The organism is Nonomuraea sp. NPDC049695 (assembly GCF_040674955.1).
Classification (GTDB): Bacteria; Actinomycetota; Actinomycetes; order Streptosporangiales; family Streptosporangiaceae; genus Nonomuraea; species Nonomuraea helvata.
Map to the genome: position 1 here is coordinate 1 of NZ_JBFANV010000043.1, position 85,817 is coordinate 85,817.

Consider the following 85,817-nt stretch of genomic DNA (forward strand, 5'->3'; position numbering starts at 1 on the left):
AAACGGCAATACGCCGTATTCACCGCACAGCACGAGCTCCTCGCCCAGAACGGGGCCCCTGGTGGGGCGCGGCCCTTCTCTTACGGCACAGGAGGTTAACGCGGGAAGCGGCCGTAGTAGTCGCCTATCCGCGTCCGGTACTCGGGCTCCTTGAACGTGCCTTCGTCGAACTCGGGCGCGTCCTTGATCTCGGCCTTGGTGCGCGCGACGTGGACGTCACGCTCCTGAGGGTCGATGCTCGTGACGACCTGTGCCGGGAGCATGACCTTCTTACCGAAGATCCAAGGACCGGTGTCGACGATGATGTAGCTCTCGCCAACCTCGTACGTCGCCTCGTCGACGGTCCCGATCTTTCCGTCGGTCGCCTGGACGTGGTAGCCGACGAGGTCCAGGGCCTGACCACGGTCGTAGACGTCAGGTCGATAGTTCCAGAGCTCCATGGGGGCTCTCTCCCTCTCTTCTTCCGTCCTTCTCGGGCCCGCTCCAGCTACCCGTACAGAGCCGGGTAAACCTACGGCAAAGCACTCGCCGTCCAGCGGCCTCGGCTACGATCCCGGTCACAAGCCGTAAGGAGGCCGGATGGACCTCGGAAACGAGTACGAGTGGGCTCCTCCCGGGGTCGATCCGACGCGGCCGAGCGTGGCCCGTGTGCACGACGCCCTGCTCGGCGGCATGGAGAACTTCGCCTCTGACCGCGCGGTGGCGCGCAAGCTGAAGGACGCGGTGCCCGAGGTGGTGGACCTCGTCTGGTGCAACCGCGCCTTCATCGGCAGGGTGGTCGACTTCCTGATCCGCGAGGCCGGCATCAGGCAGATCATCGATCTGGGCTCCGGGCTGCCCACGGTGGAGAACACCCATGAGGTGGCCCAGTTCGCCGATCCTAGGTCCAGGGTGGTCTACGTCGACGTCGATCCCATGGTCGAGCCCCACGCGCGCGCCCTGCTGAACGGCAATCCGTACACCGACGTCATCACCGCCGACGTCCGCGACGTGGACGCCGTGCTCGGCCACCCGGCGCTGCGCCGCCTGATCGACCTGTCGCAGCCCACGGCGATCCTGATCGTCGGCGTGCTTCACCTCCTCCCGGACCAGGAGGACCCGCACGGGCTGGTCAAGCGGTACATGTCCGCGCTGCCGAAGGGCAGCCACCTCGCCGCCTCCAACATGCTGGCCTCGGCCAACCCCAAGGCCCAGGCCCTGGAGACCATGCTCCAGGCCACCATGGGCACCGGCTATTTCCGCGACCGTGAGTCCATCGCCGCGCTCTTCGACGGGCTGGTGCTGGTGGAGCCCGGGGTGGTGCACTTTCCCGAATGGCATCCCGACGAGCGCATCCCCGGCCCGCTCGCGACCTGGGAGGAGCTCCTGCTGGGCGGTGTGGCCCGCAAGCCCTAGCCCTGCCGGGTATCTGTCAGGAAGGCCAGCGCGTCGGAGGCGAAGCGCTTGTCGGTGAACGTGGCACTGTGGCTGCGGCCTGGGTAGACGACGAGTTGAGCGTCGGGGATGCCCTCGACTGTCCGCCGGGCCAGTTCCAGGGGGTAGACGAGGTCCTTGTCTCCCTGAATCAGCAGCGTGGCCGCCTTGATGTCGTGCAACCGGCCGCGCAGGTCGAAGCCGTCCTCGGCGTTGAGCACTGTGACGGCGTCTGTGTGGTCCTTCTGGCCGCTGTCCGACAGCCACAGCAGGCCTTTGAGCAGTCTCCGCCCCATGGCCGACTCGGTGACGATCTCGGCCAGCGCGGGGCTTGGCCGCCTGCCTTGGCGTGCGCGTTCGATGTAGGCGCGCTGGGCTCGCCTGCCGACCGGGCCGAGAGTGCAGGCCGTGCCCGCGAGGACCAGGCGGTCGACCAGGTCGGGATGGTCGGCGGCGAGTTGCAGGGCGATGGAGCCGCCGGTGGAGATGGCCAGCATGTTCACCGGGCCCTCGAAGGTGGCTTTGATCGCTTGCGCGTAGACGGCGGCGAGGTCGGGCATCGTCGTGGTCGGTGGCAGCCCTGGTGGGCGGTTGACAACGTAGACGGTGAAGTCCTTGGTGAATGGCCGTACCATCCGCAAGGTGGACCAGCGCGCCAGGCCCGTCGGGTTGGCCGCTTGCGGGGTGTAGAGCAGGACGACCAGGGGGGATCCTTCACCGACCGACAGGTAGGGCAGGCCGTTCAGCATGTGGTGATCCCTTCTGTGACCGCGTCGATCAGGCGGTCCATCACGGCCGGGTAGATCTCGGCGCCCAGGTGTTCGGCGTGCAGCGGGGTGAGCAGGACCGCGCGCAGGACGCCCAGCAGTATCTGAGGGTCGCCTTCCAGATGGGTGTCGAGGAACTGCAGCAGGTCGGCCATCGGGCCGCCCGCCGCGGCGGCCAGGCGCTCAGGGGTGAGCTTGGCCGCGACAGTGGCCATTTCCTGGGGGTGGGACATCAAGCGGCGGTAGAGCGGATTGGTGTCGAGTTCGGCGACGGTGGCGTGCAGGAAGCGCCGCAGCGCGTCGCGGGTGTCGGTGCCGCGGTTGAGGCCTTCGTCGATCACGCGCCGCCGAACCTCCTCGCTCTGCCTCAGCATCGCCTCGAAGTACAGGTCTTCCTTGGAGGCGAAGAAGGCGTACAGCGAACTCTTGGCGATGCCCGCGGGAGCGGTCAGCTCTTCCAGGGACGTCTTGCGCAACCCTTGGGTCGAGAAGAGGTGGGTGGCGGTGTCGAGCAGCTGCTCGGTGATCCGCGACCGCTCTTCTGCGGAGAACGCCGATGGCACAGTATCTCCATATGAACAGATTGGTTTTTTGTTCACAGTCTAGCGCTCGGCGGGCAGCCCGACGCAAGCCGTCACCTGCGCCCTCTGAGGGGACATCAGCCGAAGTGCGGCGGGTCACGGATGCGCGTTAAGGTAAGCGCGTGCCACGACGGTTGATCTGCTCCCCGCCCCCCGCCCTGTAGCGGGCGGCAGGCATTTCCTGAACTTCCGGGTCTGAGCGATCCGGGGGTGGTTGCTGCCCGCAGACCGGGCCCATTCCAACCACTCCATCCGGAGAACTCCTCTCATGACCCATGTCTCCGCCCGGCGGGGCGCGCTTTACGTGTCCGTGGCCGCGACCGCCTGGGGCACAGGCGGCTCCGCCGGCTCGCTGCTCTTCCAGACCGGCGGCCTCGGCCCCGCCGGCGTCTCCCTGTGGCGCTACCTCCTCGGTGCCGCCTTCCTCCTCGTCCTCACCCGCGGGCCCGTCGTCGTGAGCGGACGGCTGCTGCTGCTCGGGGCCGGAATGGCCGTCTACCAGACGGCGTACTTCGCCGCGATCGCCCACGCGGGCGTGGCCGTCGCGACCGTGGTGACGATGGGTGCCACGCCTGTCTTCACCGCGCTGGGCAGCCGCTTCCTCCTCCGCGAGCCGCTCGGCCGCGTCGCGCTCACCGCGCTCGCCGCCGCCCTGGCCGGGCTCCTGCTCCTCACCGGGGAGACCGCGCTGCAGTCCCGTCCCTCATCCCTCGCCGGCATCGGGTACGCCCTGGCCTCGGCCGCCGGATACGCCGGGGTCACGCTCTACTCCAGGCGGCACAAGGGGGACGACCCGCAGGCTGTGGCGATCGGCGGGTTCGTGGTCGCTGCGGCGTGCCTGGCGCCGTTCGCGCTGGTGGAAGGGGTGGTGCCGCACGTGAGCGCGACGTCGGTGTCACTGCTGCTCTACCTGGGCGCGGTGCCGACCGCCCTGGCCTACGGTCTGTTCTTCAGCGCGCTCACCGTGCTCCGCGCGACCACGGTGTCGATCATCTCGCTCGGCGAGGCCGTGGGTGCGGCCGTGCTCGGCGTGGTGCTGTTCGGGGAGCGGCTCACGCCTCTGGCCTGGTCGGGATGCGCGCTGCTGCTGGCGGCCGTCGCCGTTCTCGCCGTACGCGCCGAATCCGGGTGACTCGGACATGTGTGATGTGACGGTGCAGCGCGCCGAATGAGTTAAGGTCCGGTACGGCGACGCTTGCCGTATCGTCGCTCCGCCCTCCCCTCGCAAGAGGGAACGGTGCCGGCGAAGCGTGCGTTGGAGGAACTGTGGCCTCAATAAAGGGAATTCTCAGAAACCTCCTGGATCGTCCAGGCGGGGTTCCCCTGACCCCTTACCTCAAGGTCGTCAAGGCGGCGGACGAACGCGCGGAGCGGCTGCGCGGGCTCGACGAGCTGCCCGAGCCCGCCATGGACGATCTGGCCGAGTTCTGCGCCATCGCACGCGAGGCCGCCGACAGGACACTGGGGCTGCGGCCGTACGACGTGCAGTTGCTCGGCACGCTGGCCCTGCTCGACGGGAAGGTCGCCGAGATGGCCACCGGCGAGGGCAAGACCCTCTCCGGCGCCATGGCGGCGGCGGGCTACGCGTTGCAGGGCAAGCGCGTCCATGTGATCTCGGTGAACGACTATCTGGCCAGGCGTGACGCCGAGTGGATGGGGCCGTTCTACGAGGCGCTCGGCGTCAGCGTGGGCTGGATCGGCCAGAACTCCTCGCCGGACGAGCGGCGCGAGGCGTACGCGAAGGACGTCACGTACGGGCCCGTCAGCGAGATCGGGTTCGACGTGCTGCGCGACCGGCTCCGCACCGACGCCGGCGAGATCATCGTGCCCGCGCCCGAGGTCGCGCTGATCGACGAGGCCGACTCCGTGCTGGTCGACGAGGCCCGTGTGCCGCTCGTGATGGCCGGGTCGACCGATCCGGGCAATGCGGTGCCGGAGATGGCGGCGCTGGTCAGGCAGCTCGTACGCGGCTACCACTACGAGATCGACGAGCAGTCCCGCAACGTCTACCTCACCCCCAAGGGCGCCGACAGCGTCGAGAACCTCCTCGGCGTCGAGCTCTACGACGAGCACGAGCCGGGCACGCTCATCGAGCTCAACCTGGCCCTGCACGCCCACGCGCTGCTCGCCCGCGACGTCGACTACATCGTGCGCGACGGCAAGGTCCAGCTGATCAACCCCTCGCGTGGCCGGGTGGCGCTGCTCCAGCGCTGGCCCGACGGCCTGCAGGCGGCTGTGGAGGCCAAGGAGGCGCTGCCGCCGAGCGAGAAGGGCGAGATCCTCGACTCGATCACCGTCCAGGGCCTGATCCGCCGCTATCCGGAGATCTGCGGCATGACCGGCACGGCCGTGGCCGTCAGCGAGCAGCTCGGCGAGTTCTACGGCCTCAAGGTCGCGGTCATCCCCTCCAACCGCCCGTGCGTGCGCGAGGACGAGCCGGACCGCATCTACCCGACCGGCCCCGACAAGGACGCCGCGCTGGTCGAGGAGATCCAGGAGGCCCACGCCACGGGCCGGCCCATTCTCATCGGCACGCTCGACGTCGCCGAGTCGGAGAACCTCGCCAAGCTGCTCCAGCGCCGCGGCATGGAGCCGGTCGTGCTCAACGCCAAGAACGACGCCGAAGAGGCCGCGATCATCGCCAAGGCGGGTGAGCGCGACGCCATCACGGTCTCCACCCAGATGGCCGGCCGCGGCACCGACATCCGCCTCGGCGAGGGCGTCGCCGAGCTCGGCGGCCTCTATGTCATCGGCTCGGGCCGTCACGCCAGCAGCCGCCTCGACGACCAGCTCCGCGGCCGCGCCGGCCGTCAGGGCGACCCCGGCGGCTCGGTCTTCTTCGTCAGCATGCAGGACGACCTGATCACCCAGTTCGTGCCCGACGAGCGGCCGCCCGCCGCCGACGCGGACGGCGTCGTCCGCCACCGGCGTGGCGCGTACATCGTCGGCCATGCCCAGCGCGTCGCCGAGGGCGTCAATCTGGAGATCCACCGCAACACCTGGCGCTACACCCGCCTCCTGGAGCACCAGCGGGAGCTCATCCTGGAGTGGCGCGACAAGGTCCTGCACGGCGACGCCGCCTCCAAGGCGCTGTCCACGGCCGACCCCGAGCGCTGGGAGTCCCTGCCGGAGGACACCCGGGACGAGACGGCCCGCCAGATCGTCCTGCACGCCATCGACCGCTGCTGGACCGAGCACCTGGCGTTCCTGACAGACCTCCGCGAGGGCATCCACCTGCGCGCGCTGGGCCGGATGAGCCCGGTCGACGAGTTCCACCGGGAGGCGGTGGCGGAGTACAAGTCGCTGCTGGCCGAGGTCGAGCGGCGCTCGCTGGAGTCCTTCGAGGCGCCCGAGCCCGATCTGAAGCGGCCGACGGCGACGTGGACGTACCTGGTGCAGGACAACCCGTTCGGCACGGAGTGGGACCGGATCCTCAAGCGCGTCAAGACGGCCACCCGCCGCGGATAGTCCCCATCCGTACCTGACAGAAGATGGCAGGTACGGATGGAAAGCTGAACGTCATGACGACGAAGGCGAAACTCCTGGCGTTCACCATTGACTGCGCGGAGCCGAAGAAACTGGCCGCGTTCTACCACGAGATCACCGGGTGGGACATCCAGTACTCGGAGGACGAATACGCGGCCATCGGGGACGGGACGAGGAGCATCTATTTCGGGCGGGTCCCCGACCGCAAGCCGGTGACGTGGCCGAGCCCGGACAAGCAGTTCCACCTGGACTTCAGGGTGCCGGACGTGGAGAAGGCGGTGGAGGAGTACATCGCGCTGGGCGCCACCAAGCCGGAGTTCCAGCCGGGGGTCACGGAGGAGGGCGTCGGCTGGATCGTCCTGCAGGACCCGGACGGCCACCTGTTCTGCGTGTGCCCCGAGAAGTCCTGACCCTTCTGAGCGGGGGAGGCGGCGGCCTTGGCCGTCGCCGCCTCGGCAGCCATGCGGAACAAGAGGCCACATGTACGTCCCGGTCAGGAGTACTTCCCAACGGGACGATCCACCGAAAGTATGATTCGCCCGCTTGGCTGGGCCCATAAGCTAGAGCAATGCTCTTGGAAGGATCCATGCCCCTGCGTGGGCCGCGATGACCTGGGTCGGCCTGATAGTCGCCCTGGTGGGAGCGCTCGGATACGCGCTCGGCGCGGCACTGCAACAGTTCGAGGCCGTCGCCGCGGGCGCGTCCTTGAAACTGGTCAGGCGGCCGCGCTGGTTGATCGGCGGCGTGATCGGCTTGACGGGCGCCTGCCTGCACGCCGTGGCGCTCAGCTTCGCCCCGCTGGTGGTCGTCCAGCCGATCAGCGTCGCCACGCTGGTGTTCGCCGTGCCGCTGGCCGCGTTCCTGTACGGGCGCAGGCCGTACCGAGCGGAGATCATCGGCTCGATCGCGGTGGCCGTGGGTCTGCTCTGGCTCATGCTCCTCGTTCCGCAGCACGACGTGACGCCCAGGTTGAGCGATGGCGCCGCGCTCGGGTTCCTGGCCGTGATCGGGCTGATCGTCCTGGTCACCCAGCTGATCGCGACCCGCGTCCACGGCCCGAGCCGGGCGTTGCTGCTGGCGGTCGGCGCGGGCGTGGTGACGGCCAGCGTGTCCACGTTCGTGCGGGTGGTCGGCGGCGGCATGCAGGGGGACTGGGGGCGGCTGCTGCACTGGTTCACGGTCGCCGTGCCCGTGCTGCTGGTCTGCGCGGTGGTGCTGCTGCAGCGCTCGTACGCGGTGGGCTACTTCGGCATCGCGTACGCCGGCGTACAGGTCATCGACCCCATCACCTCGGTCCTCGCCGGCTCGATCCTCCTCGGCGAACCCCTGCCGGCCAACCCCTCCACCGCGATCCCCGCGATCCTGGCCGGCGCCCTCACCATCGGCGGCACGATCACCCTCGGCCGCCTCGCCCCGGACCACTCCCGCCCGGCCACGGTGGAGGCCAAGCCGACGCCGCACCCGGTCTCGGCGTCCTCCGACGCCCGCTGACCCTCGCCCTTCCGAGACGGCTAGGGGCACCCGATTCCAGACGTTTACGGATACCCGGCCCCTGACGCAGCCGGCGGGTGCCAACCCAGCACCTCATCCATGGACCGCAACATCAGTCCCGGGCTCAGCCTGGCCGCCACCGACAGCGCGGTGTCCCGCAACCACACCGCCATCGGGTTGCGGAGCTGCGTCACCCTGCACATGGACATCGACCGCCGCACCACCTTCGTCGTGCGCTCCAGCCGGGCGGCGGTGTAGGCGGCGAGGTCGCCATCGGCGTAGTGGGCGAGCGTGATCGCGTCCTCGATCGCCTGGCAGGCGCCCTGACCCAGGTTGGGGGTCATCGCGTGGGCGGCGTCGCCCACGAGCGCCACCTTCCCCCTGTGGTACGCGGGCAGCGGGGTGCTGAGATGGTGGATGTCGTTCCGGATGATCTTCGCCGGGTCGGCTGCCCGCAGCAGGGTGGGAATCGGCTCATGCCACTCCCCGAACCTCCTGACCAGCTCTTCCAGCTCGTTCCCCAGCACCGTCCCCGCGGGCAGCACGTCGGTCGCGTACACGTACACCACGTCATCGGTCAGCAGGCTGATCCCGAACACGAGCCCCTTGCCCCAGCTCTCCGAGCTCCGGACCTCCAGATCCCCCCGCGGTATGAGACCGCGCCAGGCCGTCACCCCTGAGTACGTCGGACCGGGATGCTCCGGGAAGAGCGCCTGCCGAGTCTTCGAACGGATGCCGTCGGCGGCCACGATCAGATCGGCCTCCAGATCGCCCTCGTCGGTACGCACCACGCCGCCCGCGGCGTCCACCCCGGAGACCGTGGTGCCCAGCCGCAACCGGTCGCCTCCCAGCGCGTCCATGAGCACGTCCGTCAACGTCGCCCGCAACGTCACCACCACCGAATCCCCGTAGTGCGCCTCCGCCTCCTGCGTCGTGGTGTGCAGGAGCCACCGCCCGTCCTGCCGCCGCAGCCCCGCCTGTCCTTGCAGCCTCGAGAGCTTCCGTATGGGATCGCCGAGGTCGAGCGCCTTGAGCGCCTTGAGCGCGTTGGCGGCGACGGCCAGCCCGGAGCCCACGGGGTCGATCTTGGCGGCCCGCTCCAGCACGGTCACGTCCCATCCATTGCGGCGCAGAGCTATCCCGCTGGTCAGCCCGCCGATACCGGCGCCGATCACTACAGCCCTGGGCATCTCAGTGACCCTTCCTCTCACTACGTCTGTAGTTTCACTATACTACGCCTGTAGTTCGCGGGAACTACCGCTGTAGTATCGGGTCCCGTGAAGCGCTCAGAGACCGTCGCGGACACAGCCATCACCCTGCTCGCCGAACGGGGCATGCGCGGCCTGACCCACCGAGCCGTCGACGAGGCCGCCGGCCTGCCACCCGGCTCCACGTCCAACCTGGCCAGAACCCGCGCGGCCCTGCTGGAGCTGACGTTGGCGCGGCTCACGGAACTGGAGCTGCGGGCATTGGCCCCGGCATACGAGGGGGACGGGTTCGAGCTGTCGGACCTGCCCGGCCGTCTGGCGGAGGCGCTGTACGTCCAGCTCATGGATCGGCGGCGATCCCTGGCCCGCTACGAACTCGCCCTGGAGGCGACCCGGCGTCCGGAGCTTCGCAAGATCTACGACGAGGCCGGCCGCCGTTTCCGCGACCCCGCCGTTCCCCTTCTGGCCGCCCTGGGATCACGGGAACCGGTACGACATGCGCGCCAGCTCGTGGCCTTCGGCGAGGGGCTCCTGTTCGACGCCATCGTGGGCGCCGGTCCTACACCCACCTTGGACGAGCTCATCGAGGCCATGCGCGACCTGCTGAGCGGAATGCTCCGCTGACAAGCGGACTGGTTGCGGCCCGCTGTTTCTGCCGGGTCGAGAGGGTCCCAGGAGGGGGCCAGGTGTCGGGGTGGTCAGCAGGTTTCGCGGTGGGGTAGCTCCGGCAGGTGCCGCGCCCACTCCTGCGGGGAGAGGCCGCCGTATCGGGAGCAGATGTAGGCGGCATGATCCTCGGGCGCGGGCGCCCGTTCGAGATCGATGGTCAGTACGGTCCCCCGACCGGCCAGGACCCGGACCCGGCGCCCGTCCCCGGTGAAGGCGGCCTGAGCCGTCCGGTCCACGCCGGTCGTAGGCACCGCCCGATCGGCCAGCAGCGTGCCGTCGTCGAGCCGCCAGATCCGTACCCGATCATTGTCCGTGCTGATGAGCAGGTGCCCGTCCGGGCTGAACCGGAGGTGGCCGGGCGAGGGACGCAGCCGGGTGTAACCCGTCGGCACCCCGTCGAGGCCGTAGACCTGGATTCCGGTCTCCTCGGCGATCGCCACCTGCCTCCCGTCCGGCGCGAAGGCCGTGTACTCCCACGGCATCCTGTCCAGCCACGGCGCGGGCGAGGAGCGGTCAGCGTGCCTGATCTCCGATCGTCTCCCCGCGAACACCAGCGCCACCCGATCCCCAGGTCCCACCACCGCGTACTCGCCCACGAACACAGCCCGCCGCGACCCGAGGTCCCACGCCCAGCGCTCGCCCGACTGCCTGGCCGCCGCGAACAGCAGGCCGCCGCCCGGGCTGAACCACGCCGACTGCTCCCCGGGCGCGCCGAGGCCCCGGCCGAAGGGCGGGCCGACGCTCTGACCGGAGGTCGTGTCCCAGAGGTACGACCGGTCCACCCCGACGAGCGCCAGGGTGTGCCCGTCGGGTGACCAGGCCATGGCGCGCACGCTCTGGACCGGCCCCGCCGTCTGGGCGAGCTGCCTGCGCGAGGGGATGTCGTACACCCGCAGTGTTCCCTCGTCGAGCGAGGCAAGGCGGGAGCCGTCGTCGCTGATGGCGTGGAGGGAGCGCGGGCCCGCACGCGGGTCGGCGAACACGTCCACCGCCGCGTCCGCCGCCGTCAGCGCCCGGCGGGCCTCCGGGATCGGGGCCAGGCGCCACGCGGCGAGGCTCAGCTTGCGAGCCGTCACCGGGTCCGCCGGCCGCAGCGCCTCCGCCCGCGCCGCCGCCACCTTCGCCATCGTCTGGTCCAGCCGCCCGTCGGCGGCCCCGCGCTGCCACAGGGCGAGCAGCGCGACCACCGACAGCGCCGCCGCCATGGCCGTCCACCGCTTACGTGCCCGCCTGCGTACCCGGGTGAGCCCCGCGTCGAGAAACGTCTGCTCGCCCGCGCTGAGCGTCACCCGCCGCCGACCGCCGGCCGCCCACGCCAGCGCCCTGTCCAGCGGCTCTCCCTGGAACAGCGCCGCGTCCCGCCGGCCGCCCGCCTCCCACTGCCGGGCGGCCCTGGCCAGCTCCCTGTGCACGGCCAGGCCGTCCCGCTCGCCGTCCAGCCACTCGTGCAGCCGCGGCCAGGCCCTCAGCAACGCCGCGTACGTGATCGCCGGCGAACGCCCTCCGCCGTGCACCGTCGGCGTTCCCGTCCCGCCGGGCAGCCGGCGGCACGTGATCAGACCCGCCTCCTCGTACGCCTCCAGCACGCGGTCGATCGAGGCCACCTCATCGGCGGCGCGGCCGGTGACCAGGTCGGCCCTGGAGGTGGTGACGATGGTGTCGGCGCCCTCGGAGTCGAGGCCCACCAGCCGCAGGAAGACGTCCGGCACCAGGTCCTGCTCGGCCGGGCTGAGCTGGGTGTAGACGGCCTCGGCGCGGGCGCCCAGCGGTGGGTCGGAGACAGGCTCGGGAGGTAGCAGGCGCCCCTGCTGGGACTGCGGGGCGTCGAGGAGGGAGAGGAGGAGCTGGCGGGCGCTCGGGCGGTGTGCGGGATCTCGGTGCAGCGCGGCGGCCACCAGCCCGCGTAGCGGGCGGTCCAGCCGTTCGCCGTGGCCTAATCGGTTGTCGGAGCCGTAGGCGGCGAACAGAAGCAGCCGCCCCCAGGCGTGCACGTCCGTGGCCGGCCCCCCGTCATCGGCGGCAGGTCGCTGATCGCCCGCGGCCGGACCCCACCCCAGTCCCACCAGGCGAGGTCCCTCAGCTCCCAGGATGACCTTGTCCGGGGTGAGGGCTCCATGCACCGCGCCCGCCTCGTGCACCGCCGCCAGCGCCGTCGCCGTGGCGGCGGCCAGCCGGTAGAGGTCGTCGCCCGCGTACGGCCCGTGCCGCTCCACGACCTGCCGCAGCGTAGGACCAGGGATGTACTCGCTGACCAGATAGGCGGGCTCCCCGTCCAGACAGGCCTCCGTCAGCCTGGCGACCGACAGCGACCGCACGGGCCCGGCCGCCGCGGCCGAGGCGGCGAGCCTGGCCCGGGCCGCGGCGTCCGGGAGGCAGGGCACTCCCAGCGCATGACGCGTGCCCGACTCGTCGTAGGCCTCGCGGACGATGACGTGTCCGCCGCCGTCGAGCCGGGCGCCGAGCCAGTAACCGCCCAGTCGGTCAGTCATTTCCGCCTAAAACGCCAAACGGTCCTAGGAGCCCGCGCGCGTCAATCGGGCTCGGTGCTCTGGCCACTCCTCTTCGAGGATGCCGAAACAGACCGTGTCGCGCCAGGTGCCGTCCGGCCTTCTGCGGTGCCGTCGCAGCGTCCCCTCGTGCAGGCCGCCGATCCGCTTGATGGCGTTCTGCGACCTGAGGTTGAGGATGTCGGTCTTGAGCAGGACCCGGTTGTAGCCGAACGCGAAGGCGTGGTCGATGAGCAGCAGCTTGCAGCTGGTGTTCACGGCCGTACGCCACACCGCCCGGCCGTACCAGGTCCAGCCGATCTCGATGCTCTCGTCGAAGCCCGGCACGTCGCCGTACGTGGTCCAGCCCACGGCCCGCCCGCTCTCCTTGACCACCACGGCGAAGGGAACGTGCTGGTCGTCCGACACCAGTCCGCGGGCGACCTTCGCCAGCTCCTCCTCGGAACGCGGCGCGGGGACGGACAGCCAGCGCCAGACCTCCTCGTCCCCGCCCCCGGCGGCGAACAGGTCGGGGATGTGGGCAAGGGTGAGCGGCTCGAGCCGGACGACGTCGTTCTCGAGCACCACAGGCGGAGGTAGCTTCGCGGTCATGGCGGTAACTCTAGGGAGCGCGTGAAGTCGCGATTATGGCCACATGACGGTTTTTGCGGGAGACCACCTGTCGACACTCATACCGGCCGGTCGGTAGGCTCACGGGCATGGACTTCGCCTTTGACAGCGTCACCGAGGGCCTGCGCGAACGACTCCTGAGCTTCATGGACGAATGCGTCTATCCCGCCGAGCCCGCTTTCGAAGAGCAGGCGGCGACCAGCGGCTGGAGCACGCCGCCGCTGATGGCCGACCTGAAGGACGAGGCCAGGAAGCGCGGCCTGTGGAACCTGTTCCTCCCAGGCGAGCATGGCGCCGGGCTGACGAACCTCCAGTACGCGCCGCTGGCGGAGATCATGGGCCGGAGTCCCACCATCGCACCCACGGCCACGAACTGCGCCGCGCCCGACACCGGGAACATGGAGGTCCTGTCCATGTTCGGCAGTGAGTGGCAGCGCAAGGAGTGGCTGCAGCCGCTGCTCGACGGGGAGATCCGCTCCGCGTTCGCGATGACCGAGCCCGACGTGGCCTCCTCCGACGCCACGAACATCGCCACCTCCATCGTCCGTGACGGCGGCGAGTACGTCATCAACGGCCGCAAGTGGTTCATCTCCGGCGCGATGAACCCCGACTGCAAGATCTTCATCGTCATGGGCAAGACGAACCCCGACGCGCCCAAGCACCGCCGGCAGAGCATGGTCCTGGTGCCGCGCGACACGCCTGGGCTGCACATCAAGCGCGGCATGCACGTCTTCGGCTACACCGACGCCGACCACGGCGGCCACGCGGAGGTCGTGTTCGAGGACGTACGCGTACCCGCCGAGAACCTGATCGGCGAGGAGGGCGGCGGCTTCGCCATCGCGCAGGCCAGGCTCGGCCCCGGCCGCATCCACCACTGCATGCGCCTGATCGGCATGGCCGAACGGGCGGTCGAGCTCATGTGCAGGCGGGCGCTGGCCAGGACCACGTTCGGCAAGCCCGTCGCCCAGCAGGGCGTCGTGCAGGACTGGATCGCCGAGTCGCGCATCAAGATCGAGCAGCTGCGCCTGCTCGTGCTCAAGACCGCCTGGCTCATGGACACGGTGGGCAACCAGGGCGCGCACACCGAGATCCAGGCCATCAAGATCTCCACCCCGCAGACAGTGGAGTGGATCCTCGACAAGGCCATCCAGGTGCACGGCGCGGGCGGCGTCTCCCAGGACTTCCCGCTCGCGGGGCTCTGGGCGGGCGCGCGCTCGCTGCGTCTGGCGGACGGCCCTGACGAGGTGCACAAGCGGTCCCTAGCCCACCGGGAGCTCAAGAAGTGGATGTGAACATCAAGGAGCGGGTCGCGGCCTTCCTCGCCGAGCACGACCCGGACGGAGATCGGCTGGAGTTCCTGCGGGCGAGGTTCGACGCGGGCCTGGCCTGGGTGTGGTTCCCCGAAGGGCTCGGCGGGCTGGGCGCGCCGCGGGAGCTGCAATCGGTCGTGGAGCGCGAGCTGGCCGGCACGCCGCAGCTCAACGCCGGCGTGCAGGCCATCGGGCTGGGGATGGCGGCGCCGACGATCCTGGCGTTCGGGACGGAGGAGCAGAAACGTCGCTTCCTGCGGCCGTTGTGGACGGGAGAGGAGATCTGGTGCCAGCTCTTCAGCGAGCCCGGTGCCGGATCCGACCTGGCCACGCTCGCGACCCGAGCTGTCAGGGACGGGGACGAATGGGTGGTCGATGGCCAGAAGGTGTGGACGTCCGGCGCCCATCACGCCAGGTGGGCCATCCTCGTCGCGCGTACCGACCCGGACGTGCCGAAGCACCGCGGCCTGACGTACTTCGTCTGCGACATGCACGCGCCGGGCGTCGAGGTGCGGCCGCTGCGGCAGATCACCGGTGAGGCCGAGTTCAACGAGGTCTTCCTGACCGGCGTGCGGCTCCCCGACGACCTGCGGCTCGGCGAGGTGGGGGACGGCTGGCGGGTCGCGCAGACCACGCTGATGAACGAGCGCGTCGCCATCGGCGGCGCTCCCGTGGCGCGCGGCGGCGGCATGGTCGGGGTCGTGCTCGACGCCTGGCGCGCGCGGCCGGAGCTGCGCACCCACGACCTGCACCAGCGGCTGCTGTCGCTCTGGGTCGAGTCGGAGGTGACCCGGCTCTCCGGGGTACGGCTGCGCGAGCAGCTCGCCGCGGGGCACCCGGGCCCGGAGGGGTCCGGGATGAAGCTGTCGTTCGCCAAGCTCAACCAGGCGCTGTCGGGCTTCGAGGTGGAGTTCGCGCGCGACCTGGGCTACGACGACGACTGGACGTTCCGGCGCTCGGAGGGCGTCGACTTCTACGGCCGTGGCCGCGGCTACCGCTATCTGCGGGCCAAGGGCAACTCGATCGAGGGCGGTACGTCCGAGATCCTGCGCAACATCATCTCCGAGCGGGTGCTCGGCCTGCCCTCAGAGCCTCGCGTCGACAAGGACGTGCCCTGGAAGGACCTGCCGCGATGAGTCTGCTGTATTCCGAGGTCGAGGAGGAGCTGAGGGCCGCCGTGCGGGGGTTGCTCGCCGACCGGTGCCCGCCCGCCGCCGTGCTCAAGCGGATCGAGTCAGAGCCCTATGACCTCGACCTGTGGAAGACGCTGGCGGGCGAGATCGGGGTGGCCGGACTGCTGATCCCCGAGCAGTACGGCGGCGCCGGGGCGTCGGCCAGCGAGGCGGCCGTCGTGCTGGAGGAGCTCGGCAGGGGAGTGGCGCCGGTGCCGTTCTTCACCAGCTCCGTCCTGGCCACGCGAGCGCTGCTCCCGACCGGCGACGCCCTGCTGGAGGAGCTGGCCGAGGGCAGGAAGACCGCCGCGCTGGTCGTGCCGTTCGCGGCGAGCCCGTACCGGCAGGGAGCGTCGGTGCGGGTCGCGGACGGGCGGCTGACCGGGACCGTCACCGGCGTGGCCGGGGCGGACGTGGCCGACGTGCTGCTGGCGCCCGTCGGCGGCAGGCTCCACGCCGTGGAAGAGGGGGCGGGAGTCGAGGTCGTGCCGTCGCTCGACCTGACCAGGCCGGTCGCGACCGTCACCTTCGACGCCGTACCGGCCAGGGACGTGGGGGAGTGCGACCTGGCCGAGGTGCTGAGGTTCGGGGCGGGGCTGCTGGCGTCGGAGCAGCTCGGGGTCGCCGAGTGGTGCCTCGACACCACGATCGCGTACGCCAAGGAGCGCCACCAGTTCGCCCGGCCCGTCGGCTCCTTCCAGGCGATCAAGCACCGGCTGGCCGACCTCTGGCTGGACGTGGTCAGGGCCAGGGCCGCAGCCAGGAGCGCCGCGGCCGACGGCTCGGCGGTCTCCGTGGCCGTGGCCCAGTCGTGGAACGCGGGTGTGGCCGTGCACGCCGCCGAAGAGGCGCTGCAGTTGCACGGAGGGATCGGGATGACGTGGGAGCACCCCGTACATCTCTATCTCAAGCGCGCGAAAGCCTCCGAGATCGCGCTGGGTACGCCCGGCGACCACCGGGAGGCGCTGGCCTCACTTGTCGACGTGCCCGGCCCCGAGTGAGGTGAGCAGCAGGTCGGCGAAGTGCCTGCCCACCTGGGCGCCGGTCAGCGGGCCCGCCGTGCTGAACCACGTGCCCAGGTGGTGCACCGAGCCGAAGAAGTAGTCGACGACCAGCTCGGCCGGGACCCGGTCGCTGAAGACGCCCTCGCGCTGCCCCTCGGCCACGAGCTCGCGGAAGCGCTCGTGGTAGCGGCGGCGCTCGGCGCGTACGGTCTTCTGGGTCTCGGGGGCGAGCAGGTGCATCGACCTGAAGAAGATCTTGGAGTCGTCGAGGTTCGCGGCCGTGGTCTCCACGACGTCGGCCGCGGCCCGGTGCAGGCGCCGGCGCACGTCGCCCGGGCTGTCGGCGATGCGCGTCAGCCGCTCCATCTGCATGCGGAGGACCCGGGCGTAGATCTCGTGCAGCAGGTCGTCCTTGGAGTCGAAGTAGTGGTACATGGCGCCCTTGGTGACGCCGGCCGCCACGACGATCTCCTGGACGGAGGCGCCCTCGAAGCCGCGCTCGGCGAAGAGCCGGGTCGCCTCCGCGAGCAACCGCTGCCTGACCGGTTCCTCTTTCACATGGTCCCCCTTGTCACCTGCCCTAGCATACCGACTGGTCGGTTGAGGTCATTTGCTGGTCTTGCGGGTACTAATTACGTCACCTTAGGCTCGCCTTGGTTGAGAGACGGGTATCTCTTGACCAGCGAGGGATCTTCGGCGTGGCAGATCCTGGAAAACACCTACTCATTCGGGGAGTTTGCCGTGCCCGGTGGCTCTATCTACGTGCAACCAGACGAGAAGTACACAGGGTCATCCCCGCAGTGGTGGTACGAGAAGTTCTGGCGGGAAGATGCCCCCAACCGGCGCAGGTCCCGGTACGTCAAGGCCGCTGTGGGGTTCGTGATCGGCGTCGCGCTCGCGCTCAGGTTCGACCTTGCCGCGGCGTCCCCGTTCGCCGGTCTGGTCGTGGCCGGCATCGTGGCGGGGGGTGACTGGTTCCTCGACTGGCGTTCCTTCCACGCGACGGCGGTCTGGCGCGGCGCGCGGCGCGGCGAGGCGATCACCGGCAAGATGCTGCGCAGGTCGCTGAGCAAACTCGGCTACAGCGTGCTCGACGGCCGCGCCATCCGTGGCCAGGCCTCCATCGACCACCTGGTGATCGGCCCGGGCGGCTTGTGGATCATCGACAACGAGTCGTGGAGTCCCGACACCGAGATCGCCTGTTACGGCGGAAGGCTGTTCTTCGGCGAGAAGTACGGCAGCAAGACCGCCAAGCCGCTGGTGGAGACCGCCGAGGCGTTCGCCGAGCTGCTCACCCGCGAGACGCGCATCCCGGTGACGATCACGCCCATGCTCGCCGCCCACTGCGGGCTGCTGCCCAAGGGCGGCATCGTGGTCGCCGAGGGGCTCACGCTGCTCAAGCCACGGCTCGCGGCGAAGGTGATCAAGTCGGCCGAGGGCGGCGTGCTCAGCGCCGAGCAGATCGAGGTGCTGGCCCGCACCGCCGCCAGGGAGCTCCAGCGCACCTGACGCGCTCAGGCCAGCGTCTCGATGAAGGCGGTGAGCTGGGCGACGTTGCGGCACTCGTGCATCGGCACGACCGTGCCGTACTCGCTCGCGACCGAGTCGCCCGTGTCCCACTGCGCCTTGGGCTCGGGGTTGAGCCAGTACGCGTGACGTGACCTGGCCACCAGAGAGCCGAGCACGTCCAGGGCGGGCGGCTGGTAGTTGGAGCGGGCGTCGCCCAGGATCAGCAGCGAGGTCCTGGGGCCGACGGCGTCGCCGTACTTCTCGGCGAAGCGTTCCAGCGAGTGGCCGTAGTTGGTGCGGCCGAAGCGCACCATGTCGGCCTCGTTCGCCAGTCTTGTCATGGCCTCGACCACGTCGGCGCCCGGGACGAAGAACCTGGTGATCTCGTCCACCGTGTCCACGAACCCGAACGCGCGCACCTTGCTGAACTGCTCTCTGAGCGCGTACGTGAGCAGCAACGTGAAGTGCGCGAACGACGAGACCGAGTCGCTGGTGTCGCAGAGGATGACCAGCTCGGGCCTGTGCGGGCGCGGCGGCCGGAAATGCGTGGTCAGCGGCACGCCGCCGCTCTGCAGCGAGGCCCGCATGGTCCTGCGGAAGTCGAGCCGCCCGCGCCGGCCCTTCCGCTGCTTGATCGTCAGGCGCGTGGCCAGGCGCCGGGCCAGCGGGTACACCTCCCGGCGCAGCCGGGCCAGGTCCGCCTTGGTGATGCGGAGGAAGTCGATCTGGTCGAGCGGGGGGCGTACGGCGGAGCGGGCGATGCGCTCGATGCCCGAGTCCTCGGCGATGCGGCGGCGCACGTCGGTGGCCACGGCGTCCTCGAAGCGTCTGGTGCTGTCGTAGACGCGCCTGCGCACGTTCTTCTCCGCCAGACCGCCGCGCTCCTGGCCCTGGAGGACGTTCTGGAGGATGCGGGCCATCAGCGTCTCGGGGGAGAGTGCGCGCATGACGCTGTAGGAGAACCAGTTCTGCCGCCCCGGGCTCGTCGTCGGCTGGCGGCCGAAGCGGCCGACCATGACCTGGGCGAACTCGCGCAGCTCCTGGTCGGTGCCGCCGGTCAGGAGCCGGGCGAGGTGGTCGCGGAGCTCCTCGACGGAGGCCGTCTCCAGGTGGAGCGGCCTGTCGGCGCGCTGGGCGTACATGCCGGACGTCGAGGCCGGGAACCACAGGTCGAACAGCACGTCGAACCCCGGCCGGTAGGCGGGCTTCTTGACCAGCGTCGCCGCGTACGCGGCGCGCAGCGACTCCCGATCGCTCAGCCGGATCACCCGCAGGGCCTGCGCGGCGTCCAGGCCCTCGGCCACCGACACCGGTATCCCGGCCTCGCGCAGCGCCTGCACGAACCCGACATGCCTATCGATCAGCGACATCCGGCAGCCCCAGCTCCTTGACCGCCCGCGTCTGGTCCGAGGCGTGTTTGAGCACCACGCCCAGCGTGCCCGCCACGGTGGCCTCGTCCAGCTCCTCGCGCCCGAGCGCCAGCAGCGTGTTCGCCCAGTCCACCGTCTCGGCCACCGACGGCGCCTTCTTCAGCTCGAGCGCCCGGAGCGTCGCGACCGTCCTGGCGAGCCGCTCCGCCAGGTCGGCCCGGATGCCGGGCACCTGGCTGAGCACGATGTCGCGCTCCCGCTCGGGGGTGGGGTATTCGAGGTGCAGGTAGAGGCAGCGCCGCTTGAGAGCCTCCGACAGCTCGCGGGTGGCGTTGGAGGTGAGCACCACGTACGGCCGCCGCGTCGCGACGATGGTCCCCAGCTCCGGAATCGTCACCTGAAAGTCGGACAGCAGCTCGAGCAGCAGCCCCTCGACCTCGACGTCGGCCTTGTCGGTCTCGTCGATGAGCAGCACGGTGGGCTCCGCGGCCCTGATCGCCTTCAGCAGCGGCCGCTCCAGCAGGAACTCCTCGGAGAAGATGTCGTCGTCGGCACTCGTGGCCTGGATCCTGAGCAGTTGCTTCTTGTAGTTCCACTCGTACAGCGCCCTGGCCTCGTCGAGGCCCTCGTAGCACTGCAGCCTGATCAGCGCGGCCCCCGTCGCCATGGCCACCGCCTTGGCCAGCTGCGTCTTGCCCACGCCCGCCGGGCCCTCGACCAGCAGCGGCTTGCCGAGTGCCGCGGCCAGGAACACCGAGGTGGAGATGGCGTCGTCGGAGAGGTAGTCCACGGCGGCGAGCCGCTCCGTCACGTCGGCGGGCGAGTCGAACATCGATGCTCCTGTCTGATGGCCGAACTTTATTCTAGCCGGACGGGTCGGCCTGATACCGATTCGACCAGGATGGGGTTCACCGGTATATTCCTCTCTGCAAGCGCCGCTAGCTCAGTTGGTTAGAGCAGCTGACTCTTAATCAGCGGGTCCGGGGTTCGAGTCCCTGGCGGCGCACCTGCTCTGATCTGGCCCGATCTCCTCGATGGAGATCGGGCCAGATTCGTTTTGAGATCAAGAACGGCCGCTCGGCCGGAAAAATCGTTCGCTCCTCCTGTGCGCGCTGCGGCAGCATGGTCACGGCCGGTGTCTGCGTTCGGGAGGGGCGGATGGCTGTGCTCGGATCACGTGAAGGCTCCGCAGACGGACCATCCGCACGAAAGTCGGCCGTTCTGCTGGCGCTGCGCTACTACTGCGGCGAGCTGAAGCGTCAGTGGCGGGTCGCGGTGCCCGCGGTGACGCTTCCGGCGGTGGGCAACATCTGCCTGTTCTACCTGGCGCCGCTGGCGGTGGCCGGGCTGGTGGGGCATCTGTCCGGTGGCGGTGACGGCACCGTCGCCGCGCTCATGCCGTACGTGCTCGGCTTCGGCGCGATGCTGCTGGCGGGCGAGACGCTGTGGCGGGTGGGGCTGCACTTCCTGAACCGTACGGACGCCCGGGGCATCGAGCAGCTCGGCGTGGTCGGCATGGACGAGCTGCTGATCAGGGATGCCGCGTTCTTCCACGACAACTTCGCCGGTTCGCTGACCAAACGGGTGCTGAGCTTCTCATCGAGGTTCGAGGACTTCGTCGACACGCTCACCTTCTCGATCATGGCCAAGCTGGTGCCGTTGATCTTCGCCTCGGTGGTGCTGTGGCAGTATCACCCGCTGCTGGTCCTCGTGCTCGTGGGCCTCATCATCGTCACCGGCTTTCTCGTCGCCCCGCTCATCCGCCGTCGCCAGGTGCTGGTCGACCAGCGTGAGGCCGCCAGGGTGCTGGTGTCGGGCCACGTCGCCGACGTCCTGGCCAACATGGACACGGTGCGCGCGTTCGCCGCCGAGGCCCGCGAAGCCACCGAATACCGGGCCAGGGTCGCCGAGCAGCGCAGGCTCACGCTCCGTTCCTGGGACTACGGCAACCTCCGGGTGGACACGGTCGTCGCGCCGATCGCGGTCCTCACCAGTGCCGGAGGCCTGCTCCTCGCCGTGGCGCTCCGGGGCGGGCTGGGTGTGGAGGCCATCGTGGTGACGTTCTCCTACTACTCCAACGCGATCAGCATCATGTTCGAGTTCAACCAGATCTACCGGCGCGTGGAGAGCGTGCTCACCGAGGCCGCCCAGTTCACCGAACTGCTCCTCGTGCCGCCGACCGTGGTGGATCCGCCCGACCCGCAGCCGCTGCGCCCGGCCGACGCCGGCGTCCGCTTCGAGGGGGTGTGGTTCGGCCACACCGAGGGGCCGTCCCTGTTCGAGGGCCTGGACCTCGACATCCCCAGCGGCACCAAGATCGGTCTGGTCGGCCGGTCCGGCGGCGGCAAGACCACCCTCACCCGGCTGCTGCTGCGTCTCATGGACATCGACGGGGGCCGGATCCTCATCGGCGGCCAGGACATCACCCAGCTGAGCCAGACCGACCTGCGCAGCCTGATCGCCTACGTTCCCCAGGAGCCGGCCATGTTCCACCGGTCGGTGCGCGACAACATCGCCTTCGCCCGGCCGGGCGCCACCGAGGCCGAGATCATGGAGGCCGCTCGGGCGGCGCATGTCATGGAGTTCGCCGAGTCCCTGCCGGACGGATTCGACACCCTGGTCGGCGAGCGCGGCGTCAAGCTCTCCGGCGGCCAGCGGCAACGCGTCGCCCTCGCCCGCGCCATCCTGCGTGACGCACCGATCCTGCTGCTGGACGAGGCGACCAGTGCCCTCGACTCCGAGAGCGAGATCCTCGTCCAGGAAGCGCTGTGGCACCTGATGCGGGACCGTACGGCGCTCGTGGTCGCGCACCGCCTGAGCACCGTCGTCCGCATGGACCGGCTGGTCGTGCTCGACCAGGGGCGCATCGTCGAACAGGGCACCCACGGCGAGCTGCTGGAGGCCCAGGGCCCCTACGCCCGGCTCTGGCACCACCAGTCCGGCGGCTTCCTGATCGAGGACGACGCGCGGGACGCGCTCCACCGCTGAAGGGGACGGGCGGGGACGCCATGGCATCCCCGCCCGATCGGTGTCAGGCGTCGGCGCTCTGGGCCTCCAGCTGCGCCTGCTGCTGCACCTGCTGGATCTGCTCGTCGGTGACGACGAGGTTTCCGAACTCCTTGACCGCCTGGTAGTACGTCCAGGCGAGGCCGTTGCAGGTGGACTTGGAGACTCCTGAATACTTGGAGCACACCTGCTTCATGTCGAAGTAGAAGGAGTCATCGATGCGTGACTTGTTGGCCGGGAACTGGCTCACGTCCTTGTAGTTGCGGTAGCCGAAGTCGTGCCGCCTGCAGGGCATCCGGAAGTCGTATCCGAGCGGCTGGTCGGGGCTGCTCGAGCAGAGGTCGGTCGACCAGTCGAAGGCGTAGTCGGCCCATGCCGCCTGGTTCTGCCAGGCGGCCCGCCAGTCGGCGGCGCTGGCGCTGGTGGGCTGGGTGAATCGGGAAAGAGCGGCGAGTTTCTGCTCCAGGGTCGCCGCGTGCGCCGGTAACGCGAAGCCGAGCATGGTGATCAGAGAGAGGACGACAGCGGTGAGAGACCGTCTGGCCATGAAAACCTGCTTCTGATGCCGGGGGGAGGGACGTCATCACGATGACGCGAAACGGCCGGAAACGCAGAAGCAGATCTTGCTCAATTCCGGAGGAAGGCTTCGCGCAAAATTGATCTTTACAACGAGCCGATTTTCTGTCAGTGGCCCAAGTCAGCGAGCGGCTCTCCGGGAGAGGAGGAGACGGGCCGACCAGCCGAGCGCCCACAGCAGGAGCAGGGCCACGAGAGGGCCGCCCAGGAAGATCGTCAGCCCGGCGCCGATGTTGGCGCCCAGCGTCCCAGCGGTCACCACCCGCCAGCCCGCTCCCGTGACGGCGCCCGCGACCAGCGCCGGCAGGAGCGCCGCCCACCAGCGGCGGTCGAACCGGCCCTGCCGGGAGGCCCGTACGAGCAGGGCCAGCGTGCCGACCGCCACGAGTGCCGCCGCGATGCCGGCGGCGCGCTCGGCCCACGGATCTACGGCCGGCGGGCGGATCGCCCGGTCGAGCTCGGTGCCCGGTGGGACGGCCGCGCTCAGATCGCCGACCAGCCACCAGACGGCCACCGGGACGGCCAGTACACAGCCCGCGGCGGCCGCAAGGAGCGTCTTCTTCATCACGCCGGTCCGATGCCTTCCAAGGTGAGGTGCGTGTTCCAGTCCTTTACCCATTTCCGGCCGAATCCTTCGGCGGTGTTGAGCGGCGTGGTGGCCGCGTCGAACCTGCCCGTGGCCGGATCGAAGCCGAACGCGGCGGCGGTGCGGCCGGCTCTCAGCGGTCGTGAAGGCGGCGGAAGTCGTCCAGGCTCTGACGGTAGAAGGCGAGATCGCTCTCCAGCTTGCGCCTGGTGACCCGGTCGGGCTGGGACTCGCGGAGCGACCTGCCCATCTCCGTCCAGAACGCGTCGAGGGGCAGCTCGGCGGCGCCCTCGGGGAAGAACTTCAGCGCCTCCGCCACGGCGTCGCCGGCGAAGCGCCAGTCGGCCTCCACCCTGTCGAACCCCGCGGGGTCCGAGGGATCCGCGGCGAAGAAGAGAGCGCCCTCCAGCGCCCTGCTCGCGTAGGTGGCGGCGATGAGCACCCACTGGCCGGGGTCGATCAGCTCGGAGAGGCCGATGCCGAAGATCAGCTCCTCATACCTCGCCGCGGCCTCGGCCTCCTGCGGGACGAACACCTCCGCGCCGCCGAGACGCACCACCCACCCGTCCTCGTCCTGCTCGGCCGCCGCCTGGCGGGACGCGCCGGGCTCGCCGCTGTGAACCAGATCGAAGTAGACGTACGCCTCCACGAGTGAACGGGCGAGTCCGCGCTCAGGCATGCTGGGCCGCCAGCTCCTGGTAGGTGTCCCGGACGACCAGCAGCCGGTCGAGCTGGAACCTGCCGGGCTCGGCCGCCCGCATCTGCTGCCCGCGCTCGGACCAGAACCCGTCGTCGGGCACCGCGTCCGCGCCTGGCGGCACGAACTTGACGACCTCCTCGACCGCCGCGGTCGCGATCCGCAGCGTGCGCCGCGCCTCGGCCTGGTCGTCCACCGGTACGTTGCCCGCCGTCAGGTCGGCCACCCACAGCCACTCGCCCGCGTCGAGCAGCTCCGAGGGCTCCGCCCCGCCGAACGTCGGATAGCCGGTGGGCGCCACCGGACGCTCCGGCAGGCCGAACAGGTATTCCCGCCGGGTCCCGCACTCGCCGCACGCGCCGGAGTAGCGGTTGACCAGCCCCTCCTCGACGCTGATCAGCCCGCTCTGCCAGGTCGTCTCCACCGACCCGCAGGCGCACGGGTGCAGATCGAGGTAGAGATGCGCCTCGTCCCTCGTCCGTGCCACCGCGAATGCCATAGCCGTCCTCTCCTCGGGAGTCCCATCATGCCGGAACGAGCGGTCCCGCTCACACCGCCGCGGTGGCCGGCACCTGGAACGGGGGCCGCCCACCGCGCCGCCCGCACACGCACGGCCCGTCGGCGGGGCAGGTGCACACCCCCTCCTCCGGTGGCTGCCAGCCGGTCGTGTCGGCGAGCCTGCGCAGGCGGTCCAGGTACCCGGGCCAGTCCTGGGGACGCCGGCCGTTCGCGAGCGTGGCGAGTTCGGCGGCCAGCGGTTCCGGCAGGAGCCGCCACACTTCGGGCTGGGCGGCGGCCAGCAGGTCGAAGAGGACGCCCAGCCGCGCCGGGCGCTGGCGCGCGGTGGCCGCTCGCGCCTGGCGCACGCTCTCGTACAGCTCGGCCAGGGCCGCGTGGTCACCGGGCCTGGCGCCCAGCATCCTGGCGACCGCTCCCGCGGCCGTCGCGGCGGCGGCCCGCTCGTTCGCGCCGATCGTGCGGTGGCCGTCCACCTGGAAGGTCAGCATGCCCGGCTCTGGGGCGCCGTCGCGCCGCACCTCGACGGGGATGGGCGCGCGTCCGGGCACCACGATGTCCATCAGACCCGGCCCGTACGTGTAGACCCGGGCGCCCATGAGCGCCGCGCCGCGTTCGAAGGCCTTGGCCGCGGCCGTCTCCGGCAGCGTCGCGGGGCCGCGGATCGCCGCCACGTCAGCGGGAGAGAGCTCCCCTGCCCGCCCCAGCGCCAGCAACGTGGGCGTTGCCCCCGGCAGGCCGGGAGCCAGCCCCGCCCGGCCGGCCTCGGCACGCAGCGCGGCCCGCTCGGCGATCGCGCCGGCCGGTCCGGCTTCGGAGACGATCCGGGCCAGCCCGCGGAGCCTCGCGAGCGTCACGGCGTCGGGCACCCCGAGCACCTGTCCCGGCACCCTGGGTCCCGGCCCGAGCGTCCGGCCCTGCGGGCGGCCGGCCAGCGCGGCCGCGTGCGCCGCGATCTGCTCCGCCACGGCGACCTCGGCGCCGCGCCCGGCTTCTTGCGGCACCCGGAGCACCAGCCGGTCGTGCGTGCGCGAGTCGACGGTCACCCCCGTGGCGTCCGGCGCCGCGTCGGCCAGCGTCACGGTGAACGTCCGGCCTCTCGCGGTCACGGTGAACTCGCGGGTGCCGCCCGCCGGAGCGACCTCGGCGACGCCGGCGATCTCCGCCATCCTGTCCAGCCCGGCCGGCGACGTGTCCAGCCCCACAGGAGTTCCCCCGTTGAGCAGACTCGCGATCCTGCCCTGCGGCTGGGCGGGGGCCGGCGCGCGCGGGCCGGTGCCCCACGGCGGCGGGGGCGGGGTGTGGCCGCGGCGTTCGATGTCGGCGCTGATGGCGTCGATCGCATCGGCCAGGATCCGGCGGGTGGCCTGGTCGGTGGCCCCGCGCCACTTGCGTGACAGGTGGGCGTGCTCGTCCAGGCGGGGGATCAGGCAGTAGTCGGTGCCTTCTGCCTGGTGCTCCGACAGAGACGTCCTGATCACGCCATGCGGCGCGCCCATTGCCGCGGCGACCACCGCCTGCGTCATGTGCGAGAACTCGTGCACCAGGCCCGACGACACGACCTCCGGATGTACGCGCGGCCAGATGCGCAGGAGATGTGGGTCGTCCGGCGTGCCCGCGCGCAGCTCGGTGGAGGCGCTGCGTCCTTCGCCCGGTTCCTCGATCAGCACGCGGACGTGCTGGTCGGGCGCGGTGGGGACCTGGACGGTCAGTCTGTCGCCCCGGCCCCAGGTGACGCGCGCGGCGCTGCCGCCCAGGTCGCCGGCCGTGACGTTCTGGCGGCGTACCTCGTCCAGGGTCAGGTCGGGGACCCCGTCGGGCCGGGCCGACCGGCTGAAAGGCGTGTCCTCGATCGCCTCCGATGGCACGGTGCCGGGCGTCGCGCCCTGGGCGACGCTGCCGCCCACCGGCCGGGTCGGGTTCATCTTCTCGGCGGGCCAGACCGCCTTGAGGGTGTCGACCGGGAAGATGCCGCGCGCCATCAGCTCGGCCTTGACCTGATGGGAGAACGTGCCGGGTTCCTCGGAGTTCATGAAGACGTCGCGCAGGCCGAGACCGGCCATGTCGGCGGCCTCCAGCACGGTGGGGGAGAGGGTCGCGAACGCCTCGGCGAACCCGCCGTCGGGGGTCTCGCTGTGTACGGAGCCGTCGGGGGCGGCCAGGTAGACGTGGAGGCCGTCCGCCTCCCGCACGGCCACCCGGGCCACCGCGCCGCGTTCGCGGGCGGCCACGCGGGCGTCCTGCAGGATCTGGATCAGCCCTGTGCGGCCCTGGTCCGGAACGAACCTGAACGTCGGCCAGCCCTGATCAACAGAGGGCGCGAGCCGCACGTCCGCCTCGACCCGGGCGCGCAGCTCCTCGATCTCCTCCTCGAAGAGCACCACGTCCACCTCGCCGCTGGTGGCGCCCATCAGGTGGACCGGATCGCCGACGACGCGCTCGTCGCCGTTCCGCAGCCGCGCCACGTGCTCGAAGGTGAGGTCGTAGTCCACCCTGAGCCGGACGGTGTAGGCCTTGCCCTTCTCGAACTTGCTGCGCTCGCGGCGCGCCCCGTGGTGGTCGCTCACGCTCTCGGACGCCTGCGCGCCGGCGTTCGCGCCGCTGCTGAGGCCCGATTCGCCGTCGCTCATGCTGGTGCCCGCGCTGACCGGCAGCACATGGCTGCGGGACATCGACGCGTTCTGGGCGTCGGCCGCCCTGTCGACCTCTCCCTTCTCGGCGTCGAACGGGCCGGAGACGATGGTGAAGTCCGACAAGCGGGCCTGAATCCTGACCTGGGCGCCCTGGTCCTTGAACTTCTGCCTGGACAGCCGCACCACGACGTCGCCGCCGGGCCCCGTCATCCGTTCGAACCCGGTCAGCAGCGCCCCCGGGGACAGCCGCTTGGCCAGCTCGGACAGGCGTTCCTCGACCGTCTTGGCACCCAGCATCTTCGACAGCTGCGCGGTGATGACCTCGAAGAGGCTGGGTTTGCGCGGGTCCTCCCACAGTGCCTGCGTGAAGAAGCCGGGGTGCAGCTCGACCTGCCGGGGGTCGGTCGTGGTGACGAGCGGCCCCGGGTCCTCGGCGACGGGCCGGATCATGCCGGTCGGGATGCGCCGTACGAGCCTGGCCCGGTACCTGACCGGGGGAGCGGTGCGGGGCCTGCGCCGGAGCATGTTGACCGCCTCGCGGGCCGTGACCGGCATCTTCCGGCCTACCGGCTTCCGCGTGACCTCGATGACCAGCGTCATGTTCTGCTCGACCCGGTTGAGGCCGTTGAACACGGCCATCCGCTGCAGTCGCGTGCCCTGCTGGTTGGTGGAGCCGGAGTACGAGCGGCCCCGGTGCGTCGACACGCCTCCCCCGTGGCCGTCGCCCTGGTCGGTGGCGCCGTAGTCCAGGCCCGCCGAGTAAGAGCCGTTGTACGACTCGGAGTGCGACAGATCGGTGTAGCGGTAATGCTGGATGATGACGCCGGCCTGCGACGTGTGCGAGAGGAACGTGCCCTTGCGGGAGTCCGCGGGGTCGTCGTACACCAGCCGTGCCGTGACCGTGACCTCTTCGGCCTGCGCGACCTGGGGGCCCGCCTGCACGTGGTAGCTCTTCTGGTAGCCGCGCCCCGACCACATGTCGGTGATGTGGATCAGCGCGGCGTCGCTGGAGAAGTCGACGCTCAGCTCGTCGCTCAGGGTCGGGCTCCCGTCCACCGCCTCGGGGGCGGAGGCGCGCACGGCGTTCAGCACCGCGTCCATCATGTCGACCGGGTTGCCCTGCTCGTCGGTCAGATCGAGGGACTCCGCCGAGCCCAGGCCCATCGCCCTGTCGTACGACGGCGCCAGCACGACTTCCCTGGCATTCTTGATCATCTCCGTCGCCTGGCCCAGGGCGTCGTCGAGCTGCCGCTGCTCGCCGCCCTGCTGGGCCGTGGTCGCCGCCGGGTCGAGGCCGGCCACCTCCTGGATCTTGGCGAGCAGGGCCCGCGGGGTGTGCCGGTCGGCGTAACTCACGTCGGCGCCGGCCGCCCGCGCCTTGGCCAGGTCCATGATGTACCGCTGGACCACGGGCACGGCGAGGGTCGGGTCGAGGGTCAGGCTGCCGTTGAGGAACCGCTCGACGGCATCGCCCACCAGGGAGGTCGGCAGCGGGAGCTCGCCTTGGGAGTAGAGCAGCAGCGCCTCGTCCTCCGGGAGCAGGAACAGCCCGGTGCCCTGTGCCGTGGCCTGGCCCTCCTCGCCGAGCGGGACCCGGTCTCCCAGCGGCACCGCGTGCGCCGCGTCCTCCGAGCCGCGGAGGGTGAGGTCCACGGAGGCCCGCAGGATGTACTGGCGGCCGAAGTTGATCGTGAGCTCTTCCGTGCCCCAGATGTCGAGGATCGACGTGGACTCGGAGGTGCCTCCCGAGCGGGAGGGCAGTGAGAGCGTGCCGCTGTCGTTCGACGTGCCGCCGCCGTCGAGGTCGGAGACGTTCGCCGAGGCGCCGACGGACAGTCCGGACGACCCGCCCCAGGACACGCCGGCGCTGCCGAGCCCGAACAGGATCTCGCCGCTCACCTGGTCGACGGCGCCCACTACCTCCGCGTCGCCGACCTCGCCAGCCACGGTCAACGACGACCGGGAGGGCATTCCCCGGGCGCGGATCCCGAGGCCGTTGGTGAGCAGCCTCTTCAGCATCCTGGGATGGGAGACGAGGTTGCGCAGCCCCAGAGCCGCCTTGATCATCTGGTACGCCACAGAATCCGCGCGCATGCCCCTCGGCAGCACCTGCTTCGCCGCGGTATCCAGGGTGCCGTGCGTGTCGAAGTGGACGAGCCTCGCCCTGGACAGCACCTTCTGCGACATCTTGCCCACAGGCGCGGGCGGCGAGTCGTTCACCGAAGGGAGGAGGTCCGTCGCGAACAGCAGCCTGGCCCTGCCCGACTCGGAGGCCAGGGTGACCGAATCACCATTGTGCAGGAGGTCGCCGGTCAGTCTGTGGCCCAGGGAGAAGATCCCGACCAGGCCGGTGCTCTCGTCGAGGTTCACCACGTTGACCGTGCTGCCGTCGCTCGAACCCGCCGTACGGGTCTGGCTGCCGCCGGCGTTGACGCCCACCTCGTGCGACAGACCGTCGTGCCCCGGGTTGGGGCCGTCGCTCTCGCTGACGGAGGCGCCGCCCCCGTACGTCCTCGACCGGCTGACGCCGCGGGATGAGGTGTCGGAGCCGATGTCGAGGTTGACCACCGTCTCCGAGTCCGTGTACCCGATGTAACGCACGTCGTCGAAGTCCTGCTTCAGCGACAGTTGCAACATGTAGTGCTCGGGCGCGCTGTTCATGCTGTGCATCATCAGGTCGAGGAGGATCCCGTCCTGCGCCAGCGAGTCGTACGCGGACCTGATCCGGTGCTCGGAGAGCTGCTCGGTGACCTCCTGCATGTTGAGAATCTGGGAGGCGCGCTCCAACCGGTCGGAGGAGTACTGCGGCACGCCGTCCACGATCTTCGGGACGATGCCGCGCTCGGCGAGCTCGTCCAGCACCTTCTGCCTGAACGCGTCCAGCCCGTCGATGTCCTGGACGAGGGCGGGGCCGGAGCCGCGCATCTGTCCCGGCCCGTCGCCGAGCCACACGGGCAGCTCGGCCTTGCGGCCCGGGGGTGGCTCGGGGCGCGGATCGCCGCGCAGGACCTGGTTGCCCTCCGCGTCGAGAACCGGCTGACCGTCCTTGTACATCAGCGCCGCGCGGTCGACGGGCAGGCCGAAGCGGTAGGCGGCCGACTCCCGCATGCTGACCACCGCCGTGCTGCGCACCGGTGGCCGGAGCGTGACGGGCGGCTTGCCGATGATCTCCACGGTGAACGTGGTCTCCAGCGCGAGCCGGTAGCTCTGCTTGGGGCTGGTCTTCCTGTGCACGCTCGGGTGGATGGCCTGCTTGTTGGCGGTGGACGAGTACGACCGCGACGCCGACCTGGAACCTCTGACCCGCGGTCCGATGCTGGGATGGTAGTCGCCGAGTCCGCCGATCCCCTGCAGCGCGGGATCGTTGAAACCGGCGGAGGCGTTCGCCTCCAGCGATCCGCCCGACGACGCCCCGCCCGGCGTCGCGGCGAAGTCGACGAGCACCTCCTCCTCGAACTCCTCCGCGGTCGACCCGCCCAGCGGCTCGCTCGCCACCAGCACGACCCTGGTCTTGGCGCGTACCCTCGCGTGCGGCTCGCCGTTCCTGGTGAAGACGCGCTCCAACCCGTTGGGGTTGTTGACGGCGTCGCGCAGCCGGTGGGGCAGCTCGTCGGTCACGAACATGCGCAGCTGGTCGTGGGGGACGGCGCCGACCTCGGCGTAGTCCCCGCCGAGCGCCGCCGCGATCGTGTCAAGAGCGCCTTCCAAGCCGGACATGCTGGTGAGGACGTGGTTGGGGAGCTTCGTGTCCCGCTTGTCGTCGTCGATCCAGGCCAGCTTCCGCGGCGGCTGGTCGGTGAAGGAGTGCGAGACCCACAGCCGCTGTGCGGAGGCGTCGCCGGGTTCGCCGGAGTCCACCACGGTGGTGTCACGCCAGCCCTCCGACTGCCGCGTGCGGACCTCGACGGTCCAGGTCGCGGCGGCGTCGAACAGCAGCGACTCGCTCCTGTTGTCGGAGACCGAGCCCCCTTGCGCGTACATCCCCGCGCCGCCCGAGGCCGACCAGTTGCGTCCGGCGGCGGCCCCGAGGCCGACCCCGAGCAGCTCGGTCAAATGCCTGGCCCACTCACCTTCGGGCATCATCTGCGCCAGGGCGGCCGTGTTGAAGCCGAGGGGGATGCCGCCGCTGCCCGACTCGGTGGCGGAGACGGTCCGGCCGGCCTGGAAGAACAGGCCCACCATCATCTCCGACGCCTTGACGCTCGCGTCGAGCACTTCGACCAGGTCGGCGAGGGAGAGCCTGATCCGCACCTCCGCCGCCCTGCTGCCGCGGCCCACGCTCAGCACGACGCCGTCCTCGGAGACGAGCTTGTGGAAGTCGGCCCGCAGGGCGCGTTCCAGCTCGTTCTGGGTGAACCGGTGGCCGATCCCGTTCCGTTCCAGGACGGTGTTGACGGCCTTGGTGAGGGCGTTCAGATGGGCGAGCCGGCCTGCCGGCATGGCCGCGGACAGGCTGTCCTGCTGCGGCAGCGTCGCCTCCAGCGCGTCCAGATAGCCCTTGTGGTGCCGCCTGGCCTCGGTCGCCAGCGACCGGGCGATGGAGGCCATGCCGACCTCTCCGGGCCGGGTGGGCCTCGCCGCCAGGTTCATCGCCGACAGCATGCGCTCGTAGGCCTGCCTCGCCTGCCTCGCCTCCGTCAGCGCGGCGTCGTACGACTGCGCGATCCTGGTGTGCCGTGCCGCGGTGGCGCGGTGCGCGCGGTTCTCCTGCCGCGCCTTGCGTGCCCGCTCGAAACGGCCCTGATCGTGCTGGTTCTTCGCCTTGCGCGCCTCCTTCGTGGCCTTGCGTGCCTGCTTGCGGGCCTCCTCGGCGCTCTTCTTCTTCGCCTGGACCTGCTTCTCGAGCGCCGCCTCCTCCTGGGTCAGCGCGTCGATGACGGCCCGGACGTCCGCGGCGGTCGGATTGGCCCCGAGTAAGGGCGGGGCGTGACGTGGGCGGGTGGCCTGCGAGGGCGCCCAGGGCGGCAGGGGCGGGGTGTGGCCGCGGTCGCTCAGCTGGCGCATCACACCGTCGATGTCGACGGCGAGGAGCCGCTTCTCCTGAAGGGTCTGGGCCTGGTGCCACTGCTCGGTCAGGAGCGACAGCTCGTTGCGCTGGGCGGCCACGCACGCGTCCCGCGTGGCCTGGCGGCCGCCCTTGCGCCGCAGGATTCCCTGGCGCTTGCCCTCGCCGGCCGCCTGCAGCGCCTGGAGGGTGTCGGTGATCTCGTGCAGCCAGACCCTGGGCAGCTGGTCGGGGTGCACGTGCGGGCCGAAGTGGACCAGGTGCGGGTGGTCCTCGTCCGTGCCCTTCTTGATGTCGGTCTGGCCCATCAGGTCGGGGGACAGGCCGCCGATGACGGGGCGGAAGTAGTGGGTGCCGGTCTCCGTACGGACGATCAGCGTCTCGCCGTCCTGCGACCAGGTGACGCTCTTCACGCCCTGGCCGAGGAAGTGGCGGGTGAGCCAGTCGCCGGCCGCGTCATGGACCTCGTCCTGGGACAGGACGGTGTCCGGGCGGCCGTCGGTCACGTACCTCGTGCCGACGACCGGTCTCGACGTGACCGTCCCGGGCTTGCTGGTGTATGCCCGCGCGCGGGCCGGAGCAGGCGCGGGGGCGGGGGCGGCGTCGGGAGCCAGGCCGGCATCCGGGGCGGCCGTCTCCGCGCCCTGGGCGACCGTCAGCATGGCGGCCGCCTCGGCCTGCAGGTCCGCGAGGTCCGAGACCTCCCCGGCCCGGGTGTCCAGCGCGGCGCGGATGCGGGTCATGGTGGCGGCGGGAATCACGCGCACGCCGTTGGCGGAGTTGATCAGGAGGTCGCCTGTCGGACCGATCACCGCGTCGGGGAAGTCCGTGGTGAGCGCGCCGATCAGCGCCGTACGGGCCCGCTCGGCGGCGGTCATGGGGCCGGCGGCCGGGGCCGAGCCGGTGAGGGAGGAGACCGTGTTGCCGAAGCCGTCGTCGGCGGTCGCCGCCTCGTGGGTGGTGGTCCGGTCGGCGGACGGCGTCTGGTGGCCGTCGGGCTGCGCCGGGGTGCTGTCCGGTGTCGCGGGGTTGTTGTCCTGCTGTGCGGCGTTGTTGTCCTGCTGTGCAGGGTTGTTGTCCGGCTGGGCGGGGTCGTTGTCCGGCTGGGCGGGGTTGTCGTCGTGCTGCGCGTGGGTGCCGTCCGGTGTCTGCGCTGCCGCCGCGGCGTGGGGTGCGGAGCGCTGCGCCGTCCCGTCGTCGCTCTGCGGAGCGGGCGCTCCCGCCGTGGTGTTGCGCCCGGACTGCGTGGCCGCGTCGCCCGTGGGACGTGACGCGGGGCCGGCCTGCCTGGGTGCCTCGGAACGCGGGTCGCCGTTGGGGGAGGCGGAGCCGCGCCTGTGCGCGTTCGGGTCCACGTCCGGCGTGGTCACCGTGCCGCCCGACCTGGCGGGCGCGGGTGTCCCGGGACCGGGCTGCTGTACGGACCCCGACATGGGGGGCTGGCCGCCGCTCGGGGTGGGGCCGCCGTTCGACGGGTTCCCGCTCGGCGGGCCGGCGGGCGGATCACCCGCCGCGTGGGCGGCGTCGGTGCGCGCGGCGGCGTCGTACGCGGAGGCGAGGGTGGTGATCGGGTGGGCCAGCGCGGTGTAGACCTCGGGGTTGAACGGGCTGATCGACCCGGTACGCCCGGCGCCGCCCATGAAGCCGCCCAGCAGGGAATCGGTCGTGAACGGGTTCTGCCACTGGCCGTAGACCACGCCGTTGGCGATGAAGCTGCCCGCCGGGGAGGCGATCGTGTTGGTCAGGCCGGTGGTCAGCGCGCGGCCCGCGAATCCCGGCACATGCCTGGTGACGCGGGACACGGGCCCGGCCACCGCGGTGCCGAAGAGCGCGCCGGTGCCCGCGCCGATGATCGCCGCCCCGGACTTCTGCCAGTCCCACTCCTTCCGGGTGCCCATCTTGATCTGCTGGTACTGGGCGACCGCGTCGATGAAGAACTCCTCGCCGATCTCCTCGATGAGCTCCTTGCCGATCGACGAGCCGAGCAGTCTGGCGATGAGGCCGCGTCCGGTGGCGCCGCTGAGCGCGGTCACCCTGGCCAGCCGCGTCGCGCCGAGCTCTCTGGCGCCTATCGTCGCCAGCCTGACGAGGATCCGGGTGATGGCCGCGCGGGCTCCCGCGGCGTACGGCCCGACGAGCGCGGTGGAGGTACCGGCGGAGAAGAAGGAGACCAGCATGGCGATCGCGATGGCGACGACCGTCACCCAGAAGGCCACGTTGATGGAGAGCTTGGAGTACTGGGTCTCGACGGCGAAGTTGTTGGCCTGCTGGGAGAAGGCCAGCGAGTTCCGGGACACCCCGGCCAGCCCGCCCTCCTGGCCGTGCAGGAACTGGGCCCTGGTGAGGAAGTTCGCGGTCGCGGGCGCATTCCAGCCGGTGACGACGGTGCGCGCGGCCGCACCCGCGAGCGGTGTGGAGCCGACGGATTTCATGGCCGCCTGGTAGTACTTCGCGGCCAGTTTCGCCAGCCCGGCCTCGGTGGCCTCCGGCCATTTCTGCCCGGCCGACAGCATGGGGATCAACCAGTTGACGACCCAGTCGGGCAGCGCCTCGGTCTCCCAGACCGGGCGGACGTCACTGTCGATCTGGACCGGGGGCTGCTCGGTCGGCCGGCCGGCGGAGGTGTTGACACCGGTGTCGGTGTGGACCGTCACGTCGCGGCCTCAGATCTCCCTCGTTCTGGCGGCCAGGTCGTGCTCGATGGCGGCGTCCGTGTGGAGGGTGTTGTCGACGGCTGCGCGCACCCTGCTCCCGGCGTCGATGATCTCCTTGGTGAGCTGGGCGTACTGGGTGAGCATCCGCTCCGGGCCGTCGTTGCTGAAGTGGGCGGCCTTGAACGCCTCTCCCTCGGCGCCGCCGCCCCACGGAGCGGCGGCGAGCGCCTCCCTGACCTCGCTGATCACCTTCGCTGACTCCCGGTCGAGGTCCTCGGCCATCGTCGACCACTCGGAGATTCCCCGGTGCACGACGGACTTCACGATCTCCGTACCGTCCCAGAGCCTCATCGCCGGCCCCCCATCCGCTCGGCGAGCTGCGCCATGGCGGTCTCGAGGTCGCCGTCGAGATGGGCCTCGAGCTCTGCCCGGGGGACCACCGGCTCGAGGATCTCCGCGATGCGCTCCCGGGCCTTGGCCGCCGCCCGCTCAGCCGTCTCGACGATCGTGTCGGCCAGCTGCCGTGCGTCGGGCCGCCGATAGATGCGCGGGTCTAGGTCGATCCTGACGAGCTCGCCGCGCGGGCCGACGGTCACCGACACCAGGCCGTCGCGCGACCTCTCGGTGACCTGGACGGCTTTGGCCTGCGCGTGCAGCTCCACGCCGGCGTCCTGAATCTGCCGGAACATGTCACGCAGCTCGTCGGCGTATGCCCGCATCGCCGCCGCGTCGGGCCGGTCGAGCGACTCCATAAATCCCCCTGAAGCCCACGTGAAAAGTCTCTTACGACACTCCTACGTTTCTAGTCAGTTTCCGTCACATGAACATCAGGAGACAAGAGTCTCCGTCAAAAGTGTTGATTTCCGACATTCAGTTGAACGGCGTGCTCCTGAAGATCGGTGACCTCCCCACGGGGCACCCAGAGGCGGTACACGCCCCGCTCGACGCGCTCCATCCCCAGCTCGGCCGCCGTGAGCGCCGACCCGCCCAGGTATTCGAGCAGCAGTTGATCATCACGCTCGTCGTGCACGTGGAACCACTCTCCCCGCCAACCGCACACCGTCGTCACGAAGTGCAGGGCCGCGCACTCCGACGCGGGCACCGTGCGTACGTGGCAGCCGGGCTCGACCTCCTCGAAACCGTCCGCCGGTTCGGGGCTGCGCAGCCGGATCCACAGCTCCAGCGAGTGGGGCTCAGGGCTGGCCGGGTAGTCGGCGTCCCGCCAGCGGGCCCGGTAATAGGCCCGGCTCATCCCGACCGCCTCCCGATCAGCAGCCATCGCCGCAGGTCGCCGTGGTACATCGCGCGCCGGTGCTCGGTCCCCCCGGAGGTGAGCTCCCAGATCTCCGCGCCGTGCGGCAGGCTCACCCCGTACACCTTGTACTCCCGGATGACGTGATCGACGCTCGGCACCAGGCCCATCCCCACGAACGGCGGCTCCTCGATCACCCAGCCCGCCACCGCCGCCCTGGTCTCCTCGTCGGTGCCGCCATAGGGGGTCCGGTAGAGCTCCAGGCCCGCTGGGCGCCAGCGCAGGATGTTCAGCGAGCCGCTCTCGGTCAGCATGCCGGGCTGCCCGAGCGCCTCGGCGAGCACGGCGGGCGTCGCGATGTGGGAGACGTCCAGCGCGTGATGGCAGTAGCCGGAGACCCGTGGCTCGTCCCCGGTCAGCAGGTCATGGACGTCGGCAGCGGAGATCAGCTTCTGGACCGCCGGCGCCCCTGAGCCGGGATCGAGGAGCAGGTCCTGGGCGAGTGTGGGCACCGCGAGCCTGGCCACCGTTCCCGGCTCCAGCATGAAGGCGGCCGTCAGCCCCGGATTGACCGCCAGCCCCCACCGCAGGTCCGGCCAGCCGGCCGCCAGCTCGACCAGCGAGAGGACACGGCAGTAGACAGCGGCGCCTCCGGTGGCCAGCCGCATCGCCTCCACGGAGGTGTAGGCGAGCAGCCACGTCCGCTCGGAGCCGGTGCCGGTGCCGGTCGCCCAGCTCGGAGCCTCGGTCCCGGCCGCCGCGGCGGCGGTGATCGGCAGCGCCAGGTCGGCGTCGCGGAGCAGGCTCAGGCACAGCGCGGCCTGCCCGTCCCGGTGCGCCGCCCACAACCGCTCCTCGAACGGCGTGGCCGGTTGATGATCACACGACGTCATCCGCCCAGTCTGCCGTCAGCCCAGGGCGTGGTCGAGGTTGAAGGCGGCACTGATCAGCGCCAGATGGGTGAACGCCTGGGGGAAGTTGCCCAGCTGCTCGCCCGAGCGCCCGATCTCCTCGGCGTACAGGCCCAGGTGGTTGGCGTAGCTGAGGATGTTGTCGAAGACCCGGCGGGCCTCCTCCAGGCGGCCCGCCCTGGTCAGCGCCTCGACGTACCAGAAGGTGCAGATCGAGAACGTGCCCTCCTCGCCCGGCAGCCCGTCGGGGCTGGTCAGGGGGTCGTAGCGGTACACCAGCGTGTCCGAGACCAGCCCCTCGGCCAGCGCGTCCAGCGTGGACAGCCACTTGGGATCGGTGGGCGAGACGAACTTGGCCAGCGGCATCATCAGCACCGAGGCGTCCAGCACGTCCTCGTCGAAGTGCTGGACGAAGGCGTGCAGCGTCGGCGACCAGCCCTGCCGCATGATCTGGCGGTACATCGCGTCGCGGGCCTCGCGCCAGGTCGGCAGATCGGCCGGCAGCCCGCGCTGAAGGGCCACGCGCGCGGCGCGTTCCACGGCCACCCAGCACATGAGCCGGGAGTAGACGAAGTTCTTGCGGCCGCCGCGGGTCTCCCAGATGCCTTCGTCGGGCTGGTCCCAGTTCTTGCAGACCCAGTCGACCAGCGCGCACAGCTCGTCCCAGCGCTCGCTGGAGATGGGCTGCCCCCACTTGTTGTACAGGTAGATGGAGTCGATGAGGGCGCCGTAGATGTCCATCTGGAGCTGGCCGGCGGCGGCGTTGCCCACGCGTACCGGGACGGATCCGCGGTAGCCCTTCAGGTGGGTGAGCTCGCGCTCGGGGAACTCGGTGCGGCCGTCGATGCCGTACATGATCTGGAGCGGGCCCGACTGCCGGCCGCGGCCGGCCTTGACGTGCTGCGACAGGAAGCTCATGAACGCCTCGGCCTCCTCGGTGAAGCCCAGCCTGAGCAGCGCGTACACGCAGAAGGCCGCGTCGCGCACCCACACGTAGCGGTAGTCCCAGTTGCGCCCGCCGCCGATCTGCTCCGGCAGGCTCGTGGTGGCGGCCGCGACGATGCCGCCGGTCGGCGCGTACGTGAGCAGCTTCAGCGTCAGCGCGGAGCGGTGCACCATCTCCCGCCAGCGGCCGCGGTAGCGGGAGGCGGACAGCCAGTGCCGCCAGTACCGCACCGTGTCGTTGTACGCCTTCTCGGCCTCGATGAGCGCGCACGATCTCGGCACGACCCCCTCAGCCAGCCGGTCGAGGGCGAAGACGGCCTGCTGGCCCTCGGTGAGCTTGAACCGCGCCTGGACATCGCACCCGTCGCTCTCCAGAGGCACGGTGGCAGTCAGCCTCAGCGAGAACTCGGGCGACACGAACGTGGCCTGCCCGTCGGTCATGTGCACGGTGTGCGTCTGGGAGCTGTAGTCGAAGCGGGGCGCCACCCGTACGTGGAACGGCAGCGCGCCGCGTACGCACAGCAGCCGCCTGATCAACCGGTGCCGGTCGACCTCGTGCGACTCCTCCTCGGCGATCGGCATGAAGTCCTGGACCTCCGCCACGCCCTCATCGGTGAAGAACCGCGTGACCAGCACGTTCGTGTCGGGTACGTAGAACTGGTTGGTCCGCACGGGCAGGTCGGCGGCGAGCTCGAACGACCCGCCGCGCTCGTCGTCCAGGATCGCGGCGAACACGCTGGGCGCGTCGAAGCGCGGACAGCAGTACCAGTCGATCGTGCCGTCCGTGCCCACCAGGGCGACCGTCCGAAGGTCGCCGATCAGCCCGTGCTCGCCGATCGGCAGATATCCCATGTCATCAAAGTAATCCGGACAGGGTCGGCGGATGCCAAAACGTTCGGCAAGGGATGTACGAAGGTTCTACCAGCCGTCGCCCCAGCTCTCGCTGTTGCTGCAGATCTTCACCGCGACGCTCCTCCGGAAGCTCTTGGGGGTGACAACCTCGAAGACGATGTTGTACGTGCCCTCGCCCTTCCACGTGATGGACGGAAGCAGCGGCTTCGACGACGCCGTGCCCTGCTGCCTGCCCTGGTTCTGACCGTTGACGAGCCATCGGTAGCTGTAGGTGCCCGTGGCCGAGACCTTGGCCCAGATGTTCATGTCGTTGCGCCAGCAGTCGCCCACCTTGTCGCCCTCATAGGTGAAGGTCACCGACGTCACGCCCCCCGAGCCGCCGCTGGTCGCGGTCGGTTTTGTGGTGGTGGGGCTGGTGGTGGGCTTTGTGGTGGTGGGCTTGGTCGTGAGGCGCGGCGTGGGTTTGGTGGTGGGGTCGGCGGTCTTGCTGGTTTTGGGGGCCTTGGGAGTCTTCGCGGTTTTGGTGGGGCGTGGCTCGGAGGTCGGGTGTGCGGTTTTGGGGGACTTTGTCGCTCCGGAGGCGGTGGGACTCTGGGCCGTGACGACGGTGGCGGTGGTGGTCCGGCCAAGCCACGTGGGCAACCAGATCAAGGCCGCCGCCACGGCAGCGGCCACGACGACCGCGGCCCCGCCGGACACGAAGATCAGCGTGCGCTGGTTGCCGGGGGTCGGCCGCTTGGGGGCGGCCTGGAGGTGGTGGACCGGCGGTTGCCGCGGATGCCCTGGTCCGGCGCCCGGACCGGACAAGGCCGGGTGCGGTGACCCGCCCGGGAATCCCGCGTGTGCGGGACCGCCCGGCGGTGGGCGGTGTCCGCCTGGGGATGGTGGTGCCTGGCCGCCGATGAGCTGGAAGAGGACGTCCTGCATGGCCGGGCGGGCCGCGGGGTCCTTGGCGAGGCACGCGTACACGATCGAGCGCAGCGGCTCGGGCACCCCGTCGAGGCGCGGCTCCTCGTACTGGATCCGCCTGAGCACCGCCGGCACGGAGTCGTTGCCGAACGGCGGGGCGCCGGTGGCCGCGTACACCATCACGGCCCCCCACGCGAACACGTCCACGGCGGGCCCGGCGGCGGCGCCCATGAACTGCTCGGGCGCCATGTACGCGGGCGTCCCCACGATGCTGCTGGTACGGGTCAGCGCGGCGTCCATCGCCCGCGCGATGCCGAAGTCGATGACGCGTGGCCCGTCCCGTCCGAGCAGGACGTTGGCGGGCTTGAAGTCCCGGTGGACGACGCCGGCCCGGTGGATGGCGGCCAGCGCGGTGGCCGTCGCGACCGCCAGCCGTTGCAGGTCGGCCCCGGTGTGGAGGCCCGCCTTGTGCAGTGAGGGACCGTCGACGTACTCGGTCACGATGTACGGCCGTGCGCCCAGCGAGGCGTCCAGCACCTGCGCGATGCAGAACGGCTCCACCCGCCGCGCGGCCGCTATCTCCTTGGCGAACCGGCCGTCACCCGGCACCCCTTCACGCAGCACCTTGATCGCGACCAGGGTGCCGTCGGGGGCGGAGGCCAGGTAGACCACGCCCTGGCCGCCCTCGCCGAGCTCCCTGACGACCCGGTACGGTCCGATGGCCTCCGGCGTCATGAGTTTTCCAGGTCGCACATGTTGATCGACATGCTTTTCTGCGCCGTGGAAGGCGAGGTGACCTTGAGGGTGAGGGTGTGGCGCCCGGCCTTGAGCATGTACTGCTGGGAGCTCACGAACGCGGTGTACGCACCCTTCGACACCCACGACCTCTCTCGCGAGATCGCTTTGCCGTCGACCAGCCAGACGGTCGAGATCCACACCTCTTGCCGGGTCGACTCCACGTTTGTCTGGAAGTGGACCGGCGGCATGTAGCAGCCCTTGGCGCTGTCCTGGCCGGGGCCGCCGAACAGCTCGATCTCGAGGATGCTGACCCGCGCGGTCGTAGCCGGTTTCTTGGTGGTGCGGGTCGGCGTCGGGGACTTGGTCGGGGTCTTGGTCGGGGTCTTGGTCGGAGGCGCCGTGGTGGACTTGGTGGCCTTGGGGGTCTGCGTGGGCGTCGGCGTGGGCGTGGTCTTGGGGGTGGTCTTTCGCACGGTGGGCGTACGGGTGGGCTTCGGGGTCTTTCGCGGCGGGGTCGTGGTCGCCGGGTGTTCAGTGGCCGGGGACGTCGAGGCGCTCGGGGAGTCGGCGGCGATGGACGCCGAGGTGGTCGGCTTCGACCAAGGGGCGAACCAGACGACGCTGCCGACGAGCGCCACCACCATGACGCTCGACACCCCCACGGCCACGGGAACGCCGATCCCGCGACCGCTCGCAGCCCGAGCCCTCCGCCCCGGCCCCCTGCCCGCGCCCGGGAACGGCCCTTGGCCCGGCATCGGCCCTTGACCAGGGAACGGCCCTTGACCGGGGAACGGTCCTTGGCCCGGCAACGGCCCATGGCCGGGTGCCGACCCATGGCCGGGCATCGCGCCAAGTCCATGGCCGGCCATGGGTTGAGACCCGTTCCCGGGCATAGGCGCAGATCCATGGCCCAACGCCTGCCCGGGCGCATACCCAGGCCCGGACCCGGGCAGCGGTCCGAGTCCTTGCCCGTACGCCTGTGGCTGGGCCTGGAAGTCCTGGTGCGGATGAGGAGGGTTCGGGACCGCGGCGTTCTGCCCGCTCAGCAGCCGCAGGATCACGTCCCGCATGGTCGGCCGGGCACGTGGATCCTTGGCCAGGCAGTCGTACACGACGGACCGCAACGGCTGCGGCAGGTCGCCGAGCTGCGGCTCGTTGTGCAGGATGCGGTTGATGACGGCAGGCAGCGTGTCCTGCCCGAACGGCGGCGTCTCGTTGGCCGCCCACACCATGACCGACGCCCAGGCGAACACGTCAGCGGGCGGCCCCACCGGCTGCCCCGCCAGCTGCTCGGGAGCCATGTACGCGGGCGTGCCGACGATGCTGCTGGTATGCGTGACGGCGTCGTCCATGGCCCGCGCGATGCCGAAGTCGATGACCCGCGGCCCGCCGGGACCGAGCAGCACGTTCGCGGGCTTGAAGTCCCGGTGCACGATGCCCGCCTGATGGATGGCGGCCAGCGCGGTGGCCGTCGCGACCGCCAGCCGCTGCAGGTCGGCCCCGGTGTGGCGGCCTGCCTGCTGCAGGGAAGGCCCGTCGACGTACTCGGTCACGATGTACGGCCGTTCGCCCAGCGAGACGTCCAGGACCTGGGCGATGCAGAACGGCTCCACCCGCCGCGCGGCCGCGATCTCCTTCGCCAGCCTGTCGTCGAAGCCGGCGCCCTCGCGTAGCAGCTTGACGGCCACCTGCCGGCCGTCGGGCGTCTGCCCGAGGTAGACGGTGCCCTGGCCGCCCGCTCCGAGCCGGCCGAGCAAGCGGTACGCGCCTAACGCCGTCGGGTCGTCCTCCCGCAGCGGTTCGACATGCGCCATGAGAGAAGTGACTCCTGAGACGGGTGCGGGTGATCGCTACGTACCCTAGCGACTGCAATACGGATTTGTTGTGATGTTTCGGAGTCGCCGGAAAAGCTGACTTTTGCCGGAATGTTTGGCGCGGGCGTACCAAAAGAACCGGCTTGGAACGGACGGTGAGCCCGGGGTCGGCACCTGTCCCCGGAATTGTCGGTGACGACTGGCAGGGTGTCCCCGGATCTTCGGATCGCACCGGCCGCGACGGTCGCGTGCCGACGTCACAGGACCGTTGGAGGGCCGACCGCCATGAAGGTGCGTCCCGGCGACAGCGTCAGCGATCCCGCAGCCGGTCGGCCGGCAGCGACCCGCTCGATGTTCGCGCCGCTGTCGGCCAGGGGCTTCAGGCGCTACTACCTGGGCCAGACGGCATCGGCGTTCGGAGATTCGCTGACCCCGCTGGCGATCGCGTTCGCCGTGCTCCACCTCACGGCATCACCGGTGGACCTGGGGATCGTCGTGCTGAGCACCCGGCTGCCCGTCATCCTCCTGACCCTGCTGGGTGGCGCGATCGGCGACCGTTTCTCCCGCAGGACGGTCATGTTGCTCGCCGACCTCACCCGTTTCGCGGCGCACGGCACGACGGCGCTCCTGCTGCTCACCGGCACCGCGCACCTCTGGATGCTGGTGGCCCTGCAACTCGTCGCCGGCGCGGGATCGGCCTTCTTCAACCCGGCCGCCGTAGGACTCGTCGCCTCGCTGGCCGGCAAGGAGCACCTGCAAGCGGCCAACTCCCTGATCTCGCTCTCCAGAAGCGCCGCGTCGATGGTGGCGCTGGGCACGGCGGGAGCCCTGGTGGCGCTGGTCGGGCCGGGCTGGGCCATCCTCGTCGACGCGCTGACGTTCCTGGTGAGCATGGCCTTCCTCTACCGGCTGCCCACGGAAGACCGGTTCTCCGCCGAAAAGGCGGTGCCACGGACGGGCGGCGGCGGTCTGCTGGCCGGCATCGGTGGAGGGATCGCGGAGGTGGCGCGGCACCCCTGGCTGTGGATCTGGATCGTGCACGTCGCGATCATCAACGCGATCGTGCTCTCCCCGATCATGGTGCTGGGTCCGTACGTCGCCGACCGGCAACTCGGCGGCGCCCCGGCCTGGTCGGCGATCGGCATCGCGTACGCCGTCGGCGGCCTGGCCGGAGGCTTCGTCGGCGCCCGCTGGAGACCCGCACGCCCCATGGTGGCGGCGCTCCTCTTCGCCCTCCTCATGGCCCCGCTCCCGGCCCTGCTGGCGGTCCCGGCCCAGGTGTGGCTGCTGGCGCTCGCGGGAGCAGGAGCGGGCATGCAGGTGGTGGTCTACAACGTGCTCCAGACCACCGCGATCCAGCGCAACCTCCCCGAGCGGTTCGTCGCCCGCGCCACCTCCGTCACCATGCTCGGCGCCCTCGTGGCGGCCCCGATCGGCACCGGGCTGGCCGGCCCCGCGGCGGCGTGGTCAGGCACCGGCCCCGTCCTCGTGGCCGGCGCCGTGACGGCCGTGCTCGTCACGGCGCTCACTCTCCTCGCCCCATCGGTGTGGCGGATCCGCGCAGAAAGCAGCTGAACTTTCCGCCCCGTCCGTCACTCGAAGCATGCGTACGGTTCGACACTCACGGGGAGATCATCATGAAGAAGGTGCTCGTAGCGGTTCTGGCAGGCGGGGCGCTGCTGACCGCCGCCACGCCCGCGCTCGCCCAGACCGCCCAGGCCGCCAAGACCACGCTGGGTCCGTACGGCTACGGCAAGGTCAGGCTCGGCATGACCGAGAAGCAGGCCAGGGCTACGGGGCAGATCGTTCTCAATATGGCCGGAGAGGCAGGTTCGTGCTCCGGCTGGGACCTGAAGGCACACCCCAGTGGCAAGAACGCCGTAGGCCTGTACATCTCCAAGAAGAAGGGGGTGGCCCTCATCAGCGCCCCGAAGGGCGTCAAGACGCCTGAGGGCATCGGCGTCGGCTCCACGATGACGCAGATCAAGAAGGCGTACCCGAACGTCAAGACCCCCCAGGATGGCTACCCGTCCGTCCGCGTCCCCGGCAACCCCAAGGCCTACTACGCGTTCCTGGTCGAGAAGGGCAAGGTCTACCAGCTGAGCCTCGGACTCAACTCGCAGGACTGCACCAACTGACGAGGCGGCCGAGGGTGCCACGAGTCAATGAGGGGCGTGCGGCAGGGAGGCGGTCACGATCAGGCCGCCGCCCTCTCGCGGCCGCGCCCTGACGTCACCGCCGTGCGCGACCGCCACCGACCGGACGATCGACAGCCCCAGCCCCGCGCTCCGCGCCGTGACCACGCGCTCGGCCCCGTGCCGGTGGAACGGCTTGAACAGCAGCGGGACGTCGTACGGTGGCACGCTCGGCCCGGTGTTGCTGACCTCGACCTCCACGTTGCCGTCGGACACGGTACGGCTCACCACCCGCACCCATCCGGTCCCGTCGTCCACGTTGTGCCGGATGCCGTTCTCGACGAGGTTGTGCACCAGCCGTTCGAGCAGCAACGCGTCCCCGGTGGTGGGCGCCTGGGCGGTCACCTCGTACACGGTGACCTTCGCCTCGTGAGCGTCCCCGGCCGTCTGCGCGACCACGTGCGTCACCACGTCCGCCAGGTCCACCGGCGACCGGTCGGCGATCTCCTGCTCGGAGCGGGCCAGCAGGAGCAGGCCGGAGATGAGCCGTTCGTGGCGGGCGTTGATCTCCAGCAGGCTCTCGCCCAGCTCCTTGATCTCGGGAGGGGCGGCACGGCGGTGCATGGCCAGCTCGACCAGGGCCCGGTTCAGGGTGAGCGGCGTACGCAGCTCGTGCGAGGCGTTCGCCACGAATCTGCGCTGCCCGTCGAAGGACTGGTCCAGCCGCTCCACCATGGTGTCGAACGTGTCGGCGAGCTGCTTGACCTCGTCGTCGGGACCTTTCAGCGCGATCCGCTCGTGCAGCCCGCGCTCGGCCATGGGGGCGGCCGCGATCTTCCGCGCCGTGTCCGTCACCCGGTGCAGCGGGGCCAGCGCCCGGCCCGCGACCACCCAGCCGAGCCCCAGCGCCGCTCCGCCGACCACGGCCAGCGCGATCGCGCCCTGCGTGAGCAGCGAGGTGACGGCCGCGCCCCGCAGCTCCTCCTCCTGCCGTCGCAGCCACTCCACCGCGGCGTCGCCGGTGAGCATGACGCCGTCCTGGGCGAGGATCAGGTTCTTCCTCCTGCCGATCTCGGGCTCGTACCGGCTCTCGAACGACTGGGTCAGCTGCTGGTTGAACAGGAGATACGTGACGCCGAGCAGGGTCAGCCCGGCGACCAGGAAGACGGCCCCGTACATCAGCGTGAGCCGTAACCGGAGGCTCATGCGATCCGGTACCCCACCCCCGGCACGGTCTCCACGACCGGCGGGTCGGCGAGCTTGCGGCGCAGCTTGAGAATGGTGAGCCGGACCGCCCCGGTGAACGGGTCCGCGTTCTCGTCCCACGCCTTCTCCAGCAGCTGCTCGGCCGAGACGACGCTCCCGTTCGCCCGCAGCAGCTCGGCCAGCACCGCGAACTCCTTCTTCGACAGCGGCACGAACCGCCCGTTCCTGAACACCTCCCTGCGCGCCGGGTCGAGCGTGATCCCGGCCCGCCGCAGCACGGGCGGGGCGGCCGGGCGCGAGCGCCTTCCCAGGGCCAGCACGCGGGCGGCCAGCTCGGGGAACGCGAACGGCTTCGCCAGGTAGTCGTCGGCTCCCAAGGTCAGGCCGGTCACCCGGTCGTCGAGCTGGGCGGCGGCCGTCAGCATCAGCACCCGCGCGTCCCGCTCCGACTCCACCAGCTCCCTGCACACCTCGTCGCCGTGCACGCGCGGCAGGTCGCGGTCCAGCACGACCACGTCGTAGTCGTTGACGGCGATCCGTTCCAGCGCGGCCTCGCCGTCGTGCGCCAGATCGACCGCATGGGTCTCATCCCGCAGCCACTCGGCAATCGCGTCGGCGAGCAGCAGCTCGTCCTCAACCACCAGCACCCGCATGGCGCACCTTTCATTCGCTTACGGAGCCGAGTGTGACGGAAGCGGCATTTGCTCGAAGTAAGCGCGGAACGGAAACGCTGCGGAAACAGCGGCCCCTATTGCATCTCCCCTCGAGAGCGCATCCATCCGACAGAGGAGAGATTCCATGCGAGCACGAGTCCTCGGCGCGCTGGCGGCGGCCACCCTGTTCCTGGCCGGCTGCGGCGCGGACGACGGCGGCGGGGCCGACGTGGCGTCGGTCAGCGGCACGGCCACCGGCACCCAGCCCGGGGCCGGCGCGAAGCCGAGCGAAGACCCGTACCAGAAGATGCTCAAGTTCGCCCAGTGCATGCGCGAGAACGGCGTGCAGGTGGACGACCCGCAGCCGGGCAAGGGCATCATGATGAAGATCGACAAGAGCATCCCGAAGGAGACGCTCGACAAGGCCCAGCAGACGTGCAAGCAGTACGCCCCGAGCGGCGAGAAGTCCGGCGCGCCCGACTCGAAGCGCGCAGAGGCGCTGCGCAAGCTCGCCCAGTGCATGCGGGACAACGGCGTGGAGAGCTTCCCCGACCCGGACGGCGGCGGCATGCGCATCACCGGCGAGGTCGGCGAAGACCCCGACTTCAAGTCCGCCCAGCAGAAGTGCCAGAAGGAGTCCGCCGAGGCCGGTATGGGAGGGCTTTGATGGGCCCAGTGACAGGCGGGGTGACAGGCGGGGCGACCCTTGACGGAAAGGCGCAGCCGGACGCGACGCCCTCCCGTCCGCGCCGTCGCCGCGGCCGGGGCAAGCTGGTCGCCGGACTCCTGACCGTGGTGGCCGTGGCCGGAGGCGGGTTCGTGGCCGTCAACAGCGCGGGCCTGCTCAAAGGGAGCGCCGGCCCCACGCGGTCGGCAGGCGCCCTGCCCCCGGCCACCACCACGGTGACCAGGCAGACCCTGAACGACACCAGGGACGCCGACGGCGAGCTCGGCTACGGCCCGGTGAGCACGGCGGTGAGCAGGAAGCCGGGCACGATCACCTGGCTGCCCGACAGCGGCGCGCAGATCACCCGAGGCAGGTCGCTGTACCGGGTGGACAACAAGCCGGTCATGCTCATGTACGGCTCGACGCCCGCCTACCGCGACCTCAAGGTCGGCGTGGAGGGCAAGGACGTCGAGAACCTTGAGCGGAACCTCAGCAAGCTCGGCTACGACGGGTTCACGGTCGACGACGAGTACACCTATGACACGGCCGAGGCGGTCAGGGAATGGCAGGAGGACCGCGGCCTGGACGAGACGGGCGTGGTCGAGCTGGGCCGGGTCGTCTTCGCCCCCGGCAAGGTGCGGGTGGAGAGCCTCGAGTCCGAGGAGGGCCAGCCGACCGCCCCGGGACAGAAGGTCCTGACTTATACGGGCACGTCCAAGGTGGTCACGGTCAAGCTGGAGGCCGAGGACCAGCGGATGGCCAGGAAGGGCGCCAAGGTCGACGTCACGCTGCCGGGCGGCAAGAGCGTGAAGGGCAAGGTCACCGAGGTGGCCACGGTCATCGAGCCGGCCGAGGGCCAGAACGCGGACCCGGAGACCAGGGTGGAGGCGCTCGTCTCGATCGGGACCGTCAAGGCCGCCAAGGGGCTGGACAAGGCGGCGGTGGACGTGACGTTCACGGCCTCCAAGCGGACGAACGTGCTGACCGTGCCGGTGGCGGCGCTGGTGGCGCTGCAGGAAGGCGGGTACGGCCTGGAGGTCATCGAAGGTGGTAGGTCCCGATATATCAAGGTTGAGACGGGTCTGTTCTCCGGGGGACGGGTCGAGATCAGCGGCGACGGGCTCACCGAGGGCATGACCGTGGGGATGCCGAAATGACGTATCCCATGATCGACCTGACGGACGTGTCCAAGACGTACCCGGGCGGCGTGGCGGCACTGGCGTCGGTGTCGCTGCGGATCCGGCACGGCGAGCTGGTCGCCATCGTCGGCCCGTCCGGGTCGGGCAAGTCGACGATGCTCAACGTCGTCGGCACCCTCGACCGGCCCACGGCCGGGACCATCCACATCGACGGGTACGACGTGTCGAAGCTGTCCGACGGCCAGCTGTCGGCGCTGCGGGCCACCACGATCGGGTTCGTGTTCCAGTCGTTCCACCTCGCCGCGAAGGTCCCGGCGCTGGACAACGTGGCCGACGGCCTCGTCTACACCGGCCTGGGCAGGTCGGAACGCCGCCGCCGCGCGGCCGAGGCGCTGGAACGGGTGGGGCTCGGTCACCGGATGGACCACGAGCCGCACGAGCTGTCCGGCGGCGAGCGGCAGCGCGTGGCCATCGCCAGGGCCGTGGCGGGCGATCCGCCGCTGCTCCTGGCCGACGAGCCGACGGGGGCACTGGACTCGGTGTCCGGAACGGGCGTGATGGAGCTGCTGCGCGAGTTGAACGCGGGCGGCACCACCATCGTGATCATCACGCACGACCGGGAGATCGCCGCCGGCCTGCCCCGGCAGGTACGGATGCGCGACGGCCAGATCGTCTCCGACACCGCCCGGATCTCCCTGGAGGCGGTGTGATGAGCGTGGTGGAGGTGGCGCGGCCGAAGTTGTCGCCGGCCAGGATGCGGCCGCGCGACGTGATGCGCGTCGGAGCGGTGGGCCTGCGCACCCGGCCGCTGCGGGCGTTCCTGTCCGCCCTGGGCATCGCCATCGGCATCGCGGCGATGGTGGGCGTGGTCGGGCTCTCGTCCTCGTCGGGCGCCGAACTCGACCGTACGCTTTCCGCGCTCGGCACCAATCTGCTCACGGTCTCGTCCGGCACCACGCTCATGGGCGAGGCCGCGCAGATGCCGAAGGAGGCGGAGGCCATGATCGAGCGCATCGGCCCCGTCCAGGCCGTCTCGTCGATCGGGCGCATGGGTGAGGTCAAGGTCTACCGGTCGGAGGAGATCCCCGAGGCGCAGACCAGCGGCATCAGCACGTACGCGGCCCGCCTCGACCTGCCCGCCACCGTGGGCGCGACGCTGCGGAACGGCACCTGGCTCAACGCGGCCACCGAACGCTACCCGGCCGCCGTGCTCGGCTCCTCCGCGGCGCAGCGGCTCGGCGTGGGCTCGCCCTCGCCCGACACACAGGTCGTGGTCGGAGGGATCCGCTTCACGGTCATCGGCATCCTGAACCCGGTGGCGCTCGCCACCGACCTGGACAGCGGCGTCCTCGTCGGCTGGCCGGTGGCGGAGTCCCGGCTGGGCTTCGACGGGCACCCGACGACGCTCTACACGCGCTCGGACGAGGCCAGGCTGGAGGCCGTACGCCAGGTGCTGGCCGGCACCGCCAACCCGGAGGCGCCCAACGAGGTGGACGTCTCCCGGCCGTCCGACGCCCTGGCCGCCAAGCAGGCGACCAGCCAGGCGTTCGCCAACCTCCTGCTGGGGGTGGGCGCGGTGGCGCTGCTCGTGGGCGGGGTCGGCGTGGCCAACACCATGGTCATCTCGGTGCTGGAACGCCGCGCGGAGATCGGCCTGCGCCGCTCGCTCGGGGCCACGCGCGGCCAGATCCGCACCCAGTTCCTCGCGGAGTCGCTCCTGCTGTCGGCCCTGGGCGGGGGCGGGGGGATCCTGCTGGGGACGGGCGTCACGATGGGGTACGCGCTGTACAGCGGCTGGCCCTCGGTGGTGCCCGCCTGGGCCACCCTCGGCGGCCTCGCCGCGACCCTGGTCATCGGCGCCGCCGCCGGCCTCTACCCGGCGATCCGCGCCTCCCGCCTGTCCCCGACGGAGGCCCTCTCCACGCCCTGACGTCCTTCGGCCTCGCGCACGGGTGCGTCGGTCGGCACGGGAGCGCCGCTCAGGGGGCGGCCGTGCCGCTGGATTGTGCGCCTCGGTTGGGCGAGCTGTCCGGCTGGGGCGCCCGCGTCGCGCTGGCGGTCGCGCGTCGGGCGTCGGAGGGCGCGTGTCGGAGGTCGCCTGTCGGGCGGTCATGGGGCGCCGCTGTCACGGGTTGTGCTGTCACGGTGCGCCGCCCCACTACGCCCCGCCACCGCAGCAGCGCACCGTTGCGGAGCCGGTGCACGCGGCGGTGTTGTGGTGCCAGGGTGTGGGTGGGCCGTGGCGGCGACGGTGCGGGCATGAGCGTGCGGCGGTGCCGACGCAGATGGTGGGTGTGGGGGTCAGTCGGCCGCGTAGCAGGTGGTCTTGCCGACGAGGAGGACGCCGGGCTTCTCTCCCGAGAGAACGGTCAGCTCGAACGTCAGGCGGGTCCGCGGATTGCGCAGAACGGCGACAGCCTGGTCCTCGTCCCGCAGATCCAGGTCGTCGACCACCTGGTCGTACCCCATCGCATGGAGCCGTTCGAGAAGCCCTGTGGAGGCGTCGGCGAGGTCGCTCTCGGCCCGGAAGTACCGCCGCACCTGTCCGGGCACGCACGAGCCGTCCGGTTCCGGCGAGGCGGGCGACACATGGAGTTCGGAGGCGGTGAGCAGGGTGCCGGCGTCGGTGTCGAGCTGCCGGGCGGCCTCTTCGATGGTGGGCAGTTCGGGCGCCGTCGCGCAGGCCGTCATCGCCGCGACACAGAGGAGCACCGCGGGCAAACCGTGACGGCGGGCGCGCACGATCGGACCATATCGGAGATCGTCCACGGCCACCCGGTAAACGGCACAGGACACTCCGAGGGCGATGATCTGTATAAATCACCTTTTCGCGGGCAGGGACAGTACTTATCGCGATTAAGGCGGCGCTACCGGAGCAGGATGATTTTCGAGACAGGTGATCAAGCTCACGTGACGCCCACTTCGCACCCGTACGGCCTCCGCGTAACCGGCGAGGTCGACTACGGCAACCACCAGCGCCTCGCCGGAGCCCTCCACCGCGCGGTTCTCACAGGCGACGGGGACATCCGCATGGACCTCGGGGAACTGGCCTTCATCGACGTGTCCGGGCTGCGCGTCATCGTGGCCGCCGCCGCCCGATTATCCCCGCCGCGCAGGCTGATCCTGGACCCGATCTCTCCTGCGGTGCGCCGCCTCCTGGCCGTGACGGGCTGGGATCGCACCCGGGGGTTGGGGATCAGCTGAGCGGTCACCTGTCCGGCCCAGCCCAGGTGAGGCCACTGCGGAGCCGGGCGATCGGGCCCATGTCGTCCACGAACCGTCCCAGTCCGAACGCCACGCACTCCAGCGGCCGCTCCGCCCTCCGTACCGGCATCTTCAGCGACGCCCGCAGCCGCTGCGCGAGCCCCCGCAGCAGCGCGCCGCCTCCCAGCAGCACCGCGCCGCGCCCCCCGAGATCCGCGGCCAGTTCGGCCGGGCACCGCTCGACCGTCTCCATCGCCGCCCGCACGATCGCCTCGACCGGCTGCCTGGTCCCCTCGTAAACCTGCTGGACCGGCAGCCGTACCTCGCGCTCACGGCCGGTGTCCGGGTCGCGGGCGCGCACGGTCACGTGCCGGTCCAGCGGCTTCCACTCGGTGCCGATGTCGCGCTTGGCCGACTCGGCCTCGTGCTCGTCGAGGAGGAGGCCGTGCTCCTGCTCGACCAGGCGGACGATGGCCCTGTTGACCGCCTCGCCGCCGCCCGGTACGGAGGCCGTGGCCACGGCCGCCCCGGACGAGAGCACGGCGATCCTGGCCGAGTCGCGACCGATGTCGATCACCATGTGCCCGGCGAAACTGTCGACCGGCAGCCCGGCGCCGAGCGCCGCCGCGAGCGAGTGCGGGATCAGCACGATGCGCCTGGCGTCCGCCTCGAACGCCAGATCGCTCAGCGCCGCCCGTTCGATCGGGGTGCAGCCGTCGGGCAGTGCCATGACCAGGCGCGGTCTGGCGAACGGACGCCGGTGCACCTTGCTCAGGAAATGCCTGACCATGCGCTGCGTGAGCTCTCCGTCGACCGGCAGGCCGCCGCTGACCGGCCGGCACGCCTCCCCGTCGGTCGCGTCCGCACCGTACGCGATGACCTTGCCGGTGCGGTCGTCGAGGATGACAGCCGAGGGCTCGTCGAGCACGATGCCCTTGCCGCGGGCGTAGATCCGCGTGCTCGCGCCCCCCAGATCCACCGCGAGGTCACGGCCGAGGAGGCTCATGGCAGGACCGGGGGCTTGACCGTCATGCCGGTTCTCTTTCCTGAGCCGCTCCAACGCAACACCAGGAACCGAACGGTTCCCCTTTACTTAAGGTGAAGCGCCCCCGACCCCAGGAGGACCTGCCGTGCTCGACTACGACCTCGAGGCCGACCGCTACGACGAGACCAGGGGCGGGCTGCCGCGTGCCGTGGCCGCGGCCGACGCCGTCCGGCGCCTCGTGCCCGGTGGCACGCTGCTCGACATCGCCTGCGGCACCGGGCTGGTCACGAGGGAGCTGGCCGGGCGGGGGCTGCGGGTGTTCGGGGTGGACGCCTCCGCGGGGATGGCGCGGATCGCCGCCGGGCGCGCGGACGTGGTTCTGGGCGACGCCAGTACGCTGCCCGTACGCGACGGCTCGGTGGACGCGGTCACCACGATCTGGCTGCTGCACCTGCTGGACGACGCCCGGCCGGTGATCGCCGAGGCCGCCCGCGTGCTGCGGCCCGGTGGAGTGTTCGTCACGACCGTCGACAAGCGGGCCGCCCACGGCCCGGGAGGGCGCAGGGAGCCGTCCGACCGGGCCGAGTTGGTGGTCGAGGAGGCGGCCAGGCACGGGCTCCGGCCGAGCGGCGAGACCAGATTCGTGGGACACGGGCAGGGGCGACCGAGCCCCGACCCGGTGTTCCGTCTCCTGGCGTTCACCCGCGACTGAACGACGTCAGCGCCTGAGGTCGGCCAGCGTCTCCTCGGCCCACGCCAGTCCGGCGCTGGTCTGGCTCCTGCCGAGATTCGCCGCGTACGAGCCGATCCCGTCCCTGGGATGGCACTCCAGCACCGCGAGCCGCGCCGCGAACCCGTCCCTGATCCGCTCCACCACCGCGATCGCCTCGTCCCTGTCGAGCAGCGGCAGCAGGAACGCCTGGAGCGCGGTCTCGCTGCGTATCGTCACGGCGGGCTGGTGCTCGACCAGCCACGTGTGCAGCTCACGCGTGCCCTCAGAGGTGATCGCGTAGATCTTGCGCCCCCTCGCGCCCTCCGACTCGATCGCCACGAGCCCGTCGGCGGCCATCTTCACCAGCTCGGGATAGATCTGCGTGTGCCCGGCCTGCCAGACGTGGTTGAGCGAATGCTCGAACTTCTTGGCCAGGTCGTAACCGCTCGCCGGGCCCACAGCCTCGAGCAGCCCGAGCAGCGCGATCCGAAGGGACATGGCCCCCAGCATATCGAAGAGTTGACATGTAAGGAGTTACACGTCAATCTTCACATGTGAATACTGACATGAAGCCCCGTGGCAACGGGCTTGTGCTGCTCGCCGTGCTCGGCGGGATGTTCCTGGCGATGCTCGACCAGACGATCGTCGGCACGGCCCTGCCGCGCATCACCAGCGAACTGGGCGGCAGCACGCTCTACGTCTGGGTGGTGACGGCGTACCTGCTCACCTCGACGGTGACGGTGCCGCTCTACGGTCGCCTTTCCGACCAGCACGGGAGGAAGCCGCTGCTGCTGGTCGGGATGGTGGTGTTCGTGGCGGGCTCGGCATTGTGCGGGGCGGCCCAGGACATGGCGCAGCTCATCGGCTTCCGCGCGCTCCAGGGCCTCGGCGCGGGTGCGCTGCTGCCGCTGTCGATGGCGTTGGTGATGGACATGTTCCCTCCGGGGCCGGGCAGGAGCGGCGCCCGCGTGCAGGGCGCGCTCGGCGGCGTGATGGGGCTGACGTACCTGGCGGGGCCGTTCCTCGGCGGGTTGTTCACCGACCACGCGAGCTGGCGGTGGTCCTTCTACGTGAACGTGCCGCTCGGCCTCGCGCTGATCGCCATCGTCGTGCTCCGCCTGCCGCACCGGCCGGGCACCGGAGGCGGGCGTCCCGACTATGCGGGCATCGCGGTCTTCACCGTGGCCATCAGCGCGCTGCTGCTGGGACTGACGGAGAAGGGCATGGACCGGCACACCTGGACCGACGCCGCCGTGGCCGGGCCGATCGCGCTCGCGCTCGCGCTGCTCGCGGTGTTCGTGCTGGTCGAGAGGCGGGCGGCCAGCCCGATCATGCCCATGCACCTGTTCGGCAGCCGTACGTACACGCTCGTGAACGTCACGTCGTTCTGCACGGCCTTCTGCATGTACGCGGGAGTCGTGTTCCTGCCGCGGTACTTCCAGGAGTCCCTGGGCGTCAGCGCCACCGAGTCGGGGCTGAGGATCTACCCGATGACGCTGGCGATGGTCGCGGGCAGCGCCCTCATGGGGGCGCTCATGTCCAGGACCAGGGTCTACAAGCCGTGGCTGGTCGTGTCGCCGTTCCTGCTGGTCGCGGGCACCCTGCTCTGCGTGAACCTGACCGCGCACACCGGTGGGGTGCTCCTGGCGGGCTGGATGCTGCTGATCGGGCTGGGCATGGGCCCGATGCTGTCCGGGCTGACCGTGGCCGCGCAGCAGTCGGTCGAGCCGCAGTACATCGGCACCGCCTCGGCGAACCTGACCTTCTTCCGCCAGATCGGCGGCTCCGTCGCGCTGGCTGTCGGCGGCACCCTCTACGGCTCCACCGTGGCCGCGGACGCGCCCGTGCACGGCCTGGCCGCCGCGCACGCCTCCGCCGCGGCCGTGGTCATCCCGTCGCTGGGCGTGGCGGGGGCGGTGATCGCCCTGGTGGCGCTGGTGGCGATGCCGGGCAGGCGGCTGGAGGCGCCGGCCGTCCCGCAAAGCAAGGTGGAAGCCGGTTTCGCGTCATAAGCGGGCCCATGCGAAGCTGTGAGTGTCCCCAACACCATGGAGGTCCTCATGGCGGATACACCGGAGCAGGAAGTCAGCGAGACTCCCGAGGACGAGTTGAAGCGCAAGTTCCGCGAGGCGCTGGAGCGCAAGCGTAACCAGCAGGCGGGCTCGGGCGCGGGTGGCAGGGGCGGTGACTCGTCGAAGATTCACGGGTCGCACGGTCCGGCTGCGAGTAAAAGATCGTTCAGGCGCAAGAGCGGCGGCTGAGGCTGGCATTTTCAGGGGGTACGGCAGTGCCGTGCCCCCTTTTTTCTTTGTCGGGGTAGGTAGATCTTCTGCCGGATTCATGACGAAGTGTTTGCGTATGTCCGGAATGCGTGGTTAGAGTGTTGGCCAATTCACAGCCGGTGGCGTGGACCTCATCCAGGAGGGACAGCCGGCTGGCGCCGAATCCCGAACGCTCGGGAACCGGGGACCCACTGCAGTTGGGGTGAATCCGACCGTGTGTCGGTAGGGCATCTCCACGCCCGAACCCGTCAGCTAACCCGGTAGGCGAGATGGAGAGGACATGTTAACGACTTGGACGACCGCGTCGAACTTTCGGACAGCGTGATAGCTGCCGCCTCCTGAGCGGCCCCTTCCTCAGGCTTCTTCCGCGCTCTGCGTAGCTTTCCCCCCTTGTCAGGTGCTTTGCCCTGCTACGCCCTTTTTCGAGTGAGCGCAACCTCCCTGCCCCCGTCGCGAAGGACTTTACTTTTCATGTCTGCACGTTTTGGCCTGCGTTCACTCGCTCTGATCACCGCCTCCACGGTAGGCGCGCTGACCATCGCCGGCACCGCGGCTCACGCCGATCCGAACACTGAGGACAGGGTCCTGCTCAAGGGCTCGACCACGGCTTCGTACTTCTGGGACGACTCCTCCGGCAGGGCCGGTGACACCGGTCTGCCCGCCAGCGGCAAGCCCATGCAGAAGGAACTGGCCGCCAGCCCGAGCTGGCCGCTCATGACCGAGGGTTACGTGGTCTACAAGGGCAAGAAGATGCCCTTCTTCGTCGGCGACCGTGGCCCGGGCGAGCCCTCCAACCGCGGGGTCATGCTGGACCTGGACGCCAAGACGTTCGCGGAACTCACCGGCGGCACGTTCAACCCCGACACGCTGGGCGTCGACGGCATCGGTGGCGAGGGCCACATCAAGGTCGACTATGTCATCACCAAGTGGGGCAAGGGGCCCGGCAAGAAGAACCTCCCGGTCGCGTTCTCGACCGGCGCCTGGGCCGAGCAGGACGACAACCCGGCCGAGCCGCCCGCGCCCGAGCCCGCGGCCGCTCAGGCCGTGCCCGCACCACCGGTCTCGAAGACCGCGGCCGCCGTCGTGGCCGGCGCCGTGGCCGTGGCGGGCGGCAGCCTGGCGCTCACGAGCGAGCGCGTCCGGAGCCTCATCAACCTCTGACCTTTACGGGCTGCTACCAGAATGTCATTCTGGTCGTCGTGACCACCCGTGTAGCCGCGAACGGCATCGACATCGCTTACGAGAGCTTCGGTTCGCACGCGGGCCGTCCCCTGCTCCTCATCATGGGGCTCGGCGCGCAGCTCATCCACTGGGACGAAGGGCTCTGCGAGCTGCTGGCAGAGCAGGGACATCACGTCGTACGGTTCGACAACCGCGACGCGGGCCTGTCCACCCACTTCCATGACAAGGGCGCTCCCGCGCTGGGGGCGCCCTCGCCGTACCTGCTGGACGACCTGGCCGACGACGCGGCGGGGCTCATGGACGCCCTCGGCTGGCCCGCCGCGCACGTGGCCGGAGCCTCGATGGGCGGCATGATCGCCCAGGCACTGGCCATCCGCCATCCCGAGCGGGTGCTCAGCCTGACCTCGATCATGTCCACGCCCGGCCCCTCGGTGGCCCCGCCGACGGAGGCCGCGCTCGCCGCCCTCATGGCCAGGCCGCCGTCCGACCGCGAAGCCGTGCTGGCCCACGCACTGCGGACCTGGTCGGTTCTCGGCTCACCCGGGTTCGGCCTGGACCACGAGAGGATCAGCGAGCTGGCCGGGCTGGCGTACGACCGCTGCTTCGACCCCGACGGCACGGCCAGGCAGCTCGCCGCGATCATGGCCTCGCCCGACCGCACGGAGCTGCTCGCGGGCGTGCGGGTGCCCACGCTGGTGGTGCACGGGGAGGCCGATCAGCTCATCCCGGTCGCCGCCGCCCACGCCACGGCCGCGGCCATCCCCGGCGCCCGCCTGGTGACCTATCCGGGCATGGGCCACGACCTGCCGCGCCCGCTCTGGCCGTCCTTCGTGGACGAGATCACCAAGCTCACCGCCGGCTGACCTCCTAGCCGAAGTGGGCGCGGGTCTCGGCGAACGCCTGGTCCGTGCCCTCAAGCGCCTTCGCCACGTCCGCCTCCGTGTGCGCGGCCGACATGAACCAGTTGTGCCACGGGTGCAGGTAGACCCCGTGCCGCAGGCAGGCGTCGCTCCAGTGCATCGCGACGGAGAGGTCGGCGTCCCCGTCGAAGCTGAGCCACGGGATCGTCACCGGTCCCGTCTGGTTCACCACGAACCCGTGGGACTTGGCCTGCGCGTACAGCCCCTCGCGGAGCTGCGTGCCGGCCCGCTCCATGGCACCGATGCCGTCCTCGTCGCGCAGGGTCTCGATGGTCGCCTTGGCCGCCGCCATCGCGACCGCCGAGAACCAGAACGAGCCCGTGGAGTACAGCGTCTGCGCGGGTCCGCGCAGCGCGTCCGTGCCGGTGACGGCCGCGATCGGGTAGCCGTTGGCCATGGCTTTCGACCAGGCCGTCAGGTCAGGGCGTACGCCATAGGGCTCCCATGAGCCGCGCAGGTCGATCCTGAACCCCGCCCGCACGTCGTCGATCACCAGCGCCGCCCCGAGCCGGTCGGCCAGGGCCCTGGCGCCGCGCGCGAAGGCGGGCTCCACCAGCTCCTGGTCCTCGAACGAGTCGTGCTTGAACGGCGTCACGATGATCGCCGCCACGTCCCCCTCCACGGTCGCCGCCGCGGCCTCCAGCGACTCGAGGGAGTTGTACGTGAACTCCACCAGATCCGCCCGCTCGTTGGGCGTCGTGCCCGACACGGACGGCGTGCACCAGGGGTCCGCCCCGTGGTAGGCCCCGTGCGCCATCAGCACCTTGGTCCGGCCGGTGGCGGCCCGCGCGACCATGAGGGCCTGGGTGGTGGCGTCGGTGCCGTTCTTGGAGAACATCGCCCAGTCGGCGCTGGGCACGGTGTCCACGAGCAGCTCGGCCAGCTCGACCATGACCGGTCCTGGGCCGTTGAGGCAGTCGCCGAGTGCGGCCTGCCTGGCGGCGGCCTCCTCCACGCGCGGGTGCCGGTGCCCCAGCACGATCGGGCCCCAGCTGCACATGAAGTCGATGTACTCGCGCCCGTCCACGTCCCACTGGCGGCAGCCCTCGCCGCGTTCGAAGAACTGCGGGAAGCCGGGGGCGAAGAGGGCGGCGTTGAGGTGCCCGTACATGCCGCCGGGCACGACCTTCAAGGCCCGCCGGCGGAGTTCTGCGTCGGTCATCCGAGGATCCTTAGAGTCGAGTCGAGGTCGGTGAGGCCGGCGTCCGAGCCGAGCCCCGTGGCGACGCGGGCGGCGGCGGCCGTGCCCCAGCGGGCCGCGGTCAGCACGTCCTGGCCGTGCAGGAGCCCCGTCAGGAATCCGGCGCAGTACGCGTCGCCGCAGCCGGTCGTGTCCGAGACGTCCGTCTTGAGGGCGGGCACCGGCTCCGTCCCGTCCGGCGTGACCACGAGACTGCCTGACGCGCCCAGCGTGACGAGCACGCCGCGCGGCCCGTCCGCCAGCAGGGCCTGGGCGGCCTCCTGGACATCGGAGCAGCCGGTCATGAGGAGCGCCTGCGACTCGTTCGGCAGCACGTAGTCCACGTGCGGCAGAAAAGCCCGGGCCATTCCCAATAAGTCAGGCATCTCCGAAAGGAGGTCCATCGTGATGATCGTGCCCGCGGCACGCACCGAGTCCAGGAGGGCGAAGAACGCCGGGTCGCCCAGGCCGAACGTGACGTCCATCCCGCCCAGGTGGATCGCCCGCACGCCACGCAGCACGTCGGCGTCCAGGTCCGCGTACGTCACCGTGAGGTTCGCCCCGGGCACGTGGAAGCTGGGCCGACCGCCGTCCGGCCTGATGGGCAGGATCGAGGCGGCCGTCTGCTCGCCCGCCCTGCGCACGAGACGTGAGACGTCCACGCCGCGCTTGGTGAGCACCGCCACCAGGAAGTCGCCCAGCTCGTCGTCGCCGATCGCGCCCATGGTGACCACGGGGTTGCCCAGCTTGGCCAGGTCGACGGCGGTCCCGGCGGCGGCGCCCGCGGCGGTGAGGCGGATCTGGTCCACCAGTACGGTGTCCTGGCCCTCGGGGATGTGATCGACGGGCCTGGCGAGAATGTCGACGATGTGGACGCCGACGGTGGCGACGGTCATAGTCTAAATAGACAGACGCCCGAATAAAAAGTCAATGGAGGAGCCGATGCCCAAGATCGTCGATCACGACGAGCGCCGGCGCGAGGTCCTGTCAGCCGCCCGCCGGGTGATCGTCAGGGACGGCATCGACGCCGCCACCACGCGGGCCATCGCCAAGGAGGCCGGCTACTCCAACGGCGTGCTCGCCCACTATTTCGCCGACAAGGACGAGATCATGCTGTCGGCGCTGCGCCAGTCGCACCAGCGCATCCGGGACCGGCTCACCGGCAAGATCGAGGGCGTGACCGGGCTGGCCGCGCTGCGTGAGCTGCTGCTGGACAACCTGCCGCTGGACGCGGAGCGCACCCAGGAGAGCCGGCTGGAGGTCAGCTTCTGGAGCCGCAGCCTGGCCTCGGAGCGCCTGGCCGAGGTGCAGCGCACGGAGGCGGCCGAGCTGCGCGGCGCCGTACGCGACCTGCTGGGGCAGGCCCGTGCGGCCGGCGAGCTGCGCACCGACGACAACCTGGACGACCTGGCCGAGCACCTCCTCGCCCTGATGGACGGCCTCAGCCTGCACCTGCTCCTTTACCCGGGACGGCTCAAGCGCGTCGACGTCGAGCGCCTCATGCTCCAGGCCCTCGATCGCCTGTGAGGGAGCGCCGCCGCCTGGAAGAGCGGCGGGAGCGTAGCGACCAGAGCGGGGGAAGGCGGCGGCATCAAGGGCGACCGAACCCGCCTCACGGAGTGAGGCCATGAACATTGCTGTAATTCGGACGACCGACTACATTCCAACCGCATGAGCCTGCGCGAGCAGTTATGCGAGTACGGCCGCCGCGCCGTCGAGCTGGGCCTGGTCATCGGCACGTCGGGCAACCTGAGCGTGCGCGAGGGGGAGCTGGTCGCGGTCACCCCCTCAGGGGTGGCGCTCGACCGGCTGACCCCGGAGATGTGCCCCGTCGTGGACGTCGAGGGCCACCTCGTGGAAGGCGAGCTCCAGCCGTCCAGCGAGACGCCCATGCACCTGGCCGTCTACGAGAGCACGGACGCCAAGGCCATCGTGCACACGCACTCGGTGTTCGGGACGGTCGTGGCCACCACCATGACCGAGCTGCCGCCCGTGCACTACAACGCGCTGCTGCTCGGCGGCACGGTCAGGGTGGCCGAGTACGCCACCTACGGCACGCCCGAGCTGGCCGCCAACGTGCGGGCGGCGCTGGAGGGCAAGCGGGCCGCCCTGATGGCCAACCACGGCGGGGTGACCATCGGGGCGACGCTGGAGGAGGCGTTCGAGTCCACCCGGCTGCTGGAGTGGCTCTGCGAGGTGTACGTGCGAGGGCTCGGCGTCGGCAAACCGACCATTCTCACGGATGAGCAGCTCGGCGCCGTGGTCGAGCGCGCGCTGAACCCTCCCACGTTCCCACGCAGAGAACTATGACAGCGCCACCTGCTCCGCCAGCCCCAGGGGCAGGCCGCCCGACCCGGCGATCTTGTCGTGGAACTCCTTCAGCGACCCCTTGAACGACTGCCGGATGCGGTCGATCTCGATCGCGCCCGTGAGGTAGGACGGCGCCTGCGTGGGCCAGGCGCAGTAGCGGTTCACCTCGCCCTGGGCCGTGCCGGGAGACAGCGACGCCTTGGTCGCCATGAACGTCTCCGCCTCCTCGATCGACATGTCCTCGCAGTGCAGGGCCGTGTCCACGACGATCCTGGCGGCGCGGAAGATCCGGCAGTCCAGGTGGGCCAGCTCGGTCGCCGGGGTGTCGAAGTAGCCCTGCTCGTGCAGGAGCTTCTCCACGTACAGGGCCCAGCCCTCCGTGAAGTACGAGGTCCGGAAGACCTTCCTGACGGTACGGGGATTGCCCGCCATGTACGACAGGTGCCAGTGATGCCCCGGATAGGCCTCGTGCACGGAGATCGAGGGCATCTGGGCCCGCGAGTTCGTCCGCAGGCGCTGACGTACCTGCTCGGGGGTGAAGTCGTCGGGCGTGTAGGGGACGAAGAAGATGCCCCTGCGTGAGGCGCTCAGCGGGGGCGGCGCCAGGTAGTGGGCGACGGACAGGACCGGGCGGGTGTACTCGGCCGACGGCAGCACCTCGCACTCCTCGCCGTCGGCGAAGGTGACCAGGTCCCGTTCCTTGACGAAGTCCCTGGCCCGCTGGGTCTCGGCCGCGTACTCGGCCCGCATGTCGGCCAGCGTCGGCGGATGGTCGTCCATGAGGGACTCCATCGCCGCCCGCCAGTCCTCGCCGCCGTTGACGTGGACCGCCACCTCGCGCATCCGCGCGTCCAGGTCGGCCCAGGCGGCCTTGCCCTTCTCGTGCAGCTCGGCGGCGCCGTACCCGAGCAGCTCCTTCTCGCGCAGCAACATGGAGTAGAGCTTCTCGCCCATCCGCCAGGTGCCGCCGCACTGGAAGCCCTCGAGGAACGTGACAAGTTCGTCGAACGCCCGCGCGGCCGGCTCGGCGGCCTCGGCCAGCTTGGCGGCGAGCTCGGGGTCCTCGACCATCGACGGGATCGTGCGCGTGAGGAAGTTGCGGCCGGTGCGCGCCTGGCCGAGCCCGCGCTTGACCAGCAGCGGCGCGGCGAGCTCCGGGTCCAGGTTGGCCTGGCAGGCGGCCAGCACGCCGGGCACCTCGGCCAGGCGCAAGAGGGCCGAGGAGACCAGTTCGGGCTCCGGCTTGAGTCGCCGCTGGAACGGCGCGTACATCGAGCCGAAGATCGGCGAGAGGTAGACGGCGGGGTCGCGCCGCCACTCGGGCCAGGACGCGAGCGCGATCGAGCCCCTCAGCTGGGAGAGGACCAGTTCCCTGTCGATCGTGTCGTCCAGGGTCGTCGTCTGGATGCCCGAGAGGTGTTCGAGCCAGCGGACCTCCTCCCGTTCGCGGGCGGCCCAGGCGGTGGCGGCGAAGTCGCCGAGCGTGTGATCGTAACCGTCGGCCCCTAACAAGCTGGCCACGACGGGACGGTCGGAAAAGTACCACTTGAGAAACTCGTCCACTGATGCACCATATCCTGAGCAAATGCCCCTGCAGATCACTGGCGCGCTAGGTGACCCTGACCTCATTCGCCTCCCCTGGGAGGTCCCCCTCCAAGACTGGCCGCAGCACCACCTCGTCGATCTGCCACGCGGCATCTCGCGGCACGTGGTGCGGTTCGCGCGGCTGTCCGGCAAGGTGTACGCGATCAAGGAGATCAGCGAGCGTTACGCCAAGCGGGAGTACCAGTTGCTCTGGGATCTCGCCCGTCTCGACGCCCCCGCCGTGGAGCCGGTCGCGTACGTCACCGGCCGCGAGGAAGGGCTGGACGCGGCGCTGATCACCAGGCACCTGCAGTTCTCGCTGCCTTACCGCGCGGTCATGTCGGGCACGCTGCGCCCCGACACGCTCACCCGGCTGCTGGACGCGCTCGCCGTGCTGCTGGTGCGGCTGCACCTGAACGGCTTCTACTGGGGTGACTGCTCGCTGTCCAACACGCTCTTCCGCAGGGACGCGGGGGCGTTCGCGGCGTACCTGGTGGACGCCGAGACCGGCGAGATGCACCCGATGATCAGTGAGGGCCAGCGGCTGGCCGACATCGACGCCGCGCACACGAACATCTTCGGCGAGATGCTCGACCTGGAGGCCGGCGGGCTGCTGCACCCGTCCATCGACCCCATGGACACCGCCGAGGACGTCGTCGCCCGCTACCACCGCCTGTGGGACGAGATCACCCAGAGCGAGATCATCGAAGAGGTCGACTGGCACCGGGTGGAGCAGCGGATCCGGCGGCTGAACCTGCTCGGCTTCGACGTGGCCGAGATGATGGTGCGGCGCAAGGTCGGCACCGGGCGGCTCATCGTCCGGCCCAAGGTCGTGGACGCCGGGCACCACCAGCGGCGGCTGCTCCGGCTGACCGGTCTGGACGTGGAGGAGAACCAGGCGCGGCGGTTGCTCAACGACCTCGACGGGTTCAGGGTGGCCAAGGGGCTGCGGCACGAGGACGAGGCCATCGTGGCGCACCGGTGGCTGGCGGAGGTGTTCCAGCCGACGGTCGACGCCATTCCCGCGGAACTGCGCGGGAAGCTGGAGCCCGCGCAGCTCTTCCACGAGATACTCGACCACCGCTGGTACCTGTCGGAGGAGCAGGGCGCCGACGTGGGGCTGGCCGCGGCCGTGAAGTCATACGTGGACAACGTGCTCGTGCACAAGCCCGACGAGAAGGCGCTCCTGCCGGACGAGCCGTCTCAGTAGGTCACCGTGATGCGCTTGCGCGGGTGGGCCCCGTTCTCCAGCTCGTCCGCGACGGCGACCGCGTAGTCCTCGGCCGAGATGAAGCTGCGGCCCTCGGCGTCGGCCAGCAGCGTGTCGCCGCCGATGCGGTAGACGCCGGTACGCTCGCCGGGCGCGATCTCGGCGGCCGGCGAGATGTAGGTCCAGTCGAGGTCCTCGACCTCCCGGTAGAGGCCGAGGGCCGACCTCTGGGCCAGCGACTCCTTTCGGTAGCTGTCCGGGAAGTCGGGCGTGTCGACCAGGTCCTGACCGGGCGCGATCTGGAGGCTGCCCGCGCCGCCCACGACGATCAGCCTGCGCACCCCGGCCGCCCGCACGCCCTCGATGAGGGCGCGGTTGGCGTCGAGGAACGGCGGCTCGGGCTCGGTGCCGTCGCGCGGCGGGGCGATGGCGGAGACGACGGCGTCGTAGCCCTCGGCCAGCGTGGCGGCGTCGTGGACGTCGCCCTTGACCGGGCCCTTGCGGCTGACGGCGGTCACCTGGTGGCCGCGGTTGGTCAGCTCGGCGGCGATGCGCTGACCGATCATGCCGGTCGCGCCGAAGAGCAGGATCTTCATGAGAGCCAGAGTATCCATCGGCCTGACCGACGGGCCGAAGCGCTTCGCCCAGCTCAGGACGTGTATCGGCGTCACGCCGAAGGTGTTTCTGCGCCGTACCGGTAATGCTCCCTACATTCCGGACATGGGGTGAGTGGTGATATCGCCGCTATAAGGGAGAACGGATGGGAGTCGATCCCGAAAGCCGGTTCGAGGAGATCTACGGATCTTCGTACGGGCCGCTGCTCGGGTACGCGTTGCGTCGCTGCTCGGACCCCGACGACGCGGCCGACGTGGTGGCCGAGACCTTCATGGTCGCGTGGCGGCGCATGGAGGAGGTCCCCGAGGGCGACGAAGCGAGGTTATGGCTCTTCGGGGTGGCCAGGAACGTGCTGGCCAATCAGCGGCGCGGCGAGCGGCGGCACGAGCAGCGGACCGCCGCCCTGCGCGCGCAACTGGCGGCTTCGCCGCTCGTGGCCGAGCCGCCCAGGGAGGACCTCTCGCAGCTGGGCCGGGTGTTCCGGGCCCTGTCCGAGGACGACAGGGAGCTGCTGGCGCTGGTCGCCTGGGAGCGGCTGGATCCCGGCCAGATCGCCAAGGTGCTCGGCATCTCACGTAACGCCGTACGAGTCAGGCTCTACCGCGCACGCAAGCGCTTCGCCCGTGGCCTGGCCCAGGCCGGTATCGAGTATTCGCGCGCCGTCGCGATGGAAGGGAGCAGCCTGTGAACCTCGCCGATCTCGCCCGGGTGCGGGACGAACAGCTGGCCGGGGACCCCGTGGGGCAGGCGTCCGGCGCGGGGGCGCGGGCGCTGATGGAGTCGATCACGGCCGAGGAGCGGGTGCCGGCGCGAAGGCGTGCCCCGCGCAGAGGACGGTGGCTCGCGCTGGGTGCGGTGGCGGCCGTGGCGGCTGCCGTACTCGTCGTCGGAGTGCCGTTCGGCGGCCCCGTCACCGAGTACGCCAACGCCGCCGTCTCGGTCAAGGCCGGCGACGACTACCTGGAAGTGGCGATCAACGACCCCGAGGCCGAGGCGGAGGAGTTCACGAAGGCGTTCCGGGCGGTCGGGCTGGACGCCGAGGTGAAGAAGGCTCCGGTGGCGCCGGAGCAGGTGGGCGAGCTGGTCGGCCCGGTCATGGACGGGACCTTCCCGCCTGGCATGGGTATGACGATCACCCCGGTGGAACCCTGTGCCTCCGCCTGGTGCGGCAAGGTCTCCATACCCGTCCACTCCGCCGGAAAGATCATTTTCGGCATCGGCCGGCCCGCCGCGCCAGGGGAGCGCTATGCCACTGCGGGCCTGATCTCCCCGAACCCGGACGGCGATGAAGTCGACGGCTACAGGGCAGACGGTAAGCGGGTGGCCGAGGTGAGGGCCGGCTTGGAGCGGATGGGGCTCAAGATCACCTACATAGCGATGTGGCGGAACCCTGACGGCACCGGCGTCGGATACGAGGTGGAGGCCCCGTACATCAAGGACGATTGGGTCGTCGCTTACGCGCGCAAGACCGCGTCCGACGCCGCCGAAGTGATGGTCGAGGCCGGTTCCGACGTGCCCAAGGAGTCGCTGCCCAAAGCTCCGCTGCGCCAGGGCCCCGACTGGTGGAAGGAGTGAATCGGCTCTTGCCGTTCTCGCCGCGCTCGACGATGCTTTTCGTCTGACCCCGGCGGATCACGGCACGGTCACGTCTCGATTGCACCCCCTTGACGCGTGTCGGCGGCCGTCCGTACGTTCGGGCAAACGTTTAGGAAACTTTCCTAATTCCAAACGGGAGCCCTGATGACCCACCCGGGCGAGATCACTCGGCGTCAGATGCTGCGCCGCCTCGGCATGACCGCGTTCGTCGCCGGCCCCGGCGCGGGCCTGCTCAGTGCCTGCGCCACCGGCGGCACGGGAGGGGAGCCGTCGGCGGCCCCCAGCATCACCGCCTCCGCGAGCTCCAAGAATCCGTTCGGCGTCGATCCGAAGAAGCCGCTCGAGGTGGTGATCTTCGGCGGCGGGTACGGCGACGCGTACGCCAAGGACGTGCACGAGGCGCTCTACAAGAAGGAGTTCCCGGGCGTGACGGTCAAGCACGATGCCACCCAGCAGATCGGCACCCAGTTACGCCCGCGCTTCGTCAGCGGCGACGTGCCCGACGTGCTCAACAACTCCGGCCCCGAGTCGATGGACCTGGCCGCGCTGGCCGCCGAGGGGCACCTGGCCGACCTGAGCGTGCTGTTCGACGCCCCGTCCATCGACGATCCGGCCAAGAAGGTACGCGACACCGTCACGCCCGCCGTCATCGACAACGCCAAGATCGACGGCAAGGACCTCGTGCTCAACTACACGGTGTCGCACCGGGCGCTCTGGTACAACGCCAAGCTGTTCGCCTCCAAGGGGTGGACGCTGCCGAAGACGTGGGCCGAGTTCACGGCACTGGGGGACAAGGCCAAGCAGGAGGGCATCCTGCTCTTCGCGTACCCGGGGCTGAAGGGTCCGTACTACCAGCTCTGGAACGTCCTCTACACGGCCGCCAAGATCGGTGGGAACCAGGTCATCATCGACATCGACAACCTGGTCGACAACGCCTGGAACGCCGAGCCGATGAAGCAGGCGGTCGCGGCCTGGGTGGCCATCCAGGCGAAATATGGCGACAAAGCGTACTTTGGCCTCGACCACACCCAGACCCAGATCAAGCAGCTCCAGAACAAGCTGCTCTTCTACCCGGTGGGCTCCTGGATCGAGAACGAGATGGCCAAGGACAAGCCCGACGACTTCGAGTACGCCATCGCCCCCCTTCCCGACGTCACCTCCGCGGACAAGATGCCGTACGGCGCCATCCAGGTCGGCGTCGGCGAGAACTTCGTGGTCGCGGCCAAGGGCAAGAACCCGCAGGGCGGCCTCGAATACCTGCGCATCATGCTGTCCAAGGAAGGCGCGCGAGGCTTCACGGAGAAGACCGAGAACCTCACGGTGGTGAACGGCGCCGCCGACGGCCTCGACCTGCCCGCCGGCCTGCGGAGCGCCGCCAAGGCCCAGGACGCCGCCGGCCAGAACATCATCACCGACGCGCGTTTCGAGGGCTGGTACAAGGAGCTGTTCGACTACGGCACCCAGCAGATCAACGTGGTCATGGCCGGGCGCGTCACCCCGGAGAAGTTCTGCGCCGACATGCAGAAGAAGGCCGACCAGATCAAGAAGGACGACGCGGTCGCCAAGCAGACGCGGAGCCAGTGAGCAGATGGAGCGGCTGCGCAAGTACGGGTTCGTCGCCGGGTTTCTCGTCGTCCCGATCACGCTTTATTCGGTCTTCGTCATCAGCCCGTACATCCAGGCGTTCCAGCTCTCCCTGACCAGCTGGAACGGATACAGCTCGATCGTGCGGTACGTGGGGCTGGACAACTTCGGCCGGCTCTTGGGCGACGAGGTGTTCTGGCAGGCCCTGCGCAACCACGGGATCATGCTGCTCGTCCTGCCGATCGCGACGATCGTCATCGCGCTGTTCCTGTCGTTCCTGCTGAACCTGGGCGGCGGCCCGCGCGGCGCGGGCATGAGAGGGGTGTGGGGGTCGACGTTCTACCGGGTGGTGTTCTTCTTCCCCCAGGTCCTGGCCGTTGCCGTGGTGGGCGTGCTCTTCCAGGCCGTCTACCGGCCGGACGCGGACGGCGTGCTCAACGGTGTGCTCGCCGTCTTCGGCGCCGCGCCCGTCGGCTGGCTCACCGAGCCGGGCCTCGCCCTCTGGTCGATCATCGCGGTGATGGTCTGGCAGGGCGTCGGCTTCTACGTGGTGCTGTTCTCGGCGGGCATGGCGGCCATTCCCAAGGACTATTTCGAGGCCGCCGCGCTGGACGGCGCCGGGCGCGTGCGGTTGTTCTTCGCGATAACGCTGCCGCTGCTGCGCGACACCGTCCAGGTCGGCTGGATCTATCTGGGGATCGCGGCCTTCGACGGGTTCGCGCTGGTGCAGGTGCTGGCAGGCGACAAAGGCGAGCCGGACGGCGCGACGACCATTCTCCCCGTCACCATCTACAAAACGGCCTTCGCCTACAACAAGGTCGGTTACGCGTCCGCGATGGGTGTGGCGCTGTTCTTCCTCACCGTGACGTTCGCCGTGCTGACCTTGCGTACGACCAGGCGTGAGAGGGTTGAGCTCTGAAAATGGCCAGAAACCGTCCGCCGCGCCCCGGCGTGCTAGCCGGGCTCTCGCACATCGCGTTGGCCGTCTGGGCGCTGCTGATCATCCTGCCGCTGCTGTGGACGTTCCTGGCGTCGTTCAAGAGCAACACCGAGATCTTCGGCGATCCGCTGCAGCTGCCGGGGGCGCTGCGGCTGGACTCGTGGGGGAGGGCCTGGGACAAGGCGCACGTCGGGCAGTACATGCTCAACACCGTCATTGTCGTCTTCTTCGGCACGGCGGGCACGATGGTGTTCGGGTCGATGGCGGCGTACGTGCTGGCGCGCTATCAGTTCATCGGCAACAAGCTGATTTACTACTACTTCGTGGCCGGGCTGGCGTTCCCGGTGTTCCTGGCGCTCGGGCCGCTCTTCTTCGTCGTCAAGCAGCTCGGCCTGCTGGACTCCCATTTCGGGCTCATCCTCGTCTACATCGCGTACTCCCTCCCTTTCACCGTGTTCTTCTTAGCGGCATTTTTCAGGACATTGCCGGAAACAGTCGCCGAAGCCGCCATGATCGACGGCGCCTCGCACACCCGCACGTTCTTCCAGATCATGGTCCCCATGGCCAGGCCCGGCCTGATCAGCATCACGATCTTCAACGTCCTGGGTCAGTGGAACCAGTACCTCCTGCCCCTGGTCCTCCTGGCCGGCGACCCGAACAAATGGGTCCTCACCCAGGGCATCGCCAAGATCTCGACCTTGGCGGGATACGAGGCGGACTGGCCGGGCCTGTTCGCCGCACTGAGCATGACGATCCTGCCGGTCATGGTCGTCTACATCATCTTCCAGCGCCAGATCCAGTCGGGGCTCAGCTCGGGGGCGCTGAAGTAACGTGGCGCCCATGGACAAGAACCTGCCCGAATGGCGGCGTGAGGGCGACGAGATCCGGCGCACGGTCAACGCGCCCGACTTCCCCACCGCCATCCGCATCGTCGACGAGATCGCGGTGAAGGCCGAGGAGCTCAATCACCACCCCGACATCGACATCCGCTGGCGCACGCTCCATCTGACCCTCACCACCCATGACAAGGGCGGTCTCACCGATCTCGACTTCACGCTGGCCGCGATCATCGACGACATCGCGGCGAAACACGGCGCCTGATCTCGAATACGAACCGTAGCGGGTCGATTACTCGTTAGAGTGGGTGCCCTCCCGGAGCCCGCAGTGCCGTAAGGGGCCGTCAGGGCTCGAACCATGGAGGGTCTCATGCGCGTGCCCGCACTCCTGCTCGTCCTGCTCACCGCAGCCTGCGCGGGGCCGCCCGCCCCGGTCCAGAATTTCGCGAGCACCAGTGAGGTCTCGCCGACCGGGGGGATCAAGCTGTCCGGCGGAGGAGAGTTCAGTCCCACCGACACCTCCGCCATCGTGTACGACAGCAAGCTGGTCCCGAAGGGAGCCCAGGCCAGCGCGACCGTCGAGTCGTCCGGCAGCACGACCCGCACCTCTCTCGTGGTCGAGGGCCTGCTGCCCGACCACCGCTACGGAGCCCACCTCCACACCAAGCCCTGCGGCGCCAAGCCCGACGATTCGGGGCCCCACTTCCAGCACCACCGCGGCGAGGTCAGCCCGAGCAGCGAGGTCTGGCTCGACGTGGCCACCAACGGCGACGGCGCGGGCCGCTCCACCGCACGCAACGACTGGGCCCTCGACCCGCGCGATCTGCCCGGCTCGCTCGTCCTGCACTCCAAGGCCACCAAGACCTCGGGCCCTGGAGTGGGCACGGCGGGCGTGCGCGTGGCCTGCCTGACCCTGAAAAAGGCCTCCTGAGCGCCCGGAAAACCGGGCATAATTACACAATTACATAGCGAAGTTGGGAGTAGTCGTGACCCAGTGGCAGCCACCCAGATTACGGCTGTTTGAAGCCGCGCACCGCCGGGCGACCTGGCTCGAGCTACTCTACGACCTCGTCTTCGTCGTGGCCGTCGCCGAGCTGGCCGATGTGCTCACCGGGAGCCTGCTGACGTTCGTGGGCCTGTTCGTGCCGATCTGGTGGGCCTGGGCGGGATACGTCTTCTACGCCAACAGGTTCGACACCGACGACGTCAGCCACCGGCTGCTCGCGTTGCCGCAGATCCTGGCCGTGGCGACGATGGCGGCGAGCGTGAGCGACATCGGCCAGCGCTCGGCGCTCTTCGCCGTCTCCTACGCCGTGGCCAGGGTGCTGCTCATCGTGGCCTACGTCCGCGCCGGCCGCCACGTCCCCGAGGCCAGGCCGCTGGCCGTGCACTACGCCGTCGGGTTCGCGGTGGCCGTGCTCATCTGGCTGGCCTCGCTCGCCGTCGATCCGCCCCTGCGCTACGTGTTCTGGGGTCTCGCGCTCCTGATCGACCTCGCCACGCCCCTCCTGGGCAGGCGGCACCAGGGCAAGCTGCCGCCGCAGACCGAGCATCTGCCGGAGCGCTTCGGCCTGTTCGTGGTGATCGTGCTGGGCGAGGTGGTGGCCGCGGTCGTCGTCGGGCTGAAGGGCCACGACGTCACGCCGGGCACGCTGCTGATCGCCCTGGCGGGAGTGGCGATCGCGATGGGCTTCTGGTGGCTGTACTTCGGCCACATCGACGAGTCCGTCGTGCTCCGCACGCAGCTGGCCGGGCAGGTGTGGGTCTATTCGCACCTGCCGCTCTCACTGGGCCTGGTGGCGTTCGGGATCGGGATCGAGCACGCGATCGAGCACCCGCCGTCGACCAGCTGGTCCGTCGGGGTGCCCGCCGCCCTGGTGCTCGCCGTACTCGGCCTGCAGCACCTATGCTCGTCCGACAGGCGCGCGGGCACGATCCGCCTCGCCGCGGCGGCCCTCACGCTCGCCACCTCGGCGCTTCCCGTCGTGGCCGCGCTCCCGCTCATCCTCCTGTACGCGGCGGCGCAGGTGGCGTACGACCTGACGAACCGCCCTCAGCCGGAAGGTGCCGCATGACCCCCGAGGACCTGTTCGACCGCCAGCTTGCCGCCATCGCCGACCGCGACCTGGAGGCCCTGCTGAGCCAGTATCACGACGACGCCACGGTCGTCCGCTTCGACCGCGTCGCCCGGGGGCTCGCCGAGATCAAGGACCTGTTCACGGCGTACTTCTCGGCGGAGCCCCGGGTCGACGAGATCGTCTCGTCGCGGACGACCGACGACGTGATCTTCTACAACGCTCTGATGACGATCAACGGCAACCGCGTCACCACGTACGGCACCTTGGTGATCAGGGATGGCAGGATCTGGCGCCAGACGGCGGCCGCCATGCCGCTCACCTGATCGCCGCCGCCATCGGCTGCCACGGCGCCGCGTCGAAGATCAGCATGATCGAGGTGATCTTCCCGTCGTGCAGCCTGAAGTGCTCGGCCGTCCGCTGGATCCCGGCGGGCGTCGCCGTGTGCACGTCGTAGACGAGCGTCGCCTCCGACTCGCCGTACAACTCGCTGATCATCTCCACCTCCGTCACCACCCGCAGGAACCCCTCCAGTCCTGCCAGGTGACCGGCGGGGTCCGCGGACGCGATGAACGGGCTCCTGAACGAGAACGGCTCGCCCACCAGCGCCGCGGCGGCGGCCACGTCACCCCGGAACCGGGCGTCGTGATAGGCCCTGACGACCTCGCGCGCGCTCATCGGGCCTCCTGGGCGCTCAGGTGCTCGGCCAGCCGCTGCTGGTTGTCGGCCAGCCGCAGGCACAGGTGGCGCAGCGAGGTCAGCTCCTCGGGCGAGAACCCCCGGAAGATCGCCGCCATGGCGAGCTGCGACGGCTTCCTGAACGCCTCGATCCAGGCCCGGCCGTCAGGGGTGATCCTGGCGAGCACCGAACGCCGGTCGCGCGGGTCCTGAACCCGCCGGACGAGCCCGTCCTTCTCCAAAGTGTCGACAAGTCCGGTCACGTTCCTCGAGCTCACGCCCGCCGACTGGGCCAGCTCGCCGATGCTGAGGCCGTCGTCGCCGGTGGCGCTCAGCCGCAGCAGGACGTCCATGGCCCCTGAGCTGAGCCCGCGGCCCTCGCTGCCGTGGGAGCGCATGCGTTCGATGGCCTGGAAGGCGGTGCGCACGGCGGCCGCGGCCTCGAACGCGAGAGTGTCGTCCCCCGCGAACTCGCTCATGGCGGCTCTGGCCCGGGGATCGAAGAGCAATCCGGTTGAATCATGTTCCATCTTCATAATGAAGGAGCACTTTAGTACATGCTTCCAGAAATCGCCAGACCGGTCAGCGCGCCTTGACGAGAGCGAACGCGCCGCGGGTCAGCGCGAGGAGTTCCTGGGTCGCCTTCGTCCCGTCGAACGGCCGGCTCGGGTCGGTCGCCATCGCCGTGACGAAGTACGTCCTGCCATCCGATGATCGGGCGAGGTAGCTCAGGTCGAGCACGCCCGGCTCCGAGCCGCCCTTGAACCACACCGACGGCCACCGGCCCTTGTCCAGCCCCAGCCCGGCGTCGTTGATGGAGAGCACCTCGCCGATGTGTCCGTCGGGCAGCGCGGCCAGATGCGAGTAGACCTCGCACAGGTCGGCGGGGGAGGCGTACCACTCGAGGGTGTCCAGCTCGCGCGGCGCGGTCCACGCGGTGATGCCGGACCGCGGCACCTTGGCGACAACCTTGTCCAGGTACGCGCGTCGCCCCGCCGTCCCCAGCGACAGGTAGCGCTTGGCGTGGCGGGGATAGTCGGCGCCCTTGAGCACGAACAGCTCCCTCGTCGTGAGGAAGGGCACGTCGCGCTTGTCGTGCCCGCCCCAGGCCCGCACCGTGCGCTCGACCGCCTTCCGGCCCACCTTGTGGATCAGCAGGTCGGCGGCGGTGTTGTCGCTGATGGAGATCATCAGCTTGGCGGCCTCCAGGACGGAGACCTTGCTGCCGTCCGGGCGGTCCTGCAACTGGCCGGACGGCAGGCTCTTCAGCTCGGGTGTGATCGTGAGCTGGGTGTCCCAGCCGAACGCGCCCCCGCGGATGCGCTCGGCCACCGCGCCCAGCACGTACAGCTTGAACATCGACCCGAGCGGGCGGGCCACGCCGGGGCCGACGGCGTGCGCCGGGCGGCAGGCGCCGCCCTTGTCCAGCTCGGCCGCCATGAAGCCGGACCGGGGTGCCACCTTGCCGAGGCGTTCGTCCAGCTCGGCCCAGCTCTTGGGCTCCGGGACACGGAACCGCAGGCTGACGATCAGGCCGGCGGCGTCCACGGAGAGCAGGACCTCGTACGAGGTGCCGGCCGCCACGACGACCGCCACCAGCGCCCGGTCCTGCGACTGCGTGAGCCGTTCCAGCCGCATGTCCTTGAAAGCGGCCAGGGCCTGGTTGAGCTGGTCGGCGGGGATGTCTTTGAGGAAGCCGGCGGCGAAGTGCCCGGCCAGCTCGCCGTCGGGGATCGGTGTCCGGGGGACTGCGTCGAGCAGCCAGCGCAGCTGCCGGCCTGCCGGTGTGCCGGGGATCTCGGGCGCGGCCACGGCGCCGGCGCGGGTGACCGTGGCCTGGACCGGGACGGGCTCGCTCACGCACGCTGTCACGGCGACCGCCACCGCGGCCGCCGCCAGAACGCGGGCGGACTTCGACATGAGGGTCCCTCCTCGACTCGGTTTCGGGTGTTTCCAGCGAAGCGGGGGGTGAGGGCGCGGGCCACCAAGCGGGCCGCCGTTCTGGCAGGTGAGGATGGCCGTACGAAATATGCGGACAACCTCATAGACGCTTTCCCGAACGCCCGCCACGATGGGGGCCTATGAGTTCCAGGCTGGTGGCCGGGCTGCTGGCGACGATCGCGGCCGGGAGCATCGTGGCCGGCGTGCTGCTGGAGAGCGGGCGGCCTGTCCCGGCGACCGAGTGGATGTTCATCGCGCTCGGCCTGATCCTGCCCGCGCTGGGCTCGCTGCTGGCGTTCAGGCGGCCGGAGGTCCGCTACGGCTGGCTGCTGCTGGCCGGCGCGCTCTGCCTCGGGCTCGGCACGCTCGGCGTGGGCCTGTCGATCCGCGGCGGATATCCCGATCTCCTGGTCACCCTGCTCCGCTGCACGTTAGCCGGGTTCTACGGCCTGATCTGGATCTTCGTACCGCTGCTCTTCCCCGACGGGCGGCTGCCCTCGCGCCGGTGGCGGCCCGTCGCGTGGATCTCGGGCGTCGCCGTCGCCCTGCACGGCGCGGGGCTGGCCTGGGCCGGCGTCAACCCGTACGACTGGCCGGACCGGCCCTTGGCGGCCCTCCTCGTGGCCGGTGTCGCGCAGTTCGTGACGTGGATCATGGCGGTGGTCGTGCTCTGCGGGCTCGTGCTCCGGTGGCGGCGCAGCGGGCAGGCCGAGCGCGGGCAGTACGCGTGGATGGTCGGGGGCGTGGCCGCGTCCATGGCCGGAGGCGTGCTGGTGCTCAGCTCCGGGACGGGGGTGTTCGGGCTGGCGGGGGTGCTGGTGCTGGTCGGCGCGCTGCCGGCGGCCATCGGGGTGGCGGTCGTCCGGCACCGGCTGCTCGACATCAGGATCGGCATCAGGGGATCGCGGCTGCACCTGATGTTCGACGTGCGTCCGACGGTGGACGAGGTGCTCTCCGACCTCGGCACGGCGTTCGACGCCGGGCCCGAGCCCGTGGAGCTGCTCGGCCGGCTGGCCGCGGCCGTGCGTACCGGGCTGGAGGTCGGGTGGGCGGCCGTGACGCTCGCGGACGGCCGGCGCGTGGTCGCGGGCAAGGAGGAGGGCGCGGCAGTGCTGGCGGTGCCCGTACGCGGCGGCCTCGGGCGGATCGAATGCGGCCCGCCGCTCGTCACGGGCTCACTGCCGGGCGCGCTGCCCCGCTCGCTGACCCGTGAGGACCGGCGGCTCCTGGAGGCGCTCGCCGTGCCCGCCGGCCTGGCCATCCAGAGCGCCGGCCTGGTCACCCGCCTGGTCAACGCGCAGGAGGCGGAGCGCCGTCGCATCGAGCGCAACATCCACGACGGCGTGCAGCAGCAGCTCGTCGCGCTCATCGCCGGGCTCGAACTGGCCCGCGCCACGGGAGCGGGCCCCGACATGCTCATCCACCTGCGCGAACAGGCGCGCCAGACTCTTGCCGACCTACGCGAGCTGGCGGCCGGCATCCACCCGTCCGCGCTCAGCCAGGGCGGCCTGGCGGAGGCCGTGGAGGAGCGCTGCTCCCGCCTGCCCGTGCCGACCACGGTGACCGTTCCGCCCTCCTTGCGCTCCAGGCGGTTCGCCGATGAGATCGAGGGAGCCATGTACTTCACCGTGAGCGAGGCGGTGGCCAACGCGCTCAAGCACGCGGGAGCCGCCACCATAGACGTACGCCTGTCGCAGGCGGACGTCTCTGGTGGCGGCCGCCTGTGCGCCACGGTCGCCGACGACGGCACGGGCTTCGACCCGTCCGCCACGGATCGCAGAGGGCTGGCGACGCTGTCCGACCGGCTGGACGCCCTTGGCGGCGGCCTGACCGTGGAGAGCTCGCCGGGGAAGGGGACACGTTTGACCGCGTGGGTGCCGGCCGATGGATGACCTCGCACGCATCCGTACGGTGGTGGCGGACGACCACTACCTGGTACGCGAGGGCACCCGCCAGTTACTCGACATGTCGGGCGAGGTGACCGTCGTCGGCGCGGTGGGCAACGCCGACGAACTCCTGGACGCCGTCCGCCGCCTCGCCCCCGACGTCGTGATCACCGACATCCGCATGCCGGGCGGGGACTGGCGGCCCGGCTTCGAGGGCATAGACGCGGCCCACCGCATCCGCGCCGCCCACCCGGCGGTCGGGGTGGTGGTGCTGTCGCAGTTCTCGGACACGTTGTTCGCGTTCGAGCTGTTCAAGCAGGGCACGGAGGGTTACGCGTACCTCCTCAAGGACCGGGTGGGGGACCTCGACGAGCTGCTTGGGGCGATCAGGGCGGTGGCCTCCGGCGGCTCGGTCATCGACCCGAAGGTGGTGGAGGGGCTCCTGGCCAGGCGCGACGTACGGGGGCAGGGGGAGGCGCTGACGGCGCGCGAGCGGGATGTGCTGAGGGAGATGGCGCACGGCCGCTCCAACTCGGCCATCGCCCGGGCGCTGCACCTGTCGATCTCGTCGGTGGAGAAGAACGTCAACTCCATCTTCACCAAGCTCGGGCTGGAGAACAGCGGTGACGTGCACCGGCGGGTGGCCGCCGTCCTCGCTTACCTCGGCCCCGACGCGTCCTAGCGGGCTTCCTAGGATTGCCCGCATGCTGATCGAGGAACGTGCCCCCACGGAGGCCGGGCTCGCCGCGCTCATGGACGCGGCCTTCGCCGAGCTGGTCGCCAGGTACGGCCCCGAGGGCCGCTCGAGCGTGCACGCCGACGCGCGGTTCCTGGTGGCCGTGGTCGACCAGGCCGCCGTCGGCTGCGGCGCCGTGCAACCGGGCGAGGGCGCCACCGGCGAGCTCAAGCGCATGTACGTCGACCCCCGCTTCCGGGGGCGCGGCGTCGCCCGGGCCCTGCTGAAGGCGCTGGAGGAGCTCGCGGTGGAGCTGGGGTACGACCGGATGCGCCTGGCCACCGGAGTCCGCCAGCCCGAGGCTGTCGCCCTCTACGAGAGCTCCGGCTATGGGCGGATCGAGCCCTACGGCAAGTACGCAGGCCAGACGCTGATCTACTGCTATGCCAAGAACCTTCTGATGTGACGTGCAGCGTTCTGCGCGCACCCGCCCGCTCCTGATCGGCGGCAGAGGCCGGCTTCTCGCGACGGCGGTCAGCCGAAGACGGCGGGCGGGGGGACCGGGGCCAGGACCGGGTCGCCGTCCTTGATCGGTGCGGCGCCCGCGATGAAGTTCGTCAGCGCCTCCCCGTGGACGCATCTCGCCTGCGTGAGGCCGCCCGCCGCGCGGCGGGTCAGCAGGTCGACGGGCAGGGCCGTGCGCGAGGCCGCCACGATCAGGTTGCCGAAGCGGCGGCCGCGCATGATGCCCGGCTCCGCCAGCAGGGCCACGTGGCCGAACGTGCGCGTCACCGTGGCGAGCAGGCGCCTGGCGAAGGCGAGGCCCTTTCCGTCGGCCATGTTGATCAACAGGGTGCCGGACGGCCGGAGGACCCTGGCGAGGTCGCCCATGTACTCCATCGTGGCCAGCTCCACCGGCATCGTCGCCCCCGTGAAGGCGTCCAGCACCACCAGATCAGCCGACGCGTCCCAGACCTTGGCGGTGCCCTCCCGGCCGCCCTCGACGATGACCTTCAGCTTGGGCACCGACCGCAGGTCCAGCTGCTCGCGTACCAGATTGATCAGGAGACCGTCGGGCTCGATGACGATGTGGCGGGAGCCGCGGCGGGTGGCGGAGATGTAGCGGGGGATGGTGCAGGCGCCCCCGCCCACGTGTACGCAGCTCAGCGGTCCGTCGGGCAGAAGGTCGATCACATCCGCCATGAGTCGGACATACTCGAATTCCAGAAATGTCGGGTCTTGTAGATCAACGTACGACTGAGGTACGCCATCCTTGGACAGCACCCAGCCGTCCTGCCTGTCCAGGTCCCGGAGCAGCTCGATCTCGCCGAACGTCACCGGATACAGGCCAGGCATCGGTTCCCGCTGTCCACGTGCCAAGCTGATCCCCTCCTGGGAGAAACCGTATGCGACGACGAAGGCTGATTGTGCTCGTTATCGCACTGTTGGCGGTAGTTGGGGCGGGTGCTTTCGCTGTCATGGCGTCGAACGGGGTCAAGGGGAGCGCTGCCCAGACCGCCGCGGCGTACTTCGACGCGTGGCGCAAGGGTGACGTGTCCCGCATGGAGCGCCTGGTGTACCAGCCGCCTCGGGACTTCGCCGCTCAGCACTACCGGCTGACGGAGAATCTCCACGTCAGCTCCATCCAGCTGACACCCGGGCGGTTGAAGAGCATGGGGGAGGAGGCCGCCGAGGTGCCGTTCGCGGGGGTGCGGCAGCTCGACGAGTTCGGGGCGTGGCCGTTCGACAGCACGTTGCGGCTCGGCGTACGGGACCGGGCGTGGAAGGTGTTATGGGCCCCGGAGACGCTGCACCCCCTCCTCAAGGACGGCGGCACGCTGGAGCTGGACGAGATCGACGTCTCGGCGGCCGAGCTGGTCACCAGCGAGGGCGACAGGATCCCGAACGACAGCTACGCGGACTCGTACCTCAACCAGCTCAAACCCGAGCTCGCCCAGGCCGGGCACGCCTGGGAGCTGGTCTCGAAGGTGCCGGGGCAGCCCGTCAGGCAGCTCATGACCCACCAGCCCAAGGCGAACGTCGAGCGCACCACCCTGTCACGCAACGTCCAGGCCGCCGCCGCCAGGGCGCTGGACGCGGCCGATGACTCCACGATCATCGCCATCCGGCCGAGCACCGGCGAGATCGTCGCGCTCGCCGACCGCCTCAAGGACAACTACAGCGCCGTACGCGATGTCTTCCCGCCCGGGTCCGTCTTCAAGACGATCACCGCGGCGGCGCTGCTCAAGAACGGGCTCGACCCGGCGGCGCAGGTCCCGTGCCCGGGCACGTACACGATCCCCTTCAACCGGGCCTTCGACAACGACGGCAAGGTGGACCGCGGGCTCGTCAGCTTTACCGACGCGTACGCCTACTCCTGCAACACGACGTTCGTCGAGCAGGCCACCACCAGGCTGACCGCGGATCAGCTGCGCCAGACGGCCGACGAGTGGGGGTTCGGGCGGCCGATCGCGACCGGCATCGGCGGCACCTGCGGCACCATGCCGGACACCGACGACCCGAACATGTTCGGGGCGGACGCCATCGGCCAGGGCCAGGTGGTCGCCACGCCGCTGTGCATGGCCGCCCTCGCCGCCGCCGTGCAGAGCGGCACCTGGCGCTCACCCAGGCTGCTGTCGGAGGCGCAGGTGCGCCGCATCGACGGGGCGCCATACAAGGACGTGCCGATGGACGGGCAGGTCGTGGCCGCGCTCAGGGACATGATGGCCGCCGTGGTCGATCACGGTACGGCCAGGGACATGGGGCTGCCGGAGGGCGTGGCGGGCAAGACGGGGACGGCGGAGGTGCCCGGCGGCGAAGGGTCGCATGCGTGGTTCATCGGCTACCGGGACGACCTGGCCTTCTGCGTGTTCGTGCGGCACGGCGGCTCGGGGCGCCAGGCCGCCGTCCCCATCGCCGCCCGCTTCCTCAACGGCCTTTAGCGACAACGGTCTTTAGCCGTCAAAAGCTAACCTACGGTACCGTAGGTTTTTATGACGACCATCACCGTCAAGCCGAGGCTGCGAGGCTGGTTGCACGCCGGAGCGCTGCCCGTGGCGCTGGTCGCGGGGTTCGTGCTCGTGGCACTCGGCCCGACCCTGCAGGCGCGGCTGGCCGCCGCCGTTTACGCCATAACGTCCGGTTTGTTGTTCGGGATCTCGGCCACCTATCACCGGGGCACGATGGGTCCGCGGTTGGCGGAGTTCCTGCGCCGGTTCGATCATGCGAACATCTATCTGATCATCGCCGGCACCTACACCCCGTTCGCCCTGCTGGCGCTCGACGGGGCGGCGCGGGTCGCGGTGCTCGCCGTCATCTGGGGCGGGGCCATGGCCGGGGTGCTGTTCAGGGTGCTGTGGATGGGTGCGCCGCGCTGGCTCTACACCGTCCTCTACCTGGCGCTGGGCTGGACGGCGATCTTCGTGATGCCGCAGCTGCTGCACGGCGCGGGCGTGGCCGCCGTCGTGCTGGTGGCCGTCGGGGGCCTCTTCTACTCGGCGGGAGCCATCGTGTACGGCTTGCGCCGCCCGGACCCGTCGCCCCGCTGGTTCGGCTTCCACGAGGTCTTCCACGCTCTCACCCTCGCCGCGTACCTGGTGCAGTACATCGCGGTGTCGATCGTGGTCTATTCCCACGTGTGAATCACTGATATTTGACCCCGTGCTGGTCTCTTTCCGGCTATAACCCGGAAAACAGGTCAGCATGGGAGATATCACTCGGTCGTGGTGGCTGCTGCTCCTGCGCGGCCTCGCGTCCATCCTCTTCGGGTTCCTGGCCCTGATCTGGCCGGCGATCACGCTGTTCGTGCTCGTGACCGTCTTCGGCGCGTACGCGCTGGTGGGCGGGGTGTTCGAGCTGTTCGCCGGGTTCCGGCACGGGGCCGAGTCGAGGGCCTGGCTCATCATTTCCGGAATTTTCGGGATCCTGGTCGGTATAGCGACGTTCATCTGGCCCGGCATCACCTCGCTCGCCCTGCTCTTCATCGTGGCCTTCTGGGCCATCGTCACCGGTGTCCTGGAGATCGTCGCCGGGATCCGGCTGCGCAAGACCATCGACAACGAGTGGATGCTCATCCTCGGAGGCGCCCTGTCGGTGATCTTCGGCATCCTGCTGCTCGTCTGGCCTGTCACGGGCCTGCTCAGCCTCGTCTGGCTGGTCGGCGTCTTCGCGATCCTGCACGGCATCGCAGAGATCGCCCTGGCCTTCCGCGTGAAGAACTTCACTCAGAGGGTAGGTATGCCGTAAATTTTATGCGTATGGCCCCTCTCGGCAAGAGGAACACACGCCGCTTCGACGCACGTGGAGTCTTCATGGACGTACACGCCCGCCTCGCCCGCCACCTGCTCGTCGACGGCTACCGTCTCGTGCTCGACTTGGAGCAGAGCCACGGCTCCTGGCTCGTCGACGCCCGGAGCGGACGCCGTTACCTGGACTTCTACACGTTCTTCGCCTCCGCGCCGCTCGGCGTGAACCCACCCTTCGACGCCGATTTCATCCGGTTGCTCGGCCAGGTCGCCCGCAACAAACCGGCGAACCCCGACATCTACACCGAGCATCTGGCGGACTTCGTCGACACCTTCTCCCGCGTGCTGGGCGATCCGGAGCTGCCGCACCTGTTCTTCGTGGAAGGCGGCGCCCTGGCCGTCGAGAACGCGCTCAAGACGGCCTTCGACTGGAAGAGCCGTCGCAACGAGGCCGCCGGCCGCTCACGCGACCTGGGCACCAAGGTCCTGCACCTGACGAAGGCCTTCCACGGCCGCAGCGGCTACACCCTGAGCCTGACCAACACCGAGCCGGGCAAGACCGACCGGTTCCCCAAGTTCGACTGGCCGCGGATCGACGTGCCCGCCATCCACTTCGGCGACGTCGAGGCGGCCGAGGAACGTGCGCTGGCGCAGGCGCGCGAGGCGTTCGAGCGGAATCCGTACGACATCGCCTGTTTCATCGCCGAGCCCATCCAGGGCGAGGGCGGCGACAACCACATGCGGCCCGAGTTCCTCCAGGCCATGCAGGACATGTGCCACGAGTACGACGCCCTGTTCATCCTCGACGAGGTCCAGACGGGCGGCGGCACGACCGGCACGCCGTGGGCGTACCAGCAGCTGGGCCTCGCCCCGGATGTGGTGGCGTTCGCGAAGAAGGTCCAGGTGGGCGGGATCATGGCGGGTCGCAGGGTCGACCTGGTGCCGGAGAACGTGTTCGAGCAGAGCGGGCGCATCAACTCCACGTGGGGCGGCGGCCTGGTGGACATGGTCCGCAGCCGGGGCATCCTGGAGATCGTCGAGCGCGACGGCCTGATCGCCCGCGCCGGCGCCCTCGGCACCGCGCTGCTCGACGGCCTCACCAAGCTGGAGGCCGACCGCCCCGAGCTGGTCTCCAACGTCCGAGGCAGGGGCCTGATGTGCGCGTTCGACCTGCCGGACCACACCACGCGCGACGCGCTGGTGACCCGGCTCAGGGAGGATCACGGGGTGCTGGCGCTGCCCTGCGGTCCCCGTTCCGTACGCCTGCGCCCGGCGATGAACATCCCGGAGGCCGATGTCGACCACGGCCTGCGGGCGCTGGCGGAGGCGCTTACTGTATGACGCTGGCGGCCGAGCGGCGGGGGCCGAAGTAGCGCCAGAAGAAGTTGAGCAGCACGGTCACGCGGTTGCGCCCGCCCAGCAGGTACGCCACGTGGATGAAGATCCACACCAGCCAGGCGGGCAGCCCGCGCATGGTGAGCCCGTTGGACAGCTGCAACACGGCCTCCGACTTGCCCACGGTGGCCATGATGCCCGGATCGCGATAGGAGAACGCCTTCAGCGGCCGCCCTTGGGCGGCCGCCAGGATCTGCGTGGCCACGTGCTCGCCCATCTGCATCGCCGGCTGGGCGAGCTGGGGCAGCGGGTTGGGCGGCCCCGCCAGGTCACCGGCCACGAAGATCTCGGGATGCTCCGGTACGTTCAGCGCCTCCGTCACCTTGATCCTGCCGCCCTTGCCCTGTGGCAGCCCCCAGTCGCCCACCTGCTGGGGCGCCGTGACGCCGAGCGCCCACACGGTCACGTCGCTCGGCAGCCGCGTGCCGTCGGACAGCACCACCGCGTCCGGCTCGACGGACGCCACCGTGGAGCCCAGCCGTAGCCGCACCCCTCTCCGGCGCAGCGCCCGCGCCGCCGCGTCCCGCAGCCTCGCCTTGTACGGCGCCAGCACGTAGTCGAACCGCTCCACCAGCGTCACGCTGGTCTGGTCCGGCTTGATCTCGGGGTGCGTCAGCGGTAGCGTGCGCCGCCGCAGCTCGGCCAGCGTGCCGGCCATCTCGACCCCGGTCGCGCCCGCGCCGACCACCACGACGTGCACGCTCTTGCGCCGGCCCGCCGCGGTGTCCTCCAGGTAGTGCTGGAACCGGCGGCGCAACGTCGCCGCGTCGCTGAGCGAGTAGATCGGCAGCGCGTTCTCCTGCGCGCCCTCGATGCCGAGCCAGTTGGTGGTGACGCCGGTGCCCAGGACGAGGTAGTCGTACTCGACCCCGCTGCCGTCGTCGAGCTCCACGCGCCGCTCGGCCGGGAGGATCTTGGTCACCGCGGCCCGGCGTGCCCGCACGTTGGGCCACTTCGCGGCGAACGTGCGGACGGGGTACGAGACGTCCGCGCTGCTCATCGCGGCGGTCGCCACCTGGTAGAGGAGCGGCTGGAAGGTCGCGTACGGGTTGCGGTCGATGAGCGTCACCAGCGCTCCGGCCTTGGCCAGCTCCTTGGTGGCGGCCAGCCCGGCGAACCCGGCCCCCACCACCACGACTCGCGGTCTCTGCACCATGCCATGGTCCATGGCCTCACCGGACCCCCTTAAACCCTGGCCGAGCGTTCTTGCCGAAAAGGCATCTTTGCCTTTTCGGCAAGATCTGTTACGGTGATCGCCATGCCGACCAGTAACGGGCTGCGTGAACGCAAGAAGCGGGAGACCCGAGTCGCGTTGAGCCTCGCGACGATCCGCCTGTGCGTCGAGCGCGGCTGGGAGAACGTCACCATCGAGGACATCGCCGCCGCGGCCAACGTGTCCGTACGCACCTTCCGTAACTACTTCTCGAACAAGGCGGAGGCCATCGCCGCCGCCCACGTCGAGCGCACGCTGCGGATCGCGGACGGGATACGCGCCAGTCCGCCCGGCGAACCCCTGTGGGAGTCGATCGTGGCCGCGGTACGTGCCAACTTCGCGCCAGGCGACGGCGCGGGCGACGGCGCGGGCGACAGCGCCGGCGACAGCGCGGGCGACAGTGCGGACGACGGCGCGGGCGCCGAGTTCGGGCGCTGGCGCGACGGGGTCGCGCTCATGCTGGCCGAGCCGGCGCTGCAGGGCGAGGTGCTCAAGGCGAACGCGGCCGCGCAGGACGAGCTCGCCAGGGCGATCGCCGAGCGCACCGGTGCCCATCCCACGCGGGACGTCTACCCGAAACTGGTCGCCGCGGTGATCGGCGCCGGCAGCGCCGTGGCCATCGAGCACTGCCTGCGTGCCGAGCAGCCGACCCACCTCGACCAGGTACTGCGCGAGGTGTTCGACCGGCTCGCCGCGGGCCTTCCCGTTCCGTCCGACAGAGGAGAACATCGTGATCACTGACGTCGTCATCGCCGGTGGCGGCCCGAACGGGCTGATGCTGGCCTGCGAGCTGGCCCTGTCCGGCGTGCACCCCATCGTGCTGGAGCGCTTGGCCGCGCCCAGCACGGAGCCCAAGGCGAACGGCCTGCTCGGCCAGGTGGTGAGGATGGTGGACCGCCGTGGCCTCTATGAGCGTCTCAGCGGCAGCGAGGGGCCACCGCAGCCGAACTCCGCGTACTTCATGTTCGCCGCGATGGGCCTGGACCTGAGCCTGCTGGCGGACAGCCCGGTGTACGGCCTGGCGGTGCCGCAGCTCCGCATCGTGCAGGTGCTGGAGGAGCGCGCCCGCGAGCTCGGCGTGGAGATCCGCCGCGAACACGAGATCACCGGTCTGACACAGGACGACGACTCGGTCACGGTGGACGTCTCGGGTCCGGACGGGACGTACCGGCTGAGCTCCCGCTACCTGGTCGGCGCGGACGGGGCGCACAGCCTCACGCGCAAGCTGGCCGGCATCGGCTTCCCCGGCGTCACCTACGACCGGACGACCGTCCGTTCGGCGCACGCGACCGTTCCCGCGGACTGGGTGGACCCGGCCACCGGCGCGCTGAACGTGCCCGGCTACGGCGCCGTGCCGCCGTTCCTGCCGCACCGCACCGAGCGCGGCGGGTTCTCGTACGCGCCCCTGCCCGGCCACTCGCCGCTGATCAACACCAGCGAGTGGGACCAGCCGGAGCCCGACGCCCCGATGACCCTGGACGAGCTGCGGGAGAGCGTCCGCCGGGTGCTCGGCGCCGACGTGCCGCTCGGCCCGCCCGCCGGCGAGGGGCCGCACGTGCTGCGCCGCCTGACCAGCGGCAACACCCGGATGGCCGAACGGTTCTCCGACCGGCGCGTGTTCCTGGTCGGGGACGCAGCCCACGTGTACGCCGCCGCCGGCGGCGGCCCGGGGCTCAACCTCGGGCTGCAGGACGCGATCAACCTCGGCTGGAAGCTGGCCGCCGAGATCCGCGGCGGCGCGCCGGTCGGTCTGATGGACAGCTACGAGACCGAACGCCGGCAGGCGGCCCGCCGCATGATCATGAACGCGCAGGCGCAGTCCGCGCTGATCGGGCCGGGCAGCGACGTCACCGAGCTGCGCGAGCTGTTCACCGAGCTGCTCGGCTACCGGGACAACGTCCAGCACCTCGCCGAGCTCATCGCGGGCGCCGACGTCCGTTACGACATGGGGGAGTCCGGCGGGCACCCGCTGGCCGGCCGGTTCGCGCCGGACATGTCGCTGCTGACCGCGGACGGCACCGTCCGGCTCGCGGAGCTGACCCGGAGCGCGCGGCCCCTGCTCGTGGACCTGACCGAGTCCGAGTGCCTGACGGGAGCGCTGTCCGGGCGGCACGAGACGGCGGTGGACCTCGTGACGGCCCGCCCCGAGGCCCCTGCGCCCGCGGCCACCGCCCTCCTGCTCCGGCCGGACTCCTACGTGGCCTGGGCGTCGTCCTCGCCCCGCCCCGGCCCCGAGGAACTGAAGGCCCTCCAGGCGGCGCTGGAACGCTGGTTCGGCTGACCCGCCCTGGTCGCTTCGCCGTTCGGTGCGTCCCGGTGCTACTGAAGGTCCGCAGAAAGCCTCGGCCTTCAGTCAGGCGGGGGATGAATGCGGCCTCCGTTTGGTGGATGCCCTCGCCGTGGGTCGAGCGTGAGGAACACGCGTGCCCTCAATGGGCGGGTGTGGAGCGGGGGGTGGTCACGGCCGCCGTGACGTCGGATGGCGAGTTCTTCGACCGCCGCCACGCCGGCTCCGACGGTGTCTCCTCCAGGCAGTTGCCACGGGAGGCGAAACAGGACCGGCAGGACGACCTCGGGTA

79 protein-coding genes, 1 tRNA gene and 1 riboswitch are annotated in these 85,817 nt (G+C 70.5%); of the genes, 45 read left to right on the forward strand and 35 right to left on the reverse strand.

Features of this window, described 5'->3' with window-relative positions:
- Nucleotides 1-95: 95 nt before the first annotated feature.
- Complete coding sequence (locus AB0J64_RS31455) at nt 96-440, reverse strand: PRC-barrel domain containing protein (protein WP_364034750.1); 345 nt, start codon at nt 438-440, stop codon at nt 96-98.
- 139 nt (nt 441-579) lie between these two features.
- Between AB0J64_RS31455 and AB0J64_RS31460 the strand changes: the two genes are divergently transcribed.
- Nucleotides 580-1,395 (forward strand): SAM-dependent methyltransferase, encoded by an 816-nt coding sequence (locus AB0J64_RS31460; RefSeq protein ID WP_364034753.1) that lies wholly within the window; start codon nt 580-582, stop codon nt 1,393-1,395.
- Here AB0J64_RS31460 and AB0J64_RS31465 read toward each other — a convergent pair.
- Both AB0J64_RS31465 and AB0J64_RS31470 read right to left on the reverse strand, forming a co-directional pair.
- The gene (locus AB0J64_RS31465; protein WP_364034756.1) at nt 1,392-2,162 is read right to left on the reverse strand and encodes an alpha/beta hydrolase; all 771 of its coding nucleotides are present in this window, start codon (nt 2,160-2,162) and stop codon (nt 1,392-1,394) included. The two genes, AB0J64_RS31460 and AB0J64_RS31465, sit on opposite strands and share 4 nt — an antisense overlap.
- Nucleotides 2,156-2,743, reverse strand: coding sequence for a TetR/AcrR family transcriptional regulator (locus AB0J64_RS31470; protein ID WP_364034759.1), 588 nt, complete (start codon nt 2,741-2,743; stop codon nt 2,156-2,158). The genes AB0J64_RS31465 and AB0J64_RS31470 overlap by 7 nt, the downstream gene beginning before the upstream one ends.
- Before the next feature lie 286 nt (nt 2,744-3,029).
- On the opposite strand from AB0J64_RS31470, the gene AB0J64_RS31475 reads away from it, so the two are divergent.
- From AB0J64_RS31475 to AB0J64_RS31490, 4 genes are all read left to right on the forward strand, one after another.
- Complete coding sequence (locus AB0J64_RS31475) at nt 3,030-3,893, forward strand: DMT family transporter (RefSeq protein WP_364034762.1); 864 nt, start codon at nt 3,030-3,032, stop codon at nt 3,891-3,893.
- Nucleotides 3,894-4,027: 134 nt separating this feature from the next.
- Nucleotides 4,028-6,229: an accessory Sec system translocase SecA2 gene (gene secA2 / locus AB0J64_RS31480; RefSeq protein WP_364034765.1), complete on the forward strand. Its 2,202-nt coding sequence runs from the start codon at nt 4,028-4,030 to the stop codon at nt 6,227-6,229.
- A 53-nt stretch (nt 6,230-6,282) separates the two neighbouring features.
- Nucleotides 6,283-6,657: a VOC family protein gene (locus AB0J64_RS31485; protein WP_364034768.1), complete on the forward strand. Its 375-nt coding sequence runs from the start codon at nt 6,283-6,285 to the stop codon at nt 6,655-6,657.
- A 196-nt stretch (nt 6,658-6,853) separates the two neighbouring features.
- On the forward strand, nt 6,854-7,738 hold the full coding sequence (locus AB0J64_RS31490) for a hypothetical protein (protein WP_364034771.1): 885 nt from the start codon (nt 6,854-6,856) through the stop codon (nt 7,736-7,738).
- Nucleotides 7,739-7,782: 44 nt separating this feature from the next.
- Here AB0J64_RS31490 and AB0J64_RS31495 read toward each other — a convergent pair whose 3' ends face one another.
- The gene (locus tag AB0J64_RS31495; RefSeq protein ID WP_364034774.1) at nt 7,783-8,928 is read right to left on the reverse strand and encodes an FAD-dependent monooxygenase; all 1,146 of its coding nucleotides are present in this window, start codon (nt 8,926-8,928) and stop codon (nt 7,783-7,785) included.
- A gap of 87 nt (nt 8,929-9,015) precedes the next feature.
- Between AB0J64_RS31495 and AB0J64_RS31500 the strand changes: the two genes are divergently transcribed.
- Nucleotides 9,016-9,570, forward strand: coding sequence for a TetR family transcriptional regulator C-terminal domain-containing protein (locus AB0J64_RS31500; RefSeq protein WP_364034777.1), 555 nt, complete (start codon nt 9,016-9,018; stop codon nt 9,568-9,570).
- Between the two features lie 74 nt (nt 9,571-9,644).
- On the opposite strand, the gene AB0J64_RS31505 is transcribed toward AB0J64_RS31500, so the two are convergent.
- Nucleotides 9,645-12,104 carry a hypothetical protein gene (locus AB0J64_RS31505; RefSeq protein WP_364034780.1) on the reverse strand — a complete coding sequence of 820 codons (2,460 nt, stop codon included), beginning with the start codon at nt 12,102-12,104 and terminating at the stop codon, nt 9,645-9,647.
- 24 nt (nt 12,105-12,128) lie between these two features.
- The gene (locus tag AB0J64_RS31510) at nt 12,129-12,713 is read right to left on the reverse strand and encodes a GNAT family protein (RefSeq protein ID WP_364034783.1); all 585 of its coding nucleotides are present in this window, start codon (nt 12,711-12,713) and stop codon (nt 12,129-12,131) included.
- Nucleotides 12,714-12,820: 107 nt separating this feature from the next.
- Here AB0J64_RS31510 and AB0J64_RS31515 point away from each other — a divergent pair, with 107 nt between their 5' ends.
- From AB0J64_RS31515 to AB0J64_RS31525, 3 genes are read left to right on the forward strand one after another with little or no spacing between them, the layout of a single operon-like run.
- On the forward strand, nt 12,821-14,023 hold the full coding sequence (locus AB0J64_RS31515; RefSeq protein WP_364034786.1) for an acyl-CoA dehydrogenase family protein: 1,203 nt from the start codon (nt 12,821-12,823) through the stop codon (nt 14,021-14,023).
- On the forward strand, nt 14,014-15,177 hold the full coding sequence (locus AB0J64_RS31520) for an acyl-CoA dehydrogenase family protein (protein ID WP_364034789.1): 1,164 nt from the start codon (nt 14,014-14,016) through the stop codon (nt 15,175-15,177). The genes AB0J64_RS31515 and AB0J64_RS31520 overlap by 10 nt, the downstream gene beginning before the upstream one ends.
- Nucleotides 15,174-16,214: an acyl-CoA dehydrogenase family protein gene (locus AB0J64_RS31525; protein ID WP_364034792.1), complete on the forward strand. Its 1,041-nt coding sequence runs from the start codon at nt 15,174-15,176 to the stop codon at nt 16,212-16,214. Before AB0J64_RS31520 ends, AB0J64_RS31525 begins: the two co-directional genes overlap by 4 nt.
- On the opposite strand, the gene AB0J64_RS31530 is transcribed toward AB0J64_RS31525, so the two are convergent.
- Nucleotides 16,185-16,775, reverse strand: coding sequence for a TetR/AcrR family transcriptional regulator (locus tag AB0J64_RS31530; protein WP_364034795.1), 591 nt, complete (start codon nt 16,773-16,775; stop codon nt 16,185-16,187). The two genes, AB0J64_RS31525 and AB0J64_RS31530, sit on opposite strands and share 30 nt — an antisense overlap.
- A 183-nt stretch (nt 16,776-16,958) precedes the next feature.
- Between AB0J64_RS31530 and AB0J64_RS31535 the strand changes: the two genes are divergently transcribed.
- A complete protein-coding gene (locus tag AB0J64_RS31535) occupies nt 16,959-17,726 on the forward strand; it encodes a nuclease-related domain-containing protein (RefSeq protein WP_364034798.1) in 768 nt (255 codons plus the stop codon).
- 5 nt (nt 17,727-17,731) lie between these two features.
- On the opposite strand, the gene AB0J64_RS31540 is transcribed toward AB0J64_RS31535, so the two are convergent.
- Nucleotides 17,732-19,096 carry a VWA domain-containing protein gene (locus AB0J64_RS31540; protein WP_364034801.1) on the reverse strand — a complete coding sequence of 455 codons (1,365 nt, stop codon included), beginning with the start codon at nt 19,094-19,096 and terminating at the stop codon, nt 17,732-17,734.
- A complete protein-coding gene (locus AB0J64_RS31545; RefSeq protein ID WP_364034804.1) occupies nt 19,080-19,928 on the reverse strand; it encodes a MoxR family ATPase in 849 nt (282 codons plus the stop codon). The genes AB0J64_RS31540 and AB0J64_RS31545 overlap by 17 nt, the downstream gene beginning before the upstream one ends.
- A gap of 100 nt (nt 19,929-20,028) precedes the next feature.
- Here AB0J64_RS31545 and AB0J64_RS31550 point away from each other — a divergent pair.
- Nucleotides 20,029-20,102 (forward strand) — tRNA-Lys (locus AB0J64_RS31550).
- A gap of 152 nt (nt 20,103-20,254) precedes the next feature.
- Nucleotides 20,255-22,084 (forward strand): ABC transporter ATP-binding protein, encoded by a 1,830-nt coding sequence (locus tag AB0J64_RS31555; protein WP_364034807.1) that lies wholly within the window; start codon nt 20,255-20,257, stop codon nt 22,082-22,084.
- 43 nt (nt 22,085-22,127) lie between these two features.
- Here the strand turns inward: AB0J64_RS31555 and AB0J64_RS31560 are convergent, their stop codons facing one another.
- The 12 genes from AB0J64_RS31560 to AB0J64_RS31615 all read right to left on the reverse strand — a co-directional run bounded on the left by AB0J64_RS31560 (nt 22,128) and on the right by AB0J64_RS31615 (nt 42,190).
- Nucleotides 22,128-22,649 (reverse strand): phospholipase, encoded by a 522-nt coding sequence (locus AB0J64_RS31560; RefSeq protein ID WP_364034810.1) that lies wholly within the window; start codon nt 22,647-22,649, stop codon nt 22,128-22,130.
- Nucleotides 22,650-22,799: 150 nt separating this feature from the next.
- Nucleotides 22,800-23,243, reverse strand: coding sequence for a hypothetical protein (locus tag AB0J64_RS31565; RefSeq protein WP_364034813.1), 444 nt, complete (start codon nt 23,241-23,243; stop codon nt 22,800-22,802).
- A gap of 154 nt (nt 23,244-23,397) precedes the next feature.
- Nucleotides 23,398-23,943, reverse strand: a complete 546-nt coding sequence (locus tag AB0J64_RS31570) for a hypothetical protein (RefSeq protein ID WP_364034815.1) — start codon at nt 23,941-23,943, stop codon at nt 23,398-23,400.
- On the reverse strand, nt 23,936-24,460 hold the full coding sequence (locus tag AB0J64_RS31575) for a hypothetical protein (protein WP_364034818.1): 525 nt from the start codon (nt 24,458-24,460) through the stop codon (nt 23,936-23,938). Before AB0J64_RS31575 ends, AB0J64_RS31570 begins: the two co-directional genes overlap by 8 nt.
- Nucleotides 24,461-24,509: 49 nt before the next feature.
- A complete protein-coding gene (locus tag AB0J64_RS31580; RefSeq protein WP_364034821.1) occupies nt 24,510-34,769 on the reverse strand; it encodes a hypothetical protein in 10,260 nt (3,419 codons plus the stop codon).
- Between the two features lie 9 nt (nt 34,770-34,778).
- On the reverse strand, nt 34,779-35,120 hold the full coding sequence (locus tag AB0J64_RS31585; RefSeq protein ID WP_364034824.1) for a hypothetical protein: 342 nt from the start codon (nt 35,118-35,120) through the stop codon (nt 34,779-34,781).
- Entirely contained in the window at nt 35,117-35,521 is a 405-nt protein-coding gene (locus AB0J64_RS31590; protein ID WP_364034827.1) for a YbaB/EbfC family nucleoid-associated protein, read from the reverse strand. Before AB0J64_RS31590 ends, AB0J64_RS31585 begins: the two co-directional genes overlap by 4 nt.
- 95 nt (nt 35,522-35,616) lie before the next feature.
- Nucleotides 35,617-36,021, reverse strand: coding sequence for a hypothetical protein (locus AB0J64_RS31595; RefSeq protein ID WP_364034830.1), 405 nt, complete (start codon nt 36,019-36,021; stop codon nt 35,617-35,619).
- The gene (locus AB0J64_RS31600; RefSeq protein WP_364034833.1) at nt 36,018-36,914 is read right to left on the reverse strand and encodes an SseB family protein; all 897 of its coding nucleotides are present in this window, start codon (nt 36,912-36,914) and stop codon (nt 36,018-36,020) included. The genes AB0J64_RS31595 and AB0J64_RS31600 overlap by 4 nt, the downstream gene beginning before the upstream one ends.
- A gap of 15 nt (nt 36,915-36,929) precedes the next feature.
- On the reverse strand, nt 36,930-38,729 hold the full coding sequence (locus AB0J64_RS31605) for a glycoside hydrolase family 15 protein (protein ID WP_364034836.1): 1,800 nt from the start codon (nt 38,727-38,729) through the stop codon (nt 36,930-36,932).
- A gap of 66 nt (nt 38,730-38,795) precedes the next feature.
- Complete coding sequence (locus tag AB0J64_RS31610) at nt 38,796-40,373, reverse strand: serine/threonine-protein kinase (protein WP_364034839.1); 1,578 nt, start codon at nt 40,371-40,373, stop codon at nt 38,796-38,798.
- A complete protein-coding gene (locus AB0J64_RS31615) occupies nt 40,370-42,190 on the reverse strand; it encodes a protein kinase (RefSeq protein WP_364034842.1) in 1,821 nt (606 codons plus the stop codon). Before AB0J64_RS31615 ends, AB0J64_RS31610 begins: the two co-directional genes overlap by 4 nt.
- Nucleotides 42,191-42,475: 285 nt before the next feature.
- Here AB0J64_RS31615 and AB0J64_RS31620 point away from each other — a divergent pair, with 285 nt between their 5' ends.
- Entirely contained in the window at nt 42,476-43,765 is a 1,290-nt protein-coding gene (locus AB0J64_RS31620; RefSeq protein WP_364034845.1) for an MFS transporter, read from the forward strand.
- Nucleotides 43,766-43,827: 62 nt separating this feature from the next.
- Nucleotides 43,828-44,328: a hypothetical protein gene (locus AB0J64_RS31625; RefSeq protein ID WP_364034848.1), complete on the forward strand. Its 501-nt coding sequence runs from the start codon at nt 43,828-43,830 to the stop codon at nt 44,326-44,328.
- 24 nt (nt 44,329-44,352) lie between these two features.
- Here the strand turns inward: AB0J64_RS31625 and AB0J64_RS31630 are convergent, their stop codons facing one another.
- Together AB0J64_RS31630 and AB0J64_RS31635 are read right to left on the reverse strand one after the other, a co-directional pair.
- The gene (locus AB0J64_RS31630) at nt 44,353-45,531 is read right to left on the reverse strand and encodes an ATP-binding protein (RefSeq protein ID WP_364034851.1); all 1,179 of its coding nucleotides are present in this window, start codon (nt 45,529-45,531) and stop codon (nt 44,353-44,355) included.
- Nucleotides 45,528-46,184: a response regulator transcription factor gene (locus AB0J64_RS31635; RefSeq protein WP_364034854.1), complete on the reverse strand. Its 657-nt coding sequence runs from the start codon at nt 46,182-46,184 to the stop codon at nt 45,528-45,530. The genes AB0J64_RS31630 and AB0J64_RS31635 overlap by 4 nt, the downstream gene beginning before the upstream one ends.
- Nucleotides 46,185-46,329: 145 nt before the next feature.
- Between AB0J64_RS31635 and AB0J64_RS31640 the strand changes: the two genes are divergently transcribed.
- Genes AB0J64_RS31640 through AB0J64_RS31655 form a run of 4 tightly spaced genes read left to right on the forward strand, consistent with a single transcriptional unit; the run spans nt 46,330 to nt 49,920 of the window.
- Entirely contained in the window at nt 46,330-46,851 is a 522-nt protein-coding gene (locus tag AB0J64_RS31640) for a hypothetical protein (protein WP_364034857.1), read from the forward strand.
- The gene (locus tag AB0J64_RS31645; protein WP_364034860.1) at nt 46,851-48,008 is read left to right on the forward strand and encodes a peptidoglycan-binding protein; all 1,158 of its coding nucleotides are present in this window, start codon (nt 46,851-46,853) and stop codon (nt 48,006-48,008) included. The genes AB0J64_RS31640 and AB0J64_RS31645 overlap by 1 nt, the downstream gene beginning before the upstream one ends.
- Nucleotides 48,005-48,700: an ABC transporter ATP-binding protein gene (locus tag AB0J64_RS31650; RefSeq protein WP_364034863.1), complete on the forward strand. Its 696-nt coding sequence runs from the start codon at nt 48,005-48,007 to the stop codon at nt 48,698-48,700. Before AB0J64_RS31645 ends, AB0J64_RS31650 begins: the two co-directional genes overlap by 4 nt.
- Complete coding sequence (locus tag AB0J64_RS31655) at nt 48,700-49,920, forward strand: ABC transporter permease (RefSeq protein WP_364034866.1); 1,221 nt, start codon at nt 48,700-48,702, stop codon at nt 49,918-49,920. The genes AB0J64_RS31650 and AB0J64_RS31655 overlap by 1 nt, the downstream gene beginning before the upstream one ends.
- Nucleotides 49,921-50,291: 371 nt before the next feature.
- Here the strand turns inward: AB0J64_RS31655 and AB0J64_RS31660 are convergent, their stop codons facing one another.
- Complete coding sequence (locus tag AB0J64_RS31660) at nt 50,292-50,732, reverse strand: hypothetical protein (protein ID WP_364034869.1); 441 nt, start codon at nt 50,730-50,732, stop codon at nt 50,292-50,294.
- 168 nt (nt 50,733-50,900) lie between these two features.
- Here AB0J64_RS31660 and AB0J64_RS31665 point away from each other — a divergent pair, with 168 nt between their 5' ends.
- Nucleotides 50,901-51,194 (forward strand): STAS domain-containing protein, encoded by a 294-nt coding sequence (locus AB0J64_RS31665; protein ID WP_364034872.1) that lies wholly within the window; start codon nt 50,901-50,903, stop codon nt 51,192-51,194.
- Between the two features lie 4 nt (nt 51,195-51,198).
- On the opposite strand, the gene AB0J64_RS31670 is transcribed toward AB0J64_RS31665, so the two are convergent.
- Complete coding sequence (locus AB0J64_RS31670) at nt 51,199-52,200, reverse strand: rod shape-determining protein (protein ID WP_364034875.1); 1,002 nt, start codon at nt 52,198-52,200, stop codon at nt 51,199-51,201.
- Between the two features lie 124 nt (nt 52,201-52,324).
- Here AB0J64_RS31670 and AB0J64_RS31675 point away from each other — a divergent pair, with 124 nt between their 5' ends.
- Nucleotides 52,325-52,891, forward strand: a complete 567-nt coding sequence (locus AB0J64_RS31675) for a class I SAM-dependent methyltransferase (protein WP_364034878.1) — start codon at nt 52,325-52,327, stop codon at nt 52,889-52,891.
- Nucleotides 52,892-52,897: 6 nt separating this feature from the next.
- Here the strand turns inward: AB0J64_RS31675 and AB0J64_RS31680 are convergent, their stop codons facing one another.
- Nucleotides 52,898-53,389, reverse strand: a complete 492-nt coding sequence (locus tag AB0J64_RS31680; RefSeq protein WP_364034881.1) for a PadR family transcriptional regulator — start codon at nt 53,387-53,389, stop codon at nt 52,898-52,900.
- Between the two features lie 68 nt (nt 53,390-53,457).
- Between AB0J64_RS31680 and AB0J64_RS31685 the strand changes: the two genes are divergently transcribed.
- The 4 genes from AB0J64_RS31685 (at nt 53,458) to AB0J64_RS31700 (ending at nt 57,218) form a co-directional block, all read left to right on the forward strand.
- Complete coding sequence (locus AB0J64_RS31685; RefSeq protein WP_364034884.1) at nt 53,458-54,903, forward strand: MDR family MFS transporter; 1,446 nt, start codon at nt 53,458-53,460, stop codon at nt 54,901-54,903.
- Nucleotides 54,904-54,951: 48 nt separating this feature from the next.
- On the forward strand, nt 54,952-55,152 hold the full coding sequence (locus AB0J64_RS31690; RefSeq protein ID WP_344990989.1) for a DUF5302 domain-containing protein: 201 nt from the start codon (nt 54,952-54,954) through the stop codon (nt 55,150-55,152).
- Nucleotides 55,153-55,319: 167 nt separating this feature from the next.
- A riboswitch (cyclic di-AMP (ydaO/yuaA leader) is annotated at nt 55,320-55,455 on the forward strand.
- Nucleotides 55,456-55,644: 189 nt separating this feature from the next.
- Nucleotides 55,645-56,334 carry a hypothetical protein gene (locus AB0J64_RS31695; protein WP_364034888.1) on the forward strand — a complete coding sequence of 230 codons (690 nt, stop codon included), beginning with the start codon at nt 55,645-55,647 and terminating at the stop codon, nt 56,332-56,334.
- A gap of 38 nt (nt 56,335-56,372) precedes the next feature.
- Nucleotides 56,373-57,218, forward strand: coding sequence for an alpha/beta hydrolase (locus AB0J64_RS31700; protein ID WP_364034891.1), 846 nt, complete (start codon nt 56,373-56,375; stop codon nt 57,216-57,218).
- Between the two features lie 4 nt (nt 57,219-57,222).
- On the opposite strand, the gene AB0J64_RS31705 is transcribed toward AB0J64_RS31700, so the two are convergent.
- Both AB0J64_RS31705 and AB0J64_RS31710 read right to left on the reverse strand, forming a co-directional pair.
- The gene (locus AB0J64_RS31705) at nt 57,223-58,437 is read right to left on the reverse strand and encodes an aminotransferase class III-fold pyridoxal phosphate-dependent enzyme (RefSeq protein WP_364034894.1); all 1,215 of its coding nucleotides are present in this window, start codon (nt 58,435-58,437) and stop codon (nt 57,223-57,225) included.
- On the reverse strand, nt 58,434-59,351 hold the full coding sequence (locus AB0J64_RS31710) for a carbohydrate kinase family protein (protein ID WP_364034897.1): 918 nt from the start codon (nt 59,349-59,351) through the stop codon (nt 58,434-58,436). Before AB0J64_RS31710 ends, AB0J64_RS31705 begins: the two co-directional genes overlap by 4 nt.
- 46 nt (nt 59,352-59,397) lie before the next feature.
- Here AB0J64_RS31710 and AB0J64_RS31715 point away from each other — a divergent pair, with 46 nt between their 5' ends.
- Nucleotides 59,398-59,982: a TetR/AcrR family transcriptional regulator gene (locus tag AB0J64_RS31715; RefSeq protein ID WP_364034900.1), complete on the forward strand. Its 585-nt coding sequence runs from the start codon at nt 59,398-59,400 to the stop codon at nt 59,980-59,982.
- A gap of 144 nt (nt 59,983-60,126) precedes the next feature.
- Nucleotides 60,127-60,765 (forward strand): class II aldolase/adducin family protein, encoded by a 639-nt coding sequence (locus tag AB0J64_RS31720; protein WP_364034903.1) that lies wholly within the window; start codon nt 60,127-60,129, stop codon nt 60,763-60,765.
- On the opposite strand, the gene AB0J64_RS31725 is transcribed toward AB0J64_RS31720, so the two are convergent.
- Nucleotides 60,760-62,328, reverse strand: a complete 1,569-nt coding sequence (locus AB0J64_RS31725) for a DUF885 domain-containing protein (RefSeq protein ID WP_364034906.1) — start codon at nt 62,326-62,328, stop codon at nt 60,760-60,762. The two genes, AB0J64_RS31720 and AB0J64_RS31725, sit on opposite strands and share 6 nt — an antisense overlap.
- 22 nt (nt 62,329-62,350) lie before the next feature.
- On the opposite strand from AB0J64_RS31725, the gene AB0J64_RS31730 reads away from it, so the two are divergent.
- A complete protein-coding gene (locus tag AB0J64_RS31730; RefSeq protein WP_344990966.1) occupies nt 62,351-63,559 on the forward strand; it encodes a DUF4032 domain-containing protein in 1,209 nt (402 codons plus the stop codon).
- On the opposite strand, the gene AB0J64_RS31735 is transcribed toward AB0J64_RS31730, so the two are convergent.
- Nucleotides 63,553-64,155, reverse strand: a complete 603-nt coding sequence (locus AB0J64_RS31735) for an NAD(P)-dependent oxidoreductase (protein ID WP_364034909.1) — start codon at nt 64,153-64,155, stop codon at nt 63,553-63,555. The two genes, AB0J64_RS31730 and AB0J64_RS31735, sit on opposite strands and share 7 nt — an antisense overlap.
- A gap of 164 nt (nt 64,156-64,319) precedes the next feature.
- Here AB0J64_RS31735 and AB0J64_RS31740 point away from each other — a divergent pair, with 164 nt between their 5' ends.
- The 9 genes from AB0J64_RS31740 (at nt 64,320) to AB0J64_RS31780 (ending at nt 71,531) form a co-directional block, all read left to right on the forward strand.
- On the forward strand, nt 64,320-64,862 hold the full coding sequence (locus AB0J64_RS31740) for a sigma-70 family RNA polymerase sigma factor (RefSeq protein WP_364034912.1): 543 nt from the start codon (nt 64,320-64,322) through the stop codon (nt 64,860-64,862).
- Entirely contained in the window at nt 64,859-65,749 is an 891-nt protein-coding gene (locus AB0J64_RS31745) for a hypothetical protein (protein ID WP_364034915.1), read from the forward strand. The genes AB0J64_RS31740 and AB0J64_RS31745 overlap by 4 nt, the downstream gene beginning before the upstream one ends.
- A 165-nt stretch (nt 65,750-65,914) precedes the next feature.
- Complete coding sequence (gene ngcE, locus AB0J64_RS31750; RefSeq protein WP_364034918.1) at nt 65,915-67,354, forward strand: N-acetylglucosamine/diacetylchitobiose ABC transporter substrate-binding protein; 1,440 nt, start codon at nt 65,915-65,917, stop codon at nt 67,352-67,354.
- Nucleotides 67,355-67,358: 4 nt separating this feature from the next.
- Nucleotides 67,359-68,273, forward strand: a complete 915-nt coding sequence (locus tag AB0J64_RS31755) for a sugar ABC transporter permease (protein WP_364034921.1) — start codon at nt 67,359-67,361, stop codon at nt 68,271-68,273.
- 2 nt (nt 68,274-68,275) lie between these two features.
- The gene (locus tag AB0J64_RS31760; RefSeq protein WP_364034924.1) at nt 68,276-69,124 is read left to right on the forward strand and encodes a carbohydrate ABC transporter permease; all 849 of its coding nucleotides are present in this window, start codon (nt 68,276-68,278) and stop codon (nt 69,122-69,124) included.
- 10 nt (nt 69,125-69,134) lie between these two features.
- Nucleotides 69,135-69,395 (forward strand): 4a-hydroxytetrahydrobiopterin dehydratase, encoded by a 261-nt coding sequence (locus tag AB0J64_RS31765; RefSeq protein WP_364034927.1) that lies wholly within the window; start codon nt 69,135-69,137, stop codon nt 69,393-69,395.
- Between the two features lie 105 nt (nt 69,396-69,500).
- Nucleotides 69,501-70,061 carry a hypothetical protein gene (locus AB0J64_RS31770; protein ID WP_364034930.1) on the forward strand — a complete coding sequence of 187 codons (561 nt, stop codon included), beginning with the start codon at nt 69,501-69,503 and terminating at the stop codon, nt 70,059-70,061.
- Between the two features lie 55 nt (nt 70,062-70,116).
- A complete protein-coding gene (locus tag AB0J64_RS31775) occupies nt 70,117-71,205 on the forward strand; it encodes a low temperature requirement protein A (RefSeq protein ID WP_364034933.1) in 1,089 nt (362 codons plus the stop codon).
- The gene (locus AB0J64_RS31780) at nt 71,202-71,531 is read left to right on the forward strand and encodes a nuclear transport factor 2 family protein (protein ID WP_364034936.1); all 330 of its coding nucleotides are present in this window, start codon (nt 71,202-71,204) and stop codon (nt 71,529-71,531) included. Before AB0J64_RS31775 ends, AB0J64_RS31780 begins: the two co-directional genes overlap by 4 nt.
- Here the strand turns inward: AB0J64_RS31780 and AB0J64_RS31785 are convergent.
- Genes AB0J64_RS31785 through AB0J64_RS31795 form a run of 3 tightly spaced genes read right to left on the reverse strand, consistent with a single transcriptional unit; the run spans nt 71,524 to nt 73,803 of the window.
- Nucleotides 71,524-71,883 (reverse strand): nuclear transport factor 2 family protein, encoded by a 360-nt coding sequence (locus AB0J64_RS31785; RefSeq protein WP_344990936.1) that lies wholly within the window; start codon nt 71,881-71,883, stop codon nt 71,524-71,526. The two genes, AB0J64_RS31780 and AB0J64_RS31785, sit on opposite strands and share 8 nt — an antisense overlap.
- Nucleotides 71,880-72,413, reverse strand: a complete 534-nt coding sequence (locus tag AB0J64_RS31790; RefSeq protein WP_364034939.1) for a MarR family transcriptional regulator — start codon at nt 72,411-72,413, stop codon at nt 71,880-71,882. The genes AB0J64_RS31785 and AB0J64_RS31790 overlap by 4 nt, the downstream gene beginning before the upstream one ends.
- Nucleotides 72,414-72,465: 52 nt before the next feature.
- Nucleotides 72,466-73,803 (reverse strand): serine hydrolase, encoded by a 1,338-nt coding sequence (locus tag AB0J64_RS31795; RefSeq protein WP_364034942.1) that lies wholly within the window; start codon nt 73,801-73,803, stop codon nt 72,466-72,468.
- 161 nt (nt 73,804-73,964) lie between these two features.
- Here AB0J64_RS31795 and AB0J64_RS31800 point away from each other — a divergent pair, with 161 nt between their 5' ends.
- Genes AB0J64_RS31800 through AB0J64_RS31810 form a run of 3 tightly spaced genes read left to right on the forward strand, consistent with a single transcriptional unit; the run spans nt 73,965 to nt 76,852 of the window.
- A complete protein-coding gene (locus AB0J64_RS31800) occupies nt 73,965-75,716 on the forward strand; it encodes an ATP-binding protein (RefSeq protein ID WP_364034945.1) in 1,752 nt (583 codons plus the stop codon).
- Nucleotides 75,709-76,392, forward strand: a complete 684-nt coding sequence (locus AB0J64_RS31805) for a response regulator transcription factor (protein WP_364034948.1) — start codon at nt 75,709-75,711, stop codon at nt 76,390-76,392. Before AB0J64_RS31800 ends, AB0J64_RS31805 begins: the two co-directional genes overlap by 8 nt.
- Before the next feature lie 22 nt (nt 76,393-76,414).
- Entirely contained in the window at nt 76,415-76,852 is a 438-nt protein-coding gene (locus tag AB0J64_RS31810; protein WP_364034951.1) for a GNAT family N-acetyltransferase, read from the forward strand.
- A 68-nt stretch (nt 76,853-76,920) separates the two neighbouring features.
- On the opposite strand, the gene AB0J64_RS31815 is transcribed toward AB0J64_RS31810, so the two are convergent.
- Entirely contained in the window at nt 76,921-77,742 is an 822-nt protein-coding gene (locus AB0J64_RS31815; RefSeq protein WP_364034954.1) for a fused MFS/spermidine synthase, read from the reverse strand.
- 122 nt (nt 77,743-77,864) lie between these two features.
- On the opposite strand from AB0J64_RS31815, the gene AB0J64_RS31820 reads away from it, so the two are divergent.
- The 4 genes from AB0J64_RS31820 to lat all read left to right on the forward strand — a co-directional run bounded on the left by AB0J64_RS31820 (nt 77,865) and on the right by lat (nt 81,971).
- Complete coding sequence (locus AB0J64_RS31820) at nt 77,865-79,328, forward strand: penicillin-binding transpeptidase domain-containing protein (RefSeq protein WP_364034957.1); 1,464 nt, start codon at nt 77,865-77,867, stop codon at nt 79,326-79,328.
- A 51-nt stretch (nt 79,329-79,379) separates the two neighbouring features.
- On the forward strand, nt 79,380-80,027 hold the full coding sequence (locus AB0J64_RS31825; RefSeq protein WP_364034960.1) for a hemolysin III family protein: 648 nt from the start codon (nt 79,380-79,382) through the stop codon (nt 80,025-80,027).
- Between the two features lie 61 nt (nt 80,028-80,088).
- Nucleotides 80,089-80,631 carry an HdeD family acid-resistance protein gene (locus AB0J64_RS31830; RefSeq protein WP_364034963.1) on the forward strand — a complete coding sequence of 181 codons (543 nt, stop codon included), beginning with the start codon at nt 80,089-80,091 and terminating at the stop codon, nt 80,629-80,631.
- Between the two features lie 65 nt (nt 80,632-80,696).
- A complete protein-coding gene (lat, locus tag AB0J64_RS31835; protein WP_364034966.1) occupies nt 80,697-81,971 on the forward strand; it encodes an L-lysine 6-transaminase in 1,275 nt (424 codons plus the stop codon).
- Here lat and AB0J64_RS31840 read toward each other — a convergent pair.
- Nucleotides 81,961-83,181 carry an NAD(P)/FAD-dependent oxidoreductase gene (locus tag AB0J64_RS31840; protein ID WP_364034969.1) on the reverse strand — a complete coding sequence of 407 codons (1,221 nt, stop codon included), beginning with the start codon at nt 83,179-83,181 and terminating at the stop codon, nt 81,961-81,963. The two genes, lat and AB0J64_RS31840, sit on opposite strands and share 11 nt — an antisense overlap.
- 102 nt (nt 83,182-83,283) lie before the next feature.
- Here AB0J64_RS31840 and AB0J64_RS31845 point away from each other — a divergent pair, with 102 nt between their 5' ends.
- Nucleotides 83,284-83,979: a TetR family transcriptional regulator gene (locus AB0J64_RS31845; protein WP_364034972.1), complete on the forward strand. Its 696-nt coding sequence runs from the start codon at nt 83,284-83,286 to the stop codon at nt 83,977-83,979.
- Nucleotides 83,969-85,519, forward strand: a complete 1,551-nt coding sequence (locus tag AB0J64_RS31850) for an FAD-dependent oxidoreductase (RefSeq protein WP_364034975.1) — start codon at nt 83,969-83,971, stop codon at nt 85,517-85,519. Before AB0J64_RS31845 ends, AB0J64_RS31850 begins: the two co-directional genes overlap by 11 nt.
- Nucleotides 85,520-85,817 lie beyond the last annotated feature (298 nt).

Bases quoted from the DNA above. Each gene is read 5' to 3' on its own strand.
- AB0J64_RS31455 (WP_364034750.1), bottom strand. From the start codon at position 440: ATGGAGCTCTGGAACTATCGACCTGACGTCTACGACCGTGGTCAGGCC.
- AB0J64_RS31460 (WP_364034753.1), top strand. From the start codon at position 580: ATGGACCTCGGAAACGAGTACGAGTGGGCTCCTCCCGGGGTCGATCCG.
- AB0J64_RS31465 (WP_364034756.1), bottom strand. From the start codon at position 2,162: ATGCTGAACGGCCTGCCCTACCTGTCGGTCGGTGAAGGATCCCCCCTG.
- AB0J64_RS31475 (WP_364034762.1), top strand. From the start codon at position 3,030: ATGACCCATGTCTCCGCCCGGCGGGGCGCGCTTTACGTGTCCGTGGCC.
- AB0J64_RS31485 (WP_364034768.1), top strand. From the start codon at position 6,283: ATGACGACGAAGGCGAAACTCCTGGCGTTCACCATTGACTGCGCGGAG.
- AB0J64_RS31490 (WP_364034771.1), top strand. From the start codon at position 6,854: ATGACCTGGGTCGGCCTGATAGTCGCCCTGGTGGGAGCGCTCGGATAC.
- AB0J64_RS31495 (WP_364034774.1), bottom strand. From the start codon at position 8,928: ATGCCCAGGGCTGTAGTGATCGGCGCCGGTATCGGCGGGCTGACCAGC.
- AB0J64_RS31505 (WP_364034780.1), bottom strand. From the start codon at position 12,104: ATGACTGACCGACTGGGCGGTTACTGGCTCGGCGCCCGGCTCGACGGC.
- AB0J64_RS31510 (WP_364034783.1), bottom strand. From the start codon at position 12,713: ATGACCGCGAAGCTACCTCCGCCTGTGGTGCTCGAGAACGACGTCGTC.
- AB0J64_RS31515 (WP_364034786.1), top strand. From the start codon at position 12,821: ATGGACTTCGCCTTTGACAGCGTCACCGAGGGCCTGCGCGAACGACTC.
- AB0J64_RS31525 (WP_364034792.1), top strand. From the start codon at position 15,174: ATGAGTCTGCTGTATTCCGAGGTCGAGGAGGAGCTGAGGGCCGCCGTG.
- AB0J64_RS31540 (WP_364034801.1), bottom strand. From the start codon at position 19,096: ATGTCGCTGATCGATAGGCATGTCGGGTTCGTGCAGGCGCTGCGCGAG.
- AB0J64_RS31545 (WP_364034804.1), bottom strand. From the start codon at position 19,928: ATGTTCGACTCGCCCGCCGACGTGACGGAGCGGCTCGCCGCCGTGGAC.
- AB0J64_RS31555 (WP_364034807.1), top strand. From the start codon at position 20,255: ATGGCTGTGCTCGGATCACGTGAAGGCTCCGCAGACGGACCATCCGCA.
- AB0J64_RS31560 (WP_364034810.1), bottom strand. From the start codon at position 22,649: ATGGCCAGACGGTCTCTCACCGCTGTCGTCCTCTCTCTGATCACCATG.
- AB0J64_RS31565 (WP_364034813.1), bottom strand. From the start codon at position 23,243: ATGAAGAAGACGCTCCTTGCGGCCGCCGCGGGCTGTGTACTGGCCGTC.
- AB0J64_RS31570 (WP_364034815.1), bottom strand. From the start codon at position 23,943: ATGCCTGAGCGCGGACTCGCCCGTTCACTCGTGGAGGCGTACGTCTAC.
- AB0J64_RS31575 (WP_364034818.1), bottom strand. From the start codon at position 24,460: ATGGCATTCGCGGTGGCACGGACGAGGGACGAGGCGCATCTCTACCTC.
- AB0J64_RS31585 (WP_364034824.1), bottom strand. From the start codon at position 35,120: ATGAGGCTCTGGGACGGTACGGAGATCGTGAAGTCCGTCGTGCACCGG.
- AB0J64_RS31590 (WP_364034827.1), bottom strand. From the start codon at position 35,521: ATGGAGTCGCTCGACCGGCCCGACGCGGCGGCGATGCGGGCATACGCC.
- AB0J64_RS31595 (WP_364034830.1), bottom strand. From the start codon at position 36,021: ATGAGCCGGGCCTATTACCGGGCCCGCTGGCGGGACGCCGACTACCCG.
- AB0J64_RS31600 (WP_364034833.1), bottom strand. From the start codon at position 36,914: ATGACGTCGTGTGATCATCAACCGGCCACGCCGTTCGAGGAGCGGTTG.
- AB0J64_RS31605 (WP_364034836.1), bottom strand. From the start codon at position 38,729: ATGGGATATCTGCCGATCGGCGAGCACGGGCTGATCGGCGACCTTCGG.
- AB0J64_RS31610 (WP_364034839.1), bottom strand. From the start codon at position 40,373: ATGACGCCGGAGGCCATCGGACCGTACCGGGTCGTCAGGGAGCTCGGC.
- AB0J64_RS31615 (WP_364034842.1), bottom strand. From the start codon at position 42,190: ATGGCGCATGTCGAACCGCTGCGGGAGGACGACCCGACGGCGTTAGGC.
- AB0J64_RS31620 (WP_364034845.1), top strand. From the start codon at position 42,476: ATGAAGGTGCGTCCCGGCGACAGCGTCAGCGATCCCGCAGCCGGTCGG.
- AB0J64_RS31625 (WP_364034848.1), top strand. From the start codon at position 43,828: ATGAAGAAGGTGCTCGTAGCGGTTCTGGCAGGCGGGGCGCTGCTGACC.
- AB0J64_RS31630 (WP_364034851.1), bottom strand. From the start codon at position 45,531: ATGAGCCTCCGGTTACGGCTCACGCTGATGTACGGGGCCGTCTTCCTG.
- AB0J64_RS31635 (WP_364034854.1), bottom strand. From the start codon at position 46,184: ATGCGGGTGCTGGTGGTTGAGGACGAGCTGCTGCTCGCCGACGCGATT.
- AB0J64_RS31640 (WP_364034857.1), top strand. From the start codon at position 46,330: ATGCGAGCACGAGTCCTCGGCGCGCTGGCGGCGGCCACCCTGTTCCTG.
- AB0J64_RS31645 (WP_364034860.1), top strand. From the start codon at position 46,851: ATGGGCCCAGTGACAGGCGGGGTGACAGGCGGGGCGACCCTTGACGGA.
- AB0J64_RS31650 (WP_364034863.1), top strand. From the start codon at position 48,005: ATGACGTATCCCATGATCGACCTGACGGACGTGTCCAAGACGTACCCG.
- AB0J64_RS31655 (WP_364034866.1), top strand. From the start codon at position 48,700: ATGAGCGTGGTGGAGGTGGCGCGGCCGAAGTTGTCGCCGGCCAGGATG.
- AB0J64_RS31670 (WP_364034875.1), bottom strand. From the start codon at position 52,200: ATGAGCCTCCTCGGCCGTGACCTCGCGGTGGATCTGGGGGGCGCGAGC.
- AB0J64_RS31680 (WP_364034881.1), bottom strand. From the start codon at position 53,389: ATGTCCCTTCGGATCGCGCTGCTCGGGCTGCTCGAGGCTGTGGGCCCG.
- AB0J64_RS31685 (WP_364034884.1), top strand. From the start codon at position 53,458: ATGAAGCCCCGTGGCAACGGGCTTGTGCTGCTCGCCGTGCTCGGCGGG.
- AB0J64_RS31690 (WP_344990989.1), top strand. From the start codon at position 54,952: ATGGCGGATACACCGGAGCAGGAAGTCAGCGAGACTCCCGAGGACGAG.
- AB0J64_RS31695 (WP_364034888.1), top strand. From the start codon at position 55,645: ATGTCTGCACGTTTTGGCCTGCGTTCACTCGCTCTGATCACCGCCTCC.
- AB0J64_RS31705 (WP_364034894.1), bottom strand. From the start codon at position 58,437: ATGACCGACGCAGAACTCCGCCGGCGGGCCTTGAAGGTCGTGCCCGGC.
- AB0J64_RS31710 (WP_364034897.1), bottom strand. From the start codon at position 59,351: ATGACCGTCGCCACCGTCGGCGTCCACATCGTCGACATTCTCGCCAGG.
- AB0J64_RS31715 (WP_364034900.1), top strand. From the start codon at position 59,398: ATGCCCAAGATCGTCGATCACGACGAGCGCCGGCGCGAGGTCCTGTCA.
- AB0J64_RS31720 (WP_364034903.1), top strand. From the start codon at position 60,127: ATGAGCCTGCGCGAGCAGTTATGCGAGTACGGCCGCCGCGCCGTCGAG.
- AB0J64_RS31730 (WP_344990966.1), top strand. From the start codon at position 62,351: ATGCCCCTGCAGATCACTGGCGCGCTAGGTGACCCTGACCTCATTCGC.
- AB0J64_RS31735 (WP_364034909.1), bottom strand. From the start codon at position 64,155: ATGAAGATCCTGCTCTTCGGCGCGACCGGCATGATCGGTCAGCGCATC.
- AB0J64_RS31740 (WP_364034912.1), top strand. From the start codon at position 64,320: ATGGGAGTCGATCCCGAAAGCCGGTTCGAGGAGATCTACGGATCTTCG.
- ngcE (WP_364034918.1), top strand. From the start codon at position 65,915: ATGACCCACCCGGGCGAGATCACTCGGCGTCAGATGCTGCGCCGCCTC.
- AB0J64_RS31755 (WP_364034921.1), top strand. From the start codon at position 67,359: ATGGAGCGGCTGCGCAAGTACGGGTTCGTCGCCGGGTTTCTCGTCGTC.
- AB0J64_RS31760 (WP_364034924.1), top strand. From the start codon at position 68,276: ATGGCCAGAAACCGTCCGCCGCGCCCCGGCGTGCTAGCCGGGCTCTCG.
- AB0J64_RS31765 (WP_364034927.1), top strand. From the start codon at position 69,135: ATGGACAAGAACCTGCCCGAATGGCGGCGTGAGGGCGACGAGATCCGG.
- AB0J64_RS31770 (WP_364034930.1), top strand. From the start codon at position 69,501: ATGCGCGTGCCCGCACTCCTGCTCGTCCTGCTCACCGCAGCCTGCGCG.
- AB0J64_RS31780 (WP_364034936.1), top strand. From the start codon at position 71,202: ATGACCCCCGAGGACCTGTTCGACCGCCAGCTTGCCGCCATCGCCGAC.
- AB0J64_RS31785 (WP_344990936.1), bottom strand. From the start codon at position 71,883: ATGAGCGCGCGCGAGGTCGTCAGGGCCTATCACGACGCCCGGTTCCGG.
- AB0J64_RS31790 (WP_364034939.1), bottom strand. From the start codon at position 72,413: ATGGAACATGATTCAACCGGATTGCTCTTCGATCCCCGGGCCAGAGCC.
- AB0J64_RS31795 (WP_364034942.1), bottom strand. From the start codon at position 73,803: ATGTCGAAGTCCGCCCGCGTTCTGGCGGCGGCCGCGGTGGCGGTCGCC.
- AB0J64_RS31800 (WP_364034945.1), top strand. From the start codon at position 73,965: ATGAGTTCCAGGCTGGTGGCCGGGCTGCTGGCGACGATCGCGGCCGGG.
- AB0J64_RS31805 (WP_364034948.1), top strand. From the start codon at position 75,709: ATGGATGACCTCGCACGCATCCGTACGGTGGTGGCGGACGACCACTAC.
- AB0J64_RS31810 (WP_364034951.1), top strand. From the start codon at position 76,415: ATGCTGATCGAGGAACGTGCCCCCACGGAGGCCGGGCTCGCCGCGCTC.
- AB0J64_RS31815 (WP_364034954.1), bottom strand. From the start codon at position 77,742: ATGCCTGGCCTGTATCCGGTGACGTTCGGCGAGATCGAGCTGCTCCGG.
- AB0J64_RS31820 (WP_364034957.1), top strand. From the start codon at position 77,865: ATGGCGTCGAACGGGGTCAAGGGGAGCGCTGCCCAGACCGCCGCGGCG.
- AB0J64_RS31825 (WP_364034960.1), top strand. From the start codon at position 79,380: ATGACGACCATCACCGTCAAGCCGAGGCTGCGAGGCTGGTTGCACGCC.
- AB0J64_RS31830 (WP_364034963.1), top strand. From the start codon at position 80,089: ATGGGAGATATCACTCGGTCGTGGTGGCTGCTGCTCCTGCGCGGCCTC.
- lat (WP_364034966.1), top strand. From the start codon at position 80,697: ATGGACGTACACGCCCGCCTCGCCCGCCACCTGCTCGTCGACGGCTAC.
- AB0J64_RS31840 (WP_364034969.1), bottom strand. From the start codon at position 83,181: ATGGTGCAGAGACCGCGAGTCGTGGTGGTGGGGGCCGGGTTCGCCGGG.
- AB0J64_RS31845 (WP_364034972.1), top strand. From the start codon at position 83,284: ATGCCGACCAGTAACGGGCTGCGTGAACGCAAGAAGCGGGAGACCCGA.